Raw genomic sequence first — 109,365 nt, 5'->3', positions numbered from 1 at the left:
GGGGCTGACCGCGCTGGTCGCCACCACCTACCAGGCGGTCTCCGGCTCCGGTCTGGCCGGTGTCGCCGAGCTCGACGGCCAGGTGCGCAAGGTCGCCGACCGGGCGACCGAGCTGACCTTCGACGGCGAGGCCGTGGAGTTCCCCGAGCCCGCGGTCTACCAGCGGCCCATCGCGTTCAACGTCGTCCCGCTGGCCGGCAAGATCGTCGACGACGGCCGCTTCGAGACCGACGAGGAGCAGAAGCTCCGCAACGAGTCCCGCAAGATCCTGGGCATCCCGGAGCTGAAGGTGTCCGGCACCTGCGTCCGCGTGCCCGTGTTCTCCGGGCACTCGCTGCAGGTCAACGCACGTTTCGAGCGTCCGGTCAGCGTGGCGCGCGCGTACGAGCTGCTGGGCGCGGCCCCGGGCGTGGAGCTGTCGGAGATCCCCACCCCGCAGCAGGCCGCGGGCAAGGACCCCTCCTACGTCGGCCGGATCCGGGTGGACGAGACCGTCGAGCACGGCCTCGCGCTCTTCCTCTCCAACGACAACCTGCGCAAGGGTGCCGCTCTCAACGCCGTCCAGATCGCGGAGCTGGTCGCCGCCGAGCTGCGCGGCTGACCCCGTTCGCCCCCTGGATGCCCCGGCGCCGACCGCGCGCCGGGGCATCCGCCGTCCCGCTTGACCCTCACACCGTGTGAGGCGCTGGACTCGGAGACGTCATGTTCGGAATCGGAGACTTCGCCAGGCACGGCCGCGTGTCGGTCCGCATGCTGCGTCACTACGACGCCGTCGGACTGCTGCGCCCCGACCGTGTCGACCCCGCCACCGGCTACCGCAGCTACGCCGCCGGGCAGCTCGCCCGGCTCAACCGCATCATCGCCCTCAAGGACCTCGGCTTCACGCTCGAACAGGTGCGGTCGATCCTCGACGAGGAGGTGAGCGCGGAGCAGCTGCGCGGCATGCTGCGGCTGCGCCGCGCCGAGCTCGCGGCGGCGATGGCCGCGGACGCGGCGCGGCTGGCGGGCGTCGAGGCGAGGCTCCGCACGATCGAGAGCGAGGGACGGATGTCCACCGACGACGTGGTGATCAAGAGGGTGCCCGCGGTGCGGCTCGCGGAGCTGACGGCGACCGCGGCGGGGTTCGAGCCTGCGCAGATCGGGCCCGTCATCCAGCCGCTGTACGAGGAGCTGTGCCGGCGGCTGGACGCGGCGGGCGTGCGGCCGGTGGGGCCGGGGGTCGCGTACTACGAGGACGCCCCGGAGGGGGAGGGCGCGATCCTCGTCCACGCCGGGCTGCAGGTCGTGGCCGATCCGGACGGCGGGTACGACTTCGAGGTCGTCGACCTGCCGGAGCTGGAGAGCGCGGCGACGATCGTGCACCGCGGCTCCATGGACGACGTCCTGCGCAGCGCCCAGGCCCTGGCGCGGGGGATCGACGCCCAGGGCCACCGGTCCCTCGGCTACCCCCGCGAGCTGTACCTGGAGTGCGAAGGGCATCCCGACACATGGGTGACGGAGCTGCAGGAACCGGTGGCCACCGTGGCGTGACCGGTCAGCCCATGGGCTTGCCCTGCTGAGCCGCCTCGGCGACCAGCTCGAAGGCCGTCCGGCCGTCCAGGGACTCGCGGATGACGTCCGCGTGCCCGGCGTGCCGGGCGGTCTCCTCGATCAGGTGGAGCAGGATCCAGCGGGCGCTGACCTTCATGCCCGGCGGGTTCCAGGGCGCGTCCGGCAGCGGCACCACGACGTCCAGGTCGGGCAGCGCCAGGACGGCCTCCTCGGTCTCCCGGCCGATCCGCGCGTACTCCTCCAGCCAGCCGGCGAGGGTCTCGCCCTCCAGCAGGCGGAAGCCGTCGAGGTAGTCCGCCTCGGTGCCCTTCTTGTCCTCGTGGCCCAGCAGCAGGCCCTGTACCCAGGATTCCTCGGTCCTGGCGACGTGCTTGACCAGCCCGGCGAGGCTCATCTCGCTGACGCTCGGCCGGGAGGAGGCCTGCTCGTCGGTGAGCCCGAGCACCGCGCGGCGCATCCCGCCGCGCTGCGCCTCCAGGTACGCCAGCAGCGCGTCCCGCTCACCCGTCTCGTTCCGTACCACCGTCGGCATCGCGCGCTCCCTTTGGCCGTGGGCCTCGGTCGTGGGCGCCGGTGTTCCGGCGTCCTCCGATGTCTTCGACGTTACGCACCGATGCGGTCAGTTCCGGTCCGCGATGGGCCGCGAGGAGAAGGCTCCCTCGGAGAGGACCGGGACGACGGTGGCGGCATCGAACTCGGTGGCGATCGCGACGTCCTCGGGGAAACCGCCGCCGCTGAGCTCGCGCCCGGAGGCGCAGGCCGCGACGGTGCCGGCGGGGTCGGGCGCCCCGGTGAAGGCGGCCGCCGCGGCGCTCGCCTCGGGGGAGAGCGTCACGGCGGGGGCGTGCCCCCGCAGCGCGGTGACGACCGCACCGGCGCCGAGCAGGTCCTCCAGTGCGGGCCGCAGGGTCCCGTCGGGCCAGCGCTCGCCCGCGGCGATCACCGCGACGGGGCGGTCCCGGACGCCGTAGCCGTGCCGGGCGAGCCACGCGCCGACGGCGGTCGCGTTGCGCAGGCAGGCGGCGACGACGGTCGTCGCCTCCCCGGCCGCCGCGGCGATCGTCGATCCGTTGGGCGAGGGCAGCACCAGCCGCGGGGTGTACGGCGCACGGCGCAGGGCGGCGGGGGACAGCGACCACGGCGAGCGTTCGCTGACCTCCCGCCGCCCCACGGCCAGCCGCGCCCCGACCCGCCGCGCGTACGCGGCCGCCGTCGCGTCGCGCCAGGCGTACGGGTGCACCGCGGTGCCCGCCTCGACGGCCACCGTCACCGCGGTGGTGAAGGACAGGACGTCGACGACGACGAGGCACGCCACGTGCGCCCCGATCCGCCGGGCGCCTTCCGGTCCCCACTCGAACCGCACCCCGTGGCGTGTCTGCAGAAACCATTCCTCGCTCATGGGCGAGGACTATGCCGTCGCGGACCTCTCCTGTACATCGGCGACCGCGCAACTGACGTTGTCCGGACCGCCGGCGGCGTTGGCCAGCGCGACCAGCGTGCGCACCGTCTCCCCGGGCCCGGCGCCGGAGGCGAGCACCCGGCGCAGCTCGTCGTCCGGGACGACGGTGGACAGGCCGTCCGTGCACAGCAGGTAGCGGTCGCCGGGACGCGGGTCGTGCAGCCGCAGGTCGGGCAGGCGCCCGGCGGGACGGCTGCCGGAACCCAAGGCCCGTACGAGCAGCGACCGCTGGGGGTGCGAGGCGGCTTCGGCCTCGGTCAGCCGGCCCTCGTCCACCATCGACTGCACCATCGTGTGGTCGTGCGTGATCCGGAACAGCTCGCCGTCGCGCAGCAGGTACGCCCGGGAGTCCCCGATGTGGACGAGGGCCAGCCGCTCCCCGGACCACAGCAGCGCGGTGAGCGTGGTGCCCGAGTCCACGAAGCCGCGTACGGTCTCGTCGGCCCGGTCCAGGGCGTCCTGCAGCAGGTCCAGCAGACCGCCGGGGGCGGCAGCGGCGTCGAGCTCCTTCAGCGCGTCGACGGCGGCGGCGCCCGCCGGCGCCCCCTCGTCTCCGAAGCCGTCGGCCACCGCCAGCAGCCGGGCGCCGGCGTAGGCGGTGTCCTGGTTGCCGGGCCGGACCAGGCCTGCGTCGGAAAGGGCGGCGTAGCGCAGTTCCAGGGAGCGGTTCGCGTGGTTGGAGTCGTTCGCGTCGTTCACGACGGAGTCCTTCCGGGACAGGTGATCGACGAGGAAGGCGGCCAGGTCCCGCCGCGCGCCGTGCGCGGCCTCGACCTGCGCCCAGTACGCCCGGATCTCCCGCGCGGCGGCGGGCGCGTCCAGCGCGCACACCTCACGTATGCGGGCCAGCGGCATCCCCAGCCGCCGCAGCCAGGCCACGAGCCGGGCGCGCTCCAGTTGGGCGGGCGCGTAGTGGCGGTAGCCGGTCAGCGGATCGACCCGCGCGGGCGTCAGCAGCCCCAGCTCGTCGTACAGCCGCAGCGCCTTCGGCGACAGCCGGGACGCCTTCGCGAACGCCCCGATCGTCAGCGAGTCCATGGCGGGCTCCCTCCCTCGGGCCGGGCACGCCGCCCGGCCGCTTCGATGCTGTGGCCTGCCCCAGGGTCAAGGTCAACCGGCCGCCCGGGCGCGGTTCACAGGGCGATCGGCCGGTAGGCGAGCGCGGCGTCGACGATCCGTTCGGGCGGGGCGTCCTCGAGGCCGGCCGGGGGGTGGAAGAGCAGGTCGCAGGCCCGGGGGTGCGGGGTGTTGCAGTCGAAGAGCCGCAGGTAGTAGTCGGTGTCCTCGCCTGCCGGGTCGGCATCGACACGGCGGACGATCTCGACGAGTTCCTCACGCGTGATGTCCGCCACCCGCGGCCGGGCGGGCCGGGCGGCCTCCCGGGCGAACTCCTCCAGGTCGCGCGACGCGTGGTCCCGGACGAAGTCGGACAGCAGGTAGTCGTGGCCCGTGCGCTCGTTGAAGGCGGCCACGGCCTCCTCCGTCGGTCCGCCGGACCCGGCCAGGTCCTCGATCCGCTCGATCTCACGGGCGACCTCCGCCAGCCGTTCCGGGCTGACGGGCGGCGGGAGCAGTTCGGGGCGCAGGTCCACGGCGGCATTATGCGGGCCGGGGCCGACAGCGGGCCGGGGCGGCGCCGTGGGTTCGCCGCGGCCGGCTGGGCCGTGCGGGGGATGTCACATCCCCTTAACGAGACTTTTGCAAGCACCTTGCTTGCAAAAGTTAGCACCGCGCGGCATCCTCGGAGGCATGGCTTCACTGAACGTCGGCACCCTCGGTGAGTACCTGCGGGAGCAGCGCCGCAACGCGCAGCTGTCCCTGCGTCAGCTCGCCGACGCCGCGGGGGTGTCCAACCCCTACCTCAGCCAGATCGAGCGCGGGCTGCGCAAGCCCAGTGCCGAGATCCTGCAGCAGCTCGCCAGGGCGCTGCGCATCTCCGCCGAGACCCTGTACGTGCAGGCAGGGATCCTCGACGAGCGGGACCAGGGCGAGGGGATGGAGGTGCGGACCGCCATCCTGGCCGACACGGCGATCAACGAGAAGCAGAAGCAAGTCCTCCTGCAGATCTACGAGTCGTTCCGCAAGGAGAACGCCGCAGTGGAGGAAGCTCTTGACGAGCAGCCCGCCGCGCCGCGCGAGCACGTGGCGAAGAAGGCGGCGAAGAAGGCTGTCGCCGTGCTGAAGCCGAACGCGTCCGGACCGGCCGGACCGGGCAGCGGCGACGACGCCGCGGCCGCCGGGTGACCGGCTGCGCCCGGTCACGCGGAACGGGCGACTGAACAGACGTACACGCCACCATCCTCAAACGGGAGAAACCCTCATGGCGATCACCGAAGACATCGTCAAGACCCTCAAGGACCCGACCCCGCTGTACGCGCTGGCCGGGACCGCGGACCTCGCGGCCGAGAAGCTCAAGGAGGTCCCGCCGCTGATCGAGAAGATCCGCGCCGAGGCCCCCGAGCGGATCGAGAAGATCCGCGGCACCGACCCCAAGGCCGTGCAGGAGAAGGTGACCGCGCAGGCCAAGGACGCCCAGACCAAGGCGCAGGCCAAGGTCAACGAGCTCCTGGGCACCATCGACGGCGACCTGCGCAAGCTGCGTGACTCCGCACAGGACTTCGCGCTGCAGCAGGTGGGCCGTGCCGCCGAGTACGCGGTCCGCGCCAAGGAGGCCTACGACGGCCTGGCCGAGCGCGGCAAGGACGCGGTCGCGACCTGGCGCGGCGAGGCCGCCGACCAGGTCGAGGACATCGCGGTCGCGATCGAGCCCGAGCCCGTCCCGGCCGCGCGGCAGGCGCCGGTCGCGGACATCAAGCCCGCTCCGGCTCCTTCCCCGGCCCCCGCCCCCGCCCCGGCCCCGGTGCAGGACGGCCAGGCGAAGAAGGCCCCGGTCAAGAAGGCCCCCGCGGCCAAGAAGCCCGCGACGCCGGGCAAGCCCGCTTCCTGAGCGGCCGGAACATCACGGGCCGGGCACGCGTGGCGTGCCCGGCTCGTTGTGCCGGTACGGTGGGAGCCGATGACGGAGGTGGACGGCAATGCTGGTGCAGGGCTTCTACAACTTGCTGGGCTGGATCTCCATCGCCCTGCTGGTCTTCGCGCTCTTCGCGCTGGTCGACGCGGCCATCCGGCGTGAGGACGCCTACCGGGCGGCGGACAAGAAGACCAAGCCCTTCTGGCTGATCATCCTCGCCGTGGCGGCGGCGCTGATCGCGATCCTGCCGATCATGTCGTTCCTGCCGGTCATCGGCCTGATCGCGGTGATCGTCTACACGGTGGACGTGCGTCCCGCCCTCAAGCAGGTGTCCGGTCCGCGACGGCGCGGCGGCGGCAGCAGCAGCGACGGCCCGTACGGCCCCTTCAAGCGCTGAGGCGGAGTTCCCCCCGGTCGGCGGATCGGCCGGGCCCTCGGATCAGGCGCCCGACTCCAGGAGCATGAGGGCGACGTCGTCCGTCAGCTCCCCGCCGTTGAGCTCCCGTACCTCCGTCATCGCCGCGTCCAGCAGCTCCTCGCCGGCGAGTCCGGCGGACAGCTGCCGCCCGACCAGCTCGACCATGCCGTCCTGGCCCAGCCGCTGCGCGCCCAGGCCGATCCGGCCCTCGATGAGCCCGTCGGTGTAGAGCATCAGGCTCCACGCCTCGCCCAGCTCGAAGCGCGCGCCCTCCCAGCAGTCCCTCTGGGGCAGCAGCCCGAGCGCCGGGCCGCCGTGCTCGTACGGCAGCAGCTGCGGTGCCATCCCGGACAGCGACACCAGCGGCGCCGGATGACCGGCCAGCCAGAGGTCGGCGGCGCGGCCGTCCGGGCTGATGTCGACCTGGCAGAGGGTCGCGAAGATCTCGTCGTCGGACCGCTCGTGCTCCAGGACCTCCTGCAGGGTGCCCAGCAGGGCGGCCCCGCACAGTCCGGCCAGGGTCAGCGCGCGCCAGGCGATGCGCAGCTCGACGCCGAGGGCGGCCTCGTCCGGGCCGTGGCCGCAGACGTCGCCGATCATCGCGTGCACGGTGCCGTCCGGGGTGCGGACGGTGTCGTAGAAGTCGCCGCCGAGCAGGGCCCGGCTGCGGCCGGGCCGGTAGCGGGCGGCGAAGCGCAGGTCGGCGTCGTGGAGCAGCGGCGTGGGGAGCAGCCCGCGTTCCAGCCGCGAGTTCTCCTGGGCGAGCAGCCGGGTCTCGGTCAGCTGGCGCTGCGCGACGTCGGCGCGCTTGCGCTCCACGGCGTAGCGGATGGCCCGGGTCAGGTGGGACGGGTCCAGGTCGGCCGGGGTCAGGTGGTCCTGGGCGCCGACGCGGACGGCCTCGGCGGCGCGCTCGGCGTCGGTGTCCGTGCCGGCGGTCAGCACCAGCACGGCGGTGCGCGGGGCGAGGCGCAGCAGCTGCCGCAGGCTGTCCAGCCCGTCGGAGACGCCCTCGGCGGCGGGGGCGGACAGCTCCAGCAGGATGCAGTTGACGTCGTCCCTGAGCAGCCGCTCGGCCTCGGTCAGGTTGCGGGCGCGGCGGATGCGGACCCGTGTGCCGGAGACGTCCAGCAGGTCGGGGACGGTGAAGGCACCGACCGGGTCCTCACCGATGACGAGCAGGGTCAGGGCAGGGGAGGTCCGGCCGTCGGCCAGGGTGGTTTCCTGGCGCGGCCCCGGCACGGCGGCGTACTGGTCGGTGCGCCGCTCGGTCGCGGACATCGGCGACATCGGACAATTCCTTCCCTCCCCCCGAGGGCAACGTCCCGGAGCGGTCGGATCGGTCGGATCGGTTGCTCAGCTCCGAGAACACTGAAGGGCGACCATAGCGGTAGCGCCCGGCGGCGGGGGAGGCCCTGTTGGTAAACCGCCCGTGTCATATGCGGTTCTGAGCTGCGGATTTCGACCGCGGAGGGACGAAGCGGGCATGACCAACGTCACGTTTGCTCGGAGACGGGGTGGTACGGGTCACGCGGCCGGGGTCACAGGACGCAGGTCACAGCGCGGCGGCCCCACGCAGCCGCCCGGCACGGCCGCGTCCGGTCATCCGGGGCGCACGACGCCGAGGACGGGCATCGACCCGGCCCCCGCCATCGTGATCCGCCGCCCGGGGCGCGGCGCGTGGACGATGGCGCCGTCGCCCACGTAGATGCCGACATGGCTGGCGTCGTCGAAGTAGACGACCAGGTCGCCCGGGCGCATCGCCGCCACGGGGACGTGCGGCAGGAGCCGCCACTGCTCCTGCGAGGTGCGCGGGATGCCGACCCCCGCGGCGCGCCAGGCGGCCCGGGTCAGCGCGGAGCAGTCGTACGCGGCCGGGCCGTCCGCCCCCCATTCGTACGGCTTGCCGATCTGCGCCGCGGCGAAGGCGACCGCCGCGGCGCCCTGCCGTGTGGCGCCGGCGGCGTTGCGGCGCAGGTGGGTGGCGGCGTCGGTGCGCAGCCAGGCGACCTGGGAACGGTAGGCGGCCTCGTCCTCCAGCCGTTCCAGCCGTGCCCGCTCCCGGGCCTCCAGGCCGGCGAGCAGGCGTTTCGCCTGGGTCAGACGCGCGGTGACCTCCCGCTCGGCGTCGGCCGCCTCCTTCTGGTCGGCCACGAGGCGCTCCCAGGCGACGGTGGCGGAGCGGGCGTAGGCGCCCAGCTCCGCCGTGGTGGTGCGCAGCTGCTCGATCGTGGTGCCGGCGGCCTGGGCGCCCCGGTCGGCGAGGGTGAGCCCGTCCAGGAAGGCGTCCGGGTCGTCGCTGAGCAGCAGGTCGAGCCCGGGGCCGATGCCGCCGCTGCGGTACTGGGCGCGGGCGAGCGCGCCTGCCCGGGCGGTCAGGGTGCGCAGCCGGATCTGCTCCCGGTCGATGACGCGGGCGAGCGCGACGATCTCCTGCTGCTGGGCGAGGACCCGTTCGTGCGCGGCGTTGTAGGTGTCGGTGGCGCGTTCGGCCTGCCGGTAGAGGGTGCCGACCTCGGCCCGTACGTCCTGGAGCGTGCGGGGCGGGCGGGGCGGATCGGCGTGCGCGACCTGCACGGGGGCGGCGAGGAGCAGCAGCGCGGCACAGGCCAGGCAGGCCGTACGCTTCATGCGGGCACCTCCGCAGCACATCTGACGGTCCGTCACATGGCTGTGGATGGTGCCACGGAAGACGCGAATCGGCCAGAGCCGTGGACCGGTGCATCGCCCTCCGGCGCCATGTCGGCCCGGCCCGGGACGTGTTCGGCGGCCGTGGACGGCTGCCGTCGGCGGGCGGGATCGGCCCGGTGCGGCGGGGCGCCTGCATCGTCGTGTACGGATCCGACACGCGCCCCGCGCATCGTCCGGGCGGCGTGGCGACCGCGGCCGCGGGGATCAGTCCGGTGCCGGGGCCAGGGCCTCCCAGCGGACGGTCACCTCGCCCTGGCGCCAGCGGGACGGGGTGTCGGTGACGGGCCAGCCGCCCGGGCCCGCCAGGCTGCGCACCGTGCGGATCCAGCGCTGCCGTGCACCCAGGGAGGCGAAGGGCGCGGCGGCCGCCCACGCGCGGTCGAAGTCGGTGAGGAACGTGTGCACGGGCTCGCCCGGCACATTGCGGTGGATCAGCGCCTTGGGCAGCCGCTCCGCCAGGTCGGAGGGGCGCTCCAGCGAGCCGAGCCGGGTGGCGAAGGTCACCGTGCGCGGGCCCTCGGGGCCGAGCGCCACCCACACGTGGCGGCGGCCGATCTCGTCGCAGGTGCCCTCCACCAGCAGCCCGTCCGGCGCGAGCCGGGACCGCAGGCGGGTCCACACCTCGGCGACGCGCTCCTCGTCGTACTGGCGCAGCACGTTCGCCGCCCGGATCAGCGCCGGCCTGCGGCCGTCCGGGAGGGGCACCTCGAATCCGCCGTGCGCGAAGGAGAGCCCCTCGCGGGCGTACGGCCGGGCGGCGGCCACCCGGGCCGGGTCGATCTCGATGCCGACGACCTCGGCGTCGGGGCGCGCGGTGCGCAGCCTTCCCAGCAGCTCCAGGGCCGTCCAGGGCGCGGCGCCGTAGCCCAGGTCCACGGCGAGCGGATCGTCGCTGCGGCGCAGCGCGGGCCCGTGCTGCGCCGCGATCCAGCGGTCCATGCGGCGCAGCCGGTTGGGGTTGGTCGTCCCCCGGGTCACCTCTCCGACCGGCCGTGTCGCGCGCATGCGCCGAGCCTATGCGAGCCCGCGGGCGCCGGATCCGGGCCGGGTCGACGGTCACGCTTTGGCAAAGCGGAAATGGATCTAGGCCTTCCGCTGGTTGTCACCGTTCAGGGGTGGCCTCCGCTCGGCCGCCCGTCGGAGAAGTGGAGGAGGCGACGTGAGCCAGTACGTGGCGAAGGTCCTGGCCGGTGGTGCCCATCGCCGGTTGCGCCGCCATGGCGTCGGTGGACGCCGTCCGCGGCGCGTGGCCATGCTCAGCGTGCACACCTCGCCCCTCCACCAGCCCGGCACCGGCGACGCGGGCGGTATGAACGTCTACATCGTCGAGCTGGCCAAGCGGCTCGCGGAGGGCCCCGGCGTAGAGGTCGAGATCTTCACCCGGGCCACCACGGCCGCCCTGCCGCCCACGGTCGAGCTGGCGCCCGGGGTCCTGGTGCGGCACGTGGACGCCGGCCCGTACGAGGGCCTGGCCAAGGAGGATCTTCCCGCGCAGCTGTGCGCCTTCACTCACGGCGTGATGCACGCCGAGGCCAGCCACCGGCAGGGCCACTACGACCTGGTGCACTCGCACTACTGGCTCTCCGGCCACGTCGGCTGGCTCGCCGCCGAGCGCTGGGGCGTCCCGCTCGTCCACGCCATGCACACCATGGCCAAGGTCAAGAACGCGGCGCTCGCCGAGGGCGACACCCCCGAGCCCACGGCCCGGGTCATCGGCGAGACGCAGATCGTCAACGCCGCCGACCGGCTGATCGCCAACACCGCCGAGGAGTCGGACGAGCTGATCCGGCACTACGAGGCCGACCCCGGCAAGGTCGCCGTCGTCCACCCCGGGGTGAACCTGGACCGCTTCCGGCCGGACGCCCACGGCGGCCGCGCCGGGGCCCGCGCGCGCCTCGGCCTGCCGCAGGACGCGGTGATCCCGCTCTTCGCCGGCCGGATACAGCCCCTCAAGGCGCCGGACATCCTGCTGCGCGCCGCGGCCATCCTGCTGGCGGAGGACCCGTCGCTGCGCGACCGCCTCGTCGTCCCGGTCGTCGGCGGGCCGAGCGGCAGCGGCCTGGCCAAGCCCGAGCGCCTGCAGAAGCTCGCCGCCCGGCTCGGCATCTCCGACCTCGTGCGCTTCCAGCCGCCGGTCGCCCAGGACCGGCTCGCGGACTGGTACCGGGCCGCGTCGGTGCTGGTCATGCCCTCGTACAGCGAGTCGTTCGGGCTGGTCGCCATCGAGGCGCAGGCCTGCGGCACACCGGTGGTGGCGGCCTCGGTCGGCGGGCTGCCGGTGGCCGTGAAGGACGGCGAGACCGGCTTCCTCGTCGCGGGCCACGACCCGGCCGACTACGCGCGCGCCCTGCGCCGCTTCGTCGAGCACCCGGAGCTGGTGCCCGCCATGGGCGGGGCCGCCGCCCGGCACGCGGGGTGCTTCGGCTGGGACGCGGCGGCCACCAGGACCGCCGAGGTCTACGCGGGTGCGATGGCCGAGCGGCGGCGTCGCCTACGATCGCCGCATGGGTGAGCGGGAGCAGACGGCGGCGCGCGCGGCGGTCGAGCGGGCACTGGAGGACGCCGAACTCGGCTGGGAGACCGGAGCCGGGGGCGAGTACGTCGTCAAGCTCCCCGGCACGCGCAAGCTGTCCACCACCGTGGCGCTGGCCGTGGGGCGGCACACCCTGACGGTCAACGCCTTCGTCGTGCGCCGCCCCGACGAGAACCACGAGGCGTTCTACCGCTGGCTCCTGGAACGCAACACCCGGCTGTACGGCGTGGCCTACGCCATCGACGCGCTCGGCGACGTCTACCTCTCCGGCCGGCTCCCGCTGGTCGCGGTGACCCCCGAGGAGGTCGACCGGCTGCTGGGCGCCGTCCTCGAGAACGCGGACGGCAGCTTCAACACGCTGCTGGAACTGGGCTTCGCCGACGCGATCCGCAAGGAGCACGCATGGCGGACCGCGCGCGGCGAGTCCACGCGCAACCTCGACGCGTTCGCACATCTGATCGGCAAGGCCGGCAAGGCCGGCAAGGGTGCCGAGTAGCCTCGCCGCCGCCTGAGCGTCACCAAGGTCTCGACGACGACGGCTCCCACGGCGGCGACGCGTCGGCGGGACCGTTGTCCGGGGCGCGCTCCGCGCCGTACGAGGTGCGGCGCGCCCTGCGCCTCCCGCGCTAGCAGTCCGCCGTCGGCTCCGGCTCCGGTATCCGTACCGGGGCCGGCGGCGCCGTCTCCACCTGCCCGGCCTGCGCCCCGCGCTCCCGCAGCAGCAGCCAGTAGCCGGCGCCGGCGACCGTGCCGACCACGGCGCAGGCGCCCCACACCACGCCACCGCCCCACCGGTCCAGCGCCACGCCGCCCAGCAGCGGCCCGGCGAAGGACGCCGCGGGCCAGGCGAGCGAGTACATGCCCTGGTAGCGCCCCCGGGCGTGGGCCGGCGCCAGGTCGGCGACCAGCGACATCGAGGCCGGCGCGTGCAGGATCTCGCCGATCGTCCACACCGCCACCGTCAGCGCGTAGAAGGGGACCGAACCGGCGAAGGCGGTGAGCCCGAAGCCCCAGCCCATCAGCAGCGTGCCGGCGGTGAGCAGCGCCGCCACGCTCCGTCGCTCGACGAGCCGGGTGAGCGGGATCTGCAGGAGCACGATCAGCAGGCCGTTGAGCCCGATGATCAGGCCGTACTGGCTCGCGGAGAAGCCCTGGCGGCCCATGTCGACCGAGAGGGTCGTCGAACCCTGCTGGGTGACCGTGCCCAGCAGGAACGTCAGCGCGACGAACCACATGAAGCGCTGGTCGCGCAGGACGACCCCGAGGCCGACCCGCGACTCCCCGCCCCCGGCCGCCCCGGCGGACCGCCCCGGGCTCGCGGGCTCCCGGCCCGGCATGGACTCCGGCACCTTGGCGTAGATCACCAGCGCGCAGAGCACCGTCATGAACGCGTCGCCGAGGAAGAGCCAGAGGTAGCCCTGCGAGGCGATAAGGCCGGCCGCCGCCGAGGAGACGGCGAAGCCGATGTTGATCGCCCAGTAGTTGAGCGAGAACGCCCGCACGCGGTCCGCGGCGGGCACCACGTCCGCCATCATCGCCTGCACCGCGGGCCGCGAGGCGCTGCTCGCCACGCCGATCACGGTGGCCACGCCCGCGATCTCCGCCTGCCCGTCCACGAAGGCCAGCGTCGCCGTGCCGGCCGCGGCCGCGACCTGCGCCAGCAGCATCGTCGAGCGCCGCCCCAGCCGGTCGGTCAGCACCCCGCCGACGACCGCGCCGACGGCGCCGCCGAGGCCGTACAGGGACGCGACGAGACCGGCGTAGGTGGCGGAGTATCCCCGGTCGAGGGTGAGGTAGAGCGCGAGGAAGGTGACGACGAAGCCGCCGAGCCGGTTGACCAGCGTGCTGGTCCACAGCCACCAGAAGGTCCGGGGGAGTCCCGAGACGGTCTCCCGTACGGCACGTCTGACATCGGGCACGGCGGCTGCTCCTCGCGGCGTCGGGGCGTCGTAGGCGTAATGGGCCGGGATGGCTTGCGCAGCTTACATCGGCCCTCCGGAGGGCACCAAGGGGTTTTCTCTTAGACTCCTTGCCATGGCTGAAGCTCCGTACAAGCTGATCCTCCTCCGCCACGGCGAGAGCGAGTGGAACGCTAAGAACCTCTTCACTGGCTGGGTTGACGTCAACTTGAACGAAAAGGGCGAGAAGGAGGCGGTCCGGGGCGGCGAGCTGCTGAAGGACGCCGGACTCCTCCCCGACGTCGTCCACACCTCCCTCCAGAAGCGCGCGATCCGCACCGCGCAGCTGGCCCTCGAGGCCGCCGACCGGCACTGGATCCCCGTCCACCGCAGCTGGCGCCTCAACGAGCGCCACTACGGCGCCCTCCAGGGCAAGGACAAGGCGCAGACCCTCGCCGAGTTCGGCGAGGAGCAGTTCATGCTCTGGCGCCGTTCCTACGACACCCCGCCGCCGCCGATCGAGGACGGCAGCGAGTTCTCCCAGAGCGACGACCCGCGCTACGCCTCCATCCCGCCGGAGCTGCGCCCGCGCACCGAGTGCCTGAAGGACGTCGTCGACCGCATGCTGCCGTACTGGTACGACGGCATCGTCCCCGACCTCCTCACCGGCCGCACCGTGCTGGTCGCCGCCCACGGCAACAGCCTGCGCGCCCTCGTCAAGCACCTCGACGGCATCTCCGACGCCGACATCGCGGGCCTGAACATCCCCACCGGCATCCCGCTCGCCTACGAGCTCGACGCCGACTTCCGCCCCGTCACCCCGGGCGGCCGCTACCTCGACCCCGAGGCGGCCGCGGCGGCGATCGAGGCCGTGAAGAACCAGGGCAAGAAGAAGTAATCCGGCACGATCAAGCCCCCTGCCTGCGGTTTCTCCGCGGGGAGGGGGCTTGTTGCCGCTCCGGGGCCGTCTCTGGGCCGTCTAGCGCTAGCTGTGCCAGCGCCGGAAACTCACCCGGGTGGAGACCAGGAGAGCAGCCAGGATGACAGGGAGCGTCGGGGCTCCAACCCAAATGCCCAGCGCGCCACCGCCAGCGCCGATGACGCCGAACGGCAGCTCGCGGGGGGCGATGTAGAAAGCCAGGCCGAGACGTGGGACCATGGACTTCTCCGTAGGTGTGTATTCCACTTGATGGTTTCTGTGCGCGCAGATGGAGGCCGAAGGCCGCCCCTAGCCCGGGCGGCCTTCATCTGCTCTGCCTGAGGACATTACACGGAGGCGGCGCCTCGCGTGAAATTCTTGGATGAATGCAGGGACGTCTTCGCGCGACTCCCAGTTGGTGGCTCCTTCGTCGAGCCGGCCGCCCGAGAGAAGGGAACCGGTAAACATCAACCGGTAACACTGAGGCTGCAGTTCAAGGGGAAGGCTCGCTGTTCGGCAGGAGCACCGGTAGGGCTGGACCGCAAGGTTGCGGGCTAAATGTAAACCGCCGATTTACGACCTAAAAGGCAACCGCAGGTTTACGCGATAAATGTCAACTTCGGGTTTACGGTCAGGGGTAAACTCCGGTTTACGCACTAAAGGTAAATTGCGGGTTGGGTATAAGGCGTGCGACCGGGTTAGCCAGCGGCGGTCCTCAGCGCGCGGGGGGGCGGCACCAAGGCAACGATTGCGCCATGGATGATGAACCTCGCATCAAAGTCATGGCCGCAGGTGCGGAAGTCGCGATCGCGGGCAACGCCGCAGGGCTCCGAGCGCTCGCCGAGCGGTTGGAGAGCCTTGCGAGTCCGGATCTTGTGGACGGCTATCACATGCATCTCGACGCGGGGATCGACCTCGAAGACGGCTCCGGCAGCCTCATCCTCGAACGGGATGACCAGATCTACTCTGGGGGCCGTCGCTGGGCCGTCCGAGGCGGACCGGCGTTGACAGGCGATCACGGGCGGCCACTGTGTCATCGCAAGTCGCAAGCGGAGCCGAGGATGAGGGCCCACTTGAGAGACTGACGACATCGGTTCCAGAAGATCTGACGGTTCGCGAGTGGCCGGCCCGCCAGCGTTCCCATGGAGGGGTAGCGCCAACTACGGGGCCCATGAACGGCGGCAAGCCAGCCATGCAAAGATCTCGCCTGGCGGCCATCGAGTCGCACAGTTGTTGCATTGGGGGGACTTGCTGTGGATGTCATCGGATGGACCGTGTTGTCGCTCTTTTGGCTGCTGACCTTCGTCCCTGGCATTGCCGCCATCTGCTTCGGATGGGTCCCCCCGTGGTTCAGGAAGACGGTTTCGTCGCCGCGCCTCGGCGGCTGGGCGGACATCTGCGCAGGCATCGGCGGCACGATCATTGTGGGTCCGGTGCACCGCCACCTGGACTCGACGCCAATGTCGGCATTCGCCACAATCGCGGGCTTCTGCTTCCTCTTCGGCGCCTTCGGCCTCTACCGACGGTCCTACCGGCCGGAGCCGTCGAAGGCGACGGCATACCAACACGTTGCTGGCTCGGCCGACGCCGTACAGCAGCCGAGTACAGCAACCATGGCACCCGCAGCCGACTCGCATCGGCCTCACACGCCCAACTGACTTGCCCGGCAGACCTCAACAACCGTCGCGCCCATAGTTCGCATCGAGGGGATCGGGCGTTCCACGGCCATGCCAGGTGAGGCGGTGCCGAACGGGGAGCCACGGGGAACAGCGGTGACGGGACCGCGTTGCCGCAGGTCAGCGTCTGCCCAGGTGAGGCATGGTTCGCAGCCTCAGTCTTCCAAACTGGTGCTCCAAGATCGGAGCGTGCAGGCTTGACTCGACCATTAGGACTCCACCGACCTCGTTTCCGCCGTGCAGCGCCATCGCGTCAGAGTCCGGGTCAGGTGTCGTATGAACCGTCCCAGGGTGCGCTAAATCCCAGGCGGTTCGGGTAGAACTCGGCCCAGTCCTGGCGTACCTCGCCGTCGGCGTACTCTCCGTGGCACTCAAGGACGAGACCGAAGAGCCTGCCCTCGAAGTGCTCGGCGAACGGCGCGATTTTGATGTCTCCGAACTCTCGCCCAGGCAGTGCCTCCAGCCACTCGTCCAGCAGCCGTTGAGCGGCGGCCACGACCGGTGCCTTCTCGGGTCCGTCTGCGACAGTTCCAGCGGCCTCAATCGTTGAGTCAATGTGGCGACCGTCCTCATCGAACTCGTGAAGGATCGCGTACCAACGCCGCACGACACGGCCAGCGTCCCAGTCCTCCCGCCCTTCGAAGACTCCGGATACGTGCGCGAAGAACTGGCCCCGCTCCCAACGGCCGATCGTGGAAGTGCGGTGGTGAGGCTCCCACCGAATGCGTATCAGGTCCGGCACGCTCATGGCCGAACCCTACGCGTCGGCCAGGACATCGCCACCCTGGAGCCGCCCGGCTACTCGTTCGTAGATGGATTGCCCCCCGTGGAGCTGGGCGGCCTGACCTTCCGGGCCGTCTCTGGGCCGTGCGAGGTTGCGCAACAGCGGCCAACGACGACCAATGACACCTAGGCGCAGCGAGGTACCGCTCGGACCAGCAAAAACGCAGTTCGCGGAGATCCCCGGCAAGACCCAGGGCAAGAAGAAGCAACCCTGACCGATCAGACCCCCTACCTGCGGATTCTCCGCGCATACGGGGCTTGTTGCCGCTCCGGGGCCGACGAGAGGTGGCTACGATCTTGGTCGCATCGAGGGAGGGACGTCACCATGGCGATGGGGCTTGCAGGGTTGCCCGGCAGAGAGTGGATGATCCGGGACGCGAAGGGGCGGAAGTACAGCTACGACTCCGAGGAAGAGGCTTTCGGGGAGCTTCACGAGTACGGGGACGGCGCGAGCGTGTGGACGCGCGACGTCTACCGGGTGTTCTTCGTGACCCGGTCCGTCGAGGGGTGGAAGCAGGTTCCCGCTCCGCGCGGTTAGGGGGGGGCCGAACGCCGGGGGTTGGTTTCCGCGCGGCTGTGGTGTCCCGGGGCGTGCCGGGACATCCTGTGCGCATGGAGGACGAGCCCCTGGAGCAGTGGGTGGAGCGCCGCGAGGAACGGCAGGCACGCAGGAAGGGCCGGCTTCGTGCGGGCACCCTTGCTGCGGGGCCGCCGCGGGGCGCTCACGTGGATCCGGACGCCCCACGTCTCATCTCGCGATGGGACGGCTATGCATGGCAACCGGTCGCCGTGGTCTCCGGCCTGGCGGAAGCCCGGGCCCTGCTGAACGCGGCCCGGCGCGGCCGGCAGGCCGGGCCCTCGGACGGGGGGAAGCCCGCGGCCCCGCCCCCTTCCGCTGCGGCCGCCGACCGGCGGAAGGCACGGCTGCGGGCGCTGCTGGACGAATAGCCGGGCCTCGGCACGCGCATCGCCGCTCAGGAGTATCAGGAGTAGAAGCCCCGGCCGAACTCCTCGGGCCCGAAGCTGAAGTCGTCCGGGCGCTCCCGCCGCAGTTCCTCGTGCCGGACGGCGACCAGGTCGATGGCCTCGTGGACCGAGCAGCCCAGGGTTTCCCGGATCGTCCGCACCGCGAACATGATCCGGTGATCGAGGATGTCGCGGTCCACGCTCGCCGGCAGTGCGGTCACGGTCCCCCCGGAAGTCGCTGTCCCAGCAGCAGGGTAGAGCGGCCGCACCGAGCGATGTCGGTGGCCGTCGCTAGCATCGGCGGCAGCCTTCGGGGAGGGAGCCATGGGGTACACCGGCGATGTCGTACTGGCGCGGAGTGACGGGCCGTTGGAGCGGATGCGCGGGTTCGAGGAGTCCGTCGACGACCTGGACGTGTGCCTGCCGCGCCCCGGGGGCTGGCAGACGCTGCAGTTCGGCCGGTCGCTTCCGGACAACGACGACGATCGATGGCTGGAGGGGCTGGTGGCCGCGACCGGTTCGCCCGTCCTGATCGCGAGCGTCTTCGACAGCGATGTCTGCTTCGTACGCGGCCTCACGCCCTCCGGGGCGGTCTGGTCCGCCTTCCTCGACCCGGAGATGGCCGCCGACTACGAGATCGCCGGGTCGCCGCCGGCCGTGGACGACGCGCCCCCGGGGGAGAGCGAGAAGGCGCGGAACGTCCGCTGGATGCTCGCGGAGGTGCCGGGGACCGCGGAGGACATCGCCGGCTGGGCCGCCGAGGCCGGGTTCACCGCGGACCGTGACGCGCTGCGCGAGGTGCTCGCCAAACGGGCGGACCCGTTCGTGGAGGACCTGTTCTTCGAACTGATCGACGCCTGCGGACTGCCACCCGTCCAACCGGAAGGAGAAGGAGAGGAAACCGTGGACACCGACCCCCTCGCGCACCCCGGTCACCGCCCCGATGACGACAGCCCCCGCGGCGCCGAACTGGAGAAGGCGGTGCTGAACCTCCCGCGTGACGGGTACCTGGTCATGGAGTGCGCCGCGGACCAGCAGTGTTACGCCCAGGTGTGGCACCGCCCCGACGGCACGTACCAGCTCGAGTACCGCGACCGCGCCCCCGCCGAGCACTACCGGACGCGAACGGTGTCCGCGGAGAAGGTCGTCGCGGCCCTTCAGGGCTGGACGGCGGGCGGGGTCGCCTGGCGGGACGCCTTCCAGTGGGAGTCGATCGGTGCCTGGTTCGCCGATTCCTAGGGACCCCTCCCCCCATGCCGTCTCGACGGCCGGCGCGTACGACGCCGTCGCCGTCCTCTACGCGGAACTGTTCAGCGACTCCCTCGGCTCGCTCCCGCTGGACCGCGCGCTGATCGCGGCCTTCGCCGACTGCGTGCGGGCGGCCGGCGGGAGGACCGTCGCCGACCTCGGCTGCGGCCCGGGGTACATGACCGCGCACCTGCGGGACCTGGGGCTGGAGGCCTTCGGCGTCGACCTGTCGCCGGTCATGATCGGCCTCGCCCGCGAGGCCCATCCGGAGCTGCGCTTCGACGTCGGCTCGATGGACGCCCTGGACGCCGTCGCCGACGGCGAGCTGGACGGCATCGTGTCCTGGTACTCCGTCATCCACACGCCGCCGGACGAACTGCCCTGGTACTTCGACGAGTTCCGCCGGGCCCTGGCCCCGGGCGGCCATCTCCTGCTGGGCTTCTTCGAATCCGGCGGGGGCCCCCTCGAGGCGTTCGACCACAAGGTGACGACGGCCTACCGGTGGCCGATCGACGACCTCGCCGCCCTGGCGACGGCCGCCGGCTTCACCGAAACCGGCCGCATGCTCCGGGAGCCCGGACCGGACGAGCGCTTCCGCAGGGGCCACCTGCTGATGACCAGGGCCCGGCCGGCCGGACCCGGCGTCAGCGCAGCCGCGAGGACGACAGGATCGATGCCAGGTGGGCCACCACCATCAGCCACGTGATCACCGCCAGCGCGGCGAGCGTCCAAGCGGTGGGGGCGGCACTGCCGGTCAGGGTGTCCGCGACGGCCGCGGCGAGCAGGACGAGGGAGGCCTCGATGCCGTTGGTGAGACGGTGGATCTTGAGGGCCGAGGCGAGCCGGCGGACGGTGGCGACGCCCTCGGAACGGGGCCGGGCCGCCTCGTCGTCGGCGACGGACAGGCCCCGGCGGGCGCGGGCGACGTCGACGAGGTCGGTGGACGCCTTCAGCAGCACGACGCCCAGGGCCGTCGCGAGGCCGACCGAAGCCCAGTACGCGGACCCGTCGTGGGCCACCCGGAAGCCCGCCCCGGTCAGCAGTGCCGCGTCGGCCAGGTAGGCGCCGAGTCGGTCGACGTAGATGCCGGTCGCGCTGTTCTGCCCCTTCCAGCGGGCGACCTCGCCGTCCACGCAGTCGAAGAGCAGGAAGAGCTGGAAGAGCACGGCGGCCAGCACGGCCCCGGTGAGCCCGGGGATGAGAAGGGCGGCGCCCGCGCCGACACCGCACACGACCATCGTCCACGTCAGCGTGTCGGGGGAGATCCGGGTCCGCACCAGCTGCCGGGTCATGCGGAGCGAAACGCGCCGCATGTACAGGCGGCCCGCCCAGTGCTCGCCGTTGCGGCTCCGCAGCTTCGCCTGCGGCTGGCAGACCTCGCGCAGCTCCGCCAGTGCCGGGGCAGCAACCATGACGATCTCCTCCCAACTGATCACCGCGCACCGTGGTGATCGGCACAGGCTAGGGGACGCCTCCGCGAGGCCCGTCGGGGGCCCCGGGACGGCGAACCTGCACATGGCCGTACGCCGATGAGTTTCCGGCGCCGGGACCGTCCTTAGGACGTACGCGCCCATGCGTCAGGAGGAGGCAGCGATGACCACCGACGGATTCACCACGTGCCTGTGGTTCGACGGGAAGGCCGAGGAGGCGGCGAACCACTACGTCTCGATCTTCAAGAACTCCGCGATCGGCACGATCGGCCGCTACAACGAGGCCGGGCCCGGCCCCGCGGGGTCCGTGCTGGCCGTGGAGTTCACGGCCAACGGGCAGAAGTTCGTGGCGCTCAACGGCGGTCCGCACTTCACCTTCAACGAGGCGGTCTCGTTCCAGATCCGCTGCGCCGACCAGGCCGAGGTCGACTACTACTGGGAGAAGCTCACCGACGGCGGTGAGGAGGGCCCCTGCGGGTGGCTGAAGGACCGGTACGGGGTGTCCTGGCAGGTGTTCCCCGAGGTGCTGCTGGAGATGGTCGGGGACGCCGACCCGGAGAAGGCCCGGCGGGCCACGGAGGCGATGCTGTCCATGAAGAAGATGGACCTCGCCGCGCTGCGGCGCGCGTACGACGGCGGGTGACCCGGGGGACAGGCGTCGGGGGCCCGTCCGGAGCGACCGGACGGGCCCCCGAGCGTGAGGAACGCGGGTGGCGTGGACTCGGTGGAGTCAGCAACTGCCGCCGCAGCGGCAGGGCGCTCCGGACTGGCAGCCGCATCCGCAGCCCGAACCGCAGCCGCATGCTCCGAGCAGCGGCAGCTCACGGATGCCGGGGGACTGCGGGGTCCCCTCGGGGGACGGCTGGTCGCGGGCGGTGGGCGACGTGGGGGACTCGGGCATGGTTACCCTCCTATGCCGTTGGTGACGGCTGCCTGCATGCCTGCCACCAGTGAACGGCATCCCCCACCGGCGCATCAACGGCGCGCGGAAGCGTTCCGCCCCTGGGGGCGCACCCGCCCCGCGCGCCGCGTCGTCCCGCGCCGTACGGCCGTTGCGGCCGACAGGCCCTAGTCCGCCGGCATCGGGGTGGGAGGCGGGGACAGCTCGTCCGCGTGCTCGCCCGTGACGAGGTAGACGACGCGCTTGGCGACCGAGACCGCGTGGTCGGCGAAGCGCTCGTAGTAGCGGCCGACGAGGGTGACGTCCACCGCCGTCTCGATGCCGTGCTTCCAGCGGTCGTCGAGCAGGTGCTGGAAGAGCGTGCGGTGCAGCTCGTCCATGCGGTCGTCGTCCGCCTCCAGCTGCAGGGCGTCGTCGACGTCCTTGCTGATGATCACCTCGGCGGCCTTGGCCATCAGCCGCTGCGCCAGCTGGCCCATCTCCAGGATCGTGGCGTGCAGGTCGCTCGGGACGGCGGTGTTGGGGAACCGCAGCCGTGCGAGCTTCGCCACATGGCGGGCGAGGTCGCCGGAGCGCTCCAGGTCCGCGCTCATGCGCAGGCTGGTGACGACGATCCGCAGGTCGGTCGCGACGGGCTGCTGGCGGGCGAGCAGGGTGATGGCCCGGTTCTCCAGCTCGCGCTGCAGGTCGTCCACCTTCTCGTCGGCGGCGATCACGCTCTCCGCGAGCTTGAGGTCCGCGTCGAGCAGCGCCGTGGTGGCCCGCCCGATCGCGGAGCCGACCAGCCGGGCCATGTCGACCAGGCCGTCACCGATCGAGTCGAGTTCCTCGTGATATGCGTCGCGCATCGCGATCCTTCCGTTGCCGCTTCAGCCGTTCGAAAAGAGGATTGTCCTCCCACGCTGACACGCTCCCCAACCTCGCGCGCACACGCGTACCGCTCGAGCATCGGGAATGAACCGGTGCTGACACCACGGTGAACTCTTGGCAACGCGCGTTCGAGAAGACGCTCCGACCGCTGTGGGTCACTCATTCCGTCCCCCTAACCTGGGGGTATGGACGTGAACGCGGCAGTCGCCGCAGCCAGTGCGATCGCCGGGCTCTGCACCGGTGTGATCGCTGTGCTCGCGTTCCGCTGGAGCGAGCGGGAGCAGGCCCGCCCGACGCGCACATCCCTGCGGCCCGACGCCGCAGCCGTACTACCGCCGGGCGTGGACACGGTGCTGTCCGTGCTGCGCTCGTCGGCCGTCGTCCTCGACGAGGGCGACACGGTGGTCAAGGCAAGCTCGGCGGCGTACGCCCTCGGGCTGGTTCGTGGCGGAAGGCTCGCCGTCGACCAGATGCTGCAGATGGCCCGGGAGACCCGGCGGGACGGCGAGATACGGCAGGTGGAACTGGACCTGCCGCGCCGGGGCGCCGGCCGCGGCGAGGGCCTCGCGGTCTCCGCCCGGGTGGCACCACTGGGCTCGCGCCTGGTGCTGCTCCTGGTCGAGGACCTGACCGACGCCCGGCGCATCGAGGCGGTGCGGCGCGACTTCGTCGCCAACGTGAGCCATGAGCTCAAGACCCCGGTCGGCGCGCTGTCGCTGCTCTCCGAAGCGGTGATGGACGCCAGTGACGACCCCGAGGCCGTCGAGCGCTTCGCGGGCCGGATGCAGATCGAGGCCGCCCGGCTGACCAGCCTGGTCCAGGAGATCATCGACCTCTCCCGGGTCCAGGACGACAACCCCCTCGACGATGCCGAGCCGGTCGCCGTCGACGACCTCGTCGCCGAGGCGGTCGACCGCTGCCGCCACCCGGCGAACGCCAAGCAGATCACCATGGCCACCGGCGGCGCCCCCGAGCTGTACATCTGGGGCAACCGTGGCCAGCTCGCGGCCGCGCTCGGCAACCTCGTCGAGAACGCGGTCAACTACAGCCCGGTCCGTACCCGCGTGGGCATCGCGGGCCGCAGGGTCTCCGCACCCAGTGGCGACCTGATCGAGATCTCCGTGACCGACCAGGGGATCGGCATCTCCGAAAAGGACCGGGACCGCGTCTTCGAGCGGTTCTACCGGGTCGACCCGGCGCGCTCGCGCGCCACGGGCGGCACCGGCCTCGGTCTGTCCATCGTCAAGCACGTGGCCGCCTCCCACGGCGGGGAGGTCACGGTGTGGAGCGCCGAAGGCCAGGGCTCCACCTTCACCCTGCGGCTGCCCGAAGCCGCGGCGTCCCGGGACGGCCGGGACCGCTCCACCGCCGTGGCGGTGGAGGACGGCGGGCCCGGCTCCGGGTCCTCTTCCGCCCTCTACGAGACGTTCCCCGATCACATCCCCGCCCCGGAGGTCCTCCCGTGACCCGAGTACTCGTCGTCGAGGACGAAGAGTCCTTCAGTGATGCCCTGTCGTACATGCTCCGCAAGGAAGGCTTCGAGGTCGCCATCGCGGCGACCGGGCCCGACGGGCTGGACGAGTTCGAGCGCAACGGCGCCGACCTGGTCCTGCTCGACCTGATGCTGCCGGGCCTGCCCGGCACGGAGGTCTGCCGCCAGCTGCGGCTGAAGTCCAACGTCCCGGTGATCATGGTCACCGCGAAGGACAGCGAGATCGACAAGGTTGTCGGTCTCGAAATAGGAGCGGACGACTACGTCACCAAGCCCTTCTCCTCCCGCGAGCTGGTCGCCCGGATCCGGGCGGTGCTGCGCCGTCGCGGCGAGCCCGAGGAGATCTCGCCGTCGGCGCTGGAGGCCGGCCCGGTCCGCATGGACGTCGACCGGCACGTCGTGACGGTGGGCGGCGGCAAGGTCGACCTGCCGCTCAAAGAGTTCGACCTCCTGGAGATGCTGCTGCGCAACGCGGGCCGCGTCCTCACCCGCATGCAGCTCATCGACCGGGTCTGGGGCGCCGACTACGTCGGCGACACCAAGACCCTCGACGTCCACGTCAAGCGCCTCCGCGCCAAGATCGAGCCGGACCCGGGCGCGCCGCGCTACCTGGTGACGGTCCGTGGCCTGGGCTACAAGTTCGAGCCGTAAACCGGCCGCGGCCTGGCTTCGGGTTCCAGCCGTAGAACCGGTGACCGGACAGGAAGGGGCCCCGGGGGCGATGTGCTCCCGGGGCCCCTTCGCGTGCCGGGGTGTGCTCAGCCGGCGGGCGACTCGGTGATCGTCTCGGTCTCGGTCGGCGAGGCCGTGGCGCCCTCGGCGGGCGACTCGCCCGGGCTCGCGGTCTCCGTGGGCGAGGGCTTCTCGCTCGGCCCGAAGGAGGCGTAGTAGCCGGCGGCGGGCAGCGCGAGGCTCTGCAGGGAGACCTCGCCGGTCTTGCTGAAGTCGAAGACGACGTCCTTGAAGTCGCCGTCGGTCTTGCTCGCGGATCCGCCCTTGAACAGGGCGGACGGGTTGCCGTCACCGCCGAGCAGCACGGAGCTGTGGCCGGGCAGGGTGATCGTGCCGGACAGGTCGGCGTCCAGGGTGCCGACCTTCACGGAGTCCAGGGTCTGCGACTCGTCGCCGTTGTTGAAGATCTTGGCCGTCACCGAGGAGGAACCGTCGGAGGTGGCCTGGGTGAGCACGACGACGTTCTGGACCTCGATGTCGCCGACGCTGGTCGCGGCGTTGTCCGGCCTGACGCGCAGCGTCTCCGCGCTGTTCCCGGCAGCGCAGGCGGCGAGCGGGAAGAGCGAGAGTGCAAGGGCGGCGGCGAGAGCGCCGCGTCGAAGGCTGCTGCTCACGGCGGCGGCATCTCCTTGGGCGGGGTACGGAGGTACGGACGTACGGGACTTACGGGTTACCTGGTGCTGGATTAGGTTACCGAGCCTGTCTCGTGCGCCCGCACCGGGCCACCCCCCGGCGGGCCGGGGCTTCACCCACCCGGGTGTCCGGGAGACGTTCCAGGGGGCCGTCGGGGGCCTTCCACGGGGCCCCGGGCGGAACGGCGCGGGCGCGGCGGAATCCATTACGGGATTCCGCCGAACGATTCCCGCCACACCGGCAAGATCCATTTACCGTTCATCCGCCGGACGGAAATCCGGCGTGGTGCGAAAATGGATCAATCAAGCCCGTGGCGGCCGAACGGAGTAGCGAGAGACCCCCCGCAAGAGAGCGACAAATCGGGATGTTCCTCCCCTTGTCCTGGCCCTCGGAAGGGTGTAACGGCAGCGTTTCAGGGCCCCTCGACACCCACTCCGACCTGCGAATTCCGCCTTCCGCCCCCCTCCCGCAGCACGTTCCGGGCGCACTTGTCAAGCCCCGAGATATGCCCTGACCTGCGAAAACGCCATTCAGAACCAGCCGTTCCCGTGTTACCCTGGATAGCCACGGAAGGGGTACCTGTCACATGACGTTCAAGGTTGGCGACACCGTGGTCTATCCCCATCACGGGGCCGCGCTGATCGAGGCCATCGAAACTCGCCAGATCAAAGGCGTGGACAAGACCTACTTGGTGCTCAAGGTCGCCCAGGGCGACTTGACGGTACGCGTGCCCGCGGACAATGCGGAGTTCGTCGGCGTGCGCGACGTGGTCGGTCAGGAAGGGCTGGACCGGGTCTTCGAGGTGCTGCGCGCACCGTACACCGAGGAGCCCACCAACTGGTCCCGCCGGTACAAGGCGAATCTGGAGAAACTCGCCTCCGGCGATGTCATCAAGGTCGCGGAAGTCGTGCGTGACCTGTGGCGTCGCGAGCGGGAGCGCGGGCTGTCGGCCGGCGAGAAGCGCATGCTCGCCAAGGCCCGCCAGATCCTGGTCAGTGAGCTCGCGCTCGCGGAGAACACCAACGAGGACAAGGCCGAGACCCTCCTCGACGAGGTCCTCGCGTCCTGACGCGGATTTCCGCCGTGGTGCCCGGTGCGTTCCCTACGCCGGGCACTGCGGCATGCCGGGGCGCCCTCACGGTGGCCTGGCACTACGACGACGCCGAGGATCCCCCTCGTCTTCATTCGCGCGTCGCTTCCCCCTGCATACTGGGTGCCGGGCCCGGGCAGCTGGCCCTGTCGGTGTCACGGAAGGGTCCGACAGGGGCTTCGCGCCCGGCACGTTGAGGCGATACCCATTTCGGCCAAGGACACAAACCTGACTACCGCGGCAGTCATTCCCGCCGCCGGACGTGGAGTCCGGCTCGGCCCCGGTGCGCCCAAGGCGCTGCGCACCCTGGGCGGCGTCCCCATCCTCGTGCACGCCGTGCGTGCCATGACCCGCGCCCGTGCGGTGTCACTGGTCGTCGTCGTGGCGCCCCCGGACGGGGTCGCCGAGGTCAGGGCGCTGCTCGACAGCAACGGCCTGCCCGAGGCCAAGGACATAAGGGTCGTCGCCGGCGGCGAGAGCCGGCAGGACTCGGTACGGCTGGGCCTGGCCGCGCTGCCGGACGAAGTCGAGGTGGTGCTCGTCCACGACGCCGCCCGCCCGCTGGTGCCGGTCGACATGGTCGACGCCGTCGCCGCCGCCGTGCGGGACGGCGCCTCGGCCGTCGTGCCGGGGCTGCCGCTGGCCGACACGGTCAAGGAGATCGACCCGGCGACCGACGCCGTCGTCGGCACCCCGGACCGCTCGCTGCTGCGCGCCGTCCAGACCCCCCAGGGCTTCGACCGGGCGACGCTGCTCAAGGCGCACACCACGGTCACCGGGCCGGTCACGGACGACGCGAGCATGGTCGAGCGGCTCGGCGTCCCGGTGCTGGTCGTGCCGGGGCACGAGGAGGCCTTCAAGGTCACCCGCCCGCTGGACCTGGTCCTCGCCGAGGCCGTCCTCGCCCGCAGGAGGGCCACCGATGACTACTGAGCCGACGGGCACCGCCCCGGCCGCCCACGTCCCCGTGCTGCCCCAGGTGGGCATCGGCACCGACATCCACGCCTTCGAGGCGGGCCGCGAACTGTGGGTCGCCGGTCTGCTGTGGGAGGGCGAGGGGGACGGCCTGGCCGGGCACTCCGACGCCGACGTCGTCGCGCACGCCGCCTGCAACGCGCTGTTCTCCGCCGCCGGCATGGGCGACCTGGGCGCGCACTTCGGCACCGGGCGCCCGGAGTGGTCGGGCGCACCCGGTGTGACCTTGCTCACGGAGGCCGCCCGGATCGTCCGCGAGGCGGGCTACGACATCGGCAACGTGGCCGTCCAGGTCATCGGCCCCCGCCCCAAGATCGGCAAGCGCCGCGACGAGGCCCAGAAGATCCTGTCCGCCGCCGTGGGCGCCCCCGTGGCGGTCTCCGGCGCGACGACCGACGGTCTGGGCTTCACCGGGCGCGGCGAGGGGCTGGCGGCCGTGGCGACCGCGCTGGTGGTCCGCCGCGTGAAGTGACCGGCGGCACGGAGGAGTTGACCCGGCGCCCGCAGGGCCGTGCCGTCCGCCGTACGGGTGAAGCGCCCGCCCGCCGGGCGCTCCCGCGGCCGGTGCGACGGCCCCCGCGAGCGTCACAACACCATGAAGCTCCCGTGGATCGGACGGCGCACGCGCCCGGGACCACTACCCTTGATGCGTGACTATTCGCCTGTACGACACCGACGCGCGCCAGGTCCGTGACTTCACCCCGCTCCGGCCGGGCTGCGTCTCGATCTACCTGTGCGGCGCGACCGTGCAGGCGGCCCCGCACATCGGGCACATCCGGTCGGGCCTGAACTTCGACATCATGCGCCGCTGGTTCGCCTACCGCGGCTACGACGTGACGTTCGTCCGCAACGTCACCGACATCGACGACAAGATCATCGCCAAGTCCGGCGAGCAGGGCCGCCCCTGGTGGGCGATCGGCTACGAGAACGAGCGGGCCTTCAACGAGGGTTACGACGCGCTCGGCTGCCTGCCGCCGACGTACGAGCCGCGCGCCACCGGCCACGTGCCCGAGATGATCGAGATGATGCGCGGCCTCATCGAGCGCGGCCACGCCTACGAGTCCGAGGGCAACGTCTACTTCGACGTCCGCTCCTTCCCGGACTACCTGGAGCTGTCCAACCAGGAGCTCGACAACCTGCGCCAGCCGGAGAGCGAGGGCGAGACCGGCAAGCGGGACGCGCGCGACTTCGCGATGTGGAAGGCCGTCAAGCCCGGCGAGCCGTTCTGGGAGACGCCGTGGGGCCCCGGCCGTCCCGGCTGGCACCTGGAGTGCTCCGCGATGGCCCACAAGTACCTGGGCACCGCCTTCGACATCCACGGCGGCGGCATCGACCTGATCTTCCCGCACCACGAGAACGAGATCGCCCAGGCCAAGGCCTTCGGCGACGACTTCGCGCAGTACTGGGTGCACAACGCCTGGGTCACGATGAGCGGCGAGAAGATGAGCAAGTCGCTCGGCAACTCGGTGCTCGTGAGCGAGATGACCAAGCGGTGGCGGCCCATCGTGCTGCGCTACTACCTCGGCACCCCGCACTACCGCTCGATGATCGAGTACAGCGAGGAGTCGCTGCGCGAGGCCGAGTCGGCGTTCGCGCGGATCGAGGGCTTCGTGCAGCGGGTCGTCGAGATGGCGGGCCCGGTCGAGCCGGCCGCCGAGGTGCCGCCGGCCTTCGCCGAGGCGATGGACGACGACATGGGCGTCCCGCAGGCGCTGGCGATCGTCCACACCACCGTCCGGCAGGGCAACTCCGCGCTCACCGCGGACGACAAGGAGAGCGCCGTCGCCCGCCTCGCCGAGGTGCGCGCGATGCTCGGCGTCCTGGGCCTGGACCCGCTGGACGCGCACTGGTCCGGCGACGGTCGCGGGGAGGACCTGCACGGGGTCGTGGACTCCCTCGTCCGGCTGGTGCTGGAGCAGCGGGAGTCGGCCCGGGGGCGCAAGGACTACGCGACCGCCGACGCCATCCGCGACCGGCTCCAGCAGTCCGGGCTGGAGATCGAGGACACCCCCTCCGGGCCGCGCTGGACGCTCGGCTCCCGGTAGCCGGGCGTCCGCGTCATCATTGACACGTACGTACGTTCACGCAGTAGCAGCAACAGCAGCAGGAAACAGGTGACCCATGGCCGGCAACAGCCAGCGCAGGAACCGCCGCACGTCCAACAAGAAGGGCGCCACGGTCGGTAGCGGCGGGCAGCGGCGCAGGGGTCTGGAGGGCAAGGGCCCCACCCCGCCCGCGGAGGCGCGCAAGGGGCACGCCAAGCAGCGTGCCGCGAACGCCAGGGTGAAGCGCGCCGCGTCCACGCAGTCGCGCCGTCCGTCCGGCCGGGGCTCCAAGTCCACCTCGGAGCTGGTGGCCGGGCGCAACCCGGTGGTGGAGGCGCTGCGCGCCGACATCCCGGCCTCGGCGGTCTACGTCCAGCAGTTCATCGACAACGACGAGCGCGTGCGCGAGGCGATCAAGCTCGCCACCGACCGGGGCATCCCGCTGATGGAGGCCCCGCGGCCGGAGCTCGACCGCATCACCAACGGGCTCAACCACCAGGGCCTGGTGCTGCAGATCCCGCCGTACGAGTACGCCCACCCCGAGGACCTCGCCGCCGAGGCCTTCGACGCGGGCGAGGACCCGCTGATCGTCGCGCTGGACGGGGTCACCGACCCGCGCAACCTCGGCGCCGTCGTCCGCTCCGTCGCCGCCTTCGGCGGCCACGGGGTCGTCGTGCCCGAGCGCCGCGCCGCCGGGATGACCGCGGGCGCCTGGAAGACCTCGGCCGGCACCGCCGCGCGCGTCTCGGTCGCCCGGGCCACCAACCTCACCCGCACGCTCGAGGCCTACCAGAAGGCGGGCCTCACGGTCGTCGGCCTGACCGCCGACGGCGAGACCGAGCTGCAGGACCTCGAGGCGCTGGCCGGCCCGGTCGTCGTCGTCGCGGGTTCGGAGGGCAAGGGCCTGTCGCGGCTCGTCGGGGAGACCTGCGACCTGCGGGTGCGCATCCCGATGCCGGGTGGCGCCGAGTCGCTGAACGCGGGCGTCGCCGCGGGCATCGTGCTCTACGAGGCGGCGCGCCGCCGGGCCTGAACCCGGACGCGCCCCCGTGCGCGCCCCGGCGACAACCCCTGATTGACGGGCCTCGGACACAACGGGGCCCGTCACACAGTGTCCTTATCGGGTGTCACTCGGTTAGATGAGTGTGGACACCAGAACACCCCGCACTCCTCCGGGGGGACGGTCGTCGGCGGTCACCGACGAGCCTGTGCTCAACATGCATAAGGTCTCCTCCGACCCGGCCCAGGTCATCGTCAATCACGCGAGCTTCCGCGTGCAGCTCGGCGCGGCGTCGGGCCGTGCCCTGACGAGGACCCAGCGCGTCCCCGTCATTCCGACCTCCGTCCGCCCCTCCGCGGCCGCACAGCGGCGCGGTGCGCCCCTGGTGTGGTCCGGGCGCAGCGAACCCGGCGACGCCGCTGCCGGCCACCTGCTCGCCGCGGTGCGCCACGGTCAGGTGGGCGGCCCCGACCTCGGCGCCGCGACGCAGGTGCTGCCGCGGATCGAGGAGCCGCCGCAGCCCGTCGTCGGCCCGCCGCGCCGGCCGCCGGCGCCCGGCGAGATGCTCGGCGGCATCCGCCCCGCGCGCGGCGCCTACGACGACTACCTCGACCCCGAGGACACCAGCGAGTTCGCGTACGCCGCGCCGCCCGCCGGCCCCGTCGACGAGGACCCCGACTTCGATCCGTACGCGGATCCCGACGAGGAGTACGGCCGCGCCCGCAACCGCGAACGCGCCGAACCCATCCGGCACGCCTACTACCCCGGCCGCCGGATGAACCTCGGCATCGTGCTGCTGCCGCTGCGCATCTTCCTGGGCTTCATCTCCATCTACGCCGGCATGGGCAAGCTCTGCGACCCCGTGTACTTCGACGGCGGCAAGCGCGGCTCGATGGTGACCTGGCTCGCCTCGCTCCACCCGTCGGGGCTGGCCGAGCCGCTGCGCGACCTCGCCCTCGCGCACCCCATCGGCGCCGGACTCACGGTGGCCTTCCTGCAGGTGATCGCCGGTGTGCTCACGGTCTTCGGGCTCTGGCAGCGGTTCGCGGCGTCGATCGGCGCCCTGCTGTCGGCGGCGCTGCTGGTGACGGTGAGCTGGCGGACCGTCCCGGCGTACGACACGCCCGACATCATCCTGCTCGCCGCCTGGAGCCCGCTGGTCATCGCGGGGGCGCCGGTCTACTCCGCCGACGGCCGGCTGGCGAGCGAGGCCTGGCGCAAGCTCGGCCCGCGCGCCCCGCTGGGGGAGTTGCGGAGCCGGGTGCTGCGGCGCGGCGCGGTGCTGGCCACGGTGCTGGTCGGGATCTCGCTCGTGGTCGGTGCCACCCTCGGCACCGCCGTACGGTCCACCAGCCCGCGCACGCAGCTCCCCGCCCCGACCGACGTCCCGACCAACAACCTGGAAGGCTCCCCGCTGCCCGAGGTGCCCGGGGAGAAGTCGTCCCGGCCCTCCACGGCCCCCTCGGCGGGCCGTTCCGGCGGTCCCTCGTCCTCCCCGTCCTCCTCGCCGTCGGCTCGGGGGGCGGCGTCCTCGGCGCCGAACGCCACGCACTCGCGTCCCGGGTCGTCCTCGGCCAACACCGGCAGTGGCGGCGGCACCGGCGGCGGGCCCGCGCGGCCCGCGCCGTCCGTCCCGTCCCGCCCCACGGTGCCCAGCAACCCGCCGACGCAGGGCGGCGGCAACGGCACCGGCGGCACCGGCGGTGGTTCCTCCGACAGCGGCGGCGCGCTCGGCGGGCTGCTGGGCAGCGGCGAGACCTCGGGCTGGCTGCTCGGGGCCCCGGCGCGGCACGGCTCGGGCAAGGTCGCGTAACGCCCGTACGGCACACGGGAAGAGGCGGCCGGAGGTTCCACCCTCCGGCCGCCTCTTCGTCGTTCCCTGCCGCTGCCTGCGGCGCTGCCCGTGGTGCTGCCCGTGGCGCGGGCTGTGCCGCGGTCGGTGCGCTCAGGGCTGCGAGGCGAGTTCCTTCGCGGCCTCGGCCAGGTCCTTGGCGGTGTCGATGGCCCGCCAGTACGCGCCCTGGGGCAGCGGGAAGCCCGCGAGCCGCCGTTCCCGGGCGAGTTGGGGGAAGGTGGTGCGCTCGTGGTCACCGCGTTCCGGGAGCAGCCCGGTGAACTCGGGGGAGAAGACGTAGACGCCCGCGTTGATGAGGAACGGCGAGGGCGGGGCCTCGATGAAGTCCAGGACGTGGCCGAACTCGTCGGTCTCCACGGCGCCCCACGGGATGCGCGGACGGGCCAGCGCCAGCGTGGCGACCGGGGCCCGCTCGATGTGGAAGGCGGCCATCTCCCGCAGCGAGAAGCGCGTCCAGATGTCGCCGTTGGTGGCGTACCAGGGCTCCTGGGGCCGGGGCAGGGAGGCCGCGGCGTGCCTCAGGCCGCCGCCGCGGCCGAGCGGTTCGCGCTCGACGACCGTGGTCACCCGCAGCGGCAGGTCGGCCGCCGCGCCGGCGAGCCACTCCTGGAGGACCTCAGCGAGATGGCCGCACGAGATCACGGCGTCGGTGACGCCCTCGGCGGCCAGCCAGGCAAGTTGATGGCCGATGATCGGGATCCCGGTTCCGGGGATCTCGATCATCGGCTTGGGGCGGGTGTCGGTGTAGGGCCTCAAGCGGGAGCCCTGTCCTCCGGCGAGGAGGACGGCCTGGGTCACCGCCGGGGAGGTCGCGGGCGTGCCGGTCATGGGCGCACCCTACGCGACCCGCGCGTCGGGTCATCCGAGCGAGGCCACGCCCGTCGCGAAGGCGGTGTCGCAGACCGGCCGCGACCAGGCCTGGGCGCGGTGCACCGAGCCGTACTTGGCGACCGCGGCACGGCCCAGGGACCGGGCGATCGAACCGCAGTACTGCGCCAGCGAAGGCCGCTCGTTCATCTCGCGCTGCAGGTGCGTCAGGGCGATGCCGGGGTTCTTCTCCTGCAGCTCGCCCAGCAGCTTGCGGCGGAGCACCTCCTGCGGGGCCGACCGCTGGGACGCCGCCTCCTTCTGGTGCGAGGCGGTGAGGACTTGGGCGTCGGACGCCGAAGTCGCCCACGGGACGCGGGTGACGGCGAGGGTGCCGGAGAGCACGAGGACGACCGGGAGGACGAGGGCGAGTGACTTGCCGATGCGGCGGGCTACCTGGTTCACGGCAGTGATGGTAGCGAGGAGTGATGATTTGGCGACATTTAGCCACTCTGATGAGTGATGAATGCCCCTTGATCGACTACGGGCGCATTGACGAACATGGTCGAAACGCCATTGTATGACCGGAAATGCGGGGGGTTTCGGCCCCCGGAACGGCCGCGGCCCGGCCCCCCTTGCGCGGGGGCCGGGCCGGGTGTGTCCGCGGGCGGTCGGGGACCGGATGCCCGGTCACCCGCCCGCTCGGTCGCTCAGGGGCTCAGTCGCTCAGTCGCTCACCGGTGGAGGTGGAGAAGACGTGGCTCTCGCCGGCGCGCGGCACGACGCGCAGCACGGAGCCCTTCTCCGGCACCTGGCGGCCGCCGACGCGGATGACCAGGTCCTTGTGCTCGCCGCCGACCTCGGCCGAGCCGTAGACGAAACCGTCCGCGCCCAGCTCCTCGACGACGTTCACCGTGACGGCCAGACCGGCCGGCTCGTCCTTCGACAGGCCCGGGCCCTCGCCGTCGACGATGTCGAAGTGCTCCGGGCGGACGCCGACGGTGACCGTGCGGTCGCCCTTGTCCGCCGCGGCCTGCACCGCGTCGCGCTCGACCGGCACCACGGAGTTGCCGAACTTCACGCCGCCGTCGGTGATCGGCACCTCGACCAGGTTCATCGCCGGGGAGCCGATGAAGCCCGCGACGAAGAGGTTGGCCGGCCGGTCGTACATGTGGCGCGGGGTGTCGACCTGCTGCAGCAGACCGTCCTTGAGGACCGCCACGCGGTCGCCCATGGTCATGGCCTCGGTCTGGTCGTGGGTGACGTAGACCGTGGTGGTGCCGAGGCGGCGCTGCAGCGAGGCGATCTGCGTACGGGTCTGGACGCGGAGCTTGGCGTCCAGGTTGGACAGCGGCTCGTCCATGAGGAAGACCTGCGGCTCACGGACGATCGCGCGGCCCATCGCCACACGCTGGCGCTGACCACCGGAGAGCGCCTTGGGCTTGCGGCCCAGGTACTCGGTGAGGTCCAGGATCTTGGCGGCTTCCTCGACCCGCTTGCGGATGTCGGCCTTGTTGACGCCCGCGATCTTCAGGGCGAAGCCCATGTTGTCCGCGACGGTCATGTGCGGGTAGAGCGCGTAGTTCTGGAACACCATGGCGATGTCCCGGTCCTTGGGCGGCAGGTGGGTGACGTCCCGGTCACCGATCCGGATGGCGCCGGCGTTGACGTCCTCCAGGCCGGCCAGCATGCGGAGCGAGGTCGACTTTCCGCAGCCCGAGGGGCCGACGAGGACGAGGAACTCGCCGTCCGCGATGTCGATCTGCAGCGCGTCGACGGCGGGGCGCTCGGTCCCGGGGTAGATCCGGGTCGCCTTGTCAAAAGTGACAGTAGCCATGGTGCAGTGGTCCCTTCACCGGCAGGAACGTGCCGGACGATCCGAGTAAAGGAATGAGGTCTAGTCCACAGGATGTGGACCTTCCGTGACGCTACCTGGCCCGCCCCGCTTTGTCAGTACCCTCCCGGCGGCCAATTCCCGGACCCTCCCCCCTCCCCGCCTGGGTACACTTCTCGTGGCCCCACCCGTCTCCCGGGTACCCCGGAGCGGGGACGGTGCCGTGCCGCCTTAGCTCAGCTGGTAGAGCACCGCTCTTGTAAAGCGAAGGTCGTCGGTTCGAACCCGACAGGCGGCTCCAGTTGGGACCAGCGACGACGCCCCGGACCATGATCGGTCCGGGGCGTTCGACGTCCACGGGTGACATCTACCGGGGCGGTCACGCGCGGTCGGGGCGGCGCCTGAGCGGACGGTCCATGGCGCTGACGGGCTCACGCTGTGTGTCGGAAGTCACGTGCGTGCAGACGTCCATCGTGATGCCGGGACGCCGACGGACGGAGACGAGGCCCCCACCGCAGTTGCCGCGGTGGGGGCCTCGTCATCGTGGGGCAGATCATCACTGCGCGCGCCCCACTTGGAAAGCCCGGCACTGGCAGGCCGGGCAGAGTTCGTACCGCCCCTGGTCGGTGACCACGGTCCCCCAGCCGAGGCACACCTCGCAGCCGCGGGCCGGAGTGGCATCGGGGCGAGGGGAGGGGTGGACGGCGGCGCCGGCTCCGTAGGGCATGGGGGGCTCCTCAGAGGCGCAGCGACGCGACCGTTTTGGAGCTTGTGTTCAGTCGCCGTCGGCGTCCCCCCCCGGATGCCGGTGTGGGCCGCCCCGCTGATTTCTTGCGTGCACACAGGCATAGCGGGCGGCCACCGCACACGTCATCAAGGGCAGCAAGCCCGTCGAGGAAGATCCCAGAACGTCTAGAGAAGGTGACGATGGATGCCGAGGGCCAGGAAAACTTCAGGGAGTTCGTGGAGAGCAGGTCGTCCGCGCTGCTGAAGACCGCCGTCCTGCTCAGCGGCGGTGACCGGCACGCGGCCGAGGACCTGCTGCAGAACGCGCTGATCAAGGCCGCGGGACGCTGGCACCGCATCGAGGAGCCCGAGGCGTACGTACGGCAGATCCTCTACCGGCAGCAGGTGAGCCGCTGGCGGCTGAAGTGGCCGCGGCGCGAACTGAGCGTGCCCGAGCCGCTGGAGAGCGCCGTGCTCCACGGCGCCGACGACGGGCCCGGCGCGGCCGATCTGCGCATCGTCATGCGTGCCGCACTGGCCCGGCTCACCGCCCGTCAGCGCACCGTCCTGGTCCTGCGGTACTTCGAGGACCTTCCCGAAGCCGAGGTCGCCGGTCTGCTGGGCTGCTCGGTCGGCACGGTGCGGTCCACCACGCACCGCTCCCTGGCCCGGTTGCGGGGCATGGCCCCCGAACTGGCCGCACTCGGCCCCGCGGACGCCGAGCAGCAGTCGTCCCGTGACTTCTCGCCTGTGGAGGTGCGTCCGTGAACGTCGATGAGCTGGTGCGCGACTCGCTGCGCGAACAGGCCGCCGAACAGCCGGCGCTGGGGCCGGGCTTCGCCGAGCGGGTGCTGGCGGTCCGGCGGCGTCGTCGGACCCAGGCGCTGGCGTCCGTCGCGGCGGCCACCGCCGCCGTGGTCGCCTTCGCGCTGGCCGTCCCGCTCCTGGCCTCCGGCAAGGACGACGGGCGCCTCGCGAACGTCTCCGCCCACCCGGACCAGACGCCGCCCCGCGACATGATCGCGGCGGGGGACGTCGCAATGGCCGCGTACTACACCTGGGACACCGCCAAGCAGGCCGACGGCCGTGAATTCGCCGTCCGCACCTACCGGCTCCTGGACCCGAAGACCGGCAGGTACGTGAAGACGACCAAGTGGGCGCGTGTCGCCGTCGCCCCCGGCATGCGGACCGCCGCCGTCCTGGAAAGGAACCTGCCCGCCAAGCGGATCGGCCTGCTCAACATGCTCACCGGCGAGGTCGAGCGCTGGATCCCGGTCGACCACGGCGTCGCGGACGTCGAGTTCTCGCCCGACGGCAGCAAGCTCGTCGCGACGACGTACAGCAAGAACCCCGACCTGGTGCTGCACAAGGCGCGCCGCGACTTCAACGGCGACGGCGACAGGGACTGGATGCGGCAAGACGCCCCCCAGGAGGGCCACACCGGCTTCTACGTCCTGGACGTGGCCTTCGGTAAGGCCTCCTGGAGCGAGGCCGCCGTCGTCGACGCGCTCGGCGCCCAGGACTTCTCCTTCAGCAGTGTCGGCAAGCTGCTCTACTCCGGAACCACTTCGCCTCCTTACCGCCAGTACTACGACTTTGCGGGCAAGCAGGTCGCCGCGCCCGCCAACGAGGCGCACGTGTCCTGGCGCAACGAGTCGGGGCTGTCCCCGGACGGCAAGCTCGTCGCGGGCGGCTTCCAGCGCCCCCGCCGCCCAGGCGAGCAGCCCCACTGGCTCCTCATCGACCCCCGTACCGGCAAACCGGTCACCACGGTGCGCGGGTACGAGTTGCTCGCCTGGATCGACAACAAGCGGCTGATCGCCTGGGACTACGGACTGCGCTTGAAGGAACCCCGCTTCCGGCTCGCGCTCGTCACGATCGGCAGCGACGAGGTAGTACCGCTGAGCGGTTTCAGCGACGCGGGCGACGGGGGGACCCTGGACTGGACGCCGGTCCTCGCCGAACGCTGATCAGGCGGCCCGCCGGCCGCTCGTGCCCGCTCCCCGGCTGAGGCTGCCGGCGGGGAGGATCACCTGGAATCCCGGTGGGCCACCGGCAGGGGCGCTCGCTATGCTCCGCCGCGACGCGGTCGGGTGATCGCACGCAGGGAGGTCGAGACGCATGACGCAGGCACGGCCGATGCCGAACGTGACCGATGAACGCCTCTGCTGGCTCATCGTTCGCGACGACCTTCGGAAGAGGACGGGCAAACTGCGCTTCTTCGGGTGGTTCACGGTGTTGTTCAGCAGAACCCCCGGTGGCGCCGCGATGGGGGGTGACCTGCGGCGTGAGTACGCATCGGACAAGATGACCGACTACGCGCCGGCCGTGGACGACGCCGCACAGAAGCTCTCGCCTGAAGAGCGCGAGCACCTGCGCGTCGCAGGTGAGGTACCCGATTGGTTCATGGATGACGTGGAGCGCCGCTATCAGGTGATCCGCAAGCAGCGCTGAGCCCGGTCACCCACGGCTGTCAGCCGGCCGTGGGTGAACGCGGGCAGCGCTGCTCAGTGGGCGCGGGGCACGCAGGTTCCCCGTCAGCGCGGTCCGGTGCGTGCTGCCAAGATGACGCGCACGCGTCGAATCAGGGGTGGGCATGGAGAACTGGGACTTCCGCGAGTGGCAGGCAGCCCTGGCCGCCCTCGGCCCAAGGGCGGCGGCCCTGGTCGGCCTTGCGGCGGCCGAGCGCATGGCGGGGTGCCTGGGCGACGAGCGCTTCGGCCGCCGGGGTGCCCCGGCGGCCGAAGTGGCGCGGGAGCTGCTGCAGGAGTGCTGGTCCGGCGCCCAGGGCGGGGAGGGATCCGCATCGGACCGGATACGGGACCTGGCCGACCAACTGGCCGGCCACTCCGCGGAGTACCAGACCCTCTCGATGACCGAGCTGTTCCACTCGTACGGGCCGTTCGGCGGCGACACGGACGAGGATCCCGACGATGAGGCCCCCGACCTGGAGGAGTTCCTGGAGGAGGCGGAACCCGAGGGTGCGGTGATGATGCATATGGACGCGCTCACGGCGATAACGGAGGCGGCTGCGGCCTGTGCCGGAGGCCCCTGGGACGGAGCCCTCCGGTGCCTCCAGGTCGCCGCCATGGCCGCGGACCAGCACGATCCCCCGCTGCCGGGACCGGGCGCCGAGACACGGCGCCAGGCGGAGGACCTCGCGCTGGTCCGGGCGACGGACGGCGCCGGGGCCGGGCCGGGGCACCTGGTGACGGAGCTCCGGACCCGTGCCCAGGCGGAGGCGGCGGGATGGCGACGGGCCACTGAGCGACTCGGCCTCCTGCACGACTGAACCCGCAGCCTCGCCGCCTCCGCCCACCGGCCGCGCGATGGCGTCCTCGCTAGGCGCCCAGCAGTCGGGAGAGCTCCGTCTCGGCCTCCTCGTACCCCGCGTCGGCGATCCGCTGCAGTTCGCGCAGGTCGCCCGCGGCGGCCGCCCGTCGGGTCAGCAGGAACCCCGCGTGCATGGACCCCTCGTCCAGGAGTTCGCTCAGCTCCTCGATGTCCCCGGCGGCGTCGGCGAGGTCGGCCAGCCGGTCCAGGGCGCTCTCGTTCCCGGCGTCGGCCAGCTCGCGCAGCGTCTCGCGGTCGAAGTTCGTGTTCACCATGGCGCCAGGGTGCAACCCTGCCCCTGGGGCAGGGTCAAGTGCCACGATTGCCGGGTGATCACCATCGGGCAGCTCGCGGCGTACGTCGGAGTGTCGATCAAGACCATCCGCGTCTACCACGCCAAGGGGCTGCTTCCCGAGCCCGGCCGCGACGCCTCCGGCTACCGGCGCTACGGGGCGGACGACGTCGTCGCCCTCATCAAGATCCGGACGCTCGCCGAAGCCGGCGTCCCTCTGGCCCGTATCCAGGAACTGAGGGCGGCCGGCGAGGAGGAGTTCCGCCGGGCGCTCCACGACATCGACGGCCGACTGGCCGAGCGGATCCGCGGACTGCAGGCGACGCGGGCGCGTCTGCGCGAGCTCGCCTCCGGGGAGGCGACGCTGCTGCCCGCCGGGGTCCGGGCGCATCTGGAGGACCTGCGGCGCTGGGGATTCACCCCCCGGTGGGTGGACCTCCAGCGGGACCTGTGGATCCTCGTCTTCGCCACCCACCCGGACCAGGCGGGAGCCCTCTTCCAGGACCAGGGCGAGATGCTGTCCGAGCCCGCGCTGCGGCAGCTCTTCCTGCGGTACGACCACGCGTACGCCCTCGATCCCGGCGACCCCCGCATCGACGACCTGGCGCAGCACATCCTCGAGGCGACCCGGAGCCGCTACGGATCGAGCGCGCCCCCCGAGGTGGACGTGGCCTCGGACATCCCCGCCCTCATCCAGAGCACGGTCAACGCCGCCTCCCCGGCCTGGCGGCGGCTGGACTCGCTGATCCGGGCGGGGCTGGGCGCGGCGCCGTGAGCCGCCCGAAGGGCCCGGAGCCCCTGAGGTCGATGCGGCCGATCCCGAACTCGGGCCCCGGCCCGTAGCGGTCCCGGGACGCCGCGCGGCTGAGGTGATCGCCGATCTCGGGCCCCCTTCCCCGCGTGCATCGCGCGACGTCCTCGACCCACCCCGGGGCGTCCGCGTCCCGTGCACCGGTCAAGATGCTCATCACACGGGGACCGCGCAAGGAAGGGGCGGGCAGGGGTGACGGACAGGGAGTGGCCGGAGGGCCCGGACGCGGATCCGGGGCGGCGCGGGAGCGGTACGAGGCCGACCTGCGGAGCGACCGGGGGGCGGTGCGCGAAGTACTGCGCGCGGACCGGAAGGACGCGCACATGGGGCTGGGCGCGGTGGTGGTCACCAGCGGCATCGTGGGGGCGTTCGCGGGTCCGGCCGTCGGCGCGCTGATCACGGGTGTCTTCGCCGCGCTGTTCCTGGCCGCCCTCGCGGTCATGCTGCTGGGAGGGCTCCGGGGGAAGGAGGCGGCGGGTGGCGCCTACCGCTTCGCGTTCGGGTGGGGGCGGTGGCTGTAGGACCGCGGAGGGGTGCCCGCCCGCGCGGGCGGGCACCCCTGGGGGTCAGCGGACGGTGACGTGGGTCGTGCCCGTGACGCCGCCGCTGGTCACCGTGATGGTCGCGGTGCCGGGGCGGTGGGCGGTCAGGGCGCCGGTGGACGGGTCCACCGAGGCGACCTTGGGGTTGCCCGACGTCCAGACGTGGGACGCGGGGTCCGCGATCGGGATCGTGAGCGGTGCGATGTTGTCGCCGGCGATCTGGTCGCCGGTCGCGGTCAGGGTGACGCGGTCGCCGCGGGCGATCGGGTCCTTGGGTCCCGTGACCTCGATCGAGGCCAGCGCGGGCTCGACGGTGTACTGCAGGTTGCCGTCGTCGCCGATCCGGACGAGACCGAAGTGGTAGATGCCACCCTGGTCGGCCGGGGCGTAGGCGGGCATGCCGAGGTCCGCGAAGGTGAACTGCGGGATGCCGCCCTCGTCCGTGGTCACGCTCCGGCCCTCGGGGTCGAGGATCTGCTCCGCGAAACCGCGCGCGTGACCGTACATCATGATCACGTGCTGCTTGGGGTGCGTCTCCTGGTAGCGCTGCACCAGCCGCAGGTACATCCGCGCCTCCCAGCGGTCCGTGAACTGGCTGTTCGCGGCCGGATGCGGGTCGTACGCGGGCATGTGGGTGATGACCAGCACGTCCTTGGCGGTGGTGTCCGTCAGCTGCCGGACGAGCCACGGGTACTGCACGCCCTCGGGGTTCTGGAACGGGTCCGAGGACTGCAGGCTGCCGTGCGAGTTGTCGGTGACGATCATCCGCGCCGCGCCCTGGCCGTACGCGTAGTGGGTCTCACCGAAGGTGTCGCTGAAGTTGCCGTTCTCGGAGTCGGCGCCCTGCGTGATCTCGTGGTTGCCGACGATGTCGCGCTCGGGGATGCCGAGGGCGTCCATCTTGGACTTCGCGTACTGCAGGTCCACCAGCTTGCCGTCGTCGGGCATGTCGCCGAGGAACTGGGCGGAGTCCGGACGTGCCTGCGGGGTCAGGGTGGGCAGCCGCTTGGCGATGGAGTCCATCACGTTGCTGCTGACCGAACCCGGGTCGCTCGCCAGCATGTGCGCGTCGTCACCGGTGAGGATCGTGGTGCCGCGCTTGGCGAAGTCGGCGGAGTCCTCCTCGAAGGACAGCCACTTCGGGTTCTGCGGGATCGCGCGGTACTCGGGCACCGTGACCGGACGCGGCGAGTACAGGGCCTGCAGGCCCGCGACGTTGAGCGAACCGCTGTAGGCGGTGCTGGGGCTGATCGCCAGGAAGTCGATGAAGCTGATGGTCAGCGGGAACTGCATGCCCGCCGGCAACTGCGCGACCGCCAGGTGCCAGTCCTTCCACGTCACGAACGTCGGGTACAGCGTGGTGGAGGTGCCGTTGACGCCGATGTACTTCTCGGCGAGCTCGATGCCGTTGCCGTCACCCTTGATCCACACGCCGATGGCGGTGGGGACCTGGCCGTTGTTGGTGTCGGTCTTCAGGGTGACCTTCGGCGAGAGCACCAGCTGCTTGACACCGGAGGCGGCCGGCATCGAGTAGTCGAGCCGCAGGGACCCCGACTCGGTGGAGCCCGGCGGGACGACGCCCGGGTCCGCGGTCAAGGTGGCGGGCTTGCCGGTGGTGTTGTTGCTGAGTCGCCACACGTCCAGGCTGGTGATCGGGTCGATGACCTTGCTGACCCGGCCCACGGCGACCGACGTGGTCGCGGTGGTGCCCGCGACCTGTGCGCTGACCTCGGCCAGACCGCCGTTGTCGGTGCTCGCGGTGAACAGGCCGTGCGCGTCGACGGTGCCCAGGTTCTCCGGGGTGACCTTCCAGGTGGCCGCCTCGGCGGGGATCTGCACCGCGCCGCCGTCCTTGACGGTGCCGGACAGGGCGAGCTGCTGGGTGGCGCCGTTGTCCAGGTCGGCCTTGTCGGGCGAGACCGTGAGGGTCTTGAGCTTGCTGACGACCTCGAGCTTCTCCGAGGTGGAGGCACGGCCGTTCGAGGCGATGATCCGGCCCGAGCCCGTGCGGTGCGGGGTGAGCTTGCCGTCCTCGTACGAGGCCAGCGACGCGGGCACGACGCGGACGTGGACCTGGCCGGCCGCCGGGTTCGCGAGCCGGTCGACGGAGTGCACCGGGAGCGGGATGGTGCCGCCGGCGACGGTGGTGACCTGCTCGCCGCCGTTCACCACGACCTTGACGGCCGGGCCGGCCTCCTTGGCGGTGGAGTAGAAGAAGATGCCGTTGGCGACCGGGCGCTCGGTGTTGCCGGGCTGGTCGGAGGGCTTGTTGACGATCTCGGCCCGGTCGGCGCCGGGGGCGCGGCTGACCATGCCGGTGGAGCCGCCGCCGTCGAAGAGCATGGCGTCGTAGGCGCCGTGGGCGACCATGTAGCCGGCGGCCTGGTCACGGGTCACGCCGAAGGCGGTGGTGGCGCCGCCCTGGCCGTCGACGGCGATGACGATGGCGTGCTTGCCGTCCTTGGTGACGCCGACCGCGGTCTCCGGGTTGGCGCCGCTCGGCGGGGTGCCGGTCGGGTCCTTGTAGACCTGGCCGTTCTTCACCAGCGTGTCGACGCCGCTGATCAGCTGGGTGACATCGTTGTCTGGCGAGAGCCGGGTGGCGATGCCCACCGTGTCGCCCGCGTGCAGGGTGTCGGTCAGCCACTGCCCGCCGTCGCCGGCGCCGAGCAGACCGAGCTGCTCGGCGGCGAGGCGCGGCACGGCGGTGACGCCGGTCCGCACGTCGTCGACGACGAAGCCGCCGTCGGTGACGTGGCCGAGCACCAGGACGGAGGCCTTGGGCAGGCCGGGGGTCTCGCCGAGGTCGGGGGTGACCTCGGTGATGCCGCCGGACGTCAGGTCGTTCACCGTGTTCACCGAGGTGAGCGCGCGGGTCGCGGAGCCGGCGGTGATCGTCCCGGAGAAGGTCTCCGGGCCCATCACGATGGTTCCGTCCGGCTTGACGCCCAGCTGGGAGGCGAAGCCCGGCTTGGGGCTCTTCAGCAGGCGCCCGTCGGTCATGATGCCGCCGAGCGGACGGCCGCTGGCGTGGATCTCGAAGTAGTCGCCGTTGACGCCCGCCACCGCGTGGGTGCGGTGCGCCATCGACGACGGCGTCTCGTCGGCCGGGTTGGTGATGGTGTCACCGGCCTGGACCATGCCGACCCGGAGGTTCGGGTCGTCGAGGTCGGCGGAGAGCACCTGGACGTGCTGGCGGCCGCCGACGGTGTCGTAGGTCTCGCTGTAGTGCTGCAGACCGCGCGTGACCGTCTCGGCGGGGGTCCGGGTGTAGTCCACCACGAGCGGCCAGTTCTGCGGAGTCTCCGGCAACCAGTCACGGTCGGGCGCGTGGCCCTGGAGGGCCTCCTCGCCCGCCGGTGCCGAGGCGGTGGCCACGGCCCCGCCCACGGCGCCGGTCAGTGCCAGCGCCAGCGCGGTGACCACGGCGGTCCGGCGTGCACCGGTCCCCGGGGTCCTCTTCGCGCGAAGTTTCATGGAGTGTTCCTTATGGGTGATGTGCCGGCTGGTCGCCGGCCCCCGTCCACCCGACACCCGTTCGGCGACGCCCAGGTTTCCGGTTGCGGATCGGTGGGTGACCCGCAGGGGGTGCGGGGTTATGGATTCGGTCAAGTCGTCGCCGCTGACGGGGGGCCGCCGGGCGCACCGCACCGCTGCCGTACCTGCGCGGACGTGCGGAACGCCCCGGCCGATGCTCGGCCGGGGCGTTCCGTGGGTCCCTCGGGTCAGGTACGGGCGCCCGTCACCAGGGGGCGGGGCCGGGGGGCGCGACGACCGGGGGACGGTCGTCGCATGTGATGGTGTTGGGCAGCTCCCACGCGCCCAGCCAGGGGCCCGTGGTGCCGCCGCCGTCGTTGCCGCCGAGGTCGGTCAGGGAGAACTCGGAGCCGGTGGCGGGGAAGTTGAAGGAGCCGCAGTTGTTGACGCCGACCGCGCCGACGTTGCGGGCGTCGACGTTCTCGAAGGACGCCGAGCCGGCGGCCCTGGCGCTGACGACCGAGGTGCCGGTGCCGTCCACCCGGATGTCCTTGAAGTGCACGTTCGTGATCGAGTAGGTGTCCTTCACCGGCCAGTCGGCGACCAGCATGATCGCGTTGTAGGTGCTGTCGAGGAAGTGGTCGCCGGTCACGCGGATGTCGGCGTCGATGTTCCGCTCCAGGGCGTAGAACCAGATCGCGCCGAGGCCGATGTTCCAGTTCAGCTCGTACGTGCCGGCCCGTACCGTCGTGTTGTCGGTGATCCACAGGTGCCCGGTGAACGGCTGGGCGCCGAAGCGGGAGCCCAGCTGGAGGGCGCTGCCCTCGCGGATGGGGTCGGCGATCAGGTTGCCGGAGACCGTGGTGTCGGTGCCGCCGTAGATCGCGATGCCGTTGGCGAGCACGGGCGTCTGCACGGTGTTGTGGTCGAAGGTGTTGCGGGCGTTGCCGGTCTTCTCCGACCACATCGCCAGCCCGTCGTCGCCGGAGTTGCGGACGAAGTTGTTGCGGACGACCGAATCCGTCACGCCGGTGTGGAAGTTGAGGCCGTCGGCGATCTGGTCGGTGATGACGTTGCCGGTGATCCGCAGGTTCGACATGGGGCCGTCGAACCACATGCCCACCTTGGTGTGGTGGATGTACAGGCCCTCGATGGTGGAGTCGCTCATCGCCCCGCCGACGCCGTTCACCTGGTCGGTGTCGATGCGTTCGCGGACGTCGCCCTCGATCGCGAAGCCCGACAGGTGGACGTCGCGGCTGCCGCCGGCCGACGCGTCCTTGCCGTAGAAGCCGACGCCGGTGTGGACGGATCCATCGGGTGCGGGGGAGTCGAGCGCGACCTCCTTGCCCTTGATGATCGTGTACCAGCTGCCGGCGCCCTCGATCGTCACGTCGTCCACGACGATGTGCCGGTTGACCTGGTAGGTGCCCGGCGGGACGTAGACCTTCAGGTGCGCGCGGCGGGCGAAGGCGATCGCCTTGTCCAGGGCCTTGGCGGAGTCCCGTCGTCCGGTCGGGTCGGCGCCGAAGGCGAGGACGTTCGCCGCGAGGAGCGAGACGCGGGGCGGGGCGACCAGGTGGGAGTCGAGGAGGTCGACGGTCGTCGGGACGGCCCCGGAGCGCGCCGGGACGGTGAGCCGGATCCTGTCGCCCGCCTTGTACGTCCGGCCCAGCAGGAGGCGCTGCTCGTCGTAGAAGTGGTTCGGCCGGAAGGGCTTGGAGATCACCGGCGCCGGGGTGGTCGCGTTCGGCACGCAGCTGCACTCGGTGATCCACCAGTCGTCGTGGAGCAGCCCGGCCTGCGGGTCGTTGGAGAACGGGTACTGGTTGTAGAGCCAGGCGTACTGAGAGGTCAGGGTCATCGTCGTGCGGGCGCGGCCGTTGACCGTCACGTCGAGCGGCGCGGTGATGCCGCCCCCGCCGGGCGCGTCCGGGACGCTGTACCGCACGGTGATCGCGTTGGCGGCGCTCGGCAGCGTGAACTCCACGTACTGGCCGCGCCGCAGGGTCACCGCCTTGCGCCCGGACGCCTCCGCGGGGAGCGTGTAGGCGGTCCGGTCCGGGCCGATGACCTCGCCGTCCGTGACGGCGTTCTCGGCCTCCTGCTCCACGAACCCGAGGTCCGCGCCACGGCCCTTGACCAGCGCCGGGTCCAGTGCCGCCCGCGTCACGACCGGCCGGGCCGCGTCCTTCGCCTTCGCGGTACCGGCCTGGGCCGTGGCACCGACCGGGCCGATGCCGACGCCGAGGCCGGCCGCCACCGCGACCACCGCCACGGCTCTTCGCCAGGCACTCCTGCTGCTCCGTGTCATCCCCAGCTCTTCTCTCGTAAGGCGCGACCGCCCGGGACGTTCGAGGCGGAGCGGACGTCGTGAGGTGAGGCGACAGTAAGGACCCGTCAGGCCGCTCCACAAGGCTCATGCGTGATGTTTTCGGCCTGATGATGGTCAAGTGCGTCTGTCTGTTTGTTTTTTGCGCTGCTTGCGCTACTCGTTGCGGAAGCGGACGACGTGGAGCGTCCCCCGGGCCGAGCGGTGCCAGGGGTTGGTGGGGGCGGCTTACCGGCCCGGCCAGGGCCGGGACAGGGGGACCCACTCCGGTCCGCGGTGGTGCAGCCACCACTCGCCGATGGTCCGGAACTTCTCCTCGAAGGCGGCGTCCTGGCTCATGAAGCCGGTGACGGGCGCCCGCAAGCGGGTGAGGCGGCCGTCCGCCTCGCGGATCACCACCCGACGTACGCCCATGTTCGACTCGACCCAGATGCCCTGGACGTCCGCCCAACGGACCGTCCTGCGCCGCAGGTTGTGCACCACCGCGGCCGACGCGGTGAGCGTGACACCGAACCGCGCGGAACCGAGCAGACCCGCCGGCAGCGCGAGCCACACGCCCGCCGGGAACGCGAACCCGACGCCGGACGAGTCGGGGAAGAGCAGCGGTTCGGCGATCGCCAGGGCCGTGACGAGGACGGCGGCGGGCACCAGTGGCATCACCCTCTGGTACCAGGTCAGCCGGAAACGGACGTGCTCCATCGGACTCCCCACCCCTTGTCGGCGCATGATCGCCGACGCAGCCTGGCCGGGCGCGGCGCCGCTGTCCACCCCGGCGGGGAGGTCAGTCCGCCGGGGCGGCCGCGGGGGGCGGTCCGGGCGCGTGGCGCAGCCCGTAGGCGATGAGGGGTTCGAGGGCGGCGAGGAGTTCGGTGCCCCGGTCGGAGGGGTGGTAGAGGATCTGTACGGGGGTGCTCGGGATGACCTCGCGGCCGATGAGGCCGAGGTGCTCCATCTCCTTGAAGCGTTGTGAGAGCAGCCGGTCGGAGATGCCCGGCACCATGCGGCGGTAGTCGGTGAAGCGCCGGGCGCCGCGGGCGGCGGCCAGCAGGACGGCGCCGGTCCAGCGGCGGCCGACCTGTTCGAGGACGGCCTGGAAGGCGGTGCAGGCCTCGGCGTCGATGTCGGGCTCGGTGGTCTCGCGGGAAGTCACTTACCCAAGATTAGCGGCTAACCCTCGCCTTTGCCGAAGGTCCCGGCCCCCCGACGCTGAAGCCATGGACACCACCGACCGTGCACAGCGGCTCCGCTTCGGGCTGAGCCTCGACCCGGACGCCGGCCGTCTGCCGGAGACGCTGGAGCTGGCCGCCGCCGCGGACGCCGCGGGGCTGGACCTGCTCGCCCTGCAGGACCACCCGTACCAGCCTGGGCACCTCGACGCGCTCACGCTGTCCGCCCTGGTCGCGGCCCGCACCTCGCGCATCTCCGTCTTCACCGACGTCGCGGACCTGCGGCTGCGGCCCCCGGTCATGCTGGCCAAGACCGCCGCGAGCCTGGCCGCGGCGTCCGGCGGCCGCTTCCAGCTCGGCGTGGGCGGCGGCGGCATACCGGAGGCGATCGGCTCGATGGGGGCGGCGCCGATGCCGCCCCGCGAGGTCGTGGCGTACACGGAGGAGTCGCTGCGGCTCATGCGGACCGCGCTGGACGGCGGGCCCGTGCGGCACCGCGGCGACGTGCTGACGGTGCCCGGCTACCAGGCCGGCCCGGTGCCGCCGCGCCGGGTCGAGCTGTGGCTCGGCGGGCAGCGGCCGCGGATGCTGGCGGTCGCGGGCCGGGCGGCGGACGGCTGGATCTCGCCGCTGAACATCTACGTGCCGCCGCAGGAGGTGCCCGAGCGCCAGCGCGTGGTCGACGAGGCGGCCCGCGCCGCCGGGCGCGATCCCGCGCGCGTCCGTCGCATCTACAACGTGATCGGTGTCATCGGCGGCTCCGGTGCCCCCGGCCTCAACGGGGACGTCGGCCGGTGGGCCGACACCCTCGCCGAGTGGGCGACCGTGCTGCGCTTCGACACCTTCGTCTTCTGGCCCGTCACCGCGCACCGGCAGCAACTGGAGGTCTTCGCCGGCGAGGTCGTGCCGGCCGTCCGCGAGCGGGTGGCCCGGTGACGCCCGGCCCCGGCCCCGGCACCGCCCCGGCCACCGCCTTCGCGGTGCCCGCCGCCCTGGCGGAGCGGACCGTGCTCCCCGGCGACCCCCGCTACCCGCTGCTGCGCTCCACCTACACCACCGTCGCCCGCCCCGCCGCCGTGGTCCTCGTCCGCGGGCCCGGCGACATCGCCGCCGCCCTCGCCGCGGCCCGTGCGCAGGGACTGCCCGTCGCCGTGCGCTCCGGCGGCCACGGGCTGTCCGGCCGGTCGTCCAACGACGGCGGGCTCGTCATCGACCTCTCCGGGCTCGACGAGGTCCGGGTCCTGGACCGGGCGGCCCGCCTGGTGCGGGTCGGTGCGGGCGCCCGCTGGGGCCGGGTGGCGTCCACGCTCGCGGCGCACGGGCTGGCCGTCAGCTCGGGCGACCACGGCAACGTGGCGGCCGGTGGCCTGGCCACCGCGGGCGGCATCGGCTGGCTCGCCCGTACGTACGGGCTGACCGTCGACCGGGTCCGCGCCGTCGAGCTCGTCCTGGCCGACGGGACCGCGCTGCGCGCCGACGCCACCCACCACCCGGACCTGTTCTGGGCGGTGCGGGGAGCGGGCGCGGGCGCGGGGATCGTGACCGCCTTCGAGATCGAGGCGATGGACCTGGGGGACATGGGCGTGGCCCAGCTGGTCTTCGAGGCCGACCGGGCGGGCGGCGCCCTCGCGCAGTGGGCGGCCGCGATGGCCGCCGCGCCGCGCGCGCTCACCTCCGCCGCCCACCTCCTGTCCAACGGTCCGGCCCTGGCGCTCTCCGTCACCGTCGCCGTGGCCGACGACGACCCCGACCGCGTCCGTGAGGCACTCGGCCCCCTGGTGGCGGGGCGGTACCGCCCGCTCCAGGCGACCGCCCAGCTGGCCCCGTACACCGCGCTGGTCTCCACCGCCCACCAGCACGCCAACACCGGTCAGCAGCCCGTGGTGAGCACCAACTCGCTGCTGCCCGCGATGACCCGGGACGCCGCACGCGCCGTCATGGCGACCGCGGGCGACCGGCGCCGGCCGGCCTTCGTCCAGCTGCGCTCGCTCGGGGGCGCGATCAACGACGTCCCGGCCGACGCCACCGCCTACGCCCACCGCACCCAGCAGGTCCTGGCGCAGGGCAACCTCTTCCCGCCGCACGGGCCGGACGACCTGCACCGCCTGTGGACGCCGGTCCGTGAGCTCGGCAGCGGCAGTTACGTGAACTTCGAGAGCGGCATCGGCCCCGGCGTCTTCGACCGGGCCTACCCGGGCGCCACCGGCGCGCGGGTGCGCGAGCTGTGGCGGCGCCACGACCCGGACGGCGTCCTGCGCCCGCTCACCCCCGGCTGACCGCGCCCGGGCCGGACCGGCGGCGCTCCGCGAACGGCCCGCCCGGCCCGAAGGCCAGCGCCGCGAAGCGCCGGCCCATCCGCCGGTAGCCCGCGGCGTTGGGGTGCAGGTCGTCGGGCAGGTCGGCGACGTCGCCGGGCCCGAAGAGCCGGCGGCCGTCCAGGTAGTGCAGGTTGCGGTCGCCGGAGGCGGCCCGGGCGGCCACGATCCGGGCCAGCTCCGCCCGGATGACGGTGAGCGTGAGCGCGCCGCCGGGGACGTCCGCGGCAGAACCCATGGCCACCACCCGCGGGACGGGGGCCGACAGGTCGGGCGCGGTCGGGCCGGGGGTGGTCTCCACGACCGGGCAGCTGATGGGCGACACGACCAGCAGCGGGGTGTCCGGGTGCCCGTCGCGGACGGTGTCGAGGAAGCCGTGCACCGCCGGGCCGAAGGAGCGCAGCCGGAAGGCGTCCCGGTTCACGATGTTGATGCCCAGCTTGAGGCTGATCAGGTCGGCCGGCAGGTCCCGGATGGTCCGGGCGACGTACGGGTCGAGCATCGCGTTGCCGCCGAGCCCCAGGTTGAGCAGCTCGGCCCCGGCCAGGGCCGCGGCGAGCGCCGGCCAGGTGGCGGTCGGGGACTCCGCCGCGGCGCAGTGGCTGATGGAGCTGCCGTGGTGGACCCAGCGCCGCCGGCCGCTCGGGCGCGGCGGCAGCACCTCGGCGTCCGCCCACAGCCCGACCAGCTCGGTGCGGGTCTGCTGCGGCAGCCACAGCTCGACGTCCTTCTCGCCCCGGGGCAGGTCGTGGAACCGGACCCGCCCCGGCGCCCCCGGCTCGCGACGGGAGGACTCGGCGAACAGGTCCGGCTTGTGGAGGACGTCCCCGGGCGGCGCGGGGGCGCTGCCGGTGCGCCTGCCGTCGACGACCAGGTCGACGACCCCGGCGGGCAGCGGCTCCGAGGTCCCCGCCAGCTGCCAGACCGAGGTCAGCAGTTCCAGCTCGACCACCCGGGCGGCGGTCCGGAACGCCAGCCGTACGCCGGAGGGCAGGGCGGTCATCTCGTCCATCAGGACGTCCGGGTACTGCGCCCGCGTCCACGCCGGGAGACGCCGCGGCAGCAGCCCGGCCCTCGTCCGTTCCAGGTCGAGCGCGCCGCGGATCTCCACCGGGCCCCCGGTGAGCGGGACCGCGTGCAAGGCGTGCGTCGCTGTTGTCACGTTTTCTCCCTGCCCGGGACCGGGCGTCGGCACACGGCCGCGCCATCGGATCCGGCATCCGGTGCCGCCCCCGTGCCGATGGGCGTGGGACGTCCAGGGGTGGCGCGAGCGGATCCCGGTCCCCGGCGGCCCCTACGGGACCAGGACGACCTTGCCCATCGTGCCGCGGCCTTCCAGGGCCGTGTGCGCCGCGGCGGCCTCGGCGAGCGGGAAGCGCTGCACGGCGGGGGTGAGCCGCCCGGCCGCCCATTCGGCGAGGGCCTCCTCCTCCAGCGTACGCAGGCCGAACCGCAGCATCGCAGGACCGAGGACGACCTGGGAGGTGATGCCGCGCGCGGCCAGTTCGCCGGGTGCGAACTCCAGCGGGCCGCCGGACGCCCAGCCGTAGACCACGTGCCGTCCGCCCGGGCCCAGCAGGTCCACCGCCCCGCGGCCGAGGTCGCCGCCGACCGCGTCGAGCACGACCGTGCCCGGCCGCCCGCCGAGGGCCGCCCGGGCCGCGTCGGTCCAGCCCTCGGCGGAGTAGTCGACGGCGGCGTCCGCGCCCAGCTCCAGGACGCGCGTGGTCTTGGCCGGCCCGCCCGCGAGCCCGAGGACGGCGGCGCCCGCGGTGCGCGCGACCTGTACCAGCAGGCTGCCCAGCCCGCCCGCCGCCGCGGTGACCAGGACCGTGTCGGCGGGGCCGAGCGGTGTCTGGCGCAGGATGCCCAGGGCCGTGCGGCCGGTGCCGATCATGGCGACGGCCTCGGCGGCGTCCTTGCCGTCCGGCAGCACGTGGAGCTTCCCGACGGCGGTGACGGCGAGTTCGGCGTAGCCGCCCGGCGCCATGCCCAGATGGGCCACGACGCGCCGGCCGAGCCACTCGGGGCCGACACCCTCCCCGGCGGCCTCCACGGTGCCGGCCACCTCGCGGCCCGGGACCGTGGGCAGCTCGGGCAGCGGGTAGGGGCCCTTGGGGTCGCCGGAGCGGATGGCGGTGTCGATCACGTGGACGCCGGCGGCGGCGACGGCGATGCGCACCTCGCCCGGGCCGGGCTCCGGGTCCGCGGTCCTCTCGTAGCTCAGGTTCCCGGCCGGGCCGAACGCGTGGAGACGGATGGCGTGCACGGTGCTTCCCCCTGGACACGACGACAGTGGGCGGTCGGATGATCCGCACCGCCCACTGTCCGACCTCAACCGCGGTTGAGGTCAAGCGAGGAGCTTCGCCTTCGCCTTGGTGTACTCCTCGTCGGTGATGTGGCCCTGGCTCTTGAGCTCGGCGAGCTTGGACAGCTGGTCGACGTTGCCGCCCGCCGTTCCGCCCTCGCCCGCGGCGGCCTGCCGTACGTACTGCTTGAAGGCCGCGTCCATTTCCTTCGTCTGCTTCTGGTCCCGCTCGGCCATGCCCTTGCCCCGGGCGATGACGTAGATCAGCACGCCGATGAAGGGCAGGAAGATCAGCAGGATGATCCAGCCGGCCTTGGCCCAGCCGCCGACCGTGTGGTCGCGGAAGAGGTCACCGATGATCCTGAAGAGCAGGAAGAACCACAGCACCCAGCAGAAGATCAGGAGCATCGTCCAGAAGAGGTTCAGCAGAGGGTAGTCGTCCATGCCCCAAGTGGACGGCGGCCGAACGGGTCCCGCATCCGGGATTGCGCCGTTCGGGCTACAGGCGGGGGAAACGCGCCGTCAGGTCCCAGATCACGGGGTTGGCGTCCAGGCCGTCGTGCATGTCCGTCAGGTCGGCGACCAGGTCGTGCAGGAAGTCGCGGGCCTCGCGGCGCAGCTCGGCGTGGGGGAAGGAGAGCGGCCGGTCGTCCGGCGCCCAGTCGGCGCCGACCTCGACGAAGCCGAAGCGGCGCTGGAAGCGGAGCCGGTCGGTGGACTCGGTGAAGTCCAGCTCGGCGTACTGGGGGCGCGCCGCGCGGCTGCCGAGCGGGTCGCGGTCCAGCTGCTCGACGATGTCGCACAGCGCCCACGCGAAGTCGAGGACCGGCACCCATCCCCAGGCTGTGGAAAGTTCGCGGTCGGCCGTCACGTCCGCCAGGTAGACGTCCCCGCAGAACAGGTCGTGGCGCAGCGCCCGTACGTCGGCGGTGCGGTAGTCGGTCTGCGGGGGGTCGGGGAAGCGGCGGGAGAGCGAGTAGCCGAGGTCGATCACCCGCCGATGGTACGCGGCGGCCCCGGCGGCAGGTCCTTGTGGAGGACGGAGCAGGGGCGGCCCATCTGCCGGTCCTCGCGGTGGTCGATCACCCGGTAGCCGAGCGTCCGCCAGAACGCCAGCGCGCCGGGGTTGCCGTCGAGCACCGCCAGGCGCACGCCGTCCCGTCCTCGCGCGCGCAGCCGTTCCTCGACCAGCCCGGCGAGTTCGCGTCCCAGGCCCGAGCGGTGCCGGCCGCCGTGCACCATCAGCAGGCCGATCCAGGGGTAGGGGTCGAGAGGATCCGGGTGTTCGGCGAGGGTGACGGCGAGGCCTGCCAGGCTCCCGTCGGCGGCGTCGTGGGCGAGCAGCACTTCCGTGGCGGGGTGGGTCAGTTCGGCGTTGACACTGCTCGCGACCTGCTCCGCCGTGACGGACCCGGGGTCGGGGAAGTCACCGGTGGCGCGGTGGAAGGCGGGGTTGGAGGCGTACAGCTCCGTCAGCCCGGCGAGGACGCCGGGCGGGAGGGAGCCGTCCACCGGTACGAGGGGTTCGAGGACCAGCATGCCCCGCACGCTAGTCGCGTGCGGGGCACCGGGCGCCGCATTAAGTGAGGCTCGTGGGACCCGACGGGTGTCAGAGGCCGACGCCGAAGTCGGTGGCGATGCCGGCGAGGCCGGAGGCGTAGCCCTGGCCGACCGCGCGGAACTTCCACTCGGCACCGTTGCGGTAGAGCTCGCCGAAGACCATGGCGGTCTCGGTGGCGGCGTCCTCGCTGAGGTCGTAGCGGGCGATCTCGGCACCGCCGGCCTGGTTGACGATGCGGATGTAGGCGTTGCGGACCTGGCCGAAGTTCTGGCTGCGGGTCTCGGCGTCGTAGATCGAGACGGGGAAGACGATGCGCTCGATGTCGGCGGGCAGCCCCGCCAGGTTGACGTTGATCGCCTCGTCGTCGCCCGCGCCCTCGCCGGTGCGGTTGTCGCCGGTGTGGACGATGCTCTGGTCCGGCGTCTGCTTGTTGTTGAAGAAGACGAAGTAGGCGTCCGCGTAGACCTTGCCGCTCGGGTTGAGCGCGATGGCGCTCGCGTCGAGGTCGAAGTCGGTGCCGGTGGTGGTGCGCACGTCCCAGCCAAGGCCCACCGTGATGGCCGCCAGGCCCGGTGCTTCCTTGGTGAGCGAGACGTTGCCGCCCTTCGACAGGCTTACAGCCATGGGAGTCCCCTCCGTGATGTCGGTCATTCGTGCCGACGACGACGCTACCTTCACAGGGGGGAACGTCGTGAGAGGCCGGCATGGTTCCTTTACGGCGAAAAACGCCTCCCGGGCCATGTCCCGGAAAATCCTGTGACTCCGGCGGCCGTCGGCGGGATCATGGGGGACATGTCCGGGCCGCCCCCTCTCGTCGTCCGCGGCTCGGTCTCCCTTCCGGAGGCCGAGCTGATGTGGCGTTTCTCCCGGTCGTCCGGACCGGGCGGCCAGCACGTGAACACCTCCGACAGCCAGGTCGAGCTGCGATTCGATCTCGCCAATTCCGAGTCGCTGCCCCCGGTGTGGAAGAAGCGTGCCCTGGAGCGGCTCGCCTCCCGCCTGGTGGGCGGCGTCCTGGTCGTACGGGCCTCCGAGCACCGCTCGCAGTGGCGCAACCGGGAGGCGGCGATGACGCGCCTGGCGGCGCTGCTCGCCGAGGCGACGGCGCCGCCGCCGAAGGTGCGCAGGCCCACGAAGATCCCGCGCGGCATCAACGAGCGGCGGCTGCGGGAGAAGAAGCGCCGCGGCGACACCAAGCGCGGCCGGGACCCGCGGGGCTGGTCCTGAGCCCTGGCGGCGTCCTCCGTGCCCGGCCCGGCCGGGCCCCTCAGCCGAGGTGCCGGTAGCGGCCCCTGAAGTACATCAGGGGCGCGCCGTCGGCGCTGGGGGTGCGCGCGGTCAGCACGCGGGCGATCACCAGGGTGTGGTCACCCGCCGGGACGCGCTGCTCGGTCTCGCACTCCAGCACGGCCAGGCCGCCGCCGAGTATCGGAGCCCCCGAGACCTCGCCGCGGTAGTAGGCGACGTCCTCGAAGAGCAGCCGGTCGCTGATGCGGCCGCGCATGGCGAAGCGGCCGGCGATGTGCCGCTGGCTCTCGCTCAGCACGGACACCGCCCAGCGCCGCCGGCGCTCCAGCAGTTCGTCCATGCGGGACCCCTCGCGCAGGCTCACGAGCACCATGGGCGGCTCCAGGGAGACCGAGACGAAGGCGGTCGCGGTCATGCCGACGTCCTCGCCCCGCGGGCCGTCCTCGGGGTCGTGGGCGGTCACCAGGACCACCCCCGCGGCGAGGCGGCTCATGGCGGCGCGGAAGGCATCGCTGTCCACGCCCGTCAGGGGTGGCTCGGAACCGTCGGGCACGGTCCCAGGATGCGGGATGCGGGGCGCGGAGGTGATTGACTGTGACACGCCCCGACGCTAGCCGGACTGCCGCACCACCCGCATCGGACTTCGGATCGAGCCAGGTCCTAGGACCTCCCGGCCACGCCCGCTTCCGGTCGTACGACCCCCGCTCACCTGCTCGATTGTGTTCAATGGGTGAAGGCGGAACACCGGCCTGCTCTACGCTGCGTGATCGGAACACGACAATCGGATGTGACTTGAGTCACAAGGGGCATGAATTGTTGACCCTGTGTACCGGTCGAACTGCTCGCTGTGATTCAGTTGCGGTGGGAATTGGACCACAACGGACCACAAGCAGTCTCAGGAGTTGTCGTCGAGGGCCCGGGGAGAGCGCATGGACACCGAGTCGGAGCCGTATGTCCGTCTCGCGACCCTGCGCCAGGTGCACCAGGTCGTGGCCGACCTCAACTGCGCGCGCAGCCTCGCCGACACCCTGCAGGCCGTGGCCGACGGCGTCGTCAAGGGCCTCGGCTTCGAACTGGCCGTGGTCAACCTCGTCCGCCCGGACGGTGACCTGGTGGTCGCCGCCGTCGCAGGGAGCGCCGCCGCGGAGGCCCTGATGGCCGGCCGGGTCGGCTCGCGCGCCTCCTGGGAGCGCCGGCTCACCATGGGGGAGCGCTGGGGCACCCTGCGCTTCATACCCCACCACGAGGGCTGGGTCCTGGACGGCGACGACGTCCCCAGCTGGCCCGGCGACGGCCCGCCGCCCCGCTTCCCCGACGAGTGGCACCCCGAGGACCGCCTCCTCGCCCCCATGTACGCCAACCCGGCCGGCGGGGGCGAACTGATCGGCGTCATCTCCGTCGACCGTCCCGTGGGCGGCCGCCGGCCCGGCCCCTGGGGCCGCGAGGCGTTGCAGATGTACGCCTTCCAGTCCGCCATCGCCATCAGCAACGCGCGTCTACGTGCGAACATGCAACGCGCCCTGGTCCGTCTGGAGCGCGAGCAGCAGGCGCTGCGGGCCAGCGAGGAGAGCTTCCGGCAGGCCTTCGAGTACGCCCCCAGCGGCATGGCCATCGCCGAGATGGGCGGAGACCAGCACGGCAAGCTGGTCCGCACCAACGACGCGCTGTGCCGGCTGCTCGGCCGCCCGGCCGCGGTGCTGCGCCGCCACTCCTTCTCCGACCTCGTCCACCCCGAGGACGTCGGCGTCCTGCTGCGCACCAGCGCCGAGGGCGGCCGCGCCGAACTGCGGCTGCAGCGCCGCGACGGCAGTTACGTGTGGGTCAACCTGCGCAACTCCGTCGTCGCCGACACCGCCGACGGGCCGCGCTTCCTGCTCACCCACGTCGAGGACATCGAGGAGCGCAAGGGCCGCGAGATCGCCCTCGCCCACCGCGCCAGCCACGACTCGCTCACCGGCCTGCCCAACAGCGCCGAACTGCGCGCCCGGCTGTCCGGCAAGATCTGCGCCCGTCCGCAGGCCCCGGACGCCGACGGACACACCGCCGCCCACGCGGGCACCGACGAGTTCGCCTACACCTACGACTACGACCCGATCGAAAGCGCAGCCCGGCTGTCCGGCTTCGACCACCACACCCACACCGTCGCGCCCTCCGACGACGCGGACGGCGGCAAGGGCCTGGCCGTGCTCTTCTGCGACCTGGACGGCTTCAAGTCGATCAACGACCGCTTCGGCCACCACACCGGAGACGCCGTGCTCATCGAGGTCGCCCGCCGCCTCACCAGCGCGGTACGCGACGGCGACACCGTGGCCCGGCTGGGCGGCGACGAGTTCGTCGTCCTCGCCGACGGCCTCGGCCGGGAGGACGCCGAGGACCTCGCCGTCCGCCTGCGCAACGCGATCATCCCGCCGATCCGCTTCGAGGGCCGCGCGGTCCGGGTCGGGGCGAGCTTCGGCATCGGCTGGGCCGGCTGCGGCATGACCGCGGACGAGGTGCTGCAATCCGCGGACCAGCGCATGTACATCGAGAAGCGCTCCCGCAACGGCACCCGCAGCCACCGCCGCGCCGCGGGCTGACCGTACGGGGGACGCACCCCTGGCGGCCCGCTGGCCTCATCCTCGGCGGAGGGCGCGCGTCCACCCTGGGGAGTACCCCGGATCGCTCCTCCGGTTGACTCCCGCACGCATCCGGGATGCCTACGCTGGGTTACGTGCAGCGTCTCTACGATTTCCTCCGCAGGCACCCGACCTGGGTCGACGGCTTCTGGGCCCTCGTCCTGCTCGGGTTCTCCTCCCTGTGGATCGTCGCCGACGAGCTGCACGCGCACTCCCGGGTCGCCGCCGTGCCGCTGGCGCTCGCGCTGTCCGCCGTGGTCGCGCTGCGCCGCCGCATGCCGGAGAAGATGCTGCTGCTCGCCGTCCTCGTCGGGGCGCTCCAGCTGCTGCTGGACGTCCAGGTCAACCCCGGCGACTTCGCCATGCTGGTGATCATCTACACCGTCGCGGCCAACGGCGCCCGCTGGGCGTCCCGGCTCGCCCTCGCCGGCGGCCTGGTCGCCTCCACCATCTCCACGCTGCGCTGGCCCAACGAGACCGAAGGCCAATGGGCCGACGCCGTCTCCGCCGTCTTCCTCGCCGTCCCCTTCCTGCTCGCCTGGGTGATCGGCGACAGCCTCCGTACCCGCCGCGCCTACTACGCCGAGCTGGAGGAACGCGCCGCCCGCCTGCAGCGCGAACGCGAGGCCCAGTCCAAGGCCGCGGTCGCCGCCGAACGCGCCCGGATCGCGCGCGAACTGCACGACGTCGTCGCCCACAACGTCTCCGTCATGGTCGTCCAGGCCGACGGCGCGGCCTATGTGCTGGACGCCTCCCCGGAGCAGGCCAAGCAGGCACTGGAGACCATCTCCACGACCGGCCGCCAGGCGCTCACCGAGATGCGCCGCCTGCTCGGGGTGCTGCGCGCCGGCGACGACGGGGGCGGCGAGTACGTGCCGCAGCCCGGCGTCGACCAGCTGACCGACCTCATAGAGCAGGTCCGGGGCGCCGGCCTGCCGGTCGCCTTCGAGGTCGAGGGGGAGTCCCGGCCGCTCGCCAGCGGCGTCGAGCTCACCGCTTACCGCATCGTGCAGGAGGCGCTCACCAACACCCGCAAGCACGGAGGGCCCGAGGCGCGCGCCAAGGTCCGGCTCACCTTCGGCGACGGCGACCTCAGCCTCCTCATCGAGGACGACGGCCGCGGCGCCCAGCAGGAGCTCTACGAAGGCGGCGGCGAGGACGGCCAGGGTCAGGGCCTCATCGGCATGCGCGAACGCGTCGGCATGGTCAGCGGCACCCTGGACGCCGGGCCGCGCCCCGGCGGAGGCTTCCGGATCAGCGCCGTGCTCCCGGTGAAGGCTTCCCGCTAGCGGGAAGCGAAGACGACACAAGAGGGAAAGAGGACCGGACCCATGGCGATCCGCGTGATGCTCGTCGACGACCAGGTGCTGCTGCGCACCGGCTTCCGCATGGTGCTGCAGGCCCAGCCCGACATGGAGGTCGTCGCCGAGGCCGGGGACGGCGCGGAAGCCGTCGCGACCCTGCGCACCACCCCGGTGGACGTGGTCCTCATGGACGTCCGCATGCCCCGCCTGGACGGCGTCGAGGCCACCCGCCAGATCTGCGGCGCCCCCGACCGCACCCCCGACGACGGCGGGCCCCGCGTGCTCATCCTGACCACCTTCGACCTCGACGAGTACGCCTTCTCCGCGCTCAAGGCCGGCGCGAGCGGCTTCATGCTCAAGGACGTGCCCCCGGACGAGCTGCTCACGGCGATCCGCGCCGTCCACAGCGGCGACGCGGTCGTCGCCCCCAGCACCACGCGCCGCCTGCTCGACCGCTTCACGCCGCTGCTGCCGAGCACGAGCCAGCCGACGCACAAGGAGGTGGACCGGCTGACGGACCGCGAGCGGGAGGTGCTGCTGCTGGTCGCCCAGGGGCTGTCGAACGGGGAGATCGCGGCGAAGCTGGTGCTCAGCGAGGCGACGGTGAAGACGCACGTCGGGCGCATCCTCACGAAGCTGGATCTGCGGGACCGGGTGCAGGCGGTCGTCCTCGCGTACGAGACGGGGCTCGTCCGCGCCGGCAGCGCCGGCGGCGCCGCCTGACCCGTGTTTCCGTGTGCGGCGCCGTTGTGGTTGCGGTTGGGGTTTCCGGCGCGGTCACCTGGTTGCGGGTCGGCCGCTCGCCGGAGGCTGGGGGCACCCCCAGCGGTAGCTGGGGGAGGGCTGGCGCAACCCCACAACGGCGCCGCACCTGCCGGTGCCCACGGTCTCGTCGGCGTGTGCACGCCGGTGGGTGGGGGTGTGCCAACCCGTTCCGCCTTGCGGAACGACTTCCCACAACCCCCACCTCGTCAGGCCGTCATGCGCCCATACGACGGGAGGGGGTGTGGCGGGGTGCGCCCATGGGGGTCCCCCCGGCCGAAGGCTGGGGGAGTGCGCCGGCGCGGCCCCGACCCAGGCACACGATGCGCAGGCCCGCACCGACCGCGCCGGGCAATCGGGCGGGAGGGCGGGTGGACGCCCGCCGCAGGCGCAAACAACCGGCACACAAAAACCCGGGCAGCCCGGCGCAGCCGGTCAGGCGGTGCCGCGGGCGACGTCCACGAGACGGAGGAAGTCCGCGACGGCGTCGCCCACGGCGGCAGGGTCCCATTCGAGCGCGGACGCCCCCACCGTGACCTCCGTCATGGCGACCCCTGGCACTTCCGCCTCCGCCCAGCGGCCGAAGAGCGCCGTCTTGGTCTCCTCGGCCTGCCGCACCGCGGCCTCGTTGAGGAGGTCCGCGGACTCCGCCAGCCACACCTGGAACTGGTGCGTGTGCGGTACGTCCGGGTGCACCCGGACCCAGCCCGCCCCTGCCGCGAGCGCGTCCCGCAGGGCCGCCGCGACGACCTTCGCGTGGGCCACGTACTCCGGCAGGCGCGGCAGTTCGTGGTCGAGCCCGTCGAGCGCCGCCAGCACCGCCGGCCACTGCTGGAAGACCAGCCCGCCGTAGCGGTGCCGCCAGGTGCGCGCCTCGGCGGCGAGGTCGGCGGGGCCGGCCAGGGCGGCGCCGGAGATGCCGCCGAGGGACTTGTAGAAGGAGACGTACACGCTGTCGGCGAGCCCCGCGATCTCGTCCAGGGGCTGCCCGAAGTGCGGCGGGCACTCCCACAGGCGGGCGCCGTCGAGGTGGACGACGGCGTCGCGCTCGCGTGCCGCGGCCACGGTGGCGGTGAGTTCGTCCCAGGTGGGGAGGACGAAGCCGGCGTCCCGGAGCGGCAGCTCCAGCATGAGCGTGCCGAAGGGCTCGTCCATGCCGCGCACCTCGTCCGCGTCCGGTATGCGGCGGGCCGTGGTGGGGTGGACGGTCCGCAACCCGCTCAGCGCGGACAGCGCGCCGCGCTCGTGCACCTCGGGGTGGGCCAGCGGGTGCAGCGCGACGACCGGGTTGCCGGTGCGTCCCGCCCAGCAGCGCAGGGCGACCTGCTGGGCCATCGTGCCGGTGGGGAACCAGACGGCCTCCTCCGTGCCGAGCAGCCCGGCCACCCGGTGCTCCAGTTCGTCGACGATCCCGTCGCCGTACGTGTCCACGGGGCCGTCCAGGCCGTCCCGTCCGGCCAGTGCGGCCAGCCGTTCGCGCATCGTGGGGGGCTTCCCGTAGGACAGCACGCGGTCGCAGGAGCGTACGGCGGCGATACGCCGCGCCTTCTCGTCATCGGCAGAGGTCATGGACCGATCCTGCCGCCCCGGAGGGCCCCGGGAAACATTCGCGTAGCATTGACGAGAACGTCCGGTACCCCCGTGAGGACTGGAACGGAAGGCCAGCGCAGCGTGAACGCATCGCACACCCCGGGGCCCCTGCCCCCCGACGTGGAGGCCCGCCCCGCGCGGCTCACGGTCGGCGTCGTCGGCGCGGGGCGGGTCGGTACCGCGCTCGCGGCCGCGCTGAAGCTCGCCGGGCACCACCCGGTCGCGGCGTCGGGTGTGTCCGACGCCTCACGCCGCCGTGCCGCCGCCCTGCTGCCCGACGTGCCGCTCGTGGAGCCGGCCGAGGTGCTGGCCCGCTCCGAGCTCGTCCTGCTGACGGTGCCGGACGACGCGCTGCCGGGGCTGGTGGCCGGCCTCGCCGAGACCGGGGCCGTACGGCCGGGCCAGCTGCTGGTGCACACCTCGGGCCGGTACGGCACCGGCGTGCTGCAGCCGGCCCTGCGCGCGGGCGCGCTGCCGCTGGCCCTGCACCCGGCGATGACCTTCACCGGCACCTCCGTCGACGTGCAGCGGCTGGCCGGCTGCTCCTTCGGCGTCACGGCACCCGCGGAGCTGCGGATGGCGGCCGAGGCCCTGGTGATCGAGATGGGCGGCGAGCCCGAGTGGATCGAGGAGTCGGCGCGCCCGCTCTACCACGCGGGCCTGGCGATCGGCGCGAACCACCTGGTCACCCTGGTCGCCCAGTCCATGGAGCTGCTGCGCGCCTCCGGCGTCGCCGAACCCGGCCGCATGCTGGGCCCGCTGCTCGGCGCGGCCCTGGACAACGCCCTGCGCTCCGGTGACGCCGCCCTCACCGGCCCGGTCGCCCGCGGCGACGCGGGCACGGTCGCGGCGCACCTGGCGGAGCTGCGCCGGCAGGCGCCGGAGATGGTCGCCCCGTACGTCGCGATGGCCCGCGCCACGGCGGACCGCGCCCTGGCGGGCGGGATGCTGAAGCCGGAGTTCGCGGAGGCGCTGCTGGGCGTCCTGGCGGACGGCGCCGAGGGGGGAAAGCGATGACCAGGCTGGTGCACACCGCGCGCGAGCTGCGGTCGGCCGTCGAGGGCCGGCCCGGCGAGGTCGGGGTCGTCATGACCATGGGCGCGCTGCACGAGGGGCACGCGACCCTCGTGCGCACCGCCCGCGAGCGGGTGGGGGACGGCACCGTCGTCGTCACCGTCTTCGTCAACCCGCTGCAGTTCGGGCCGGACGAGGACTTCGACCGCTACCCGCGCACCCTCGACGCCGACGTCGAGACCGCCGGGCGGGCCGGCGCCGACCTCGTCTTCGCGCCCGCCGTCGACGAGGTCTACCCCGGCGGGCAGCCGCAGGTGCGGATCAGCGCCGGGCCGATGGGCGAGGGCTACGAGGGCGCCGTGCGCCCCGGCCACTTCGACGGCATGCTGACCGTCGTCGCCAAGCTGCTCCACCTGACCCGGCCGGACGTCGCCTTCTACGGCCAGAAGGACGCCCAGCAACTGGCCCTCATCCGCCGCATGGTGACGGACCTGAACTTCCCGGCCGAGATCGTCGGTGTGCCCACGGTCCGCGAGCCGGACGGCCTGGCCCTGTCCAGCCGCAACCGGTACCTCTCCGACGGCGGCCGCGGGACCGCCCTCACGCTCTCCCGCGCCCTGTTCGCCGGGCGCGACGCGCTGGACGACGGGCCGGAGGCCGTACGGGCCGCGGCGCGGACGGTGCTGGAGAAGGGCGACGGCCTGGCGGTGGACTACCTCGCCCTGATCGACCCGCGCGACTTCACCGAGGCCGCCCCCGGCCACACCGGGCCGGCGGTGCTCGCGGTCGCCGCCAGGGTCGGCACGACCCGGCTGATCGACAACATCCCCCTGGAGTTCGGAGCCCGCCGATGAGCGGCACAGGTACAGGCATACGGCTGCACTCCCCCGCGCCCGGCTGGGCGCACGAGGCGGACGTGGTGGTGGTCGGCTCCGGCGTCGCCGGGCTGACGGTGGCGCTGCGCTGCGCCGCGCAGGGCGCCAAGGTCACCGTCGTCACCAAGGCCCGGCTCGATGACGGCTCCACGCGCTGGGCGCAGGGCGGCATCGCCGCCGCCCTCGGCGAGGGCGACACCCCGGAGCAGCACCTGGACGACACCCTTGTGGCGGGCGCAGGCCTGTGCGACGAGGAGGCGGTGCGCACCCTGGTCACCGAGGGCCCCGACGCCGTCCGCCGGCTGATCGCGACGGGCGCGCACTTCGACACCAGTGAGGCCACCGGCGAGATCCTGCTGACCCGGGAGGGCGGTCACCACCGGCGCCGGATCGCCCACGCGGGCGGCGACGCGACGGGCCTGGAGATCTCCCGGGCGCTGATCGAGGCCGTGCGCGAGGCCCGGATCGAGTTCATCGAGAACGCGCTCGTGCTCGACCTGCTGACCGACGCCGAGGGCCGTACCGCGGGCGTCACCCTGCACGTCATGGGCGAGGGGCAGCGTGACGGCGTCGGCGCCGTGCGGGCCCGCGCCGTGGTGCTGGCCACCGGCGGCATGGGGCAGGTCTTCTCGGCCACGACCAACCCGGCGGTGTCCACGGGCGACGGGGTGGCGCTCGCGCTGCGTGCCGGCGCGGAGGTCTCGGACCTGGAGTTCGTGCAGTTCCACCCGACGGTGCTCTTCCTCGGCGCGGACGCGGAGGGACAGCAGCCGCTGGTCTCCGAAGCCGTGCGCGGGGAGGGCGCGTACCTCGTGGACGCCGACGGGGTGCGCTTCATGCAGGGGCAGCACGAGCTGGCCGAGCTGGCGCCGCGCGACATCGTCGCCAAGGGCATCACCCGCCGCATGCAGGAGACCGGCACCGAGCACATGTACCTCGACGGCCGGCACTTCGGAGCGCGGATGTGGGAGCAGCGGTTCCCGACGATCCTGGCCGCCTGCCGCGCCAACGGCATCGACCCGGTCACCACGCCGATCCCGGTGGCGCCCGCCGCGCACTACGCCTCCGGCGGCGTCCGCACCGACCTGCACGGCCGCACCACGGTGCCGGGCCTGTACGCGTGCGGCGAGGTCGCCTGCACGGGCGTGCACGGCGCCAACCGGCTGGCGTCCAACTCCCTCCTGGAGGGGCTGGTCTTCGCCGAGCGCATCGCCGCCGACATCGCCGAGCACCCCGCGGCCCCCGGCGCCCCGGTGGTTCCCGAGCCCGGCCGTTCCCCGCTGCTGCCCTCCGAGGCCCGCTTCGCGATCCAGCGGATCATGACGCGCGGCGCGGGAGTGCTGCGCAGCGCGGACAGCCTGGAGGGCGCGGCGACGGCGCTGAGCCGGATGTACGCCGACGCCGAGGAACTGCTGGAGCGCGACGGCAAGACCGCCGAGCCCTGCGTGGAGACCTGGGAGGCGACCAACCTCTGCCTGGTCGCCCGGGTCCTGGTCGAGGCGGCCCGCCGCCGTGAGGAGACCCGCGGCTGCCACTGGCGCGAGGACCGGCCCGGGCGCGACGACGGGAACTGGCGCCGGCACATCGTCGTCCGGCTCCCCGCCGGTGGTGCGGGGCTGCCCGCGGCACCCACTAGTCTCACCATCCGCACCACCCCCACAGCGGACTTCCCCTCGACCCGTCCTGGAACGGAGCACCTGCGATGAGCACGCCCGACCTCCCCCTCCTGCAGATCGGCGGCGCCGGCGGCGGTGGCTGCGGCGACGGCTGCGGCTGCGGTTCCGGCGACGAGTACGCGCACGACCCGAGCGAGTGCGGTCTCGACCCCGACCTCGCGCAGCTGCTCGTCGACGCCGGGCTGGACCCGGTGCTGGTCGAGGACGTCGCGCACATGGCCATCGAGGAGGACCTGGACGGCGGGGTGGACGTCACCACCGTGGCCACCATCCCCGAGGACGCCCTGGCCACCGGTGACTTCACCGCGCGCGAGGCCGGTGTGGTCGCCGGGCTGCGGGTCGCCGAGGCGGTCCTGTCCATCGTGTGCACCGACGAGTTCGAGGTCGAGCGGCACGTCGAGGACGGCGACCGGGTCGACGCGGGTCAAGTGCTGCTCTCCGTGCGCACCCGTACGAGGGACCTGCTGACCGCGGAGCGCAGCGCGCTCAACCTGATGTGCCGGCTGTCCGGGATCGCCACCACCACGCGCCGCTGGGCCGACGCGCTGGAGGGCACCAAGGCGCAGGTCCGCGACACCCGGAAGACGACCCCGGGCCTGCGCGCGCTGGAGAAGTACGCGGTCCGCTGCGGCGGCGGCGTCAATCACCGCATGTCGCTGTCGGACGCGGCCCTGGTCAAGGACAACCACGTGGTCGCGGCGGGCGGCGTGGCGGCCGCCTTCAAGGCCGTCCGCGAGGAGTTCCCCGAGCTGGCGATCGAGGTCGAGGTCGACACCCTGCACCAGGTCCGCGAGGTCCTGGAGGCGGGCGCGGACCTGATCCTGCTGGACAACTTCACCCCCTCCGAGACGGAGGAGGCGGTCGCCATCGTCGCGGGCCGCGCCCTGCTGGAGTCCTCCGGCCGGCTCTCCCTGGACAACGCCCGGGCCTACGCCGCGACCGGCGTCGACTACCTCGCCGTGGGCGCCCTGACGCACTCCTCGCCGATCCTCGACATCGGGCTGGACCTGCGGTCCGAGGGGTCGGAGCGGGACTGATGCTTCTCACCATCGACGTCGGCAACACCCACACCGTCCTGGGGCTGTTCGACGGGGACGAGATCGTCGAGCACTGGCGGGTCTCCACCGACGCGCGCCGCACGGCGGACGAGATGGCCGTCCTGATGCAGGGCCTGATGGGCATGCACCCGCTGCTCGGCGAGGAGCTGGGCGACAACATCCACGGGATCGCCATCTGCTCCACCGTCCCCTCGGTGCTGCACGAGCTGCGCGAGGTGACGCGCCGTTACTACGGCGACGTGCCCGCGGTCCTCGTCGAGCCCGGAGTCAAGACCGGCGTCCCGGTGCTCACCGACAACCCCAAGGAAGTCGGCTCCGACCGGATCATCAACTCCCTCGCAGCCGTCCACCTCTACGGCGGGCCGTGCATCGTGGTGGACTTCGGCACGGCCACCACCTTCGACGCGGTCACGACGCGCGGCGAGTACGCCGGCGGCGCCATCGCCCCCGGCATCGAGATCTCCGTGGACGCCCTGGGGGCCCGCGGCGCCCAGTTGCGCAAGGTGGAGCTGACCCGCCCGCGCAGCGTCATCGGCAAGAACACCATCGAGGCCATGCAGTCCGGCATCCTGTACGGCTTCGCCGGCCAGGTGGACGGCGTGGCCGAGCGGATGGCGCGGGAGCTCGCCGACGACCCGGACGACGTCACGGTCATCGCCACCGGCGGGCTGGCGCCGCTGGTGCTGGGGGAGTCGGCGGTCATCGACGTCCACGAGCCCTGGCTGACCCTGATAGGCCTCCGGCTGGTCTACGAGCGGAACGTATCGACGACCTGACGGCCCGGCGGCCGACGGCCCGGCAGGCGCACGGGGGAGGCACGCGGCGCGCCCGGCCATATCTGGTTACGCGTATTTTGTTCGCTTAGTACGTAAAGTCAGACCATGCCCACGCCACACGGGTCCCGAGGCGGAATGGCGTTCAGCGCGGATGAACTGCGCGTGCTCCGGCGCGCCCTCTCAGCGGCCCTCCAGTCCAGCACCATGATCCCCACCCCCGACGAGGTCAGGGACTATCTGCGCCTCGCCGAGGACATCGACGAGGCGGCCCGCGAGGGCGGGCGGCTGCGGACCTTCCAGCTCGCGGAGCTCGCCCGGTACCGGGCGGCGCTGCCGGGCAGCGCCGCCGGCTACCTCGAGCGGCTGACGGGCGCGCTCGACACCGGTTACGTGCCCCTGCCGGACGACCTCGCCGCGCTGCGCCGACTGCACGACGCGCCGTGCACGGACGCCGAGGCGCACCGCAGGCGGGCCGTGCTGCGCCGCTGCGAGCACCTGGCGGAGCTCGACGTGCGCGCCCGCCTGGAGGCGCGCATCCCCGCTCCCTCGCAACCCTGCGGCACGCCCTCCACCGGCAGGGCCCGGCTGCGCGCGCTGCCGGGCGGGCGGGCGGCCTCCGACGATCCCAAGCCGGGCCCCAAGCCCGAGCCGAAGACGCCCCCCGCCGAGCCGGCCGCGCCGGACCCCGGTGAGGAGAAGCGCAAGGTGCCCACGCCGGCCGAGATCTTCCCGCCGCGCCGCCGCACGCCGCCGCCCCCCGAGGAGCGGGCCACGGGTTGACACCGGGTCACCGCACAACCTTCCGGAGACGTCACGGGTCCTTCCCGTGACGTCTCCCGTGCGTTCGCGGGTGCGCCACCTGACCGTCGACTTCCTCAGGGGGAACCCGGCATGAGACTCACCCGGCTCGCGGTGTGCACCGCGGCCGTCGTCATGACCGCGACGGCGGGATCCGCCGTCATCGCGGGCGCGGCCTCGGCCGCGCCCCTCAGAGCCGAACTGCACCTGACCGCACCCGGCGACGTCGGGGTGGCGGCGACGAGCACCGCGTACAAGACGTTCGAGATCACCGCCCTGGTCCAGCGCTTCGACGACGGGCAGGTGCCGGAGCCCGCCCACGAGGTCGTCGTCACCATGGACCTCGCCGCCCTGGCCGGCGTCGTGGACGTGGCGCTCCCCGCGCACCTGTGCGCCACCTCGGGCACCACGGCCACCTGCTCCCTGGGCACGGTCGACCACACCGGCACCGCGATACCCGTGAGGATGCGGGCCGCCTCCGGCTCCAGGACCGACGACGCCGCGACGCTGCGCTACTCGGTGAGCGCGAAGGACGCCAGGCCGGATCCCGACAGCATGACCGCCACCCGGATCACGGTCGGCAGCGGCCCGGACCTCGTCGTGCCGAAGTCGTCCACCGTCTCCGACGTACGGCCCGGCGACACCCTCGACCTGCCGGTCGTCATCGCCAACGTCGGTGACCGGCCCACCCGCGGCGGCGTCTCCGTCCTGGTGCGGACCAATCTCACCCGCTCCTTCGGCACGGGCCTGGTGATGGCGGACGACTTCGGCAACTGCCGCCACGCCCCGGTGGGCCAGCCGGAGGACGCCTTCGTCTGCCACTTCGCCACCGACATCGCCCCGGGCGAGGTGTGGGAGCTCGCGAAGCCGCTGAAGATCGAGGTCGAGTCCGGCGCCGCCGACGGCAGGGTGGGCTACCAGGCCGACCTGATCGGCGGAAACCTCGACGACGACGCACAGCTCGGCACCCCCGGCACCGGGGCCCCGCTCACCCTCGTCCGCAAGACGTCCGCCCCGGCGGCCGAGGACACGCGCGGTCCCGGGACGGCGGCCCGGAAGTCCGCCGCGCAGGAGGGCTGGGACGTCGACTACACCGACAACCTCGGCGGCCTGAACATCAAGATGTACGACCCCGAGGGCCCGGCCCCCGGCCACCGCGGGGCGGACCTGGTCGCGATCGGGGACACGGTCCGGGCGACGGTCGGCGACCGGACGAAGGCCGTCGTGGGCCTGCGCAACGAGGGCGACGAGGCCGCGCGGGCACGCGGCACCAGCGGGACCGGGCCGGCCACCTGGGTCGCGGTGGAGATCCCCCGCGGGGTGCGGGTCACGGCGCGCGACGGCGCCTGCAAGCTGACCACGAACGCGGACTGGGACGACTACCCGGGCGGCGTCACCTTCGGCGACGACCCGCAGGACGTCGCGCCCGTGCCGACCGGGACGATCTACTACTGCCACACCCGGCACTCGATCGAGCCCGGCACCTCCCAGACCTTCTCCTTCACCCTGGTTGCGGACCGGGCACTGGACGGGGCCACCGGCCTGGTCTTCGCGGCCTCGGACTACGGCGTCGACCGCAAGGGCCAGAAGAACAACGCGGGCGTCCTCACGGTCACGGCCAAGGCGCCGTCCGGCCCCGGCGGGAGCACCTCGGGTGGTTCCGGCGTGGTTCCGGCCGGCGGGACGGGCTCCCTCGCCGCCACCGGCGCGGGGCCCGTACGTCCCCTGGCGGCCGGCTCTGCGGCCTGCGCCGTCCTGGGTGCCCTCCTGGTGGCGGCGGTCCGCCGCAGGGCGCGTACGGGCGCGTAGCCGCCCCTCGGTGACGAAGCCGTGGCCCCGGCCCGCGACGACGCGGGCCGGGGCCACGGCTTCGCCCGACCGGGGGACACGTCCCGCGGTGGTGGTCCGCCGCGGGGCGCGCCAGGGGGCGTGGCTACCCTGGTGCCATGGACTACGTCTCCGCGCTCGTGCCCCCCACCGTGATGGCCATCGCGTTCACCTTCCTCATCCGGACGCTGATCAGGAGCCAGGGCGGGGTCAACAAGGCCAAGGAGGACGCGGTGGTCGACGCCGCGCTGTCCGGCGCGCAGCCCCCGGCCCAGCGGTCGGGCGGCATCGAGAAGCCCCGGGTATGACCTCGGGATTTCCGGCATTCCGGGCATTGCGCCCGTAAGCAACTAGTATTCGGGTGTGCCCCGTCCATTGGGAGACCTCGAAGACGCCGTGATGAGCCGGGTGTGGCGCTGGAACCGCCCGGTGACGGTGCGCGAGGTGCTGGAGGATCTCCGCCGGGAGCGCTCGATCGCGTACACGACGGTCATGACCGTAATGGACAACCTTCATCAGAAGGGCTGGCTCCGGCGGGAAGCCGAAGGACGCGCCTATCGCTATGAGGCGGTTTCCACTCGGGCCGCTTACTCGGCGGCACTCATGCACGAGGCGTGGGCCGCCAGTGACAACCCCGCGGCGGCCCTTGTCGCCTTCTTCGGCATGATGTCGGCGGAACAGCGAGAAGCCCTCCGTGACGCAATGCGGGTGGTGCAATCCGCTGATCCGGGTGACCCCGGGGAGACGGGCGGATCGGACGGGCGATAGCGTCCGCACATGCGCGCCGCATCAAATGACGTCACCATCCGCCGGGCCAGGACGGCCGACGTGCCGGCTGTCCGGCGACTGCTCGACGCCTATGTCCGCGACCGCATCCTGCTCGACAAGCCGACGGTGACGCTTTACGAGGACATCCAGGAGTTCTGGGTGGCCGAACACGACCAGGACGCCGAGGTGGTGGCCTGCGGCGCATTGCACGTGATGTGGGAGGACCTCGCCGAGGTGCGCACCCTCGCGGTCGATCCGGCGCAGCACGGCAAGGGCGTCGGGCATCTCGTGCTGGAGAAGCTGCTGCAGACCGCGCGGTGGCTGGGAGTGCGGCGAATTTTCTGCCTCACCTTCGAAGTGGACTTCTTCGCGAAGCACGGCTTCGTGGAGATCGGCGAGACGCCGGTCGACGGTGATGTCTTCGGTGAGCTGCTGCGGTCAAAGGACGAGGGCGTGGCCGAGTTCCTCGACCTCGAACGAGTGAAACCGAACACCTTGGGCAACAGCCGGATGCTGTTGCATCTGTGAGGCTGCCCACGGCGTCCGTCCGGCACAACAGTATGTCCGAAACGTTCCCGCGGAAGACCGCGGGGATGGTGGCCGGCCGGGAGCAGTTCGGGCAAGGGGTTTGAGTTTTCCGGGAAAAGGCGGTTTGCTTTTACCGGTTATCCGTATTCGATGAAAGGGAAGCCGGTGGCACAGAAGGTTCAGGTCCTTCTTGTTGACGACCTCGACGGCGGCGAGGCGGATGAGACCGTGACGTTCGCACTCGACGGAGTGACGTACGAGATCGACCTCACCACCGACAACGCCGACAAGCTGCGTGGTCTCCTCGGCCCGTACGTGGACAACGGCCGCCGTACCGGTGGCCGCGCCGGCCGGGGCCGCGCCGCGAAGGGCGCCTCCCGCGGGGGCGCCGCGAGCCAGGACACCGCGAAGATCCGCGCGTGGGCCAAGGAAGAGGGTTACGAGGTCAACGACCGCGGCCGTGTCCCCGCGCAGATCCGCGAGGCGTACGAGAAGGCGCACGGCTGATCGGTCCGGGCGACACGCAGCCGGACCCGGTGGCAGGCGGTCGCGAGCGCGGAGACCAGGGCCGTCAGGCCCACGGTCCCTCCGGAGCGTCCGTCCGCCGCGGGGTTGGGCTGCGTGCCGAGCGTCATGGCGGGCAGGGAGAACGGCGCGCCGGCGTGGCGCCCGCCGTCCGGAACGGGCGGCCGGAGCCAGGCCTGCGCGCCGTCGTCGTAGGCGGCCTCCCGCCCGCACAGCGGTACGAGGTCGAGCGGGATGCCGCTCCACTCCAGCCAGTCCAGCAGGCCGGGCAGTTCCTCGGCGCTGCCCGGGGCGACGAAGAAGCGCATCCGGTACCCCGCCAGGGCGACCGGTCCCGTCCGGGGCGCCGGGAAGCGGCCGAGCACCTCGTGCCCCGCCTCCGCGGGGACGTCGAGGGCGTCCGCGTGTTCCAGGGTCGCCGGGACCCGTGAGGCCTGCATGCCCTGCGCAACGCTCCCCGGGGGTCCCGGGTTACGAGGCGGGTCACCGGGAGTGCCCGGCCGGCCGGTTCCCGTCACCCTCCGTGAATCCCCAGGACGCAAGCCTGTTCGCCTATAGCAGACAGCGGGCGTGCTCCCGGCATGGACTGTCCGTGCGGGCGGGTAAGAAATACCTAGTGGGAACGGACGACGGCCATGTCGGACAGGCGGGGCGTTCGCCCTCGGCGTACTGGATAAAGGGCTATCCGCCTGGCCTGCGGGAACATCGTCTCGCACCATCGGGTTGAGGCTGTTGTCGACGGCGCGGGGGTTAACGACCTCGCAAGGTGTCGACGGTTGAAGTGAGCTGCCCCGCTGTGCGGGACTAGCATGCGGAAGGACAGGGAGGGGACACGCCCCTAACTGCCCGACCGCTCTGAGGAGCGATTAACGATGTTCGAGAGGTTCACCGACCGCGCGCGGCGGGTTGTCGTCCTGGCTCAGGAAGAAGCCCGGATGCTCAACCACAACTACATCGGCACCGAGCACATCCTCCTGGGCCTTATCCACGAGGGTGAGGGTGTCGCCGCTAAGGCCCTGGAGAGCCTCGGGATTTCGCTCGAGGCGGTCCGCCAGCAGGTTGAGGAGATCATCGGACAGGGGCAGCAGGCCCCGTCCGGCCACATCCCCTTCACCCCCCGGGCCAAGAAGGTCCTGGAGCTGTCGCTCCGCGAGGCCCTCCAGCTCGGCCACAACTACATCGGCACCGAGCACATCCTGCTCGGCCTGATCCGCGAGGGCGAGGGCGTCGCGGCCCAGGTCCTCGTGAAGCTGGGCGCCGATCTCAACCGGGTGCGGCAGCAGGTCATCCAGCTGCTCTCCGGCTACCAGGGCAAGGAGGCCGCCACCGCAGGCGGTCCGGCCGAGGGCACCCCCTCGACCTCGCTCGTCCTGGACCAGTTCGGCCGCAACCTCACGCAGGCCGCTCGTGAGACCAAGCTCGACCCGGTCATCGGGCGCGAGAAGGAGATCGAGCGCGTGATGCAGGTGCTGTCGCGCCGCACCAAGAACAACCCCGTCCTCATCGGCGAGCCCGGCGTCGGCAAGACCGCCGTCGTCGAGGGCCTGGCCCAGGCCATCGTCAAGGGCGAGGTCCCGGAGACGCTGAAGGACAAGCAGCTCTACACCCTGGACCTCGGCGCCCTGGTGGCCGGCTCCCGGTACCGCGGTGACTTCGAGGAGCGCCTGAAGAAGGTGCTCAAGGAGATCCGCACCCGCGGCGACATCATCCTGTTCATCGACGAGCTCCACACCCTGGTGGGTGCGGGCGCCGCCGAGGGCGCGATCGACGCCGCCTCGATCCTCAAGCCGATGCTCGCCCGCGGTGAGCTGCAGACCATCGGCGCCACCACGCTCGACGAGTACCGCAAGCACCTGGAGAAGGACGCGGCCCTGGAACGCCGCTTCCAGCCCATCCAGGTCGCGGAGCCGTCGCTGCCGCACACCATCGAGATCCTCAAGGGCCTGCGGGACCGCTACGAGGCCCACCACCGCGTGTCCATCACGGACGCCGCCCTGGTGGCCGCGGCGACCCTCGCCGACCGCTACATCTCGGACCGCTTCCTGCCGGACAAGGCGATCGACCTGATCGACGAGGCCGGTTCCCGGATGCGCATCCGCCGGATGACCGCTCCGCCGGACCTGCGCGAGTTCGACGAGAAGATCGCCGACGTGCGCCGGGAGAAGGAGTCCGCGATCGACTCGCAGGACTTCGAGAAGGCCGCTTCCCTCCGCGACAAGGAGAAGCAGCTGCTCTCCGCGAAGACCAAGCGGGAGAAGGAGTGGAAGGCCGGCGACATGGACGTCGTCGCCGAGGTCGACGAGGAGCTGATCGCCGAGGTCCTGGCCACCGCCACGGGCATCCCGGTCTTCAAGCTCACCGAGGAGGAGTCCTCGCGTCTGCTGCGCATGGAGGACGAGCTGCACAAGCGCGTCATCGGCCAGAAGGACGCGATCAAGGCCCTCTCGCAGGCCATCCGCCGTACGCGGGCCGGTCTGAAGGACCCCAAGCGCCCCGGTGGATCGTTCATCTTCGCCGGCCCGTCCGGTGTCGGTAAGACCGAGCTCTCCAAGACGCTCGCCGAGTTCCTCTTCGGCGACGAGGACGCACTGATCCAGCTCGACATGTCCGAGTTCAGCGAGAAGCACACCGTCTCGCGGCTGTTCGGCTCCCCGCCCGGATACGTCGGCTACGAGGAGGGCGGCCAGCTCACCGAGAAGGTGCGCCGCAAGCCGTTCTCGGTCGTCCTCTTCGACGAGGTCGAGAAGGCCCACCCGGACATCTTCAACAGCCTGCTGCAGATCCTGGAGGACGGTCGCCTGACCGACTCCCAGGGCCGGGTCGTGGACTTCAAGAACACGGTCATCATCATGACCACCAACCTCGGCACCCGGGACATCTCCAAGGGCTTCAACCTCGGCTTCGCGGCCGCGGGTGACGTCAAGACCGGGTACGAGCGGATGAAGGCCAAGGTCGGCGAGGAGCTCAAGCAGCACTTCCGCCCCGAGTTCCTGAACCGTGTCGACGACATCGTGGTCTTCCACCAGCTCAGCGAGGAAGACATCATCCAGATCGTCGACCTCATGATCGCCCGGGTGGACGAGCGCCTCAGGGACAAGGACATGGGCATCGAGCTCAGCCCCGAGGCCAAGTCGCTGCTCGCCAAGCGTGGCTACGACCCCGTGCTGGGCGCCCGGCCGCTGCGCCGGACGATCCAGCGCGAGATCGAGGACGTGCTCTCCGAGAAGATCCTCTTCGGCGAGCTGCGCACCGGTCACATCGTGGTCGTGGGCACCGAGGGCGAGGGCGAGAACATCAAGTTCACCTTCCGGGGTGAGGAGAAGGTCGCCGTCGCCGACGCGCCTCCGGTCGAGGCGGCCGGCGGGCCGAACCTCAGCAAGGAAGCGTAACCGCAAGTAATCGCACAGCGATCCGACCCCGTCCGCACATTAGTGCGGGCGGGGTCGTTGCGTTTTGTGTTCCCCATGAACCCACCCTTGTTGCGCCGGTTGCATTTGTGGAAAGGTGAGCGATGTTCAGCACGGACTCCTCCTTCTCCGTGCTCCGGCCGGTGTCGTGCCGTCATTCCGGCAGGCATTCGAAAAGATCAGCCGAGAGTGAGGAGAGGCCACCTTGCCCCTTCACCGGCGCCCCGGCCTCACCTCCCCCCACGTAGCTGCGTCCCGCGCCGGCGCATTGGTTCGTACTTTTCCCGGCGGGGCGAACGCGGAAGGAAACTCTCGTTGAAGGAATCCCCGCATCCGAATTCCGCGCACCCCGGCCGGCTGTTCGGCGTACCGGACGAGGCGTTGTCCGGAGAGATCGGAAAGTCCCTGGGAAAGGAAGGCGCGCACCAGCCGTTCGAGGAGTTGCTGGCCCGCCATTGGCGGCCGGTCTCCGAGTACGCGGAGTTGTGCACGGTCTCCGGACACGCCGCCGGCATCCTCGCGGCGGCCGCGTTCACCCGGGTCTTCGTCGACACCCTGCGGCTGACCGGGCCCTCGGCGGCCTGGCGCCCCGAACTCCTGATCACCGTCCACAAGATCGCCGAGGAGTGGGCCGTCGACCGCCGGCGCGCCTGGCTCCACCGGCGGTTGCGGCCCCGCCCCGACCAGACCGACACCCGCCTGGCGGTACCGGAGAACCGCCGGCTGGCGAACCGGGCCTTCATGCGGCTGCCCGAGCCCGCCCGCTGCCTGCTCTGGCACGCCGAGGTCGACGCCGAGCCGCTCGACGTGCCGGCCGGGCTGCTGGGCATCGACCCGGAGCGGGCGGCGGCCCAGCTGGAGCTCGCCCGTACCCGCTTCCGCGAGGCATGCGTCCAGGCGCACCGGGACCTCGCGCCGTACGAGGCCTGCCTGCAGTTCAGCCGTCTGCTGGACATCTCCATCCACCGCGGGGGCGCCGGTCTCGTCCCCGACCTGCAGCGGCACATAGCCCGGTGCGACCACTGCCGGTACGCGGCCGAGCAACTCGACCACTCCGGGGACCGGCTGGGCGTGCTGATCGCCGAGGCGGTGCTGGTCTGGGAGGCGCGGGGCTACTTCGACTCCCGCCCCACCCGCCGGGCGGCCCGTGACAACGATGCCGGGGAGGGCTCCGGCGGTTCTCCCGGGCGGCGCCACGGCGGCCGCAGGCGCCGCGCCGCAAGCGGCGGCCGCCGGGGGCTCGCCGCGACCCTGCTGGGCATCGGAGGCTGCGCGCTGGTGACCGCCCTGGTGGTCGGCCTCGCCACCACCGGCGGCGGTAGCGACGACCGTGCCTCCGGTACGGCGCCCACCGCGGCCACGGCGTCCCCCACCGCCTCGGCCTCGGTCACCACCTCGGACACCGCGCCGGGCACGGTCACCGCCGACCCCGTCCCCACCGACGGGCTCCGCGGCCGGCTCCGGAACAACGGCGACGACCTGTGCATCGACCTGTCCGGCCGCCGCACCGTGATCGGCACCGGGGCGGCCACCGCGCGCTGCGACTCCGGTGCCACGCAGTTCTGGTCGTACGAGCCGGACGGGCTCATGCGGAGCGTCGCCCAGCCCGCGTACTGCCTCAACTCCCACCGCGGCCCCGCGCTGGAACTGGGTCTGTGCACGGCGTCCTTCGTCACCGGCGCCGAGGACGTGCGCTACGACCTCACCCTGACCGGGGACCTCATCCCCCGCTGGAACCAGCAGCTCGCGGTCGCCCCCGAGGGCCGCGAGCCGGGTGCGCAGGTCGTCCTGCGGCCCCGCGACGGCCGGCCCGTCCAGCGCTGGACCTTCGACACCTCCGTCGCCCCGCCCCGCTTCCAGTCGGTGGCGTACACCACCGGCTCGCAGTTGCTCGCCGGCTCGACCCGGGTGGCCGCGCTGCCCTCGGCGCCGCCGAGCCCGACGCCCACGGCCACCGGTTCCCCGACCCCCGGCGGGGAGTCCTGCGAGGGGGACTGCGACGGCGGCGGCCGGGGCCACGGCGGCTGGGACGGCTGGGGGGAAGGGGGCGGCGGCTACCGTCCCTGACCCGGTACCGGGACGACGGTCACGTGCGCGGGCAGCCGGTCGGCCCCGGCGAGACGGTCGGCCGGCAGCGGGATGCGCACGGTCAGCGGCCCGGGGTGGGCCGCCAGCGGTGACAGGTCGAACCGGCCGTCGGCCGGGGCGGCCAGCTCCAGCTCCCGCAGCGCGGGCAGCCCGCCGATCGACCCCCAGTCGGCGGGCGTGCCCGGACCGAGCAGCGCGAGCCTGCGCAGGCCCCGCTGGCCCGCCAGGAAGCGCAGGTCGGGCAGCGCGCAGTCCTTCAGCCTGACCTCGGTGAGGGCGAGCCCGGCCACGTACCCGGTCAGCTCGTCCACGGGCAGTTCGCCCCGCAGGTCGAGGCGGGTGGGCCGCAGAGCGAGCCTGCGCAGTTCGCGCAGCTGGTCGGCGGAGCGGACGGTGAAGTCCAGGCCGTCCGGGTCGAGGCGGGCGACGACCTCCTGCGCGTACACGGCGCAGTCGAAGCGGTGCCAGGACCACATCAGCTGGGCGCGGACGCGCACGGACGGGTGCGCGGCGAAGCGGCCCAGATAGCCGGCGGCCCGGTCCGAGGGCAGGTGGCAGGCCGTGACCACGACGTGGAGCGCGTCCTCGTCGCAGAGTCCGTCGGGGCCGGGGAGCAGGTCCAGGACAAGCGGTCCGGCCTCCGCCAGGGCGCGGGCCTCGGCCGCGTCGGCGGGCGGGACGAGCGCGGCGGCGCGCCGTTCCACGGCCCCGCGCACGGCCGGGTCGAGGGCGGTGGCGTGCTCCAGGCAGGCGGCGGCGAGCAGATGGAGCCGTGCCCGGGTGCGCCGGTCCGCGGCGAGGTCACCGCGGTCGAGGAGGTCCTGGAGGATCGCGACGCGCTCGCTCGGACGGGCGAGCGCCACGGCCATGCGCAGGACGTCCTCCCACCGGTCGTCGGCGGCGTGGGCGGCGAGCAGCCCGAAGTCGCCCTCCTCGACGGCGGCGCGGGCGCCCAGGTAGTCCTGGAAGGTGCGGTGCACGAAGTCGACCGTGCCGGGTGCGGGACGGCGCAGCACGCCGCCCCGGTCGAGGAGGTGGGTGAGGACGGCGGCGGCGTCGCCGAGGGCGGCGGCCTCGGGGACGGCGGGCAGCGCCCGCGCGACGACGGCCTCGGCCCGGTCGAAGTCCATCTCGGTGCGGCCGTTGCGGACCAGCCAGTGCGCCAGCCGCTGCAGCAGCTCGATCTGCGCCTCCTCGCGCAGCGGCACGACGGCCGCCTCCCGTTCGCGGTCCCGGCGGACCAGCAGCATCGACAGGGCGGCGGCGTACAGGTCCTTCCTGGCCCGCGGGAGGTAGCCGCGACGGTCGTGGTGCAGGGCGCAGATCAGGCCGCACATCAGGGGGTTGCCGGCGAGCCGGCCGAGGTCCGGCTCGGCCCGCACGGCGCGCAGCAGGCCGTCGGCGTACCCGGCCGCCTCCGGCCCCGCGGCGGCGTGCCAGCGGCGGACGAAGGCGGTGACGTCGGCGGGGCCCATGGGGGTCAGGGCCAGCTCGGTGAAGCCCTCCCCGGCCAGCCAGTCCTCCCGTACGGCGGAGGGGCGGGAGGTGACCAGCCAGCGGTTGCCGGGATGGGCGTCGAGCAGGTCGCGGAGCCAGGCCCGGGCGCGGCGGCGTTCGGCGTCCGGGATCTCGTCGATGCCGTCGACCAGCAGCAGCCCGCGGCCCTCGGTCAGGACCCGGGTCTCCCAGCCGGCGGGCTGGGTACCGGCGAGCGGGCAGCCGGAGGCGGCGAGGAAGCCGGGGGGCGCGGGCAGGCGTTCGCCGTGACGGGTGAGGGTGCGCAGCGGGAGGACGAACGGGATCCGGTCCTCCAGGTACGCCATGCCCTCGTCCGGGTCCTGGCGCGCGCAGGCGATCGCCAGCCACTGCACGAGCGTGGTCTTCCCCGACCCGGCCTCGCCGCGCAGCAGGACCCGCTCGTGGGCGGCGAGCGCGCGGTCGGCGGCGCGGGGGCCCCCGGGCCCCTCCGTCCCACCGTACGGAGGCGCACCGTGCGGAGGTTCATCGTGCGGGGGCCCGGCCGACGGTGCCGCCTCCAGGCTGAGGTAGGCGGTGGCCAGCGGCCAGCGGTCCGGGGTGTCCGCCAGATCGAGGCCGTGGATCGTGAGCCTCCCGTGCTTCTTCGCGACGTACGCCAGGTAGCGCCGCTCGAAGGCCGCGTCCTCGCCGCCCGGCAGCGGGGTGCGGGCGATGAGCTCGTCGACGCGGGCGGTCAGGTCGCCCAGCGTCCGGCTCTGCTCGACCAGGGTGGCGGCGACGAAGGTCGAGCGCTGGGTGAAGAAGTGCAGGATGTGCAGGCAGGCCGTGTCGAGCAGCCGTGCGTGGAAGTGCGCCCCGTCGGCGCTGAGCTCCCGCTCCGGGGACCCGGCCGCACGGCGCAGGGCGCGGGCGAACGCGGTGTGCCCGAGGCCCACGGCCTGCAGGTCGGTGAGGTCGAGGTCGCCCAGGGCCCGCAGGGAGGTCGCGAGGGCGTCCGCGACGGCGGTCTCCTCGTCGGCGCCGACGGGGCGTTCCCCGGTGCGCAGGGCCTGGCGCACCAGCTTGGCGGCCAGGGCGCGCAGGTCCGCGTCGGTGAGGGTGCGCTTCTCGCCCCTGAAGGAGACGCGGGAGGAGATGCGGACCGGCCGGTCCACCAGGCCCGCGCCGGGTCCCTCGGTCACGAAGAGCCTCTTGACCAACGGTCCCACGACGGCCGACGCCAGCCGTACGCCCACGGCAGAAGGATCCACGTTCCCGCCCCCCGTCGTGCGGTTCGCGCGGTTTTCCCATTCCGCGCTCCGCATGTTCCCGGATTTCCCGTTCCGTGTGACCCGGGCCACGGGACCTAGGTCCCGAAAGGCAATTCCCTTTGGTCCCGAGGCCGGTGACGTGACCCACGTGACCTGGGCCACGTACGAATCACCTTAGGGGACTTGGCCCCCTGCCGCAGGCGGGGCAGCGGGCCTCGCGAGGTGACGGCTACGAAAGACGGTAGTAAACATAGGGGCTTGTCCGGCGCCGGAATGTCGGGTTACCAAGGGATCGCGGCGAACGCACCGCAATGTTCTTGTCCGGCTATTTCCGCGAGGTAATTCCGAATGCGCATGCCCAAGATCTCGAGCTCCCTCCTCCGTGGCCGTCGTACCGTCGTCACCGCCGGCGTCTGCGCCTCGCTGGCACTCGGTGCGGCAGGGACGGCCATGGCGGAGACGCAGAGCGGGAGCCTGCTGGGCCTCGGCGCGGCCGGGAAGCTGGCGGACGTCACCCGGGCGCAGGCAGACGTGCAGCAGCGTGCCGCCCAGGCCGTGAAGGCCGACCGCCATGCGCGCGCCGAGCTGCACCGCAAGCACCAGAACCACGTGGCGCAGGCCCAGAAGGGCGCCCCGCAGGCGCAGGCCCGCAGCAACAGCGGCTGGTCGGTCCCGGTCAAGAAGTACGCGCTGTCCGCCGGTTACATGCAGAACGGCGCCCGCTGGGCGCACAAGCACTCCGGCCAGGACTTCGCCGTGCCGATCGGCACCAACGTCCACGCCGTGAGCGCCGGCACCGTGGTCGAGGCGGGCTGGGGCGGCGCCTACGGCAACAACATCGTGATCCGCCACGCCAACGGCATGTACTCGCAGTACGGCCACCTGTCGAAGATGCAGGTGCGCATCGGCCAGCACGTCGGCCAGGGCCAGCAGATCGCGCTGTCCGGCAACACCGGCAACAGCACCGGACCCCACCTGCACTTCGAGATCCGCAAGACCCCGTACTACGGCTCGTCCGTCAACCCGCTGCCCTACCTGCGGGCTCACGGCGTGTCGGTCTGACCCCGGTAGGTCTGGGCGATCAGCTCCTGGGCGACCTCGAGGACGGCGGCACGCTTGTCCTCGGGGTCGCCCTCGAGGTTCTGCATGGCGAACATCCCCGCGTGCATCGCGAAGACCGCGGTGATCGAGCGCACCTGGTCGGTCAGCGGCGCGTCCGGGTCCTTGAGCAGGGAGTGGACGGCGAGCAGCTTGGTCTTGAAGGTCTCGCCGATGCTCAGGTCGCGGACGGTGGCCTGGTTCTCCTGGATGAAGCGGAACAGTGGTCCGGCGCTCCACAGCGCGTCCGCGTAGCGGCGCAGCACCTCGCACTTGGTCTCCAGGGTGCGCGGCTGCTCCGTGGCCCAGGCGATCAGCTCGTCGACCGGTGAGGCGAGGTCCTCGACGATGCTGTTGAGGATGTCTTCCTTGGTCCTGAAGTGGTAGTACAACGCCGCTTTGGTCACGTCCAGGTGCTCGGCGATCTCGCGCAGGGACGTCTTCTCGTATCCCTGCTCGGCGAAGAGTTGCAGCGCGACGTCCTGGATGCGGCGTCGCGTATCACCTCTGCGTGCGTGGGGCGTTGCCATGGGCGAACTTTAACTTACTTGACGCCCGGCTAGTAAGCCGCATACTGTCAGGGTGCCCCAGGCAACTAGCCGGGCGGCAGGTAAGCAACCGAAGACAAGCAAGAAACAAGTAGGGGAGCTTGTGATGGCGGACACCGCCGACACCCCGCAGCGCAGCGTGCGCGTGGTGTTGTTCGGGCTCATGATCGCGATGTTGCTCGCGATGCTGGACAACATGATCATCGGCACCGCGATGCCCACCATCGTGGGCGAGCTGGGCGGCCTGGAGCACCTGTCGTGGGTGGTCACCGCGTACACGCTGGCCACCGCCGCATCGACGCCCGTCTGGGGCAAGCTCGGCGACCTGTACGGCCGCAAGGGCATCTTCATGTCGTCGATCGTGATCTTCCTGATTGGATCGGCGCTGTCCGGCATGGCGCAGGACATGGGCCAGCTGATCGCCTTCCGCGCCGTGCAGGGCCTGGGCGCCGGCGGTCTGATCGTCGGTGTGATGGCGATCATCGGTGACCTCATCCCGCCGCGGGAGCGCGGCAAGTACCAGGGCATGATGGCCGGCGTCATGGCGGTCGCCATGATCGGCGGACCGCTCGTCGGTGGCTACATCACCGACAACTGGGGCTGGCGCTGGAGCTTCTACATCAACCTCCCGCTGGGCGTGGTCGCCCTGTTCATGATCTCGGCGGTGCTGCACCTGCCGAAGAAGCAGATCAAGACCAGCATCGACTACCTCGGCACGGTGCTGCTCACCATCGGCATCACCTCGCTGGTCCTGCTCACCACCTGGGGCGGCAACCAGTACGCGTGGGGCTCGCCGCAGATCCTGGGCCTGCTGGTGCTCGGCCTGGCCGCGCTGGCCGCCTTCCTCTTCGTGGAGAACCGCGTCGCCGAGCCGGTCATCCCGCTGCACATCTTCCACAGCCGCAACTTCTCGCTGATCTCGGTGATCGGCTTCCTGGTCGGCTTCGTGATGTTCGGCGCGATGACCTTCCTGCCGCTGTACCAGCAGACCGTCCAGGGCGCTTCAGCGACCAACTCCGGGCTCCTGCTGCTGCCGCTGCTGCTGGCGATGATGGTCGTCTCGCTGATCGCCGGCCGGATCACCACCCAGACCGGCAAGTACAAGATCTTCCCGATCGTCGGCGGCGGCCTGATGACCGTCGGCCTCTACCTGCTGTCCACGATGGACACCGGCACCACCCGCTTCGTCTCCGGCGTGTGGATGGCCGTGCTCGGCGCGGGCATGGGCTTCCTGATGCAGATCACGATGCTGATAGCGCAGAACAGCGTCGAGATGAAGGACATGGGCGTCGGCTCCTCGTCCTCCACCCTCTTCCGGACGATCGGCGGCTCCTTCGGCGTCGCCCTCTTCGGAGCGATCTTCACGCACCAGGTGCAGAACACCATGACGGACCGCCTCGGCGGCGCCGCCGCGGGCGCCGCGTCCGGCTCCGCCCAGCTCGACCCGGCGGGCCTGGCCAAGCTGCCCCCGGCCGTCAAGGACGCTTACCTGCACGCCGTCGCCGGCGGCACGCACCACGTCTTCCTGTGGGGCGCCGCGGTCAGCGTCATCGGCTTCCTGCTGGCCTTCTTCGTCAAGGAGATCCCGCTGCGCTCGGCACCGACCACGCCCAGCACCGAGGAAGCGGTCGCCGCGGTCGAGGTCGTCTGAGCCTGCGGCCCACCCCGCCCCACCCGCTGCCGATGCTCGCACGGGGGTCGTCGTCCGACCCGCGTGCGAGCATCGTCCGTTCGGCGGGGAACCTGCGGCCCGCGGCGTGGGACGGCCGCGTCGGACCCGCCGTCACTCGCGGGGCAGCAGCAAGCGGGCGACCGCGCCGCCGCCCTCCTCCTCGGGCACGTTGCGGAAGGTGAGACGGGCGCCGAGGACGCGGGTCTGACCGGTGGCGATGGTCAGCCCCAGACCGTGGCCGCTGCCGGCCCGGTCGCTGCTGCCCGTGCGGAAGCGGCTCGGGCCGTCGCGGAGCAGGTCGCGGGGGAAGCCCGGGCCGTGGTCGCGGACCTCCACGTACGGGCCGTCGACGGTGACCTCGACGGGCGGCCGGCCGTGCCGCCCGGCGTTCGCCAGCAGGTTGCCCAGGACGCGCTCCAGCCGGCGCGGGTCGGTGCGGACGACGGCGTCGTCGCGGACGGTCACGGTCGCCTCGGGAGCCGCGGCCGCGACCCTGCGCCGTACGAAGTCGCCGAGCGCCACGTCCTGGAGGTCGGCCTGCTCGGCGGCGCCGTCCAGCCGGGCGACCTCCAGGACGTCCTCGACGAGCGTGCGCAGCGCCTGCGAGCGGTCCCTGACCAGCTCGGAGGGGCGGCCCGGCGGCAGCAGCTCGGCCGCGGTGACCAGCCCCGTCACCGGGGTGCGCAGCTCGTGGGCGATGTCCGCGGTGACCCGGCGCTCCGCCTCCAGCCGGCCGGCCAGGACGTCCGCCATGGCGTCCACGGCGCGCGCCAGCTCGTCCGTCTCGTCCCGGACCCGGCCGCCGATCGCGTCGCGCACCCTTACGTTCGTCTCCCCGTCGGCCACCCGGCCGGCCGCCTCGGCCGCCTTGCGCAGCCGCCGGGACAACTGCCCGCCGATGAGCACGCCCAGCGCCGTGCCGCCCACGACGACCGCCGACGAGCCGATGACCAGCGCCTGGTCCAGGTCCTCCAGGACCGAGAAGCGGTCGGTGAACGCCGAATTGAGGGACAGGACCTTGCCGTCCGCCAGCGGGGTCTCCGCCCACACCACGGGCGCGCCGCCGGTGTCGGAGACGTAGGTGGCCCGCTTGCCCTCCCGGGCCAGCCGCTTCAGCGGCGCGGGCAGGTCCGGGTCGTCCAGCCGGGCGTCGAAGGTGAGCCGGCCGGTGGACTCGTAGATCCGCTGGGCGAACTGCACCCGCTCGTTCTGCACGTCACGGGAGTTGTCGATCATGCTGGCCCGGGCCGCGTTGTGCACCACCAGGCTCAGCACCAGCGCGACCAGCGCCGACACCACGGCGATCGCCACGCAGACCTTCCAGCGCAGCCCGATCTTCGGCAGCGGACGGGCCCTCCTCGCGACGGGGCCCCCGGGACGCGCGGTCACCGCGTCAGCCCCTGAGCTTGTAGCCGAAGCCGCGCACCGTCTCGATGCGCTCCTGCCCGATCTTCGCCCGCAGCCGCTGCACATGGACGTCCACCACCCGGGTGTCGCCGCCCCACTCGTAGTCCCAGACCCGCTCCAGCAGCCGGTCCCGGGACAGCACCGTCCCCGGCGCCGCCGAGAACTCCAGCAGCAGCCGCATCTCCGTGGGCGTCAGCGCCAGGCGGTCGCCGGCGCGCCGCACCTCCATCCCCTCCGGGTCCACCTCCAGGTCCCCGAAGGTCAGCGCCCCGGCCCCGGCCGGGGGCTCGTCCGCCGCGGCCACCCGGAAGCGCCGCAGCACCGCCCGCATGCGGGCGGTCAGCACGGCCCCGTCGAAGGGCTTGGTGACGTAGTCGTCGGCACCCGCCTCCAGGCCCAGCACGACGTCGATCGAGTCGGCCCGCGCCGAGAGCATGATCACCGGCACCGTCGACTCGTCCCGGATGCGCCGGCACAGGCTCACCCCGTCCAGGCCCGGCACCATCACGTCCAGCAGCGCCAGGTCAGGCTGCCGGGCCCGGAACGCCTCCAGCCCGGCCAGGCCGTCCGGCACGGCGGTCACGTCGAAGCCGTCGCGCTCCAGCGCCAGGGTCGTCGCCTCGCGGATGACGTCGTCGTCCTCGACGAACAGGACGTGCGTGTCAGCCATGCGGACCGCTCCCGGTGCCGTCGTCCGTCTCGTAGTCGCGGTGGGAGAACGAGACCTCCTCGAAGCGGGAGCCGTTCCACCGGTACGTGGTCACGTCCTCGCCCGAGGGGTTGGAGACCGCGTCCTGCGGCTCGTACACCTGGTGGGTCACCTTCAGGGTGCCGTCGCCGATCTCGGCGAAGACGGGGGGCTGCTCGTCGGCGAAGACGTTGACGTACGCGCCGTCCACCCGGCGGTAGACGTAGCTCCCGATGCCCACGCTGTCCGCGCAGGTCGAGACGTTGACCACCAGGTCCGTGCCGTCCCCGCCGGTCAGCCGGCCCGAGCGGCGGTCCACCGGGTACGGCTGCTCCGCGGCCTTCGGGCGGGTCCCCGCACCCGTGGACGGCGCGGCGCAGGCCACCAGGCTGTCCCGGATGTCCCGGGCCACCTTCGGGTCGTGCTTCACCAGGCGCACCACGTCCGCTGCGGCCTTGGCGTCCACCGCCCGCGGGTCCGCCGACCGGCCGCCGTCCAGCGTGCGGGCGTCCGGGACCGGCGCCGACACCGAGGGGGACGGCAGGGCGGGGGAGGCGACCGCGGCGGTGCCCTCCTCGCGCACGCCGCCGGCGTCGCGGCAGCTGGTCACGGCGACGAGCGCCCCGCACACCGCGACAGCGGCGGCAGCGGTGCCCACCGGGACTACGCTGCGGCGCACACGCCCTCCGTCCTGCCCGTGGCGGGCTCCACGGGCCTTCCGTATCCGTTGCTCTGCCGCTCGAGCTCGGCGCGCAGCCGCGCCAGCGCCCGGTGCAGCGTGCTCTTCACGGTACCCACCGACATGCCCAGCGCGTGCGCCGTCTCCTCCGTGCTGAGCTGCCGGTAGTGGCGCAGCAGCACCACCTGGCGCTGCTTGGGGGCCAGCATGCCGAGCGCGTCCAGCAGCATCGCCCGGTCGGCCCGCTGGTCGGCGCCGTCGTCCACGGAACCCTCCGGCAGCTCGGGCGTCGGCACCTCCTCCAGCCGGCGGGCGCGCCACCACTCGGTACGGGTGTTGATCATCACCCGGCGCATGTACGCGTCGGCCAGGTTCTTGTCGGCGATGTCGCCCCAGCGCGGGTAGGTGCGGGCCAGCGCCGTCTGCACCAGGTCCTGGGCGTCGATCGGGTCGGGGACGAGCCGGCGCGCGCTGCGCAGCAGGGCCTCCTGCCGGTTCCGCACGTACTCCTCGAAGTCCATGACCTGGGCTGTCCCCTGGGCGTTCGCCGCCATGGCGTCCCTCCGTCCGGCGCGCTTGATTACGACCAGGTCGACGCTACGGAGCGGATGTACGGCTTTCGCGACCACCGCCGCACAGCGGACCCACAGCCACCCATCGGTTGTGTAACGACAGGGCCGTCCGGAGTGTGCGGCGCTCAGCCGGGCAGCCGGTACAGGCCGTCCTCGAGGGGTTCCACCAGGCCGTCGGCGACCAGGCCGTCCAGGGCCCGGGCGCGCTGGACGGGCTCGTGCCACACGGCGTCCAGCTCGGCCTGCGGCACCGGCTCCGTGGCCTCGCGCAGCACGGCCAGCAGCCTGCCCCGGACCTGGCGGTCGGTGCCGGCGTACGTCTGGCCGCGGCGGGGCGGTCCCTCGTGCGCGGGGGAGCCGGCCAGCCGCCAGGCGCACTGCCCGGCGATCGGGCAGCGCACGCACTCGGGGCCGCGGGCGGTGCAGATCAGGGCGCCCAGTTCCATCGTGGCCGCGGCCCAGCGGGCGGCGGTGGCCTCGTCGGCGGGGAGCATCCGGTGGGCGATCCGGCGCTCGGCGGCGGTCGTCGCGTTCGGCGGGTACTCCACACCGGTCACGGCGCGCGCGAAGACCCGGCGCACATTGGTGTCCAGCACCGCGTGCCGCTGCCCGTACGCGAAGGAGGCCACCGCGGCGGCCGTGTACTCGCCGACCCCCGGGAGGGCCAGCAACTCGGCATGCTCCGTGGGCACTTCACCGCCGTGCAGCTGGGCGATCGCGGTCGCCGCGGCATGCAGCCGCAGCGCCCGGCGCGGATAGCCGAGCCGGCCCCAGGCGCGGACCGCCTCCCCGGAGGGCTCCGCCGCGAGGGCGCCCGGCGTGGGCCAGCGCTCCAGCCACGTCCCGTACACCGGCAGGACCCGGCTGACCGGGGTCTGCTGCAGCATGAACTCGCTGACCATGACGCCCCAGGCGCCCGCTTCGGGACGCCGCCACGGAAGGTCCCGGGCGTTGTCGTCGAACCAGTCGATCACGGGGGAGTGCAGTTGCTGGTGGTCGCGGTCGTCGTTCATAGCGCCTCCGATCCTACGTCCCCGGGGCCGCCGCGGCGGGCAGCGCGAACGGGTGGGGGAGCTCCCCGGAACGGAGGGGAGATCTGCTGATCAATCACACAAGTTGCCAGCGTGCCGCGCGTGCCTTGGTCCGATTCAAGGGAAACCGCATAAGGTTTGCGCGTGGGCTCAATGCGCAATCCCGTGGGACCTCTCCCGTCCTCCATCTACTGGCGGCGACGGGCGGTTGTGCTGCTCCTGGTCGGGCTGCTCACCGTCCTCGTCGTATGGGCCGTCAACTCCCGTGACGGCGGGGGGAACAGCGCCAACGGGCCGGACGGCCGTTCACCCGCGCCGTCCATCACCCCCGGCCCGTCCGCGAGCGGTCCGCTCAACAGCTCCCGCCCGGGCGGCTCGGTCGGCGGTGGTTCCGGCGGCGACGACGGCGGTGACGCCACGGACGGCGGCGCCGGCGACTCCGGTGCCACGGGCGGCAGTTCGCAGGGCGCCGACTCCGGCGGCGACGACGGCGGTGACGCCACGGACGCCGGTGCCGCGGGCGCCGCGGACGCGGGTGGTTCCGGCGGCGGTGGCAGCGGCAGCGGCGGTGCGCAGTTGCCCGCGGGCTCCTCGCTGCCCAACTGCGGGCCGGGCGTCTCGCTGAGCGTGCGCAGCACCGACAACGCCTACGAACCCGGTGAGCGGCCCCGGTTCACGCTGACCGCGACCAACCCCTCCGCCACCGCCTGCAAGCTGGACTTCGGCCCGGACTCGGCGGTCTTCTCCATCAGCGACGTCAACGACCACCACGTGTGGGCCAGCGACGACTGCCCCAAGAGCCGTGCCCCGTACCTGCTGCAGGTCCCGGCGGGCGGCTCGACCTCGTACGACGTCGAGTGGGACCGCCGGACGAGCTCCCCGCGGTGCGCCACGCCCAAGGGCGGGGCGGCCCCGTACGGCACCTACCTGCTCGAGGTGAAGCTCCCGGGCCGCTCCGCGAAGCAGACGTCCTTCGTCCTGAAGAACGTCTAGGACGTCCGGGGCGGCCAGGACGCCCGGACGTCCGGCACGGGGCGGGACCCCCGGGACCTCCGGGACCCCCAGGACCTCCGGTACCCCCAGGCCTCAGACGTAGCGTTCCAGGATGGAGGACTCCGCGAGGCGCGACAGCCCCTCGCGGACGGAGCGGGCCCGGGCCTCGCCGACGCCGTCGACCGTCTGCAGGTCGTCCACGCTCGCGGCGAGCAGCTTCTGCAGCCCGCCGAAGTGCTCGACCAGCCGCTCCACGATCGTGTTCGGCAGCCGGGGCACCTTCGCCAGCAGCCGGTAACCGCGCGGCGAGACCGCGGAGTCCAGTGCCTCGGGGGAGCCGGCATAGCCCAGCGCCCTTGCCACGGTGGGGAGTTCGAGCAGCTCGCCCTGGGGCAGCGAGTCCAGTTCGGTGAGCGCCTCGGGGACCGTGCGGCTGCGCTTGGCGGTCGGCTCCGGCACGTAGTCGCGGACGACCAGCTCGCGCTCGGGCTCGACGCCCGCGATCAGCTCGTCCAGCTGCAGGGAGAGCAGTCGGCCGTCGGTGCCCAGCTCGACGACGTACTCCGCGATCTCCGTGGCGATCCTGCGCACCATCTCCAGGCGCTGCGCGACCGCCGTGACGTCCCGGACGGTGACCAGGTCCTCGATCTCCAGGGCGGAGAGGGTGCCCGCGACCTCGTCCAGGCGCAGCTTGTAGCGCTCCAGGGTGGCCAGCGCCTGGTTGGCGCGGGAGAGGATGGCCGCGGAGTCCTCCAGGACGCGGCGCTGACCGGCCACGTACAGGGCGATCAGCCGCATCGACTGGCTGACGGAGACGACCGGGAAGCCGGTCTGGATGGAGACCCGCTGCGCGGTGCGGTGCCGGGTGCCGGTCTCCTCGGTGGGGATCGACGCGTCCGGCACCAGCTGGACCCCGGCCCGCACGATCTTGGTGATGTCCCGGTCGAGGATGAGGGCGCCGTCGAGCTTGCACAGCTCGCGCAGCCTGGTGGCGCTGAACTCGACGTCCAGCACGAAACCGCCGGTGCACAGTGATTCGACGGTCTTGTCCATGCCCAGCACGATGAGGCCGCCGGTGTTGCCGCGCAGGACCCGCTCGAGGCCGTCCCGAAGGCCCGTGCCGGGGGCCACGGCGCTCAGGGAGGCGCGCATCAGACCCTCACCGCCCGAGCCCTCGCGACTCCAGGCCTTGCCGGGAGCTGACGCCCGGTCGTTGGCTGCCACTGCTCTCCTCCGGTCGTACGGATGCCCGGATGGGCGAGACCAGGGCAAAGTTTACCGTCGGAAGGGTCAGGGACGTGGGGCCCTCTTGGGCAGGACGCGCAAGGCGTCCCCTATGTCCGCCACCTCCGTCACCTTCATCCCCGACGGGATCTTCCCCGGGTCCGGCGGCACGAGGGCGTGGGTGAAGCCCAGCCGGGCCGCCTCGGCGAGCCTGCGCTGCACCCCGGTGACCCTCCTGACCTCGCCCGCCAGGCCCACCTCACCCACCGCGACCAGGTTCTTCGGCAGCGGCGTGTCGATCGCGGCGCTGGCCAGGGCGAGCGCCACCGCCAGGTCGGCGGCCGGCTCCCCGAGCTTCACGCCGCCGACGGTCGCCGTGTAGATGTCCTGCTTGCCGATCGACCGGATCCGGCCGCGCTGCTCCAGCACCGCCAGCATCATCGACACCCGGGAGTTCTCCAGGCCGGAGGTCGTACGGCGCGGGGAGGGGATCTGGGTGTCGACGGTCAGCGCCTGCACCTCGGCGACCAGCGGGCGCTTGCCCTCCAGGGTGACCGTCAGGCACGTGCCGGGGACCGGCTCGTCGCGCCGGGTCAGGAAGAGGCCGGACGGGTCGGCCAGGCCCGTGATGCCCTCGTCGTGCAGCTCGAAGCAGCCGACCTCGTCGGTGGCGCCGTAGCGGTTCTTGATGCCCCGGATCAGCCGCAGGCGGGCGTGGCGGTCGCCCTCGAAGGACAGCACCACGTCCACCAGGTGCTCCAGCAGCCGGGGGCCCGCGATCGCGCCGTCCTTGGTGACGTGGCCGACGAGCAGCGTCGACATGCCGCGCTCCTTCGAGGCGCGGATGAGCGCGCCCGCCACCTCGCGGACCTGGGCCATGCCGCCGGGGGCTCCGTCGATCTCGGGGGAGGCGACCGTCTGCACCGAGTCCAGGATCAGCAGCGAGGGCTTGACGTCGTCCAGATGCCCCAGCACCGCCGACAGGTCGGTCTCGGCGGCGAGGTAGAGGTGGTCGGACAGGGCGCCGATGCGGTCGGCCCGCAGCCGTACCTGCGACGCGGACTCCTCGCCGGTCACGTAGAGCGTGCGCGCCTGGGGCCCGGCCGCCTTCGCGGCGACGTCCAGCAGCAGCGTCGACTTGCCGACGCCCGGCTCCCCCGCGAGCAGCACCACGGCCCCGGGCACCAGCCCGCCGCCCAGGACCCGGTCCAGCTCCGGCACGCCCGTGCCGCGCGCGGTGGCCTGGCGGCCGTCCACCTGCCCGATCGGCTTGGCCGGCGTCGTCACCCGGCCGGCCGCGGTCGTGCGCACCGGCGACGCGCCGCCGTACTCCTCGACCGTGCCCCACGCCTGGCACTCACCGCAGCGGCCGAGCCACTTGACGGTCGTCCAGCCGCACTCCGTGCAGCGGTACGACGGACGGTCCTTGGAAGCGGGGCGGGTGCGGGCAGCCATGTGCCGCACGCTATCGGGTGCCACCGACAACGCCGCACCGCCGGGGCGCGGGTCCCTGCCGTCCCGCTCCGGAAAAGGCTCGCGCACGTGGCCGGAGGGTCACCCGACGGGGTGAGCCGCGTGTGCTCTTTCGGGCGGGATCACCACCCATTTGGATTAAAGCCCGCCGTGATGCCTGAGGGCGTACGGGTCGTGGTCCTACCGTCACGGAGTGATGAGCAGCAGGTCTGACACACCCTCCCAGACAACCGGCGCGCACCGCCGACACCGCGCGCCGGTCCAGCGTGGCCGCACCGCGCCGGGGACCCCCGGGTCCCCGGCGCGGCGGCGGCCACGCCCGCAGGGGACCCTGCCCGCGCAGCCCCCGGCGCACTACGAGCCGTACCTGGACGGGCTGTTCACCTACTGCCTCTCCGTGCTGTGCGAGCACGACTCCGCCGCCGCCGCCCTCGGCGACGTGCTGGCCGTGGCCGAGCGCCAGCGCGCCCGGCTGCGCGACCCCGAGCTGCGCAGGCCCTGGCTGTACGCGCTGGCCCGCTGGGCCTGCCTGCGCACCCTGGCCGAGGGGCGGCCGGTATCGGTGCAGGCCTCGGCGGACGTGGCCGCCCGCAGACGCGGCGAACTGGCGGCGCTGGCCTGGCCCGAGGCGGCCGGCACCACCCCCGAGCAGCGCGAGGCGCTGGAGCTCGCCGTCCGCCACCAGCTGGCGCCGCACGAGGTGGCCCTGGTCGTCGGGCGGGAGCCGGACGCGACGCGCGCACTGCTCGCCCAGGCGGCCTGCGAGGTGGAGCGCACCCGGGCGGCGCTCGCCGTGGTCGAGCTCGGCAACTGCGCGGCGGTCGCCCGCCTCGCCGGTGACGCCCGGGTGCTGCTGGGCTCGGCGCTCCGCCGCGAGCTGGTGACCCACGTCGACGTGTGCGCGCACTGCCGGGTCACGGCCGAGCGCGCCGTGGCGACGGGACCCTGGCCGGGCCTGGCCACCACCGCCGCGACGGCCGTGCTGTCGACGGTCGAGGCGCCCCGCTCCGCCGCGTACGCCGCCTTGCTGCACGCCATGCGGGGCGGCGTCGGGCGCGCCCGCCAGGGCACCCCGCGCTTCGACCGGCACGGCTTCCCGATGGACCTGAAGGAGCGGATGGCGCGGCGGGCCCGGATGCGGCACCGCGCGGTGACCTCCACGGTGGTCGCGGCCGTCGTCGCGGCACCGGTGCTGGCGCTGTGGGCGGCGTACCACGGGGCGCCGCTGGCGCCCGAGCACAAGGGGGAAGGTTCCTTCAGCGCCGGCGAGGGCCTCGACGGCGTGCAGTACGAGAAGGCCGGTGTCGCGGGCGCGGCCGACGCGCGCGGGCGTTCCACGCGCGGCGGCCAGGGCCGTCTGTCGGTCTCCGTCGTGTCCGCCGCCCCCTCGGCGTCCGCCACCGCCTCCGCCTCGGCCGGTGCCCGGGGCTCCGCCTCACCGCCGGGCGACGCCACGGACGGCGACGACCGCTCGGCGCCCCGCCCGGGCCGGCTGCTCGTCGAGGCCCGCTCGCGCGGTCACGTCACCGTCGTCACCCTCACCGCCGAGGGCGCGGCGCCGGTCCGCTGGCGGGCGGCCACCTCCGAACCGTGGCTGCGGCTGAGCCGGAGCCACGGCAGGCTGCGGCCCGGGGAGAGCATGACGCTGACGGTCTCCGTGGACCGCTCGCGGGAGCCCGTGGGGCCGTGGACGGCACGGATCTGGTTCGACCCGTCGGGCGCGGTCGTCACGATCGAGGGGAGGGGGAGGCCGTCGCCTTCCCTCGACCCCTCTCCGACCCCGTCCGCCCCCGACCCGTCACCGAGCGACCCGCCGAGCCAGAGCCCCTCGGCCTCCCCGTCCTCCGCCCAGGGCGACGACCAGGGCGACGACTAGGCGTCCTCGTCCCCGTCCGGCCCCTGATCCCCGCCGCGGGAGCCCGGGACCGGGTCGGCGGGGTGCGGCGCCATCGGCAGCAGGGAGGCGAGCCGCTGCTCGCACAGCTCGACGAGCCGGTCGTAGCCCCGCGGCCCCATCAGCTCGGTGAGCTCCGCCCGGTACGAGACGTACACCGGTTCGCCCGCGCCGTGCGCGGACCGCGCGCCCGTGCACCACCAGTGCAGGTCGTGACCGCCGGGGCCCCAGCCGCGCCGGTCGTACTCGCCGATCGAGATCATCAGCACGCGCGTGTCGTCGGGCCGGTCCACCCAGTCGTACGTCCGCCGGATCGGCAGCTGCCAGCACACGTCCGGCTTGGTCTCCAGCGGCTCGCGGCCCTCCTTGAGCGCGAGCGTGTGCAGGGCGCACCCGGCGCCCGCGGGGAAGCCGGGGCGGTTGAGGAAGATGCAGGCGCCCTGGTGCCGCCGGGTCTGCCGGTCGCCGTCCTCGTTGACCTCGGCCCAGCCGTCCTCCTCGCCGACCCCGTGGAACTGCCACAGCTCCGGGGTGAGCCGCTCCACGTGCCCCGCGACGCGCTTCTCGTCGTCGTCGTCCGAGAAGTGCGCGCCGAGGGTGCAGCAGCCGTCGTCGGCCCGGCCCGCCTGGATGCCCTCGCAGCCGCGGCCGAAGACGCAGTTCCACCGTGAGGTGAGCCACGTCAGGTCGCACCGGAAGACCTGTTCCTCGTCGGCCGGATCGGGGAACTCGACCCACGCGCGGGGGAAATCGAGCCCGACCTCGTCCGACACGTCCGGGTGATGCTGCCGCTTCGTCGCCTTTTTCACCTTCGCCACGATGTCAGGGTAAGCATGTGAAGCTCCTCCAGTGGTCACCCGCGCAGGTGCCCATACCCCGCATGTCCCCGGTCAAGGCGCGGCGCAGTAGCGTTCCGGGCATGAGACTCGGTGTCCTCGACGTGGGTTCGAATACCGTCCACCTTCTGGTCATGGACGCGCACCCCGGCGCGCGTCCGCTCCCCGCCTACTCCCACAAGGCGGAGCTGCGGCTGGCGGAGCTGCTGGACGAGGACGGCGCGATCCGCGAGGACGGCGTGCGGCGGCTGGTCGCCCAGGTCGCCGAGGCCCTGGTCGTCGCCGAGGACAAGGGCGTCGAGGACGTCCTGCCCTTCGCCACCAGCGCGGTGCGCGAGGCCGCCAACGGCGAGCAGGTGCTCGCCCGGGTCGCCGCCGAGACCGGGGTCGCCCTGACCGTGCTGTCCGGGGAGGACGAGGCACGGCTCACCTTCCTCGCCGCCCGCCGCTGGTTCGGCTGGTCCGCCGGCCGGCTGCTCATGCTGGACATCGGCGGCGGCTCCCTGGAGGTCGCCTACGGCATGGACGAGGACCCGGACGCCGCGGTCTCCCTGCCGCTCGGCGCCGGCCGGCTCACCAGCGGCTGGCTCCCCGGCGACCCGCCCACCTCCGAGGACGTGCGCGGCCTGCGCAAGCACGTGCGCGCCGAGATCGCCCGCACCGTGGCGGAGTTCAGCCGGCTCGGCGGGCCCGACCACGTGGTGGGCACCTCCAAGACCTTCAAGCAACTGGCCCGGATCGCGGGCGCGGCCCGCTCCGCCGAGGGCCTGTACGTGCAGCGCACGCTGAGCCGCAAGGCGCTGGCGGAGTGGGTGCCGCGGCTGGCCGCCATGACGGAGGGCGCCCGCCGGGCCCTCCCGGGCGTGTCGGAGGGCCGGGCCCGCCAGCTGCTGGCCGGGGCGCTGGTCGCGGACGCGGCGATGGACCTGTTCGGGGTCACCGAGCTGGAGGTCTGCCCGTGGGCGCTGCGCGAGGGCGTCATCCTGCGGCGCCTCGACCTGATGACGAGCGACCGGGGCTGAGCGCGGCGCACGGCGTCCGTCGCCGTGCGGGCGCCGCGCCGCGCCGCCCCGCGTGTCGATCGCGTCACGTCGGCCGGGTGCGATGTGCCGTCGGGCCGACCGGCCGCCGTACGCTGTTCCCCGTGGCAGCCCCTGACCCTGTGGACCCGAACGGACACACCGTGCGCGTACCGGACGCGAAGGTCGCGCTGTCCACGGCCTCGGTCTACCCCGAGTCCACGGCGACGGCCTTCGAGATCGCGGCCCGGCTGGGCTACGACGGCGTCGAGGTGATGGTGTGGACCGACCCGGTCAGCCAGGACATCGAGGCGCTGCGCCGCCTGTCGGACTACCACGGCATCCCCATCCTGGCGGTGCACGCCCCCTGCCTGCTGATCACCCAGCGGGTGTGGTCGACCGACCCCTGGGTGAAGCTGCAGCGGGCCCAGGCGGCGGCGGAGAAGCTGGGCGCCTCGACCGTGGTCGTCCACCCGCCGTTCCGCTGGCAGCGCAGCTACGCGCGGGAGTTCGTCGCCGGCATCTGGCGGATGGCGAACGAGACCGACGTCCGGTTCGCCGTCGAGAACATGTACCCGTGGCGCTACCGCGACCGGGAGATGCTCGCCTACGCCCCCGACTGGGACCCCACCAAGGACGACTACCGGCACTTCACCATCGACCTCTCGCACACCTCCACGGCCAGGACCGGGACGCTGGAGATGCTCGACCGCATGGGCGACCGGCTCGGTCACGTCCACCTGGCCGACGGCAGCGGCTCCGGCAAGGACGAGCACCTGGTGCCCGGACGCGGCAACCAGCCCTGCGCGGAGGTGCTGGAGGGCCTGGCCTCGCGTGGCTTCGACGGCCATGTGGTGATCGAGGTGAACACCCGGCGCGCGATGTCGGCCGCCGAGCGCGAGGCGGACCTCGCCGAGGCGCTGGCCTTCACCCGGCTGCACCTCGCCGCGGCCGCACGGGTGCGCTGATGGCTCCCGAGGACGGGACCGGCAGGCGCGGCCGCGGCCGCCCCGCCGGGAGCCGCTCGGGCACCGCCGAGACCCGCGAGCTGATCCTCGCCGCGGCCCGGCAGGAGTTCTCCGCCCGCGGCTACGACAAGACCTCGATCCGTTCCATCGCCAAGTCCGCGGGCGTGGACCCGGCGCTGGTGCACCACTACTTCGGGGCGAAGGAGCAGGTCTTCGAAGCCTCGATCGAGTTGAGCTTCGAGGCCGCCTTCGGCGTCCCCGACGTCCTGGCGACCGGCCCCGAGGGCGTCGGCGAGCGCCTGGCCCGCTTCTTCGTCGCCATCTGGGAGAACCCGGTCTCCCGGGCCCCCATGCTGGCGATCGTCCGCTCCGCCGTGACCAACGACACCGCCGCGGGCGTGCTGCGCGGCATCGTCCTGCGGCGGCTGCTGGAGCGCGTCGCGTCGGAGCTGAAGGTCCCCGACCCCCGGCTCCGCGCGGAACTCGCGGGCGCCCAGATGATCGGCATCGTGATGATGCGCTACGTCATCAAGCTCGAGCCGCTGGCGTCGGCGGACATGGAGGACGTCATCGACCTCATCGCGCCGACCCTCCAGCGCTACCTGACCGATCCCGGGCCCGTCACGGGGTGAGCCGCCCGCATGGCAGATGGGTCGACAATGGGGGAGAGCGCCCTGTCGTCGGCCCGCTGCGGACCCGTCGTGTCCGGTACCGGATCGCCATCCACACGGTGGACTCGCCGTCCGCAATACGGACACACCGCCGCGTACCACGACCGGGGGCGTACGCTCGAAGGCTCCGAGATGGAAACGTAGGGAGTGGTCCCCGTGCCCGAGCTGAGGTCCCGCACAGTCACCCACGGCCGCAACATGGCGGGCGCCCGCGCCCTCATGCGCGCCTCGGGCGTAGCGAGCGAGGACATCGGCAAGCCGATCATCGCGGTGGCCAACAGCTTCACGGAGTTCGTGCCCGGGCACACCCACCTGCAGCCCGTCGGCCGCATCGTCAGCGAGGCGATCAAGGCCGCGGGCGCCGTGCCGCGCGAGTTCAACACGATCGCCGTCGACGACGGCATCGCCATGGGCCACGGCGGCATGCTCTACTCGCTGCCCTCCCGCGACCTGATCGCCGACTCCGTCGAGTACATGGTCGAGGCGCACTGCGCCGACGCGCTGATCTGCATCTCCAACTGCGACAAGATCACCCCGGGCATGCTGATGGCCGCCCTGCGCCTCAACATCCCCACCGTCTTCGTCTCCGGCGGCCCCATGGAGGCCGGCCGCGCCACCCTCGTCGACGGCACCGTCCGCACCCTCGACCTGATCGACGCGATCGCAGACGCCGTCAACGACAAGATCTCCGACGAGGACATCCTCCGCATCGAGGAGAACGCCTGCCCCACCTGCGGCTCGTGTTCCGGCATGTTCACCGCCAACTCGATGAACTGCCTCACCGAGGCGATGGGCCTGTCGCTGCCCGGCAACGGCTCGGTCCTGGCCACCCACACCGCCCGCAAGGCGCTGTACGAGGACGCCGGCCGCACGGTCGTCGACATCACCCGGCGCTACTACGAGCAGGACGACGAGTCCGTGCTGCCGCGCTCGATCGCCACCTTCGAGGCCTTCGAGAACGCCATGGCCCTCGACATCGCCATGGGCGGCTCCACCAACACGATCCTCCACCTGCTGGCCGCGGCCCAGGAGGCGGAGGTCCCCTTCGGCCTCACCGACATCGACGCCGTCTCCCGGCGCGTGCCGTGCCTGGCCAAGGTCGCGCCCAACGTCGCGAAGAACCGCACGTACTACATGGAGGACGTGCACCGGGCCGGCGGCATCCCCGCCCTGCTGGGCGAACTCCACCGGGCCGGCCTGCTCAACGAGGACGTCCACTCCGTCCACTCCCCGTCGCTCGCCGACTGGCTCAAGACCTGGGACGTGCGCGGCGGCTCCCCCTCCGCCGAGGCCGAGGAACTCTGGCACGCCGCCCCCGGCTGCGTCCGCTCCGCCGAGGCCTTCTCCCAGTCCGAGCGCTGGGAGGCCCTCGACCTCGACGCCGCCGAGGGCTGCATCCGCTCCGCCGAGCACGCCTACTCCAAGGACGGCGGCCTGGCCGTGCTCCACGGCAACCTCGCCGTCGACGGCAGCGTGGTGAAGACCGCCGGCGTCGACGAGTCCATCTGGACCTTCGAGGGCCCGGCCGTGGTCTGCGAGTCCCAGGAGGAGGCCGTCGACAAGATCCTCCGCAAGGAGGTCAAGGAGGGCGACGTCGTCGTCATCCGCTACGAGGGCCCCAAGGGCGGTCCCGGCATGCAGGAGATGCTCTACCCCACCTCCTTCCTCAAGGGCCGCGGCCTCGGCAAGGCCTGCGCCCTCGTCACCGACGGCCGCTTCTCCGGCGGCACCTCGGGCCTGTCCATCGGCCACGCCTCCCCCGAGGCGGCGTCCGGCGGCACGATCGCGCTGGTCGAGGACGGCGACCGCATCCGCATCGACATCCCCGGCCGCAGCATCGAACTCCTCGTCCCCGAGGAGGAACTGGCCGCCCGCCGTGCCGCCCTCGGCGGCGTCTACGCCCCCAAGAACCGCGACCGCAAGGTCTCCCTGGCCCTCAAGGCGTACGCCGCGATGGCCACCAGCGCCGACAAGGGCGCCGTCCGCGACGTCACGAAGCTCGAGGGCTGACCCCGGGCCCGCCCCCGTCGTCGTCCCCGGGACCCCTTCCGCCGATCCCCACGATCACCAGCGGGAGGGGTCCTTCGCGTCCACGGCGAACACACTGCCGTCCGGTGCGGTCGCGAACACCTTCCCGTCGGCGACGACGGGGGAGGGCGGGGATCCCGGGTAGTTGCCCGGACGCGTCGGCAGGCGTGGCTCCGTCTGGCCGAGGAAGACACCCCGCTCGGCGTCCACGGCCAGGAGGCGTCCGTCGACGGCGGTGAAGTACAGCCGGCCCCCGGCGACGGTGGGAGTGGATCCACCGCTCACCGACGTCTCCAAATGCCATGATCCGCTCCCCGCGCCTTGTTCGGGGCGACGGGTGTCGACACCCGTCAGCTCGCCTCCGTAGCCAAGGAGGTAGACCATGTCCCCCCGCACCGCGGTCTGCGGCCCGTTGAGGAACGGGGTGACCGGGATCCGCCGGTGCGACCAGGTCGCGGTGTCCAGCCGGACGATGGCGTTGGTGCGGGCGAAGGCGTCCAAGGAGGTCAGGAAGAGGGCCGTGCCGGACTCACCCACCGGGTCCAGTTGCCCGTCGAGCAGGACGTGTCCCCGCACCGTTCCATCGGTCTCGTTCACCGCGGTGACCAGCGTGTGGCGGCCGTCCGGGCTGACCTCGACGGCGTAGAGACGTCCCGAGGCGCCGTACGTGGCCAACGACGGCTGCACGTGGCCCGGCAGGTTCGCGCGCCAGCTCTCCCGGCCGGTGGTGCCGTCCACCGCGATGACCTCTCCGTTGCCTCCAGCGAGCAGCACGGTGCTCCCGGCGCTGTAGTACGCGCTCCGGTAGGAGGAGATGTCGCGGGTCCAGCGCACCTTGCCCGTTGCCGCGGACAGACCGGTCAGCCGTGATTCGTCGTCGCTCACCACGCGGACGACGCCGCCCAGGAGTACGGGCGGACGGAGGGAGTTCTGAGTGCTGCCCTTCACATGGGTCTTGCGGACCGACCACTGTATGAGCCCGCTGTCGGCGTCCAGCTTCGATGCTTGGATACCTGGTCCGGTGCAGAACAGCGCTCCCGCACCGGAAGTGCACGCTGCCATGCCGTCGCTGCTGTCTCCCCGGAGGACCGTTTCCCACGGGTGGAAATCCGCGTCGGCGGAGACCGGGGATCCGGCCGAGCCCAACGGCGAGTCGCCGCCGTGACGTTGAGCCAGGAGGAAGGCGCCTGCGGCGAGCACGCTCAAGGTCAGGACCCCGACGAGGGCATAACGGGCTCTGCGGAGCCGGGGCCCGGGAGTCTTCGGTACCGGATCGGACGCATCGGGATCGGACCCGGATCCCGTCCGCGGCACTTCCTGGGCCGGGACCAGGCCTTCCTCCGGTTGCCGCTGTGCCGGGATGAGCCCGTCCGCGAGGACGCCTTCGAGGTCGAAGGAGCCGAAGGTCTGGGTGTCGTACGAGGCCGAGACTTCTCTCAGCTCCGTCATCAAGGCGTCCGGAGTGGGCCTGTGGTCCGGGTCCTTGGCGAGGCACCGCTCGATGAGCGGCCGCAGATCTCCGGGGACGCCTTCGAGGTGCGGCTCGTCGTGGACCACTTGGTAGGCGACGATGTAGGGGCTGTCCGAATCGAAGGGACTGCGTCCCGTCACGGCGTGGACGAGCACGCCGGCCATGGCGAAGACGTCGGCGGCGGGCCCCACCGATCGGGGCCGGCTGAACTGTTCGGGCGCCATGAAGGGAGGCGTGCCGATGAGCTTGCCCGTCTCCGTACGCACGTCGCTGTCGGGTGGTCGCGAGATGCCGAAATCGATGACCTTGGGACCGTCGGCAGCCAGCAGCACATTGCTCGGCTTGAGGTCGCGGTGGACGACGCCCACCCGGTGGATGTCCCGCAAGGCCTCCGCGAGTCCAGTCAGGAGGTAGCGCGCCTGAGCCGGCGGCACCGGCCCGTTCCGCTTGACGAACTCGGCCAGCGTCGGCCCGGGTATGTACAGCGCCGCCATCCAGGGTCGTTCGGCATCCGGGTCCGCGTCCACGACAGGTGCCGTGAAGGCGCCGCTGACCCGTCGTGCGGCGGTGATCTCCTGGCGGAATCGCGCCCTGAACTCCGGGTCCGCCGCAAACTCTTCGTGCACGACCTTGACCGCCAGCCGCATGCCGGATGTCGAGCGTGACAGGTGCACCACGCCCATGCCGCCCGAGCCGAGCCGTCCTTCCAGCCGGTACGGTCCCGCATATTCCGGATGTTCCGCTTCCGGGCTGGTCCCGGGCTTCCGCAATGGCGGCATGCCCCACCCCCGTGTGTTCGTCCGCAGCCGCAACTCGGTGAGCCTAGTGGATCCCTGCAACGGCGACGGTCCGGATTGCTAGCCTGCACTTGACAGAGCGTGAATCTTCACGGGGGAGGGCACATGGCCGAGAACGAACTTGACGAGCCGACGGGCGAGGTCGGCCGTGCAGCAGCGACCGAAGTTGCCGTCACGGCAGCTGATTTGATCGCCTACTCCGTCGCGCCCGGATGCCGCCTCAACGTCCGGTCCGGCCCCGGGACGAGCTACCACATCGTCAAGGTCCTGCCGTACGAAGCCAGGGTGGCGATCATCTGCCAGACGCCCGGGACCACGGTCAGCGGCTACTACGGGACGTCGAACATCTGGGACTGCATCGGCACGAACCAGTATGTCTCCGACGCATATGTGCAGACCGGCAGTGACGGGTACGTCACGTCACGCTGCGGCTGACAGCGCCGGCTCGTCACAACTCACGCCCATCACGCCACATGGCTCCCCGGCCCACCGGGGAGCCGCGGCGTGCATCCGTCAGTGATCCGTCCCTCAGGAGGAACGTGTTGGGCAAGGGCGAGAGCAGGCGCACGGCGCTGGTGACCGGTGCGGCCACGATGGCCGGTGCGACCTTCCTCGTGCTGGGGGGTGCCGCCGAGGCGACCGCGGCGTCCGCGGATCTCGTGTACTACTCGGTCGCCCCCGACGTACGGCTCAACGTCCGTATCGGCCCCGGCACGGGCTACCAGATCGTGAAGGTACTGCCCTACGACGTCAAGGTGCCGATCATCTGCCAGACCCCGGGCGAGACGGTCAGCGGCTACTACGGCACGTCGAACATATGGGACCGGATCGCCCCCGGCCAGTACGTCTCCGACACGTACGTGCACACCGGCAGCGACGGCTACGTCGCGGGACGCTGCGGATGATCACCCGCGGTTCCTTACCCATGGGGAGGCTGTGTTGAGCAAGGGCAGAAGCAGGCGCGCCGCACTGGCGGGCGGCGCGGCCACGATGGCCGGGGCGGTGTTCCTCGTGCTGGGGGGTGCCGCCGAAGCCGTGGCGGCTCCCAGTCTCGTGTACTACCCGGTCGCCCCCGACGTACGGCTCAACGTCCGTACCGGCCCCGGCACGAACTACCAGATCGTCAGGCTCCTGCCCTATGACGTCCAGGTGCCGATCTTCTGCCAGACCCCGGGCGAGACCGTCAGCGGCTACTACGGCACATCGAACATATGGGACCGGATCGGCCCGGACCAGTACGTCTCCGACACCTACGTGCACACCGGCAGCGACGGGTACGTCGCCGGAAGGTGCGTCTGACCGAGCCCACGCGGTGGGTCGCGCCCGCGTCCCACGGGGAAGGACAACCCCCATGACCACACACCCGGCCCACCGCGTGCTCGCCCAGTCGTTCGACACCGTCGCCGCGCAGTACGCCGCGGCCCGCCCCGGTTACCCGGGAGAGCTGTTCGACGCCGTCGAGGAGATCAGCGGCCGTCCCTTCGCCGGTGCCGCGGTCCTGGACGTGGGGGCCGGGACGGGGATCGCCACGGCGCTGCTGCGGGCGCGCGGGGCGAACGTGACGGCCGTGGAGCCCGGGGCGGGGATGGCCGCGCAGTTGCGGGCGGGGCAGCCGGACGTGCCGCTCGTACGCGGGGACGGGGACGCGCTGCCGTTCGCGTCCGGGGTGGCGGACTTCGTGACGTACGCCCAGGCGTGGCACTGGACGGACGCGGCCAAGTCCTCCCCCGAGGCGGCACGGGTGCTGCGGCCGGGCGGCGCGCTCGCGCTGTGGTGGAACGTGCCGGACCTGGGCGTCGCCTGGGTGCGGGAGCAGGAGGAGCGGCTGGCCCGCGCGGTCCCCCGCTACCACGAGAACGGCCTGACGGGGACGGCGGAGGACATCCTCCGTTCGCTCGGCTCCCGCCTGGGGATGCGCACCGAGACCCGCGTCCTGCACTGGACGCGCACCGTCGCGCTGGACACGCACCTCACGATGCTCGGCAGCCGTTCCTACTTCGCCGTGCTCGCCCCGGACACCGCCCGCCGCATCCTCGACGACGAGCGGCGCGCGCTGCTGGCGCTCTTCCCGGACGGTCACGTGGTCGAGCCCTACAAGGTCGACCTCACGGTGGCGGTCAAGGACTGACGGTCGAGGACCGAGGGGGTCAAGGCACGGCGGCCGGGGCACGGCGGCCGGCCCTAGCCGGCCCGCCGCTTCCCGGCCACCGAACCGACGACGCCGACCACGCCCGCGACGAGGACCCCTCGCCACAGGCCGTCCCAGAGGCTGCCGAAGAAGCCCTCGGAGGTCAGGATCTGGCGCATCACGACGTCGGTGACGAGCAGCATCCCCGCCGGGACCAGCGCGACGCGCCAAGGGTGGGCGGCCGCCCAGCGGCGTATGCGGCGGTCGGCGCGCGGGCCGCGCCCGGTCACCGCGCCGGCGCCGCCGACGAGGAAGAAGAGCATCAGCGCGACGGACACGGCGCCGGCGACGACGCCGAGCCCGAAGTCGCCGCTCAGGGCGGAGGCGGCGAGGGAGACCCCGCCGCCGATCGCGCCGACCGCCGCCGCCGGGCGCCAGGGGCCGAGGGTGGCCGAGGCCACCGCGAGCTGCCGCTTCTCGGCTCCGGTCACGTCCCGGGATACATCGGTAGAACGCCTCATATGGCCACGGTCACTCCGCTCCGCTTCCGAAGCCATAGGGGATGACCCTGAGACGGCCCGGAACCGTGGGTCAGGGGCGGCGCCCCGTCCCGCCCGGTCCCGGGCCGTCGCGTCACACCGGTGCGCCCTGCACCCGGACGGGCGTCACCCCCTCCTCGTTGTGCCGCTCGGCCCAGCCGAGCAGGGCCATGCCGCAGGCGTGGTCGAGGTGCCGCAGCCGGCGCAGGTCGAGTTCCATCGGGCGGTCACGGGGCAGCGCCTCCAGTTGCTCCAGCAGCTTGGGCAGCCGCAGGAAGGTGGCGTTGCCCAGCACGCGGACGACGATCGGGCCCTCACCCTTGTCGTCGATCTCCACATGGGTCTGCGAGGTCTCCCAGGCAGCCTTGACCACGGCCGTGAGCAGCCCGATGAGGACCCCTTCGAACATGTTGGTGGCCACGATCGCCGTCGCGGTCACCACCAGGACGACGGCCTCGCCCCGGTGCGCGCGCCACAGCGGCACGAGCTCCTTCACCGGTACGAGCTTCCAGCCCGCGTGCACCAGCACACCCGCCAGTGCCGCCACCGGGATCACCCCCAGGGCGCCGGGGATCAGCGCGGCGAACAGCAGCAGCCACACGCCGTGCAGCACGCGTGCCGCCTTCGTACGGGCGCCCGCCTGCACGTTGGCCGCGCTGCGGACGATCACCGCGGTCATCGGGAGGGCCCCGAGCGCCCCGCAGACGGCGTTGCCCGCGCCCTGCGCGATGAGTTCCTTGTCGTACTCCGTGCGCGGCCCGTCGTGGAGCCGGTCCACCGCGGCGGCGCTGAACAGGCTCTCGGCGGAGGCGATCAGCGTGAAGGCCAGCACGGTGCCGATCACGGACAGGCTCGCCAGCCCCGCGAACTGCCCGGCACCCGGCGGCTGGACGACGTCGAGCAGCCCCGCCACCTCGACGCGCTGGACCGGCAGGCCGAACAGCACGGCCGCGCCCGTGGCCAGCGCGACCGCGGCCAGCTGCCCCGGCAGCAGCCGCGCGGCACGCGGGATGCGGGGCCACAGCACGAGGACCGCGATGGTGCCACCGCCGACGGCGAGCGCGGTGAGCGCCGTGGGTGAGGCGACGGTGCCCGCGACCAGTCCCGGTAATCCGGCGATCTTCGCGACGCCGCCTGCCGGTGCCGCGGTGTCGGTGAGCGCGTAGACCTGTCCGGCGATCAGCACCAGGCCGATGCCGGCCAGCATGCCCTGGACGACGGCGACGGAGATGGCCCGGAACCAACGGCCGAGCCGGAGCACGCCCATGGCGAGCTGCAGCCCGCCCGCGCAGAGCACGAGCACGCCCAGTGAGGGCAGTCCGAAATCCTGGACCGCCTCGTAGACCAGGACGGTGAGTCCGGCGGCCGGGCCGGACACCTGGAGGCTGCTGCCGGGGAGCAGCCCGGTCACGATCCCGCCGACGATGCCGGTGACCAGGCCGAGTTCGGCCGGCACCCCCGAGGCGACGGCCACGCCCACGCACAGCGGCAGGGCGACGAGGAAGACGACGAGGGAGGCGGTGACGTCGGCGCGCAGCGACTGCGGGCGGGGCAGTCGCGACGCGGCGCGCATGAGGCGGCTCACCGCGCGGGGGCGGGGGTGAGGGAGCCGCGGACGGGCCGGAGGGGCCGGACGGCTGGTGGGGGGAGGGCGGAACAAGAGGTGGGGGATGGGGGGATGAAGGTCTTCACGCGGGTGTCCTCCATTGCGCCCCGGCGCCGGCGTGGGCGGGGGCGTACGTGGTCGAGCAGTGTGGGGGGACGGTTCTCCCGGGCCGCGGGCGCCGCGTACGAGTGCATGTGCGTGCACGTGGACGCGCGGGCGCCGGCGCGGGCCCGGGCCGGGTGGGGCCCGGGCCGCGGGCGACGACCGCGGTCAGGAGGGAAGGGCAGGCGGCAGGCCGTGCCTCAGCAGCGGAACGCGCCGAGGGCGATCGGTAGTTCTCCGGATCTGGAGAGGGGTACCGCCTGCCGGGCGGTCCGCGGCGCCGTCACGGCGGCGGACACCTGGGCGCCTTCCGCCGGGACCGTCTCATCGGTCCCGGTGCCGCCCCGTGGTGCCGGTGCCGGTGCCGGGACGCTCACGGTCCCGGGCAGCACCAGGCGTATGCCGTTGCTCCCGTGCCTGCGTGCCAGGCAGTTCCGGGTCTCGGGCTCCACGCGCGCCACCGTCGTGCCCGCGCCGCGGCCGGAGACGGGAACGGGCTCGGCGGCGGCGCAGCCTATCGCCGCGAACAGGGAGAGCAGCAGTGCCGCCATGACGGCGACAGCACGCGCAACTCCCTTGGCCGATACCACAGGTGCCCCCGTTCCGATGCGTAGCCGCCCTCCATTTTGCGCAGACAGCCACTCCATTTTGCAAGCTCTTTAAGCAAACGGAGTGTAAATGATCCGTCACTCAAACGGATGCATCCGCTGCTCCTTGACGCCCCGAGGCGCCCCGGAGCATTATTCACCGCATGATGAATAAAGCCGAGGAACCCGGAGGTCCGGGCCCCGGACCCGCCGTGCACGCCTCCGGGCTCACCGTCGTCCGCGGCGGCCGCACCGTCCTGGACGCCCTGGAGTTCACCGTCCCCCGTGGCGAGATCACCGGCCTGCTCGGCCCCAGCGGCTGCGGCAAGTCGACCCTCATGCGCGCCGTCGTCGGCACCCAGGCGGCCGTCACCGGCACCCTCGACGTCCTCGGCCTGCCCGCCGGCCACCGCGACCTGCGCCATCGCGTCGGCTACGTGACCCAGGCCGCCTCCGTCTACCTCGACCTGACCGTCCGCCAGAACCTCGAGTACTTCGCCGCCGTCCTCGGCGGCGACGCCCCCGGCCACGTCGAACGCGCCATCGCCGACGTCGACCTGGTCTCCCACGCCACCGCCCTCGCCGGCAACCTCTCCGGCGGACAGCTGAACCGGGTCTCCCTCGCCGTGGCGCTCCTCGGCACCCCCGAACTGCTCGTGCTCGACGAACCCACCGTCGGCCTCGACCCCGTCCTGCGCCGCGACCTGTGGGAGCTCTTCCACCGCCTCGCCGCCGAACGGGGCGCCACCCTCCTCGTCTCCAGCCACGTCATGGACGAGGCCGAGCGCTGCCACCGGCTGCTGCTCATGCGCGAGGGCCGCATCCTCGCCCAGGGCGCCCCCGACGAGCTGCGCGCGGGCACCGGCGCCCCCACCGTCGAGGACGCCTTCCTCCGCCTCGTCGACGAGGCCGCCGGGAAACTCCCCCACCAGGCTGAGGAGCCCGTCCGATGAGCACGCGCCGCACCCTCGCCACCGCCCGCCGCGTACTGCTGCAACTGCGCCACGACCCGCGCACCATCGCCCTGATGGTCGTCGTGCCCTGCGTCCTGCTCACCCTGCTGTCCTGGGTCTACGACGCCAGCCCGCGCACCTTCGACACCGTCGGCGCCTCGCTGCTGGGCATCTTCCCGCTCATCACGATGTTCCTGGTCACCTCGATCGCGACGCTGCGCGAACGCACCTCGGGCACCCTGGAACGCCTGCTGTCCATGCCGCTCGGCAAGGGCGACCTGCTGGCCGGGTACGCCCTCGCCTTCGGCGCCGTCGCCGTCGTCCAGGCCGCCCTCGCCACCGGGCTCGCCGTCCTCGCGCTCGGCCTCGACGTCACCGGCTCCGCCTGGCTGCTGCTCCTGGTCGCCCTCGCCGACGCCTGCCTGGGCACCGCCCTCGGGCTCTTCGTCAGCGCCTTCGCCGCCAGCGAGTTCCAGGCCGTGCAGTTCATGCCCGCCGTGCTGCTGCCGCAGATCCTGCTCTGCGGACTCCTCATGCCGCGCGACCGGATGCAGCCGGTGCTGGAGGCCATCTCCAACGTCCTGCCCATGTCGTACGCCGTCGACGGCATGCAGGAGATCCTCACCCACACCGGCGTCACCGGTGACTTCGTCCGCGACCTCGCCGTCGTCGCCGGCAGCGCCGCGCTCGCACTCGCCCTCGGCGCGGCCACGCTCCGCCGCCGTACGGCCTGATCCCCCAGGGTGACCGCACCGTGGACGGCACGGCCTCCGGGCCGCCCACGGTGCGAGGATGACCCCATGACGCAGAAAGTCGCGGTGCTCGGCACCGGCAAGATCGGCGAGGCCCTTCTGTCGGGCATGCTCCGTGCCGGCCGGCAGCCGGAGAACCTCCTCGTGACCGCCCGCCGCCCGGCGCGCGCCCAGGAGCTGCACGCCCGCTACGGCGTCGAATCGGTCTCCAACGAGGAGGCGGCCAAGACCGCCGACACCCTCATCCTCGCCGTGAAGCCGCAGGACATGTCCGCCCTCCTGGAGGAGCTCGCCCCGCACGTCGCCGCCGACCGGCTGATCATCAGCGCTGCGGCCGGCGTCCCGACCTCCTTCTTCGAGGAGCGCCTCGCCGACGGCATCGCGGTCGTCCGCGTCATGCCCAACACCCCCGTCCTGGTCGACGAGGGCATGTCCGTCATCTCAGGCGGCAGCCACGCCGCCGAGGAGCACCTGCTGCGCACCGAGGAGATTTTCCAGCCGGTCGGCAAGACCCTGCGCATCCCCGAGTACCAGCAGGACGCCGCCACCGCCCTCTCCGGCTCCGGACCCGCGTACTTCTACTACCTGGTCGAGGCCATGACCGACGCCGGCATCCTCCTCGGCCTGCCGCGCGCCCAGGCCCACGACCTGATCGTGCAGTCCGCGATCGGCGCCGCCGTGATGCTCCGCGACAGCGGCGAGCACCCCGTCAAGCTCCGCGAGGCCGTCACCTCCCCGGCCGGCACCACCATCAACGCCATCCGGGAACTGGAGAAGCACGGCGTGCGCCACGCCCTGATCGCCGCCCTGGAAGCCGCCCGCGACCGCAGCCGCGAGCTCGCCTCCGGCAACGGCTGACCGGCCGGCCGGGTTCAGCAGGCCCCGGCCGCCGTCAGCACGTCCTCAGCCCGGCGGCAGCAGCCCGATCGCCCGGTAGGCCGCGTCGACCGTCGGCCGGGCCAGGGCCCGCGCCCGCTCGGCACCGTCCCTGAGCACCCCGTCCACGTAGCCGGGGTCGGCCACCAGCTCCGCGTGCCGTTCCCACAACGGCCGCAGCTCCTCCACGACGGCCTCGGCGGTGTCCTTCTTCAGGGCGCCGTACGAGTCGTACCCCGCCGCGAGGTCCTGCGGCGCCCGGCCCGTGCACGCCGACAGGATCTCCAGCAGGTTCGCCACCCCCGGCCGCTCCTGCGGGTCGTACGCCACGTCCTGCCCGCTGTCCGTCACCGCCCGCAGCAGCTTCCTGCGGACGACATCGGGCTCGTCGAGCAGGTAGACGATCCCCGGGCCGGTGTCCTCCGACTTGCCCATCTTCGACCCCGGGTCCTGCAGGTTCATCACCCGCGCCGCCACCTGCGGCAGCACCGCCCGGGGGACGGTGAACACATGCCCGTAACGGTGGTTGAACCGCACCGCCAGATCCCGCGTCAGCTCCACGTGCTGCGCCTGGTCGTCCCCGACGGGCACCTCGTCCGCCCCGTACGCCAGGATGTCCGCCGCCATCAGCACGGGGTACGTCAGCAACGACAGCCGCACGCTGCCGCCCCGCCGCTGCTCCCTGGCCGCCTTCTCCTTGTACTGGACCATCCTGCGCATCTCCCCGTCCGTGGCGGTGCATTCGAGGAGGTACGCCAGGCGGGCGTGCTCGTCCACATGGCTCTGCACGAAGAGCGTGCAGACCCGCGGGTCGACGCCGGCGGCCAGCAGGAGCGTCGCCGCCTGGCGGCTCAGCCGCCGCACCCGCGCCGGATCGTGCTCGACGGTGAGCGCGTGCAGGTCCACGACGCAGAACAGCGACTCGGCCCGGTGCTGGTCCACAGCCGCCCACTGCCGCACGGCGCCCAGGTAGTTGCCCAGGGTCAGGTGCCCCGTCGGCTTGATCCCGCTGAAGACCCTCGTCATCGCTGTTCCTCCCGGCTGTGGGACCACCGCGGTCGGCGAGCCGGAGCAGAAACACGTACGGCCGCCGAAGCGGCGGCCGTTGGATGCATGCGCTGAGCGTCGGCCGCCGTCAGGCGGCCCACCACAGGTACGAGTGCGCATGCTCGGTCATGCCCCGAAGGTAACGCGCAAACCTGTTGACGGCCACAGGTTTGAAGCACCCCGGGGCGTGGTGTAGTGTTCTCAAGCTGCCTCGGACGGGTCACCTTCCAGAGGTGGCCACTCAAGCCGCCCGGCGGCAAACCACTACTGCACGACTTCCCCTCGGGGACGATTTCGGCATGCCGAAATCAGATCCGAATGGCTCGATTATGAACCGCAGGGGAAATCCGCTAACGTAGTGGACACGCCGGAAGGCGCGAAACGAAAAACCCCGCTCCAATAGGGGGCCGGAAACGAAGAGCGGAAACGCGAAACGGATCTGGTAAGGTTGGAGACAACGAAGGGAAAGCCCGGAGGGGCC

Annotated in this window: 110 protein-coding genes and 1 tRNA gene (1 of these 111 only partly in view); 64 read left to right on the top strand and 47 right to left on the bottom strand. The window is 72.6% G+C overall.

Translation table 11 applies throughout. The features are described 5' to 3' along the window. On the top strand, nt 1-601 hold the 3' portion of the coding sequence (locus tag ACFYYN_RS29530; protein ID WP_500548170.1) for an aspartate-semialdehyde dehydrogenase. 428 nt of this gene lie to the left of the window's left edge; 601 of the gene's 1,029 nt are visible here — the last part of the coding sequence; its start codon lies off the left edge, out of view; its stop codon occupies nt 599-601. A 101-nt stretch (nt 602-702) separates the two neighbouring features. Beyond that, the gene (locus ACFYYN_RS29525; protein ID WP_500548169.1) at nt 703-1,530 is read left to right on the top strand and encodes a MerR family transcriptional regulator; all 828 of its coding nucleotides are present in this window, start codon (nt 703-705) and stop codon (nt 1,528-1,530) included. Nucleotides 1,531-1,534: 4 nt separating this feature from the next. Here the strand turns inward: ACFYYN_RS29525 and ACFYYN_RS29520 are convergent, their stop codons facing one another. The 4 genes from ACFYYN_RS29520 to ACFYYN_RS29505 all read right to left on the bottom strand — a co-directional run bounded on the left by ACFYYN_RS29520 (nt 1,535) and on the right by ACFYYN_RS29505 (nt 4,602). Then, on the bottom strand, nt 1,535-2,083 hold the full coding sequence (locus tag ACFYYN_RS29520) for a DinB family protein (RefSeq protein WP_500367569.1): 549 nt from the start codon (nt 2,081-2,083) through the stop codon (nt 1,535-1,537). Nucleotides 2,084-2,170: 87 nt separating this feature from the next. Beyond that, entirely contained in the window at nt 2,171-2,950 is a 780-nt protein-coding gene (locus ACFYYN_RS29515; protein ID WP_500548168.1) for a 2-phosphosulfolactate phosphatase, read from the bottom strand. A 9-nt stretch (nt 2,951-2,959) separates the two neighbouring features. Next, entirely contained in the window at nt 2,960-4,048 is a 1,089-nt protein-coding gene (locus tag ACFYYN_RS29510) for a MerR family transcriptional regulator (RefSeq protein WP_500548167.1), read from the bottom strand. Between the two features lie 95 nt (nt 4,049-4,143). Then, the gene (locus tag ACFYYN_RS29505; RefSeq protein WP_500548166.1) at nt 4,144-4,602 is read right to left on the bottom strand and encodes a bacteriocin immunity protein; all 459 of its coding nucleotides are present in this window, start codon (nt 4,600-4,602) and stop codon (nt 4,144-4,146) included. Between the two features lie 157 nt (nt 4,603-4,759). Between ACFYYN_RS29505 and ACFYYN_RS29500 the strand changes: the two genes are divergently transcribed. The 3 genes from ACFYYN_RS29500 (at nt 4,760) to ACFYYN_RS29490 (ending at nt 6,378) form a co-directional block, all read left to right on the top strand. Next, the gene (locus ACFYYN_RS29500; RefSeq protein WP_499513159.1) at nt 4,760-5,254 is read left to right on the top strand and encodes a helix-turn-helix domain-containing protein; all 495 of its coding nucleotides are present in this window, start codon (nt 4,760-4,762) and stop codon (nt 5,252-5,254) included. Nucleotides 5,255-5,330: 76 nt separating this feature from the next. Then, nucleotides 5,331-5,957, top strand: a complete 627-nt coding sequence (locus ACFYYN_RS29495; RefSeq protein WP_500330800.1) for a hypothetical protein — start codon at nt 5,331-5,333, stop codon at nt 5,955-5,957. 88 nt (nt 5,958-6,045) lie between these two features. Beyond that, nucleotides 6,046-6,378: a DUF2516 family protein gene (locus ACFYYN_RS29490; RefSeq protein WP_500548165.1), complete on the top strand. Its 333-nt coding sequence runs from the start codon at nt 6,046-6,048 to the stop codon at nt 6,376-6,378. 42 nt (nt 6,379-6,420) lie between these two features. Here ACFYYN_RS29490 and ACFYYN_RS29485 read toward each other — a convergent pair whose 3' ends face one another. The 3 genes from ACFYYN_RS29485 to ACFYYN_RS29475 form a co-directional block, all read right to left on the bottom strand. Next, a complete protein-coding gene (locus tag ACFYYN_RS29485) occupies nt 6,421-7,689 on the bottom strand; it encodes a PP2C family protein-serine/threonine phosphatase (RefSeq protein WP_499513162.1) in 1,269 nt (422 codons plus the stop codon). A 312-nt stretch (nt 7,690-8,001) separates the two neighbouring features. Further along, a complete protein-coding gene (locus ACFYYN_RS29480; protein WP_500548164.1) occupies nt 8,002-9,030 on the bottom strand; it encodes a C40 family peptidase in 1,029 nt (342 codons plus the stop codon). A gap of 264 nt (nt 9,031-9,294) precedes the next feature. Then, nucleotides 9,295-10,095, bottom strand: coding sequence for a class I SAM-dependent methyltransferase (locus tag ACFYYN_RS29475; RefSeq protein WP_500330808.1), 801 nt, complete (start codon nt 10,093-10,095; stop codon nt 9,295-9,297). Nucleotides 10,096-10,249: 154 nt separating this feature from the next. Between ACFYYN_RS29475 and mshA the strand changes: the two genes are divergently transcribed. Together mshA and ACFYYN_RS29465 are read left to right on the top strand one after the other, a co-directional pair. Then, the gene (mshA, locus tag ACFYYN_RS29470) at nt 10,250-11,602 is read left to right on the top strand and encodes a D-inositol-3-phosphate glycosyltransferase (protein ID WP_500367551.1); all 1,353 of its coding nucleotides are present in this window, start codon (nt 10,250-10,252) and stop codon (nt 11,600-11,602) included. Then, nucleotides 11,595-12,119 carry a YbjN domain-containing protein gene (locus ACFYYN_RS29465; RefSeq protein WP_500548163.1) on the top strand — a complete coding sequence of 175 codons (525 nt, stop codon included), beginning with the start codon at nt 11,595-11,597 and terminating at the stop codon, nt 12,117-12,119. Before mshA ends, ACFYYN_RS29465 begins: the two co-directional genes overlap by 8 nt. A gap of 130 nt (nt 12,120-12,249) precedes the next feature. Here ACFYYN_RS29465 and ACFYYN_RS29460 read toward each other — a convergent pair whose 3' ends face one another. Next, a complete protein-coding gene (locus ACFYYN_RS29460) occupies nt 12,250-13,542 on the bottom strand; it encodes an MDR family MFS transporter (RefSeq protein ID WP_500330814.1) in 1,293 nt (430 codons plus the stop codon). Between the two features lie 115 nt (nt 13,543-13,657). On the opposite strand from ACFYYN_RS29460, the gene ACFYYN_RS29455 reads away from it, so the two are divergent. The 3 genes from ACFYYN_RS29455 (at nt 13,658) to ACFYYN_RS29445 (ending at nt 16,098) form a co-directional block, all read left to right on the top strand. Next, nucleotides 13,658-14,419: a phosphoglyceromutase gene (locus ACFYYN_RS29455; protein ID WP_089227655.1), complete on the top strand. Its 762-nt coding sequence runs from the start codon at nt 13,658-13,660 to the stop codon at nt 14,417-14,419. A gap of 776 nt (nt 14,420-15,195) precedes the next feature. Continuing rightward, entirely contained in the window at nt 15,196-15,525 is a 330-nt protein-coding gene (locus tag ACFYYN_RS29450; protein ID WP_500548162.1) for an Imm32 family immunity protein, read from the top strand. A 168-nt stretch (nt 15,526-15,693) separates the two neighbouring features. Then, nucleotides 15,694-16,098, top strand: coding sequence for a hypothetical protein (locus ACFYYN_RS29445; protein ID WP_500548161.1), 405 nt, complete (start codon nt 15,694-15,696; stop codon nt 16,096-16,098). 283 nt (nt 16,099-16,381) lie between these two features. Here the strand turns inward: ACFYYN_RS29445 and ACFYYN_RS29440 are convergent, their stop codons facing one another. After that, a complete protein-coding gene (locus tag ACFYYN_RS29440; RefSeq protein WP_500548160.1) occupies nt 16,382-16,864 on the bottom strand; it encodes a hypothetical protein in 483 nt (160 codons plus the stop codon). Nucleotides 16,865-17,263: 399 nt separating this feature from the next. On the opposite strand from ACFYYN_RS29440, the gene ACFYYN_RS29435 reads away from it, so the two are divergent. Both ACFYYN_RS29435 and ACFYYN_RS29430 read left to right on the top strand, forming a co-directional pair. Further along, nucleotides 17,264-17,437 (top strand): hypothetical protein, encoded by a 174-nt coding sequence (locus tag ACFYYN_RS29435; protein WP_500548159.1) that lies wholly within the window; start codon nt 17,264-17,266, stop codon nt 17,435-17,437. Nucleotides 17,438-17,511: 74 nt separating this feature from the next. Beyond that, entirely contained in the window at nt 17,512-17,847 is a 336-nt protein-coding gene (locus ACFYYN_RS29430) for a DUF6087 family protein (protein WP_500548158.1), read from the top strand. Nucleotides 17,848-17,882: 35 nt separating this feature from the next. On the opposite strand, the gene ACFYYN_RS29425 is transcribed toward ACFYYN_RS29430, so the two are convergent. Beyond that, nucleotides 17,883-18,086: a hypothetical protein gene (locus tag ACFYYN_RS29425; RefSeq protein WP_500548157.1), complete on the bottom strand. Its 204-nt coding sequence runs from the start codon at nt 18,084-18,086 to the stop codon at nt 17,883-17,885. 103 nt (nt 18,087-18,189) lie between these two features. Here ACFYYN_RS29425 and ACFYYN_RS29420 point away from each other — a divergent pair, with 103 nt between their 5' ends. Further along, nucleotides 18,190-19,104: a hypothetical protein gene (locus ACFYYN_RS29420; protein ID WP_500548156.1), complete on the top strand. Its 915-nt coding sequence runs from the start codon at nt 18,190-18,192 to the stop codon at nt 19,102-19,104. After that, complete coding sequence (locus ACFYYN_RS29415) at nt 19,082-19,819, top strand: class I SAM-dependent methyltransferase (RefSeq protein WP_500548155.1); 738 nt, start codon at nt 19,082-19,084, stop codon at nt 19,817-19,819. The genes ACFYYN_RS29420 and ACFYYN_RS29415 overlap by 23 nt, the downstream gene beginning before the upstream one ends. On the opposite strand, the gene ACFYYN_RS29410 is transcribed toward ACFYYN_RS29415, so the two are convergent. Beyond that, entirely contained in the window at nt 19,758-20,525 is a 768-nt protein-coding gene (locus ACFYYN_RS29410; protein WP_500548154.1) for a CDP-alcohol phosphatidyltransferase family protein, read from the bottom strand. The genes ACFYYN_RS29415 and ACFYYN_RS29410 overlap by 62 nt on opposite strands. 181 nt (nt 20,526-20,706) lie before the next feature. On the opposite strand from ACFYYN_RS29410, the gene ACFYYN_RS29405 reads away from it, so the two are divergent. Further along, entirely contained in the window at nt 20,707-21,186 is a 480-nt protein-coding gene (locus tag ACFYYN_RS29405) for a VOC family protein (RefSeq protein WP_500330240.1), read from the top strand. Nucleotides 21,187-21,273: 87 nt separating this feature from the next. Here the strand turns inward: ACFYYN_RS29405 and ACFYYN_RS29400 are convergent, their stop codons facing one another. Both ACFYYN_RS29400 and phoU read right to left on the bottom strand, forming a co-directional pair. Then, a complete protein-coding gene (locus ACFYYN_RS29400) occupies nt 21,274-21,444 on the bottom strand; it encodes a hypothetical protein (RefSeq protein ID WP_158689751.1) in 171 nt (56 codons plus the stop codon). Nucleotides 21,445-21,611: 167 nt separating this feature from the next. Continuing rightward, the gene (gene phoU, locus ACFYYN_RS29395; protein ID WP_499513183.1) at nt 21,612-22,292 is read right to left on the bottom strand and encodes a phosphate signaling complex PhoU family protein; all 681 of its coding nucleotides are present in this window, start codon (nt 22,290-22,292) and stop codon (nt 21,612-21,614) included. Nucleotides 22,293-22,499: 207 nt separating this feature from the next. Between phoU and phoR the strand changes: the two genes are divergently transcribed. Further along, nucleotides 22,500-23,780 (top strand): two-component system sensor histidine kinase PhoR, encoded by a 1,281-nt coding sequence (gene phoR / locus ACFYYN_RS29390; RefSeq protein ID WP_500330239.1) that lies wholly within the window; start codon nt 22,500-22,502, stop codon nt 23,778-23,780. Then, complete coding sequence (phoP, locus tag ACFYYN_RS29385; RefSeq protein ID WP_475986601.1) at nt 23,777-24,457, top strand: two-component system response regulator PhoP; 681 nt, start codon at nt 23,777-23,779, stop codon at nt 24,455-24,457. The genes phoR and phoP overlap by 4 nt, the downstream gene beginning before the upstream one ends. A 107-nt stretch (nt 24,458-24,564) precedes the next feature. Here the strand turns inward: phoP and ACFYYN_RS29380 are convergent, their stop codons facing one another. After that, the gene (locus tag ACFYYN_RS29380; RefSeq protein WP_500548153.1) at nt 24,565-25,152 is read right to left on the bottom strand and encodes a DUF461 domain-containing protein; all 588 of its coding nucleotides are present in this window, start codon (nt 25,150-25,152) and stop codon (nt 24,565-24,567) included. A 605-nt stretch (nt 25,153-25,757) separates the two neighbouring features. On the opposite strand from ACFYYN_RS29380, the gene ACFYYN_RS29375 reads away from it, so the two are divergent. The 6 genes from ACFYYN_RS29375 (at nt 25,758) to ACFYYN_RS29350 (ending at nt 32,094) form a co-directional block, all read left to right on the top strand. Further along, nucleotides 25,758-26,240 (top strand): CarD family transcriptional regulator, encoded by a 483-nt coding sequence (locus ACFYYN_RS29375; RefSeq protein ID WP_018559600.1) that lies wholly within the window; start codon nt 25,758-25,760, stop codon nt 26,238-26,240. A gap of 228 nt (nt 26,241-26,468) precedes the next feature. Beyond that, nucleotides 26,469-27,194, top strand: coding sequence for a 2-C-methyl-D-erythritol 4-phosphate cytidylyltransferase (ispD, locus tag ACFYYN_RS29370; protein ID WP_499516900.1), 726 nt, complete (start codon nt 26,469-26,471; stop codon nt 27,192-27,194). Beyond that, nucleotides 27,184-27,708, top strand: coding sequence for a 2-C-methyl-D-erythritol 2,4-cyclodiphosphate synthase (gene ispF / locus ACFYYN_RS29365; RefSeq protein ID WP_500548152.1), 525 nt, complete (start codon nt 27,184-27,186; stop codon nt 27,706-27,708). Before ispD ends, ispF begins: the two co-directional genes overlap by 11 nt. A 178-nt stretch (nt 27,709-27,886) precedes the next feature. Then, nucleotides 27,887-29,281 carry a cysteine--tRNA ligase gene (cysS, locus tag ACFYYN_RS29360; protein WP_500548151.1) on the top strand — a complete coding sequence of 465 codons (1,395 nt, stop codon included), beginning with the start codon at nt 27,887-27,889 and terminating at the stop codon, nt 29,279-29,281. Nucleotides 29,282-29,357: 76 nt separating this feature from the next. Beyond that, entirely contained in the window at nt 29,358-30,314 is a 957-nt protein-coding gene (gene rlmB / locus ACFYYN_RS29355) for a 23S rRNA (guanosine(2251)-2'-O)-methyltransferase RlmB (protein ID WP_500330232.1), read from the top strand. A gap of 184 nt (nt 30,315-30,498) precedes the next feature. Next, nucleotides 30,499-32,094 (top strand): DoxX family protein, encoded by a 1,596-nt coding sequence (locus ACFYYN_RS29350; protein ID WP_500548206.1) that lies wholly within the window; start codon nt 30,499-30,501, stop codon nt 32,092-32,094. A 132-nt stretch (nt 32,095-32,226) separates the two neighbouring features. Here the strand turns inward: ACFYYN_RS29350 and ACFYYN_RS29345 are convergent, their stop codons facing one another. From ACFYYN_RS29345 to ACFYYN_RS29335, 3 genes are all read right to left on the bottom strand, one after another. Next, the gene (locus tag ACFYYN_RS29345) at nt 32,227-32,964 is read right to left on the bottom strand and encodes a nucleotidyltransferase family protein (protein WP_500548150.1); all 738 of its coding nucleotides are present in this window, start codon (nt 32,962-32,964) and stop codon (nt 32,227-32,229) included. Nucleotides 32,965-32,994: 30 nt separating this feature from the next. After that, entirely contained in the window at nt 32,995-33,408 is a 414-nt protein-coding gene (locus tag ACFYYN_RS29340; protein WP_499513191.1) for a hypothetical protein, read from the bottom strand. Between the two features lie 253 nt (nt 33,409-33,661). Continuing rightward, nucleotides 33,662-34,780 carry an ABC transporter ATP-binding protein gene (locus ACFYYN_RS29335; RefSeq protein ID WP_500548149.1) on the bottom strand — a complete coding sequence of 373 codons (1,119 nt, stop codon included), beginning with the start codon at nt 34,778-34,780 and terminating at the stop codon, nt 33,662-33,664. A gap of 222 nt (nt 34,781-35,002) precedes the next feature. On the opposite strand from ACFYYN_RS29335, the gene ACFYYN_RS29330 reads away from it, so the two are divergent. After that, a tRNA-Thr gene (locus ACFYYN_RS29330) sits at nt 35,003-35,078 on the top strand. A 255-nt stretch (nt 35,079-35,333) separates the two neighbouring features. On the opposite strand, the gene ACFYYN_RS29325 is transcribed toward ACFYYN_RS29330, so the two are convergent. Next, nucleotides 35,334-35,504: a hypothetical protein gene (locus tag ACFYYN_RS29325; RefSeq protein ID WP_500548148.1), complete on the bottom strand. Its 171-nt coding sequence runs from the start codon at nt 35,502-35,504 to the stop codon at nt 35,334-35,336. 200 nt (nt 35,505-35,704) lie between these two features. Between ACFYYN_RS29325 and ACFYYN_RS29320 the strand changes: the two genes are divergently transcribed. The 4 genes from ACFYYN_RS29320 to ACFYYN_RS29305 all read left to right on the top strand — a co-directional run bounded on the left by ACFYYN_RS29320 (nt 35,705) and on the right by ACFYYN_RS29305 (nt 38,795). After that, nucleotides 35,705-36,271 (top strand): SigE family RNA polymerase sigma factor, encoded by a 567-nt coding sequence (locus ACFYYN_RS29320; RefSeq protein WP_500548147.1) that lies wholly within the window; start codon nt 35,705-35,707, stop codon nt 36,269-36,271. Continuing rightward, nucleotides 36,268-37,473, top strand: coding sequence for a WD40 repeat domain-containing protein (locus ACFYYN_RS29315; RefSeq protein ID WP_500548146.1), 1,206 nt, complete (start codon nt 36,268-36,270; stop codon nt 37,471-37,473). Before ACFYYN_RS29320 ends, ACFYYN_RS29315 begins: the two co-directional genes overlap by 4 nt. A gap of 151 nt (nt 37,474-37,624) precedes the next feature. Beyond that, entirely contained in the window at nt 37,625-37,957 is a 333-nt protein-coding gene (locus ACFYYN_RS29310) for a hypothetical protein (protein WP_500548145.1), read from the top strand. 142 nt (nt 37,958-38,099) lie between these two features. Beyond that, the gene (locus tag ACFYYN_RS29305) at nt 38,100-38,795 is read left to right on the top strand and encodes a hypothetical protein (protein WP_500548144.1); all 696 of its coding nucleotides are present in this window, start codon (nt 38,100-38,102) and stop codon (nt 38,793-38,795) included. 49 nt (nt 38,796-38,844) lie between these two features. Here ACFYYN_RS29305 and ACFYYN_RS29300 read toward each other — a convergent pair whose 3' ends face one another. Beyond that, complete coding sequence (locus tag ACFYYN_RS29300; protein WP_500548143.1) at nt 38,845-39,111, bottom strand: hypothetical protein; 267 nt, start codon at nt 39,109-39,111, stop codon at nt 38,845-38,847. 54 nt (nt 39,112-39,165) lie between these two features. Between ACFYYN_RS29300 and ACFYYN_RS29295 the strand changes: the two genes are divergently transcribed. Further along, nucleotides 39,166-39,903 (top strand): MerR family transcriptional regulator, encoded by a 738-nt coding sequence (locus ACFYYN_RS29295; protein ID WP_500548142.1) that lies wholly within the window; start codon nt 39,166-39,168, stop codon nt 39,901-39,903. A 242-nt stretch (nt 39,904-40,145) separates the two neighbouring features. Beyond that, nucleotides 40,146-40,460 (top strand): hypothetical protein, encoded by a 315-nt coding sequence (locus tag ACFYYN_RS29290; RefSeq protein WP_500548141.1) that lies wholly within the window; start codon nt 40,146-40,148, stop codon nt 40,458-40,460. A 45-nt stretch (nt 40,461-40,505) separates the two neighbouring features. On the opposite strand, the gene ACFYYN_RS29285 is transcribed toward ACFYYN_RS29290, so the two are convergent. The 4 genes from ACFYYN_RS29285 to ACFYYN_RS29270 all read right to left on the bottom strand — a co-directional run bounded on the left by ACFYYN_RS29285 (nt 40,506) and on the right by ACFYYN_RS29270 (nt 47,437). Further along, on the bottom strand, nt 40,506-43,958 hold the full coding sequence (locus ACFYYN_RS29285; protein ID WP_500548140.1) for a phosphodiester glycosidase family protein: 3,453 nt from the start codon (nt 43,956-43,958) through the stop codon (nt 40,506-40,508). Nucleotides 43,959-44,223: 265 nt separating this feature from the next. Further along, a complete protein-coding gene (locus ACFYYN_RS29280; protein ID WP_500548139.1) occupies nt 44,224-46,269 on the bottom strand; it encodes a glycosyl hydrolase family 28-related protein in 2,046 nt (681 codons plus the stop codon). A gap of 246 nt (nt 46,270-46,515) precedes the next feature. Further along, complete coding sequence (locus tag ACFYYN_RS29275; RefSeq protein ID WP_500548138.1) at nt 46,516-46,986, bottom strand: hypothetical protein; 471 nt, start codon at nt 46,984-46,986, stop codon at nt 46,516-46,518. Nucleotides 46,987-47,068: 82 nt separating this feature from the next. Next, complete coding sequence (locus tag ACFYYN_RS29270; protein ID WP_500548137.1) at nt 47,069-47,437, bottom strand: winged helix-turn-helix transcriptional regulator; 369 nt, start codon at nt 47,435-47,437, stop codon at nt 47,069-47,071. A 64-nt stretch (nt 47,438-47,501) separates the two neighbouring features. Here ACFYYN_RS29270 and ACFYYN_RS29265 point away from each other — a divergent pair, with 64 nt between their 5' ends. Both ACFYYN_RS29265 and ACFYYN_RS29260 read left to right on the top strand, forming a co-directional pair. Beyond that, nucleotides 47,502-48,389, top strand: a complete 888-nt coding sequence (locus ACFYYN_RS29265) for an LLM class flavin-dependent oxidoreductase (protein ID WP_500548136.1) — start codon at nt 47,502-47,504, stop codon at nt 48,387-48,389. Then, complete coding sequence (locus ACFYYN_RS29260) at nt 48,386-49,729, top strand: FAD-binding oxidoreductase (RefSeq protein WP_500548135.1); 1,344 nt, start codon at nt 48,386-48,388, stop codon at nt 49,727-49,729. The genes ACFYYN_RS29265 and ACFYYN_RS29260 overlap by 4 nt, the downstream gene beginning before the upstream one ends. On the opposite strand, the gene ACFYYN_RS29255 is transcribed toward ACFYYN_RS29260, so the two are convergent. The 6 genes from ACFYYN_RS29255 to ACFYYN_RS29230 all read right to left on the bottom strand — a co-directional run bounded on the left by ACFYYN_RS29255 (nt 49,716) and on the right by ACFYYN_RS29230 (nt 54,261). Beyond that, nucleotides 49,716-50,930, bottom strand: coding sequence for a GDSL-type esterase/lipase family protein (locus tag ACFYYN_RS29255; RefSeq protein ID WP_500548134.1), 1,215 nt, complete (start codon nt 50,928-50,930; stop codon nt 49,716-49,718). The two genes, ACFYYN_RS29260 and ACFYYN_RS29255, sit on opposite strands and share 14 nt — an antisense overlap. 132 nt (nt 50,931-51,062) lie before the next feature. Next, nucleotides 51,063-52,037 carry a zinc-binding dehydrogenase gene (locus ACFYYN_RS29250; protein WP_500548133.1) on the bottom strand — a complete coding sequence of 325 codons (975 nt, stop codon included), beginning with the start codon at nt 52,035-52,037 and terminating at the stop codon, nt 51,063-51,065. Nucleotides 52,038-52,118: 81 nt separating this feature from the next. Beyond that, a complete protein-coding gene (locus tag ACFYYN_RS29245) occupies nt 52,119-52,520 on the bottom strand; it encodes an SHOCT domain-containing protein (RefSeq protein WP_500548132.1) in 402 nt (133 codons plus the stop codon). A gap of 55 nt (nt 52,521-52,575) precedes the next feature. Beyond that, nucleotides 52,576-53,070 (bottom strand): hypothetical protein, encoded by a 495-nt coding sequence (locus tag ACFYYN_RS29240; RefSeq protein ID WP_500548131.1) that lies wholly within the window; start codon nt 53,068-53,070, stop codon nt 52,576-52,578. Further along, nucleotides 53,067-53,615 carry a GNAT family N-acetyltransferase gene (locus ACFYYN_RS29235; RefSeq protein ID WP_500330203.1) on the bottom strand — a complete coding sequence of 183 codons (549 nt, stop codon included), beginning with the start codon at nt 53,613-53,615 and terminating at the stop codon, nt 53,067-53,069. The genes ACFYYN_RS29240 and ACFYYN_RS29235 overlap by 4 nt, the downstream gene beginning before the upstream one ends. Before the next feature lie 70 nt (nt 53,616-53,685). Continuing rightward, nucleotides 53,686-54,261, bottom strand: coding sequence for a TerD family protein (locus ACFYYN_RS29230; protein ID WP_499513210.1), 576 nt, complete (start codon nt 54,259-54,261; stop codon nt 53,686-53,688). A 159-nt stretch (nt 54,262-54,420) separates the two neighbouring features. Between ACFYYN_RS29230 and arfB the strand changes: the two genes are divergently transcribed. Further along, nucleotides 54,421-54,864 (top strand): alternative ribosome rescue aminoacyl-tRNA hydrolase ArfB, encoded by a 444-nt coding sequence (gene arfB, locus ACFYYN_RS29225; protein ID WP_500330255.1) that lies wholly within the window; start codon nt 54,421-54,423, stop codon nt 54,862-54,864. 40 nt (nt 54,865-54,904) lie between these two features. On the opposite strand, the gene ACFYYN_RS29220 is transcribed toward arfB, so the two are convergent. Continuing rightward, a complete protein-coding gene (locus ACFYYN_RS29220; protein ID WP_500333838.1) occupies nt 54,905-55,378 on the bottom strand; it encodes a flavin reductase family protein in 474 nt (157 codons plus the stop codon). Between the two features lie 436 nt (nt 55,379-55,814). On the opposite strand from ACFYYN_RS29220, the gene cdgB reads away from it, so the two are divergent. The 3 genes from cdgB to ACFYYN_RS29205 all read left to right on the top strand — a co-directional run bounded on the left by cdgB (nt 55,815) and on the right by ACFYYN_RS29205 (nt 59,527). Further along, nucleotides 55,815-57,461, top strand: a complete 1,647-nt coding sequence (gene cdgB / locus ACFYYN_RS29215) for a diguanylate cyclase CdgB (RefSeq protein ID WP_500330202.1) — start codon at nt 55,815-55,817, stop codon at nt 57,459-57,461. Nucleotides 57,462-57,595: 134 nt separating this feature from the next. Further along, nucleotides 57,596-58,789, top strand: a complete 1,194-nt coding sequence (locus ACFYYN_RS29210) for a sensor histidine kinase (protein WP_499513212.1) — start codon at nt 57,596-57,598, stop codon at nt 58,787-58,789. A 42-nt stretch (nt 58,790-58,831) separates the two neighbouring features. Next, nucleotides 58,832-59,527 carry a response regulator gene (locus tag ACFYYN_RS29205; protein WP_500548130.1) on the top strand — a complete coding sequence of 232 codons (696 nt, stop codon included), beginning with the start codon at nt 58,832-58,834 and terminating at the stop codon, nt 59,525-59,527. Between the two features lie 474 nt (nt 59,528-60,001). Here ACFYYN_RS29205 and ACFYYN_RS29200 read toward each other — a convergent pair whose 3' ends face one another. Further along, complete coding sequence (locus ACFYYN_RS29200) at nt 60,002-61,135, bottom strand: threonine aldolase family protein (RefSeq protein WP_500438280.1); 1,134 nt, start codon at nt 61,133-61,135, stop codon at nt 60,002-60,004. 102 nt (nt 61,136-61,237) lie between these two features. Here ACFYYN_RS29200 and ACFYYN_RS29195 point away from each other — a divergent pair, with 102 nt between their 5' ends. From ACFYYN_RS29195 to ACFYYN_RS29145, 11 genes are all read left to right on the top strand, one after another. Next, the gene (locus ACFYYN_RS29195; RefSeq protein ID WP_500548129.1) at nt 61,238-62,173 is read left to right on the top strand and encodes a Rossmann-like and DUF2520 domain-containing protein; all 936 of its coding nucleotides are present in this window, start codon (nt 61,238-61,240) and stop codon (nt 62,171-62,173) included. Next, complete coding sequence (gene panC, locus ACFYYN_RS29190) at nt 62,170-63,024, top strand: pantoate--beta-alanine ligase (protein WP_500548128.1); 855 nt, start codon at nt 62,170-62,172, stop codon at nt 63,022-63,024. Before ACFYYN_RS29195 ends, panC begins: the two co-directional genes overlap by 4 nt. Then, nucleotides 63,021-64,751, top strand: a complete 1,731-nt coding sequence (locus ACFYYN_RS29185; RefSeq protein ID WP_500548127.1) for an L-aspartate oxidase — start codon at nt 63,021-63,023, stop codon at nt 64,749-64,751. The genes panC and ACFYYN_RS29185 overlap by 4 nt, the downstream gene beginning before the upstream one ends. Further along, nucleotides 64,748-65,758 carry a carboxylating nicotinate-nucleotide diphosphorylase gene (gene nadC, locus ACFYYN_RS29180; protein WP_500548126.1) on the top strand — a complete coding sequence of 337 codons (1,011 nt, stop codon included), beginning with the start codon at nt 64,748-64,750 and terminating at the stop codon, nt 65,756-65,758. Before ACFYYN_RS29185 ends, nadC begins: the two co-directional genes overlap by 4 nt. Beyond that, nucleotides 65,758-66,555, top strand: a complete 798-nt coding sequence (locus tag ACFYYN_RS29175; protein WP_499513219.1) for a type III pantothenate kinase — start codon at nt 65,758-65,760, stop codon at nt 66,553-66,555. The genes nadC and ACFYYN_RS29175 overlap by 1 nt, the downstream gene beginning before the upstream one ends. 105 nt (nt 66,556-66,660) lie before the next feature. After that, nucleotides 66,661-67,335 carry a hypothetical protein gene (locus ACFYYN_RS29170; RefSeq protein WP_499513220.1) on the top strand — a complete coding sequence of 225 codons (675 nt, stop codon included), beginning with the start codon at nt 66,661-66,663 and terminating at the stop codon, nt 67,333-67,335. 111 nt (nt 67,336-67,446) lie between these two features. Continuing rightward, a complete protein-coding gene (locus ACFYYN_RS29165; protein ID WP_500548125.1) occupies nt 67,447-69,162 on the top strand; it encodes a hypothetical protein in 1,716 nt (571 codons plus the stop codon). Nucleotides 69,163-69,299: 137 nt separating this feature from the next. Further along, nucleotides 69,300-69,488: a hypothetical protein gene (locus ACFYYN_RS29160; RefSeq protein WP_500367481.1), complete on the top strand. Its 189-nt coding sequence runs from the start codon at nt 69,300-69,302 to the stop codon at nt 69,486-69,488. Between the two features lie 55 nt (nt 69,489-69,543). Further along, nucleotides 69,544-69,948 carry a BlaI/MecI/CopY family transcriptional regulator gene (locus ACFYYN_RS29155; protein WP_499513223.1) on the top strand — a complete coding sequence of 135 codons (405 nt, stop codon included), beginning with the start codon at nt 69,544-69,546 and terminating at the stop codon, nt 69,946-69,948. 9 nt (nt 69,949-69,957) lie between these two features. Further along, nucleotides 69,958-70,476 carry an amino-acid N-acetyltransferase gene (locus ACFYYN_RS29150; protein WP_431962047.1) on the top strand — a complete coding sequence of 173 codons (519 nt, stop codon included), beginning with the start codon at nt 69,958-69,960 and terminating at the stop codon, nt 70,474-70,476. Between the two features lie 165 nt (nt 70,477-70,641). Continuing rightward, the gene (locus ACFYYN_RS29145) at nt 70,642-70,983 is read left to right on the top strand and encodes a histone-like nucleoid-structuring protein Lsr2 (protein WP_499513224.1); all 342 of its coding nucleotides are present in this window, start codon (nt 70,642-70,644) and stop codon (nt 70,981-70,983) included. Here the strand turns inward: ACFYYN_RS29145 and ACFYYN_RS29140 are convergent. Beyond that, nucleotides 70,914-71,441, bottom strand: a complete 528-nt coding sequence (locus tag ACFYYN_RS29140; protein ID WP_499513225.1) for an SCO3374 family protein — start codon at nt 71,439-71,441, stop codon at nt 70,914-70,916. The genes ACFYYN_RS29145 and ACFYYN_RS29140 overlap by 70 nt on opposite strands. 432 nt (nt 71,442-71,873) lie before the next feature. Between ACFYYN_RS29140 and ACFYYN_RS29135 the strand changes: the two genes are divergently transcribed. After that, complete coding sequence (locus ACFYYN_RS29135) at nt 71,874-74,390, top strand: ATP-dependent Clp protease ATP-binding subunit (protein WP_499513226.1); 2,517 nt, start codon at nt 71,874-71,876, stop codon at nt 74,388-74,390. A 333-nt stretch (nt 74,391-74,723) separates the two neighbouring features. Next, the gene (locus ACFYYN_RS29130) at nt 74,724-76,475 is read left to right on the top strand and encodes a ricin-type beta-trefoil lectin domain protein (RefSeq protein WP_500548124.1); all 1,752 of its coding nucleotides are present in this window, start codon (nt 74,724-74,726) and stop codon (nt 76,473-76,475) included. On the opposite strand, the gene ACFYYN_RS29125 is transcribed toward ACFYYN_RS29130, so the two are convergent. Further along, nucleotides 76,463-79,225, bottom strand: a complete 2,763-nt coding sequence (locus tag ACFYYN_RS29125) for an NACHT domain-containing protein (RefSeq protein WP_500548123.1) — start codon at nt 79,223-79,225, stop codon at nt 76,463-76,465. The two genes, ACFYYN_RS29130 and ACFYYN_RS29125, sit on opposite strands and share 13 nt — an antisense overlap. A 348-nt stretch (nt 79,226-79,573) precedes the next feature. Between ACFYYN_RS29125 and ACFYYN_RS29120 the strand changes: the two genes are divergently transcribed. Continuing rightward, entirely contained in the window at nt 79,574-80,287 is a 714-nt protein-coding gene (locus tag ACFYYN_RS29120) for a M23 family metallopeptidase (RefSeq protein ID WP_500548122.1), read from the top strand. Here the strand turns inward: ACFYYN_RS29120 and ACFYYN_RS29115 are convergent. Further along, a complete protein-coding gene (locus ACFYYN_RS29115; RefSeq protein WP_500330184.1) occupies nt 80,269-80,853 on the bottom strand; it encodes a TetR/AcrR family transcriptional regulator in 585 nt (194 codons plus the stop codon). The genes ACFYYN_RS29120 and ACFYYN_RS29115 overlap by 19 nt on opposite strands. A gap of 124 nt (nt 80,854-80,977) precedes the next feature. On the opposite strand from ACFYYN_RS29115, the gene ACFYYN_RS29110 reads away from it, so the two are divergent. Next, nucleotides 80,978-82,522, top strand: coding sequence for an MDR family MFS transporter (locus ACFYYN_RS29110; protein WP_500548121.1), 1,545 nt, complete (start codon nt 80,978-80,980; stop codon nt 82,520-82,522). A 132-nt stretch (nt 82,523-82,654) separates the two neighbouring features. Here ACFYYN_RS29110 and ACFYYN_RS29105 read toward each other — a convergent pair whose 3' ends face one another. From ACFYYN_RS29105 to ACFYYN_RS29085, 5 genes are all read right to left on the bottom strand, one after another. Then, entirely contained in the window at nt 82,655-84,016 is a 1,362-nt protein-coding gene (locus ACFYYN_RS29105) for a sensor histidine kinase (RefSeq protein WP_500330181.1), read from the bottom strand. Next, entirely contained in the window at nt 83,937-84,620 is a 684-nt protein-coding gene (gene cseB / locus ACFYYN_RS29100) for a two-component system response regulator CseB (RefSeq protein WP_500548120.1), read from the bottom strand. The genes ACFYYN_RS29105 and cseB overlap by 80 nt, the downstream gene beginning before the upstream one ends. Then, nucleotides 84,613-85,317, bottom strand: coding sequence for a hypothetical protein (locus tag ACFYYN_RS29095; RefSeq protein ID WP_500548119.1), 705 nt, complete (start codon nt 85,315-85,317; stop codon nt 84,613-84,615). The genes cseB and ACFYYN_RS29095 overlap by 8 nt, the downstream gene beginning before the upstream one ends. After that, a complete protein-coding gene (locus tag ACFYYN_RS29090; RefSeq protein ID WP_499513235.1) occupies nt 85,302-85,871 on the bottom strand; it encodes a SigE family RNA polymerase sigma factor in 570 nt (189 codons plus the stop codon). The genes ACFYYN_RS29095 and ACFYYN_RS29090 overlap by 16 nt, the downstream gene beginning before the upstream one ends. Nucleotides 85,872-86,014: 143 nt before the next feature. Beyond that, on the bottom strand, nt 86,015-86,902 hold the full coding sequence (locus tag ACFYYN_RS29085) for an HhH-GPD family protein (RefSeq protein WP_500548118.1): 888 nt from the start codon (nt 86,900-86,902) through the stop codon (nt 86,015-86,017). 183 nt (nt 86,903-87,085) lie between these two features. Between ACFYYN_RS29085 and ACFYYN_RS29080 the strand changes: the two genes are divergently transcribed. Beyond that, nucleotides 87,086-87,913, top strand: a complete 828-nt coding sequence (locus tag ACFYYN_RS29080; protein WP_500548117.1) for a hypothetical protein — start codon at nt 87,086-87,088, stop codon at nt 87,911-87,913. A 93-nt stretch (nt 87,914-88,006) separates the two neighbouring features. Here ACFYYN_RS29080 and disA read toward each other — a convergent pair whose 3' ends face one another. Both disA and radA read right to left on the bottom strand, forming a co-directional pair. After that, a complete protein-coding gene (disA, locus tag ACFYYN_RS29075; RefSeq protein WP_500330173.1) occupies nt 88,007-89,137 on the bottom strand; it encodes a DNA integrity scanning diadenylate cyclase DisA in 1,131 nt (376 codons plus the stop codon). A 66-nt stretch (nt 89,138-89,203) separates the two neighbouring features. Further along, nucleotides 89,204-90,592: a DNA repair protein RadA gene (gene radA, locus ACFYYN_RS29070; protein ID WP_500330171.1), complete on the bottom strand. Its 1,389-nt coding sequence runs from the start codon at nt 90,590-90,592 to the stop codon at nt 89,204-89,206. 214 nt (nt 90,593-90,806) lie between these two features. Between radA and ACFYYN_RS29065 the strand changes: the two genes are divergently transcribed. Next, the gene (locus tag ACFYYN_RS29065) at nt 90,807-92,486 is read left to right on the top strand and encodes a BACON domain-containing protein (protein ID WP_500548116.1); all 1,680 of its coding nucleotides are present in this window, start codon (nt 90,807-90,809) and stop codon (nt 92,484-92,486) included. On the opposite strand, the gene ACFYYN_RS29060 is transcribed toward ACFYYN_RS29065, so the two are convergent. Next, nucleotides 92,483-93,322, bottom strand: coding sequence for a DUF3109 family protein (locus ACFYYN_RS29060; RefSeq protein WP_500330168.1), 840 nt, complete (start codon nt 93,320-93,322; stop codon nt 92,483-92,485). The genes ACFYYN_RS29065 and ACFYYN_RS29060 overlap by 4 nt on opposite strands. Nucleotides 93,323-93,423: 101 nt before the next feature. On the opposite strand from ACFYYN_RS29060, the gene ACFYYN_RS29055 reads away from it, so the two are divergent. The 4 genes from ACFYYN_RS29055 (at nt 93,424) to ilvD (ending at nt 98,008) form a co-directional block, all read left to right on the top strand. Further along, nucleotides 93,424-94,362, top strand: a complete 939-nt coding sequence (locus ACFYYN_RS29055; RefSeq protein ID WP_500548115.1) for a Ppx/GppA family phosphatase — start codon at nt 93,424-93,426, stop codon at nt 94,360-94,362. Nucleotides 94,363-94,523: 161 nt separating this feature from the next. Then, entirely contained in the window at nt 94,524-95,327 is an 804-nt protein-coding gene (locus tag ACFYYN_RS29050; RefSeq protein WP_500330252.1) for a sugar phosphate isomerase/epimerase family protein, read from the top strand. After that, nucleotides 95,327-95,959: a TetR/AcrR family transcriptional regulator gene (locus ACFYYN_RS29045; RefSeq protein ID WP_500548114.1), complete on the top strand. Its 633-nt coding sequence runs from the start codon at nt 95,327-95,329 to the stop codon at nt 95,957-95,959. Before ACFYYN_RS29050 ends, ACFYYN_RS29045 begins: the two co-directional genes overlap by 1 nt. A gap of 195 nt (nt 95,960-96,154) precedes the next feature. Beyond that, nucleotides 96,155-98,008, top strand: a complete 1,854-nt coding sequence (gene ilvD / locus ACFYYN_RS29040; RefSeq protein ID WP_500548113.1) for a dihydroxy-acid dehydratase — start codon at nt 96,155-96,157, stop codon at nt 98,006-98,008. A gap of 54 nt (nt 98,009-98,062) precedes the next feature. Here ilvD and ACFYYN_RS29035 read toward each other — a convergent pair whose 3' ends face one another. Next, the gene (locus ACFYYN_RS29035; protein WP_500548112.1) at nt 98,063-100,180 is read right to left on the bottom strand and encodes a serine/threonine-protein kinase; all 2,118 of its coding nucleotides are present in this window, start codon (nt 100,178-100,180) and stop codon (nt 98,063-98,065) included. A 219-nt stretch (nt 100,181-100,399) separates the two neighbouring features. On the opposite strand from ACFYYN_RS29035, the gene ACFYYN_RS29030 reads away from it, so the two are divergent. From ACFYYN_RS29030 to ACFYYN_RS29015, 4 genes are all read left to right on the top strand, one after another. Next, nucleotides 100,400-100,729: an SH3 domain-containing protein gene (locus ACFYYN_RS29030; protein WP_500548111.1), complete on the top strand. Its 330-nt coding sequence runs from the start codon at nt 100,400-100,402 to the stop codon at nt 100,727-100,729. A gap of 158 nt (nt 100,730-100,887) precedes the next feature. Next, nucleotides 100,888-101,199, top strand: coding sequence for an SH3 domain-containing protein (locus tag ACFYYN_RS29025; protein ID WP_500548205.1), 312 nt, complete (start codon nt 100,888-100,890; stop codon nt 101,197-101,199). A gap of 85 nt (nt 101,200-101,284) precedes the next feature. Beyond that, nucleotides 101,285-101,593 (top strand): SH3 domain-containing protein, encoded by a 309-nt coding sequence (locus ACFYYN_RS29020; RefSeq protein ID WP_500440074.1) that lies wholly within the window; start codon nt 101,285-101,287, stop codon nt 101,591-101,593. A 52-nt stretch (nt 101,594-101,645) separates the two neighbouring features. Further along, nucleotides 101,646-102,422, top strand: a complete 777-nt coding sequence (locus ACFYYN_RS29015) for a class I SAM-dependent methyltransferase (protein ID WP_500330156.1) — start codon at nt 101,646-101,648, stop codon at nt 102,420-102,422. Nucleotides 102,423-102,475: 53 nt separating this feature from the next. Here the strand turns inward: ACFYYN_RS29015 and ACFYYN_RS29010 are convergent, their stop codons facing one another. From ACFYYN_RS29010 to ACFYYN_RS29000, 3 genes are all read right to left on the bottom strand, one after another. Further along, the gene (locus ACFYYN_RS29010) at nt 102,476-102,913 is read right to left on the bottom strand and encodes a hypothetical protein (RefSeq protein WP_500548110.1); all 438 of its coding nucleotides are present in this window, start codon (nt 102,911-102,913) and stop codon (nt 102,476-102,478) included. A 142-nt stretch (nt 102,914-103,055) separates the two neighbouring features. Beyond that, on the bottom strand, nt 103,056-104,534 hold the full coding sequence (locus ACFYYN_RS29005; RefSeq protein WP_500548109.1) for a SulP family inorganic anion transporter: 1,479 nt from the start codon (nt 104,532-104,534) through the stop codon (nt 103,056-103,058). Between the two features lie 335 nt (nt 104,535-104,869). Further along, nucleotides 104,870-105,220 (bottom strand): hypothetical protein, encoded by a 351-nt coding sequence (locus tag ACFYYN_RS29000; protein WP_500535978.1) that lies wholly within the window; start codon nt 105,218-105,220, stop codon nt 104,870-104,872. A 200-nt stretch (nt 105,221-105,420) separates the two neighbouring features. On the opposite strand from ACFYYN_RS29000, the gene ACFYYN_RS28995 reads away from it, so the two are divergent. From ACFYYN_RS28995 to proC, 3 genes are all read left to right on the top strand, one after another. Then, a complete protein-coding gene (locus ACFYYN_RS28995; RefSeq protein WP_500548108.1) occupies nt 105,421-106,209 on the top strand; it encodes an ABC transporter ATP-binding protein in 789 nt (262 codons plus the stop codon). Beyond that, entirely contained in the window at nt 106,206-106,943 is a 738-nt protein-coding gene (locus ACFYYN_RS28990; RefSeq protein ID WP_500548107.1) for an ABC transporter permease, read from the top strand. Before ACFYYN_RS28995 ends, ACFYYN_RS28990 begins: the two co-directional genes overlap by 4 nt. Nucleotides 106,944-107,009: 66 nt before the next feature. Beyond that, entirely contained in the window at nt 107,010-107,819 is an 810-nt protein-coding gene (gene proC / locus ACFYYN_RS28985; protein ID WP_499513254.1) for a pyrroline-5-carboxylate reductase, read from the top strand. 45 nt (nt 107,820-107,864) lie between these two features. Here the strand turns inward: proC and trpS are convergent, their stop codons facing one another. After that, on the bottom strand, nt 107,865-108,863 hold the full coding sequence (trpS, locus tag ACFYYN_RS28980) for a tryptophan--tRNA ligase (protein ID WP_500548106.1): 999 nt from the start codon (nt 108,861-108,863) through the stop codon (nt 107,865-107,867). Between the last annotated feature and the right edge of the window lie 502 nt (nt 108,864-109,365).

It is taken from the genome of Streptomyces sp. NPDC001902 (assembly GCF_042891295.1).
Classification (GTDB): domain Bacteria; phylum Actinomycetota; class Actinomycetes; order Streptomycetales; family Streptomycetaceae; genus Actinacidiphila.
The sequence above is the reverse complement of the archived record's forward strand: the minus strand, read 5'-3'. Positions and strand labels throughout refer to the sequence as shown.

Excerpts from the sequence above, each read along its gene's own strand:
- ACFYYN_RS29525 (WP_500548169.1), top strand. The coding sequence starts at position 703 with ATGTTCGGAATCGGAGACTTCGCCAGGCACGGCCGCGTGTCGGTCCGC.
- ACFYYN_RS29520 (WP_500367569.1), bottom strand. The coding sequence starts at position 2,083 with ATGCCGACGGTGGTACGGAACGAGACGGGTGAGCGGGACGCGCTGCTG.
- ACFYYN_RS29515 (WP_500548168.1), bottom strand. The coding sequence starts at position 2,950 with ATGAGCGAGGAATGGTTTCTGCAGACACGCCACGGGGTGCGGTTCGAG.
- ACFYYN_RS29510 (WP_500548167.1), bottom strand. The coding sequence starts at position 4,048 with ATGGACTCGCTGACGATCGGGGCGTTCGCGAAGGCGTCCCGGCTGTCG.
- ACFYYN_RS29500 (WP_499513159.1), top strand. The coding sequence starts at position 4,760 with ATGGCTTCACTGAACGTCGGCACCCTCGGTGAGTACCTGCGGGAGCAG.
- ACFYYN_RS29495 (WP_500330800.1), top strand. The coding sequence starts at position 5,331 with ATGGCGATCACCGAAGACATCGTCAAGACCCTCAAGGACCCGACCCCG.
- ACFYYN_RS29490 (WP_500548165.1), top strand. The coding sequence starts at position 6,046 with ATGCTGGTGCAGGGCTTCTACAACTTGCTGGGCTGGATCTCCATCGCC.
- ACFYYN_RS29485 (WP_499513162.1), bottom strand. The coding sequence starts at position 7,689 with ATGTCGCCGATGTCCGCGACCGAGCGGCGCACCGACCAGTACGCCGCC.
- ACFYYN_RS29480 (WP_500548164.1), bottom strand. The coding sequence starts at position 9,030 with ATGAAGCGTACGGCCTGCCTGGCCTGTGCCGCGCTGCTGCTCCTCGCC.
- ACFYYN_RS29475 (WP_500330808.1), bottom strand. The coding sequence starts at position 10,095 with ATGCGCGCGACACGGCCGGTCGGAGAGGTGACCCGGGGGACGACCAAC.
- ACFYYN_RS29465 (WP_500548163.1), top strand. The coding sequence starts at position 11,595 with ATGGGTGAGCGGGAGCAGACGGCGGCGCGCGCGGCGGTCGAGCGGGCA.
- ACFYYN_RS29455 (WP_089227655.1), top strand. The coding sequence starts at position 13,658 with ATGGCTGAAGCTCCGTACAAGCTGATCCTCCTCCGCCACGGCGAGAGC.
- ACFYYN_RS29450 (WP_500548162.1), top strand. The coding sequence starts at position 15,196 with ATGGATGATGAACCTCGCATCAAAGTCATGGCCGCAGGTGCGGAAGTC.
- ACFYYN_RS29440 (WP_500548160.1), bottom strand. The coding sequence starts at position 16,864 with ATGAGCGTGCCGGACCTGATACGCATTCGGTGGGAGCCTCACCACCGC.
- ACFYYN_RS29435 (WP_500548159.1), top strand. The coding sequence starts at position 17,264 with ATGATCCGGGACGCGAAGGGGCGGAAGTACAGCTACGACTCCGAGGAA.
- ACFYYN_RS29430 (WP_500548158.1), top strand. The coding sequence starts at position 17,512 with ATGGAGGACGAGCCCCTGGAGCAGTGGGTGGAGCGCCGCGAGGAACGG.
- ACFYYN_RS29420 (WP_500548156.1), top strand. The coding sequence starts at position 18,190 with ATGGGGTACACCGGCGATGTCGTACTGGCGCGGAGTGACGGGCCGTTG.
- ACFYYN_RS29410 (WP_500548154.1), bottom strand. The coding sequence starts at position 20,525 with ATGGTTGCTGCCCCGGCACTGGCGGAGCTGCGCGAGGTCTGCCAGCCG.
- ACFYYN_RS29405 (WP_500330240.1), top strand. The coding sequence starts at position 20,707 with ATGACCACCGACGGATTCACCACGTGCCTGTGGTTCGACGGGAAGGCC.
- ACFYYN_RS29400 (WP_158689751.1), bottom strand. The coding sequence starts at position 21,444 with ATGCCCGAGTCCCCCACGTCGCCCACCGCCCGCGACCAGCCGTCCCCC.
- phoU (WP_499513183.1), bottom strand. The coding sequence starts at position 22,292 with ATGCGCGACGCATATCACGAGGAACTCGACTCGATCGGTGACGGCCTG.
- phoR (WP_500330239.1), top strand. The coding sequence starts at position 22,500 with ATGGACGTGAACGCGGCAGTCGCCGCAGCCAGTGCGATCGCCGGGCTC.
- ACFYYN_RS29375 (WP_018559600.1), top strand. The coding sequence starts at position 25,758 with ATGACGTTCAAGGTTGGCGACACCGTGGTCTATCCCCATCACGGGGCC.
- ispF (WP_500548152.1), top strand. The coding sequence starts at position 27,184 with ATGACTACTGAGCCGACGGGCACCGCCCCGGCCGCCCACGTCCCCGTG.
- rlmB (WP_500330232.1), top strand. The coding sequence starts at position 29,358 with ATGGCCGGCAACAGCCAGCGCAGGAACCGCCGCACGTCCAACAAGAAG.
- ACFYYN_RS29350 (WP_500548206.1), top strand. The coding sequence starts at position 30,499 with ATGCATAAGGTCTCCTCCGACCCGGCCCAGGTCATCGTCAATCACGCG.
- ACFYYN_RS29345 (WP_500548150.1), bottom strand. The coding sequence starts at position 32,964 with ATGACCGGCACGCCCGCGACCTCCCCGGCGGTGACCCAGGCCGTCCTC.
- ACFYYN_RS29335 (WP_500548149.1), bottom strand. The coding sequence starts at position 34,780 with ATGGCTACTGTCACTTTTGACAAGGCGACCCGGATCTACCCCGGGACC.
- ACFYYN_RS29325 (WP_500548148.1), bottom strand. The coding sequence starts at position 35,504 with ATGCCCTACGGAGCCGGCGCCGCCGTCCACCCCTCCCCTCGCCCCGAT.
- ACFYYN_RS29320 (WP_500548147.1), top strand. The coding sequence starts at position 35,705 with ATGGATGCCGAGGGCCAGGAAAACTTCAGGGAGTTCGTGGAGAGCAGG.
- ACFYYN_RS29310 (WP_500548145.1), top strand. The coding sequence starts at position 37,625 with ATGACGCAGGCACGGCCGATGCCGAACGTGACCGATGAACGCCTCTGC.
- ACFYYN_RS29305 (WP_500548144.1), top strand. The coding sequence starts at position 38,100 with ATGGAGAACTGGGACTTCCGCGAGTGGCAGGCAGCCCTGGCCGCCCTC.
- ACFYYN_RS29300 (WP_500548143.1), bottom strand. The coding sequence starts at position 39,111 with ATGGTGAACACGAACTTCGACCGCGAGACGCTGCGCGAGCTGGCCGAC.
- ACFYYN_RS29285 (WP_500548140.1), bottom strand. The coding sequence starts at position 43,958 with ATGAAACTTCGCGCGAAGAGGACCCCGGGGACCGGTGCACGCCGGACC.
- ACFYYN_RS29280 (WP_500548139.1), bottom strand. The coding sequence starts at position 46,269 with ATGACACGGAGCAGCAGGAGTGCCTGGCGAAGAGCCGTGGCGGTGGTC.
- ACFYYN_RS29275 (WP_500548138.1), bottom strand. The coding sequence starts at position 46,986 with ATGGAGCACGTCCGTTTCCGGCTGACCTGGTACCAGAGGGTGATGCCA.
- ACFYYN_RS29265 (WP_500548136.1), top strand. The coding sequence starts at position 47,502 with ATGGACACCACCGACCGTGCACAGCGGCTCCGCTTCGGGCTGAGCCTC.
- ACFYYN_RS29245 (WP_500548132.1), bottom strand. The coding sequence starts at position 52,520 with ATGGACGACTACCCTCTGCTGAACCTCTTCTGGACGATGCTCCTGATC.
- ACFYYN_RS29235 (WP_500330203.1), bottom strand. The coding sequence starts at position 53,615 with ATGCTGGTCCTCGAACCCCTCGTACCGGTGGACGGCTCCCTCCCGCCC.
- ACFYYN_RS29230 (WP_499513210.1), bottom strand. The coding sequence starts at position 54,261 with ATGGCTGTAAGCCTGTCGAAGGGCGGCAACGTCTCGCTCACCAAGGAA.
- arfB (WP_500330255.1), top strand. The coding sequence starts at position 54,421 with ATGGGGGACATGTCCGGGCCGCCCCCTCTCGTCGTCCGCGGCTCGGTC.
- ACFYYN_RS29220 (WP_500333838.1), bottom strand. The coding sequence starts at position 55,378 with ATGAGCCGCCTCGCCGCGGGGGTGGTCCTGGTGACCGCCCACGACCCC.
- cdgB (WP_500330202.1), top strand. The coding sequence starts at position 55,815 with ATGGACACCGAGTCGGAGCCGTATGTCCGTCTCGCGACCCTGCGCCAG.
- ACFYYN_RS29205 (WP_500548130.1), top strand. The coding sequence starts at position 58,832 with ATGGCGATCCGCGTGATGCTCGTCGACGACCAGGTGCTGCTGCGCACC.
- ACFYYN_RS29200 (WP_500438280.1), bottom strand. The coding sequence starts at position 61,135 with ATGACCTCTGCCGATGACGAGAAGGCGCGGCGTATCGCCGCCGTACGC.
- panC (WP_500548128.1), top strand. The coding sequence starts at position 62,170 with ATGACCAGGCTGGTGCACACCGCGCGCGAGCTGCGGTCGGCCGTCGAG.
- ACFYYN_RS29185 (WP_500548127.1), top strand. The coding sequence starts at position 63,021 with ATGAGCGGCACAGGTACAGGCATACGGCTGCACTCCCCCGCGCCCGGC.
- nadC (WP_500548126.1), top strand. The coding sequence starts at position 64,748 with ATGAGCACGCCCGACCTCCCCCTCCTGCAGATCGGCGGCGCCGGCGGC.
- ACFYYN_RS29175 (WP_499513219.1), top strand. The coding sequence starts at position 65,758 with ATGCTTCTCACCATCGACGTCGGCAACACCCACACCGTCCTGGGGCTG.
- ACFYYN_RS29170 (WP_499513220.1), top strand. The coding sequence starts at position 66,661 with ATGCCCACGCCACACGGGTCCCGAGGCGGAATGGCGTTCAGCGCGGAT.
- ACFYYN_RS29165 (WP_500548125.1), top strand. The coding sequence starts at position 67,447 with ATGAGACTCACCCGGCTCGCGGTGTGCACCGCGGCCGTCGTCATGACC.
- ACFYYN_RS29160 (WP_500367481.1), top strand. The coding sequence starts at position 69,300 with ATGGACTACGTCTCCGCGCTCGTGCCCCCCACCGTGATGGCCATCGCG.
- ACFYYN_RS29150 (WP_431962047.1), top strand. The coding sequence starts at position 69,958 with ATGCGCGCCGCATCAAATGACGTCACCATCCGCCGGGCCAGGACGGCC.
- ACFYYN_RS29140 (WP_499513225.1), bottom strand. The coding sequence starts at position 71,441 with ATGCAGGCCTCACGGGTCCCGGCGACCCTGGAACACGCGGACGCCCTC.
- ACFYYN_RS29135 (WP_499513226.1), top strand. The coding sequence starts at position 71,874 with ATGTTCGAGAGGTTCACCGACCGCGCGCGGCGGGTTGTCGTCCTGGCT.
- ACFYYN_RS29120 (WP_500548122.1), top strand. The coding sequence starts at position 79,574 with ATGCGCATGCCCAAGATCTCGAGCTCCCTCCTCCGTGGCCGTCGTACC.
- ACFYYN_RS29115 (WP_500330184.1), bottom strand. The coding sequence starts at position 80,853 with ATGGCAACGCCCCACGCACGCAGAGGTGATACGCGACGCCGCATCCAG.
- ACFYYN_RS29110 (WP_500548121.1), top strand. The coding sequence starts at position 80,978 with ATGGCGGACACCGCCGACACCCCGCAGCGCAGCGTGCGCGTGGTGTTG.
- ACFYYN_RS29105 (WP_500330181.1), bottom strand. The coding sequence starts at position 84,016 with ATGTGCAGCGGCTGCGGGCGAAGATCGGGCAGGAGCGCATCGAGACGG.
- cseB (WP_500548120.1), bottom strand. The coding sequence starts at position 84,620 with ATGGCTGACACGCACGTCCTGTTCGTCGAGGACGACGACGTCATCCGC.
- ACFYYN_RS29090 (WP_499513235.1), bottom strand. The coding sequence starts at position 85,871 with ATGGCGGCGAACGCCCAGGGGACAGCCCAGGTCATGGACTTCGAGGAG.
- ACFYYN_RS29085 (WP_500548118.1), bottom strand. The coding sequence starts at position 86,902 with ATGAACGACGACCGCGACCACCAGCAACTGCACTCCCCCGTGATCGAC.
- radA (WP_500330171.1), bottom strand. The coding sequence starts at position 90,592 with ATGGCTGCCCGCACCCGCCCCGCTTCCAAGGACCGTCCGTCGTACCGC.
- ACFYYN_RS29065 (WP_500548116.1), top strand. The coding sequence starts at position 90,807 with ATGAGCAGCAGGTCTGACACACCCTCCCAGACAACCGGCGCGCACCGC.
- ACFYYN_RS29055 (WP_500548115.1), top strand. The coding sequence starts at position 93,424 with ATGAGACTCGGTGTCCTCGACGTGGGTTCGAATACCGTCCACCTTCTG.
- ACFYYN_RS29045 (WP_500548114.1), top strand. The coding sequence starts at position 95,327 with ATGGCTCCCGAGGACGGGACCGGCAGGCGCGGCCGCGGCCGCCCCGCC.
- ACFYYN_RS29035 (WP_500548112.1), bottom strand. The coding sequence starts at position 100,180 with ATGGGCGTGGTGCACCTGTCACGCTCGACATCCGGCATGCGGCTGGCG.
- ACFYYN_RS29030 (WP_500548111.1), top strand. The coding sequence starts at position 100,400 with ATGGCCGAGAACGAACTTGACGAGCCGACGGGCGAGGTCGGCCGTGCA.
- ACFYYN_RS29025 (WP_500548205.1), top strand. The coding sequence starts at position 100,888 with ATGGCCGGTGCGACCTTCCTCGTGCTGGGGGGTGCCGCCGAGGCGACC.
- ACFYYN_RS29020 (WP_500440074.1), top strand. The coding sequence starts at position 101,285 with ATGGCCGGGGCGGTGTTCCTCGTGCTGGGGGGTGCCGCCGAAGCCGTG.
- ACFYYN_RS29015 (WP_500330156.1), top strand. The coding sequence starts at position 101,646 with ATGACCACACACCCGGCCCACCGCGTGCTCGCCCAGTCGTTCGACACC.
- ACFYYN_RS29005 (WP_500548109.1), bottom strand. The coding sequence starts at position 104,534 with ATGCGCGCCGCGTCGCGACTGCCCCGCCCGCAGTCGCTGCGCGCCGAC.
- ACFYYN_RS29000 (WP_500535978.1), bottom strand. The coding sequence starts at position 105,220 with ATGGCGGCACTGCTGCTCTCCCTGTTCGCGGCGATAGGCTGCGCCGCC.
- ACFYYN_RS28995 (WP_500548108.1), top strand. The coding sequence starts at position 105,421 with ATGATGAATAAAGCCGAGGAACCCGGAGGTCCGGGCCCCGGACCCGCC.
- ACFYYN_RS28990 (WP_500548107.1), top strand. The coding sequence starts at position 106,206 with ATGAGCACGCGCCGCACCCTCGCCACCGCCCGCCGCGTACTGCTGCAA.
- proC (WP_499513254.1), top strand. The coding sequence starts at position 107,010 with ATGACGCAGAAAGTCGCGGTGCTCGGCACCGGCAAGATCGGCGAGGCC.
- trpS (WP_500548106.1), bottom strand. The coding sequence starts at position 108,863 with ATGACGAGGGTCTTCAGCGGGATCAAGCCGACGGGGCACCTGACCCTG.